This window comes from Paraburkholderia sp. EB58 (genome assembly GCF_050436665.1).
GTDB lineage: Bacteria > Pseudomonadota > Gammaproteobacteria > Burkholderiales > Burkholderiaceae > Paraburkholderia.
Genome location: NZ_JBNDMQ010000013.1, coordinates 1 through 115,343 on the forward strand (window position 1 = coordinate 1; position 115,343 = coordinate 115,343).

Annotated in this window: 104 protein-coding genes and 1 pseudogene (1 of these 105 running past the window's edge); 62 read left to right on the forward strand and 43 right to left on the reverse strand. The window is 60.9% G+C overall.

Features of this window, described 5'->3' with window-relative positions:
* From P3T40_RS19885 to P3T40_RS19895, 3 genes are all read right to left on the reverse strand, one after another.
* Nucleotides 1-683 (reverse strand): TolC family protein (locus P3T40_RS19885; protein ID WP_429269438.1); only part of this gene is annotated, 683 nt, incomplete at its 3' end.
* Between the two features lie 79 nt (nt 684-762).
* On the reverse strand, nt 763-2,325 hold the full coding sequence (locus P3T40_RS19890) for a DHA2 family efflux MFS transporter permease subunit (protein ID WP_429269439.1): 1,563 nt from the start codon (nt 2,323-2,325) through the stop codon (nt 763-765).
* 259 nt (nt 2,326-2,584) lie between these two features.
* Nucleotides 2,585-3,466: a LysR family transcriptional regulator gene (locus tag P3T40_RS19895; RefSeq protein WP_429269440.1), complete on the reverse strand. Its 882-nt coding sequence runs from the start codon at nt 3,464-3,466 to the stop codon at nt 2,585-2,587.
* Between the two features lie 336 nt (nt 3,467-3,802).
* Between P3T40_RS19895 and P3T40_RS19900 the strand changes: the two genes are divergently transcribed.
* Together P3T40_RS19900 and P3T40_RS19905 are read left to right on the forward strand one after the other, a co-directional pair.
* Nucleotides 3,803-4,354 (forward strand): heme NO-binding domain-containing protein, encoded by a 552-nt coding sequence (locus P3T40_RS19900; RefSeq protein ID WP_429269441.1) that lies wholly within the window; start codon nt 3,803-3,805, stop codon nt 4,352-4,354.
* The gene (locus P3T40_RS19905; RefSeq protein WP_429269442.1) at nt 4,355-6,379 is read left to right on the forward strand and encodes a putative bifunctional diguanylate cyclase/phosphodiesterase; all 2,025 of its coding nucleotides are present in this window, start codon (nt 4,355-4,357) and stop codon (nt 6,377-6,379) included.
* A 64-nt stretch (nt 6,380-6,443) separates the two neighbouring features.
* Here P3T40_RS19905 and P3T40_RS19910 read toward each other — a convergent pair whose 3' ends face one another.
* Both P3T40_RS19910 and P3T40_RS19915 read right to left on the reverse strand, forming a co-directional pair.
* A complete protein-coding gene (locus tag P3T40_RS19910) occupies nt 6,444-7,409 on the reverse strand; it encodes a D-2-hydroxyacid dehydrogenase family protein (RefSeq protein ID WP_429269443.1) in 966 nt (321 codons plus the stop codon).
* 51 nt (nt 7,410-7,460) lie between these two features.
* Nucleotides 7,461-8,384, reverse strand: coding sequence for a LysR family transcriptional regulator (locus P3T40_RS19915; protein ID WP_429269444.1), 924 nt, complete (start codon nt 8,382-8,384; stop codon nt 7,461-7,463).
* Nucleotides 8,385-8,677: 293 nt separating this feature from the next.
* Between P3T40_RS19915 and P3T40_RS19920 the strand changes: the two genes are divergently transcribed.
* On the forward strand, nt 8,678-10,030 hold the full coding sequence (locus P3T40_RS19920) for an MFS transporter (protein ID WP_429269445.1): 1,353 nt from the start codon (nt 8,678-8,680) through the stop codon (nt 10,028-10,030).
* Nucleotides 10,031-10,075: 45 nt separating this feature from the next.
* Nucleotides 10,076-10,825, forward strand: coding sequence for a maleate cis-trans isomerase family protein (locus P3T40_RS19925; protein ID WP_429269446.1), 750 nt, complete (start codon nt 10,076-10,078; stop codon nt 10,823-10,825).
* A 94-nt stretch (nt 10,826-10,919) separates the two neighbouring features.
* Here P3T40_RS19925 and P3T40_RS19930 read toward each other — a convergent pair whose 3' ends face one another.
* Nucleotides 10,920-12,251 carry a PLP-dependent aminotransferase family protein gene (locus P3T40_RS19930; RefSeq protein WP_429269447.1) on the reverse strand — a complete coding sequence of 444 codons (1,332 nt, stop codon included), beginning with the start codon at nt 12,249-12,251 and terminating at the stop codon, nt 10,920-10,922.
* A 91-nt stretch (nt 12,252-12,342) separates the two neighbouring features.
* Between P3T40_RS19930 and P3T40_RS19935 the strand changes: the two genes are divergently transcribed.
* The 3 genes from P3T40_RS19935 to P3T40_RS19945 all read left to right on the forward strand — a co-directional run bounded on the left by P3T40_RS19935 (nt 12,343) and on the right by P3T40_RS19945 (nt 13,815).
* Nucleotides 12,343-12,939, forward strand: coding sequence for a DJ-1/PfpI family protein (locus P3T40_RS19935; protein ID WP_429269448.1), 597 nt, complete (start codon nt 12,343-12,345; stop codon nt 12,937-12,939).
* Nucleotides 12,940-12,990: 51 nt separating this feature from the next.
* Nucleotides 12,991-13,266: a DUF2164 domain-containing protein gene (locus P3T40_RS19940; protein ID WP_429269449.1), complete on the forward strand. Its 276-nt coding sequence runs from the start codon at nt 12,991-12,993 to the stop codon at nt 13,264-13,266.
* A 72-nt stretch (nt 13,267-13,338) separates the two neighbouring features.
* Complete coding sequence (locus P3T40_RS19945; RefSeq protein ID WP_429269450.1) at nt 13,339-13,815, forward strand: DUF2501 domain-containing protein; 477 nt, start codon at nt 13,339-13,341, stop codon at nt 13,813-13,815.
* Nucleotides 13,816-13,837: 22 nt separating this feature from the next.
* Here P3T40_RS19945 and P3T40_RS19950 read toward each other — a convergent pair whose 3' ends face one another.
* The 3 genes from P3T40_RS19950 to P3T40_RS19960 all read right to left on the reverse strand — a co-directional run bounded on the left by P3T40_RS19950 (nt 13,838) and on the right by P3T40_RS19960 (nt 18,129).
* Nucleotides 13,838-15,154, reverse strand: a complete 1,317-nt coding sequence (locus tag P3T40_RS19950; RefSeq protein WP_429269451.1) for an autotransporter outer membrane beta-barrel domain-containing protein — start codon at nt 15,152-15,154, stop codon at nt 13,838-13,840.
* Between the two features lie 3 nt (nt 15,155-15,157).
* Entirely contained in the window at nt 15,158-16,717 is a 1,560-nt protein-coding gene (locus P3T40_RS19955; protein WP_429269452.1) for a hypothetical protein, read from the reverse strand.
* 134 nt (nt 16,718-16,851) lie between these two features.
* Nucleotides 16,852-18,129: a transglutaminase domain-containing protein gene (locus P3T40_RS19960; RefSeq protein ID WP_429269453.1), complete on the reverse strand. Its 1,278-nt coding sequence runs from the start codon at nt 18,127-18,129 to the stop codon at nt 16,852-16,854.
* Nucleotides 18,130-18,840: 711 nt separating this feature from the next.
* Between P3T40_RS19960 and P3T40_RS19965 the strand changes: the two are divergent.
* Nucleotides 18,841-19,973, forward strand: a pseudogene (locus tag P3T40_RS19965) (porin).
* A 130-nt stretch (nt 19,974-20,103) separates the two neighbouring features.
* Here P3T40_RS19965 and P3T40_RS19970 read toward each other — a convergent pair.
* Complete coding sequence (locus tag P3T40_RS19970) at nt 20,104-20,751, reverse strand: LysE family translocator (protein ID WP_429269454.1); 648 nt, start codon at nt 20,749-20,751, stop codon at nt 20,104-20,106.
* Nucleotides 20,752-20,854: 103 nt separating this feature from the next.
* Between P3T40_RS19970 and P3T40_RS19975 the strand changes: the two genes are divergently transcribed.
* The gene (locus P3T40_RS19975) at nt 20,855-21,703 is read left to right on the forward strand and encodes a LysR family transcriptional regulator (RefSeq protein ID WP_429269455.1); all 849 of its coding nucleotides are present in this window, start codon (nt 20,855-20,857) and stop codon (nt 21,701-21,703) included.
* 143 nt (nt 21,704-21,846) lie between these two features.
* Nucleotides 21,847-22,380 (forward strand): GNAT family N-acetyltransferase, encoded by a 534-nt coding sequence (locus tag P3T40_RS19980; RefSeq protein ID WP_429269456.1) that lies wholly within the window; start codon nt 21,847-21,849, stop codon nt 22,378-22,380.
* Nucleotides 22,381-22,547: 167 nt separating this feature from the next.
* Here P3T40_RS19980 and P3T40_RS19985 read toward each other — a convergent pair whose 3' ends face one another.
* The 3 genes from P3T40_RS19985 to P3T40_RS19995 all read right to left on the reverse strand — a co-directional run bounded on the left by P3T40_RS19985 (nt 22,548) and on the right by P3T40_RS19995 (nt 25,132).
* Nucleotides 22,548-23,846: a CynX/NimT family MFS transporter gene (locus P3T40_RS19985; RefSeq protein ID WP_429269457.1), complete on the reverse strand. Its 1,299-nt coding sequence runs from the start codon at nt 23,844-23,846 to the stop codon at nt 22,548-22,550.
* A gap of 113 nt (nt 23,847-23,959) precedes the next feature.
* On the reverse strand, nt 23,960-24,430 hold the full coding sequence (cynS, locus tag P3T40_RS19990; protein WP_429269458.1) for a cyanase: 471 nt from the start codon (nt 24,428-24,430) through the stop codon (nt 23,960-23,962).
* Nucleotides 24,431-24,472: 42 nt separating this feature from the next.
* Nucleotides 24,473-25,132, reverse strand: coding sequence for a carbonic anhydrase (locus P3T40_RS19995; RefSeq protein WP_429269459.1), 660 nt, complete (start codon nt 25,130-25,132; stop codon nt 24,473-24,475).
* A 259-nt stretch (nt 25,133-25,391) separates the two neighbouring features.
* On the opposite strand from P3T40_RS19995, the gene P3T40_RS20000 reads away from it, so the two are divergent.
* Both P3T40_RS20000 and P3T40_RS20005 read left to right on the forward strand, forming a co-directional pair.
* On the forward strand, nt 25,392-25,898 hold the full coding sequence (locus P3T40_RS20000; protein ID WP_429269460.1) for an N-acetyltransferase family protein: 507 nt from the start codon (nt 25,392-25,394) through the stop codon (nt 25,896-25,898).
* A 50-nt stretch (nt 25,899-25,948) separates the two neighbouring features.
* Entirely contained in the window at nt 25,949-27,049 is a 1,101-nt protein-coding gene (locus tag P3T40_RS20005; protein ID WP_429269461.1) for a threonine aldolase family protein, read from the forward strand.
* Between the two features lie 2 nt (nt 27,050-27,051).
* Here P3T40_RS20005 and P3T40_RS20010 read toward each other — a convergent pair whose 3' ends face one another.
* The 5 genes from P3T40_RS20010 to P3T40_RS20030 all read right to left on the reverse strand — a co-directional run bounded on the left by P3T40_RS20010 (nt 27,052) and on the right by P3T40_RS20030 (nt 35,008).
* Nucleotides 27,052-27,537: a hypothetical protein gene (locus P3T40_RS20010; RefSeq protein WP_429269462.1), complete on the reverse strand. Its 486-nt coding sequence runs from the start codon at nt 27,535-27,537 to the stop codon at nt 27,052-27,054.
* 73 nt (nt 27,538-27,610) lie between these two features.
* Complete coding sequence (locus tag P3T40_RS20015) at nt 27,611-28,873, reverse strand: MFS transporter (protein WP_429269463.1); 1,263 nt, start codon at nt 28,871-28,873, stop codon at nt 27,611-27,613.
* A gap of 73 nt (nt 28,874-28,946) precedes the next feature.
* Nucleotides 28,947-32,192 (reverse strand): efflux RND transporter permease subunit, encoded by a 3,246-nt coding sequence (locus tag P3T40_RS20020; RefSeq protein WP_429269464.1) that lies wholly within the window; start codon nt 32,190-32,192, stop codon nt 28,947-28,949.
* Between the two features lie 10 nt (nt 32,193-32,202).
* A complete protein-coding gene (locus P3T40_RS20025) occupies nt 32,203-33,393 on the reverse strand; it encodes an efflux RND transporter periplasmic adaptor subunit (protein WP_429269465.1) in 1,191 nt (396 codons plus the stop codon).
* Nucleotides 33,394-33,481: 88 nt separating this feature from the next.
* Nucleotides 33,482-35,008, reverse strand: coding sequence for an efflux transporter outer membrane subunit (locus P3T40_RS20030; protein ID WP_429269466.1), 1,527 nt, complete (start codon nt 35,006-35,008; stop codon nt 33,482-33,484).
* Between the two features lie 247 nt (nt 35,009-35,255).
* On the opposite strand from P3T40_RS20030, the gene P3T40_RS20035 reads away from it, so the two are divergent.
* Nucleotides 35,256-36,161, forward strand: coding sequence for a LysR family transcriptional regulator (locus tag P3T40_RS20035; protein WP_429269467.1), 906 nt, complete (start codon nt 35,256-35,258; stop codon nt 36,159-36,161).
* A 22-nt stretch (nt 36,162-36,183) separates the two neighbouring features.
* Here P3T40_RS20035 and P3T40_RS20040 read toward each other — a convergent pair whose 3' ends face one another.
* Entirely contained in the window at nt 36,184-37,293 is a 1,110-nt protein-coding gene (locus P3T40_RS20040) for a TQO small subunit DoxD (RefSeq protein WP_429269468.1), read from the reverse strand.
* Nucleotides 37,294-37,688: 395 nt separating this feature from the next.
* On the opposite strand from P3T40_RS20040, the gene P3T40_RS20045 reads away from it, so the two are divergent.
* Together P3T40_RS20045 and P3T40_RS20050 are read left to right on the forward strand one after the other, a co-directional pair.
* Nucleotides 37,689-38,249, forward strand: coding sequence for a DsrE family protein (locus tag P3T40_RS20045; RefSeq protein WP_429269469.1), 561 nt, complete (start codon nt 37,689-37,691; stop codon nt 38,247-38,249).
* Nucleotides 38,250-38,328: 79 nt separating this feature from the next.
* A complete protein-coding gene (locus tag P3T40_RS20050; RefSeq protein ID WP_429269470.1) occupies nt 38,329-39,483 on the forward strand; it encodes a substrate-binding domain-containing protein in 1,155 nt (384 codons plus the stop codon).
* Here P3T40_RS20050 and P3T40_RS20055 read toward each other — a convergent pair.
* A complete protein-coding gene (locus P3T40_RS20055; protein WP_429269471.1) occupies nt 39,398-40,303 on the reverse strand; it encodes a LysR family transcriptional regulator in 906 nt (301 codons plus the stop codon). The genes P3T40_RS20050 and P3T40_RS20055 overlap by 86 nt on opposite strands.
* Nucleotides 40,304-40,656: 353 nt before the next feature.
* Between P3T40_RS20055 and P3T40_RS20060 the strand changes: the two genes are divergently transcribed.
* The 8 genes from P3T40_RS20060 to P3T40_RS20095 all read left to right on the forward strand — a co-directional run bounded on the left by P3T40_RS20060 (nt 40,657) and on the right by P3T40_RS20095 (nt 45,528).
* Nucleotides 40,657-40,947: a hypothetical protein gene (locus tag P3T40_RS20060; RefSeq protein ID WP_429269472.1), complete on the forward strand. Its 291-nt coding sequence runs from the start codon at nt 40,657-40,659 to the stop codon at nt 40,945-40,947.
* Nucleotides 40,948-41,017: 70 nt separating this feature from the next.
* Nucleotides 41,018-41,341 (forward strand): DUF4148 domain-containing protein, encoded by a 324-nt coding sequence (locus tag P3T40_RS20065; RefSeq protein WP_429269473.1) that lies wholly within the window; start codon nt 41,018-41,020, stop codon nt 41,339-41,341.
* A 40-nt stretch (nt 41,342-41,381) separates the two neighbouring features.
* Nucleotides 41,382-41,579, forward strand: coding sequence for a hypothetical protein (locus tag P3T40_RS20070; protein WP_429269474.1), 198 nt, complete (start codon nt 41,382-41,384; stop codon nt 41,577-41,579).
* Nucleotides 41,580-41,870: 291 nt separating this feature from the next.
* Nucleotides 41,871-42,395 carry a hypothetical protein gene (locus P3T40_RS20075; RefSeq protein WP_429269475.1) on the forward strand — a complete coding sequence of 175 codons (525 nt, stop codon included), beginning with the start codon at nt 41,871-41,873 and terminating at the stop codon, nt 42,393-42,395.
* A gap of 154 nt (nt 42,396-42,549) precedes the next feature.
* Entirely contained in the window at nt 42,550-43,050 is a 501-nt protein-coding gene (locus P3T40_RS20080) for a DoxX family protein (RefSeq protein WP_429269476.1), read from the forward strand.
* Nucleotides 43,051-43,234: 184 nt separating this feature from the next.
* Nucleotides 43,235-43,807 carry a sigma-70 family RNA polymerase sigma factor gene (locus P3T40_RS20085; protein WP_429269477.1) on the forward strand — a complete coding sequence of 191 codons (573 nt, stop codon included), beginning with the start codon at nt 43,235-43,237 and terminating at the stop codon, nt 43,805-43,807.
* Complete coding sequence (locus P3T40_RS20090; RefSeq protein WP_429269478.1) at nt 43,807-44,448, forward strand: DUF1109 domain-containing protein; 642 nt, start codon at nt 43,807-43,809, stop codon at nt 44,446-44,448. Before P3T40_RS20085 ends, P3T40_RS20090 begins: the two co-directional genes overlap by 1 nt.
* Nucleotides 44,449-44,619: 171 nt before the next feature.
* Complete coding sequence (locus tag P3T40_RS20095) at nt 44,620-45,528, forward strand: class I SAM-dependent methyltransferase (protein WP_429269479.1); 909 nt, start codon at nt 44,620-44,622, stop codon at nt 45,526-45,528.
* 172 nt (nt 45,529-45,700) lie between these two features.
* On the opposite strand, the gene P3T40_RS20100 is transcribed toward P3T40_RS20095, so the two are convergent.
* Complete coding sequence (locus P3T40_RS20100) at nt 45,701-46,252, reverse strand: methylated-DNA--[protein]-cysteine S-methyltransferase (protein WP_429269480.1); 552 nt, start codon at nt 46,250-46,252, stop codon at nt 45,701-45,703.
* A gap of 128 nt (nt 46,253-46,380) precedes the next feature.
* On the opposite strand from P3T40_RS20100, the gene P3T40_RS20105 reads away from it, so the two are divergent.
* Nucleotides 46,381-46,524, forward strand: a complete 144-nt coding sequence (locus P3T40_RS20105) for a hypothetical protein (RefSeq protein WP_429269481.1) — start codon at nt 46,381-46,383, stop codon at nt 46,522-46,524.
* Between the two features lie 93 nt (nt 46,525-46,617).
* Here the strand turns inward: P3T40_RS20105 and P3T40_RS20110 are convergent, their stop codons facing one another.
* From P3T40_RS20110 to P3T40_RS20135, 6 genes are all read right to left on the reverse strand, one after another.
* The gene (locus tag P3T40_RS20110) at nt 46,618-48,042 is read right to left on the reverse strand and encodes an efflux transporter outer membrane subunit (protein WP_429269482.1); all 1,425 of its coding nucleotides are present in this window, start codon (nt 48,040-48,042) and stop codon (nt 46,618-46,620) included.
* Nucleotides 48,035-49,213, reverse strand: coding sequence for an efflux RND transporter periplasmic adaptor subunit (locus tag P3T40_RS20115; RefSeq protein WP_429269483.1), 1,179 nt, complete (start codon nt 49,211-49,213; stop codon nt 48,035-48,037). The genes P3T40_RS20110 and P3T40_RS20115 overlap by 8 nt, the downstream gene beginning before the upstream one ends.
* Complete coding sequence (locus tag P3T40_RS20120) at nt 49,203-52,418, reverse strand: efflux RND transporter permease subunit (RefSeq protein ID WP_429269484.1); 3,216 nt, start codon at nt 52,416-52,418, stop codon at nt 49,203-49,205. The genes P3T40_RS20115 and P3T40_RS20120 overlap by 11 nt, the downstream gene beginning before the upstream one ends.
* A gap of 77 nt (nt 52,419-52,495) precedes the next feature.
* Entirely contained in the window at nt 52,496-53,794 is a 1,299-nt protein-coding gene (locus P3T40_RS20125; protein WP_429269485.1) for an MFS transporter, read from the reverse strand.
* A gap of 415 nt (nt 53,795-54,209) precedes the next feature.
* Nucleotides 54,210-55,748 (reverse strand): hopanoid C-3 methylase HpnR, encoded by a 1,539-nt coding sequence (gene hpnR / locus P3T40_RS20130; RefSeq protein WP_429269486.1) that lies wholly within the window; start codon nt 55,746-55,748, stop codon nt 54,210-54,212.
* Between the two features lie 215 nt (nt 55,749-55,963).
* Nucleotides 55,964-56,128, reverse strand: a complete 165-nt coding sequence (locus tag P3T40_RS20135) for a hypothetical protein (protein ID WP_429269487.1) — start codon at nt 56,126-56,128, stop codon at nt 55,964-55,966.
* Nucleotides 56,129-56,602: 474 nt separating this feature from the next.
* On the opposite strand from P3T40_RS20135, the gene P3T40_RS20140 reads away from it, so the two are divergent.
* The 5 genes from P3T40_RS20140 (at nt 56,603) to P3T40_RS20160 (ending at nt 60,846) form a co-directional block, all read left to right on the forward strand.
* A complete protein-coding gene (locus P3T40_RS20140) occupies nt 56,603-57,646 on the forward strand; it encodes an AraC family transcriptional regulator (protein WP_429269488.1) in 1,044 nt (347 codons plus the stop codon).
* Between the two features lie 211 nt (nt 57,647-57,857).
* A complete protein-coding gene (locus P3T40_RS20145; protein WP_429269489.1) occupies nt 57,858-58,790 on the forward strand; it encodes a hypothetical protein in 933 nt (310 codons plus the stop codon).
* Between the two features lie 46 nt (nt 58,791-58,836).
* Nucleotides 58,837-59,409 carry an OsmC family protein gene (locus tag P3T40_RS20150; RefSeq protein WP_429269490.1) on the forward strand — a complete coding sequence of 191 codons (573 nt, stop codon included), beginning with the start codon at nt 58,837-58,839 and terminating at the stop codon, nt 59,407-59,409.
* Nucleotides 59,410-59,522: 113 nt separating this feature from the next.
* Nucleotides 59,523-60,146, forward strand: a complete 624-nt coding sequence (locus P3T40_RS20155; RefSeq protein ID WP_429269491.1) for an MlaC/ttg2D family ABC transporter substrate-binding protein — start codon at nt 59,523-59,525, stop codon at nt 60,144-60,146.
* Nucleotides 60,147-60,303: 157 nt separating this feature from the next.
* Nucleotides 60,304-60,846, forward strand: a complete 543-nt coding sequence (locus P3T40_RS20160; RefSeq protein ID WP_429269492.1) for a DUF1003 domain-containing protein — start codon at nt 60,304-60,306, stop codon at nt 60,844-60,846.
* Nucleotides 60,847-60,876: 30 nt separating this feature from the next.
* Here the strand turns inward: P3T40_RS20160 and P3T40_RS20165 are convergent, their stop codons facing one another.
* The 5 genes from P3T40_RS20165 to P3T40_RS20185 all read right to left on the reverse strand — a co-directional run bounded on the left by P3T40_RS20165 (nt 60,877) and on the right by P3T40_RS20185 (nt 68,767).
* Entirely contained in the window at nt 60,877-61,830 is a 954-nt protein-coding gene (locus P3T40_RS20165) for a SphA family protein (RefSeq protein WP_429269493.1), read from the reverse strand.
* Between the two features lie 9 nt (nt 61,831-61,839).
* The gene (locus P3T40_RS20170; RefSeq protein ID WP_429269494.1) at nt 61,840-64,461 is read right to left on the reverse strand and encodes a fused MFS/spermidine synthase; all 2,622 of its coding nucleotides are present in this window, start codon (nt 64,459-64,461) and stop codon (nt 61,840-61,842) included.
* Nucleotides 64,462-64,544: 83 nt separating this feature from the next.
* Nucleotides 64,545-66,227, reverse strand: a complete 1,683-nt coding sequence (locus tag P3T40_RS20175; RefSeq protein ID WP_429269495.1) for an arylsulfatase — start codon at nt 66,225-66,227, stop codon at nt 64,545-64,547.
* Between the two features lie 127 nt (nt 66,228-66,354).
* On the reverse strand, nt 66,355-67,416 hold the full coding sequence (locus tag P3T40_RS20180) for an HAD family hydrolase (RefSeq protein ID WP_429269496.1): 1,062 nt from the start codon (nt 67,414-67,416) through the stop codon (nt 66,355-66,357).
* A 91-nt stretch (nt 67,417-67,507) separates the two neighbouring features.
* On the reverse strand, nt 67,508-68,767 hold the full coding sequence (locus tag P3T40_RS20185) for a formylglycine-generating enzyme family protein (protein WP_429269497.1): 1,260 nt from the start codon (nt 68,765-68,767) through the stop codon (nt 67,508-67,510).
* A 516-nt stretch (nt 68,768-69,283) separates the two neighbouring features.
* Between P3T40_RS20185 and P3T40_RS20190 the strand changes: the two genes are divergently transcribed.
* Genes P3T40_RS20190 through P3T40_RS20215 form a run of 6 tightly spaced genes read left to right on the forward strand, consistent with a single transcriptional unit; the run spans nt 69,284 to nt 75,732 of the window.
* The gene (locus tag P3T40_RS20190) at nt 69,284-70,243 is read left to right on the forward strand and encodes an AAA family ATPase (RefSeq protein ID WP_429269498.1); all 960 of its coding nucleotides are present in this window, start codon (nt 69,284-69,286) and stop codon (nt 70,241-70,243) included.
* 44 nt (nt 70,244-70,287) lie between these two features.
* Nucleotides 70,288-71,247 (forward strand): DUF58 domain-containing protein, encoded by a 960-nt coding sequence (locus P3T40_RS20195; protein WP_429269499.1) that lies wholly within the window; start codon nt 70,288-70,290, stop codon nt 71,245-71,247.
* Nucleotides 71,244-71,771, forward strand: a complete 528-nt coding sequence (locus P3T40_RS20200; RefSeq protein WP_429269500.1) for a DUF4381 domain-containing protein — start codon at nt 71,244-71,246, stop codon at nt 71,769-71,771. The genes P3T40_RS20195 and P3T40_RS20200 overlap by 4 nt, the downstream gene beginning before the upstream one ends.
* On the forward strand, nt 71,758-72,798 hold the full coding sequence (locus P3T40_RS20205; protein ID WP_429269501.1) for a vWA domain-containing protein: 1,041 nt from the start codon (nt 71,758-71,760) through the stop codon (nt 72,796-72,798). Before P3T40_RS20200 ends, P3T40_RS20205 begins: the two co-directional genes overlap by 14 nt.
* On the forward strand, nt 72,788-74,377 hold the full coding sequence (locus P3T40_RS20210) for a VWA domain-containing protein (RefSeq protein WP_429269502.1): 1,590 nt from the start codon (nt 72,788-72,790) through the stop codon (nt 74,375-74,377). The genes P3T40_RS20205 and P3T40_RS20210 overlap by 11 nt, the downstream gene beginning before the upstream one ends.
* Nucleotides 74,374-75,732, forward strand: a complete 1,359-nt coding sequence (locus P3T40_RS20215) for a hypothetical protein (RefSeq protein ID WP_429269503.1) — start codon at nt 74,374-74,376, stop codon at nt 75,730-75,732. The genes P3T40_RS20210 and P3T40_RS20215 overlap by 4 nt, the downstream gene beginning before the upstream one ends.
* A 69-nt stretch (nt 75,733-75,801) precedes the next feature.
* On the opposite strand, the gene P3T40_RS20220 is transcribed toward P3T40_RS20215, so the two are convergent.
* From P3T40_RS20220 to P3T40_RS20230, 3 genes are read right to left on the reverse strand one after another with little or no spacing between them, the layout of a single operon-like run.
* The gene (locus tag P3T40_RS20220; protein WP_429269633.1) at nt 75,802-76,929 is read right to left on the reverse strand and encodes a cytosine permease; all 1,128 of its coding nucleotides are present in this window, start codon (nt 76,927-76,929) and stop codon (nt 75,802-75,804) included.
* 3 nt (nt 76,930-76,932) lie between these two features.
* Nucleotides 76,933-77,106: a hypothetical protein gene (locus P3T40_RS20225; protein ID WP_429269504.1), complete on the reverse strand. Its 174-nt coding sequence runs from the start codon at nt 77,104-77,106 to the stop codon at nt 76,933-76,935.
* 34 nt (nt 77,107-77,140) lie between these two features.
* Entirely contained in the window at nt 77,141-78,601 is a 1,461-nt protein-coding gene (locus tag P3T40_RS20230; protein ID WP_429269505.1) for an amidase, read from the reverse strand.
* Nucleotides 78,602-78,757: 156 nt separating this feature from the next.
* On the opposite strand from P3T40_RS20230, the gene P3T40_RS20235 reads away from it, so the two are divergent.
* Nucleotides 78,758-79,462 carry a response regulator gene (locus tag P3T40_RS20235; protein ID WP_429269506.1) on the forward strand — a complete coding sequence of 235 codons (705 nt, stop codon included), beginning with the start codon at nt 78,758-78,760 and terminating at the stop codon, nt 79,460-79,462.
* Here P3T40_RS20235 and P3T40_RS20240 read toward each other — a convergent pair.
* From P3T40_RS20240 to P3T40_RS20270, 7 genes are all read right to left on the reverse strand, one after another.
* Nucleotides 79,411-81,813, reverse strand: a complete 2,403-nt coding sequence (locus P3T40_RS20240) for an ATP-binding protein (RefSeq protein ID WP_429269507.1) — start codon at nt 81,811-81,813, stop codon at nt 79,411-79,413. The genes P3T40_RS20235 and P3T40_RS20240 overlap by 52 nt on opposite strands.
* A gap of 5 nt (nt 81,814-81,818) precedes the next feature.
* Complete coding sequence (locus P3T40_RS20245) at nt 81,819-83,111, reverse strand: purine-cytosine permease family protein (protein ID WP_429269508.1); 1,293 nt, start codon at nt 83,109-83,111, stop codon at nt 81,819-81,821.
* A gap of 388 nt (nt 83,112-83,499) precedes the next feature.
* Nucleotides 83,500-84,501, reverse strand: coding sequence for a transketolase family protein (locus P3T40_RS20250; RefSeq protein WP_429269509.1), 1,002 nt, complete (start codon nt 84,499-84,501; stop codon nt 83,500-83,502).
* Nucleotides 84,498-85,343, reverse strand: coding sequence for a transketolase (locus P3T40_RS20255; RefSeq protein WP_429269510.1), 846 nt, complete (start codon nt 85,341-85,343; stop codon nt 84,498-84,500). Before P3T40_RS20255 ends, P3T40_RS20250 begins: the two co-directional genes overlap by 4 nt.
* A 37-nt stretch (nt 85,344-85,380) precedes the next feature.
* Nucleotides 85,381-86,709, reverse strand: coding sequence for an MFS transporter (locus tag P3T40_RS20260; RefSeq protein ID WP_429269511.1), 1,329 nt, complete (start codon nt 86,707-86,709; stop codon nt 85,381-85,383).
* Between the two features lie 128 nt (nt 86,710-86,837).
* Complete coding sequence (locus P3T40_RS20265; RefSeq protein WP_429269512.1) at nt 86,838-87,587, reverse strand: SDR family NAD(P)-dependent oxidoreductase; 750 nt, start codon at nt 87,585-87,587, stop codon at nt 86,838-86,840.
* A gap of 122 nt (nt 87,588-87,709) precedes the next feature.
* Nucleotides 87,710-88,606 carry a LysR substrate-binding domain-containing protein gene (locus P3T40_RS20270; RefSeq protein WP_429269513.1) on the reverse strand — a complete coding sequence of 299 codons (897 nt, stop codon included), beginning with the start codon at nt 88,604-88,606 and terminating at the stop codon, nt 87,710-87,712.
* A 267-nt stretch (nt 88,607-88,873) separates the two neighbouring features.
* Between P3T40_RS20270 and P3T40_RS20275 the strand changes: the two genes are divergently transcribed.
* From P3T40_RS20275 to P3T40_RS20390, 24 genes are all read left to right on the forward strand, one after another.
* Nucleotides 88,874-90,427 carry an ATP-binding cassette domain-containing protein gene (locus tag P3T40_RS20275; RefSeq protein WP_429269514.1) on the forward strand — a complete coding sequence of 518 codons (1,554 nt, stop codon included), beginning with the start codon at nt 88,874-88,876 and terminating at the stop codon, nt 90,425-90,427.
* A gap of 40 nt (nt 90,428-90,467) precedes the next feature.
* Nucleotides 90,468-91,463, forward strand: coding sequence for an ABC transporter permease (locus P3T40_RS20280; RefSeq protein WP_429269515.1), 996 nt, complete (start codon nt 90,468-90,470; stop codon nt 91,461-91,463).
* A gap of 37 nt (nt 91,464-91,500) precedes the next feature.
* Entirely contained in the window at nt 91,501-92,523 is a 1,023-nt protein-coding gene (locus tag P3T40_RS20285; RefSeq protein ID WP_429269516.1) for a substrate-binding domain-containing protein, read from the forward strand.
* Nucleotides 92,524-92,620: 97 nt separating this feature from the next.
* On the forward strand, nt 92,621-93,508 hold the full coding sequence (locus tag P3T40_RS20290) for an amidohydrolase family protein (RefSeq protein ID WP_429269634.1): 888 nt from the start codon (nt 92,621-92,623) through the stop codon (nt 93,506-93,508).
* A 521-nt stretch (nt 93,509-94,029) separates the two neighbouring features.
* Nucleotides 94,030-94,779 carry a GGDEF domain-containing protein gene (locus tag P3T40_RS20295; RefSeq protein WP_429269517.1) on the forward strand — a complete coding sequence of 250 codons (750 nt, stop codon included), beginning with the start codon at nt 94,030-94,032 and terminating at the stop codon, nt 94,777-94,779.
* Nucleotides 94,780-94,834: 55 nt separating this feature from the next.
* The gene (locus tag P3T40_RS20300; RefSeq protein ID WP_429269518.1) at nt 94,835-95,800 is read left to right on the forward strand and encodes a LysR family transcriptional regulator; all 966 of its coding nucleotides are present in this window, start codon (nt 94,835-94,837) and stop codon (nt 95,798-95,800) included.
* A gap of 164 nt (nt 95,801-95,964) precedes the next feature.
* The gene (locus P3T40_RS20305) at nt 95,965-96,456 is read left to right on the forward strand and encodes a hydroxyquinol 1,2-dioxygenase (RefSeq protein ID WP_429269519.1); all 492 of its coding nucleotides are present in this window, start codon (nt 95,965-95,967) and stop codon (nt 96,454-96,456) included.
* A gap of 62 nt (nt 96,457-96,518) precedes the next feature.
* Entirely contained in the window at nt 96,519-97,517 is a 999-nt protein-coding gene (locus P3T40_RS20310; protein WP_429269520.1) for a hydroxyquinol 1,2-dioxygenase, read from the forward strand.
* Between the two features lie 92 nt (nt 97,518-97,609).
* Nucleotides 97,610-99,073, forward strand: coding sequence for an aldehyde dehydrogenase family protein (locus P3T40_RS20315; protein WP_429269521.1), 1,464 nt, complete (start codon nt 97,610-97,612; stop codon nt 99,071-99,073).
* Nucleotides 99,074-99,079: 6 nt separating this feature from the next.
* Nucleotides 99,080-100,138: a maleylacetate reductase gene (locus P3T40_RS20320; RefSeq protein WP_429269522.1), complete on the forward strand. Its 1,059-nt coding sequence runs from the start codon at nt 99,080-99,082 to the stop codon at nt 100,136-100,138.
* 68 nt (nt 100,139-100,206) lie between these two features.
* Complete coding sequence (locus tag P3T40_RS20325) at nt 100,207-101,496, forward strand: ABC transporter substrate-binding protein (protein WP_429269523.1); 1,290 nt, start codon at nt 100,207-100,209, stop codon at nt 101,494-101,496.
* A 23-nt stretch (nt 101,497-101,519) separates the two neighbouring features.
* A complete protein-coding gene (locus tag P3T40_RS20330) occupies nt 101,520-102,242 on the forward strand; it encodes an ABC transporter ATP-binding protein (RefSeq protein WP_429269524.1) in 723 nt (240 codons plus the stop codon).
* Nucleotides 102,243-102,244: 2 nt separating this feature from the next.
* On the forward strand, nt 102,245-102,952 hold the full coding sequence (locus P3T40_RS20335) for an ABC transporter ATP-binding protein (protein ID WP_429269525.1): 708 nt from the start codon (nt 102,245-102,247) through the stop codon (nt 102,950-102,952).
* Entirely contained in the window at nt 102,949-103,815 is an 867-nt protein-coding gene (locus tag P3T40_RS20340) for a branched-chain amino acid ABC transporter permease (RefSeq protein ID WP_429269526.1), read from the forward strand. The genes P3T40_RS20335 and P3T40_RS20340 overlap by 4 nt, the downstream gene beginning before the upstream one ends.
* Nucleotides 103,816-103,825: 10 nt before the next feature.
* Nucleotides 103,826-104,923 carry a branched-chain amino acid ABC transporter permease gene (locus P3T40_RS20345; protein WP_429269527.1) on the forward strand — a complete coding sequence of 366 codons (1,098 nt, stop codon included), beginning with the start codon at nt 103,826-103,828 and terminating at the stop codon, nt 104,921-104,923.
* Nucleotides 104,924-104,933: 10 nt separating this feature from the next.
* The gene (locus P3T40_RS20350; protein ID WP_429269528.1) at nt 104,934-105,308 is read left to right on the forward strand and encodes a Rieske (2Fe-2S) protein; all 375 of its coding nucleotides are present in this window, start codon (nt 104,934-104,936) and stop codon (nt 105,306-105,308) included.
* A complete protein-coding gene (locus tag P3T40_RS20355) occupies nt 105,305-106,954 on the forward strand; it encodes an FAD-dependent oxidoreductase (RefSeq protein WP_429269529.1) in 1,650 nt (549 codons plus the stop codon). The genes P3T40_RS20350 and P3T40_RS20355 overlap by 4 nt, the downstream gene beginning before the upstream one ends.
* Nucleotides 106,955-107,030: 76 nt before the next feature.
* Entirely contained in the window at nt 107,031-107,495 is a 465-nt protein-coding gene (locus tag P3T40_RS20360) for a nuclear transport factor 2 family protein (RefSeq protein ID WP_429269530.1), read from the forward strand.
* Between the two features lie 405 nt (nt 107,496-107,900).
* The gene (locus tag P3T40_RS20365) at nt 107,901-108,218 is read left to right on the forward strand and encodes a DUF4148 domain-containing protein (RefSeq protein WP_429269531.1); all 318 of its coding nucleotides are present in this window, start codon (nt 107,901-107,903) and stop codon (nt 108,216-108,218) included.
* Entirely contained in the window at nt 108,215-108,580 is a 366-nt protein-coding gene (locus P3T40_RS20370) for a YciI family protein (RefSeq protein ID WP_429269532.1), read from the forward strand. The genes P3T40_RS20365 and P3T40_RS20370 overlap by 4 nt, the downstream gene beginning before the upstream one ends.
* 122 nt (nt 108,581-108,702) lie before the next feature.
* Entirely contained in the window at nt 108,703-109,266 is a 564-nt protein-coding gene (locus tag P3T40_RS20375; protein ID WP_429269533.1) for a GlcG/HbpS family heme-binding protein, read from the forward strand.
* Between the two features lie 37 nt (nt 109,267-109,303).
* Nucleotides 109,304-110,509, forward strand: coding sequence for an acetamidase/formamidase family protein (locus P3T40_RS20380; RefSeq protein WP_429269534.1), 1,206 nt, complete (start codon nt 109,304-109,306; stop codon nt 110,507-110,509).
* A 97-nt stretch (nt 110,510-110,606) separates the two neighbouring features.
* Nucleotides 110,607-111,896, forward strand: a complete 1,290-nt coding sequence (locus P3T40_RS20385; RefSeq protein ID WP_429269535.1) for an MFS transporter — start codon at nt 110,607-110,609, stop codon at nt 111,894-111,896.
* 51 nt (nt 111,897-111,947) lie between these two features.
* On the forward strand, nt 111,948-112,886 hold the full coding sequence (locus tag P3T40_RS20390) for a fumarylacetoacetate hydrolase family protein (RefSeq protein ID WP_429269536.1): 939 nt from the start codon (nt 111,948-111,950) through the stop codon (nt 112,884-112,886).
* An 82-nt stretch (nt 112,887-112,968) separates the two neighbouring features.
* Here P3T40_RS20390 and P3T40_RS20395 read toward each other — a convergent pair whose 3' ends face one another.
* Nucleotides 112,969-113,841 carry a helix-turn-helix domain-containing protein gene (locus tag P3T40_RS20395; protein ID WP_429269537.1) on the reverse strand — a complete coding sequence of 291 codons (873 nt, stop codon included), beginning with the start codon at nt 113,839-113,841 and terminating at the stop codon, nt 112,969-112,971.
* A gap of 154 nt (nt 113,842-113,995) precedes the next feature.
* Here P3T40_RS20395 and P3T40_RS20400 point away from each other — a divergent pair, with 154 nt between their 5' ends.
* Entirely contained in the window at nt 113,996-114,649 is a 654-nt protein-coding gene (locus P3T40_RS20400; protein ID WP_429269538.1) for a c-type cytochrome, read from the forward strand.
* A 108-nt stretch (nt 114,650-114,757) separates the two neighbouring features.
* On the forward strand, nt 114,758-115,343 hold the 5' portion of the coding sequence (locus tag P3T40_RS20405) for an alpha/beta fold hydrolase (protein WP_429269539.1). Its footprint extends 206 nt past the window's final position; the window shows 586 of its 792 coding nt (coding positions 1-586); the start codon lies at nt 114,758-114,760; its stop codon lies beyond the right edge, outside the window.

A 115,343-nucleotide genomic window follows, 5' to 3' on the forward strand; every position in this document is an offset into this window, starting at 1 on the left:
TCGAGCCCGGTCGCGATGCGGCCGGCCGTGATGCGGTCGATCTGCTCGCGGCGCTCGACTTCCTGCTGCGCGATATCGTGTAGCACGTAAAGCCGCGCAAGCTGGTTATAGCTGCGAGCGAGCGCGGTCGTGAGCGTGAGCTTGACGACTTCCGCATCGGCCTGGCTGGCCTGCACCTGGGAGACTGCCGACTTCAGCGTTTCGCGATTCTTGCCCCACAGATCGAGATCGTATGAAAGGCTCAACAGTGCGCTGTTCTGGGTTTGCCAGGTGCCTGCATAGGGTGGCGGTATTTCCGACGTGCCGCTGAACTGCTGGCGCGTGAGCGAATAATCGGCGTCGACGCGCGGCATCGTGCTGGCCTTCGCAATACCCGCATAGGCCTGCGCTGCGGCGATGCGGGCGCGCGCCTGCGCAATCGTCGGGCTGCCCTTGAGAGCTTCCTCGATGAGGGTCTTCAGTTGCGCGTCGCCGAACTGGTCGGCCCAGTCGGCCGCGGGCCAGTGACCGCTTTCGGCCGGCAGGCTTTGTGTGGTCGCGAACTGTTGCGGCTGGGCCATCTGCTGGTCGCCGTGGATGCCCGCATAGTTGACGCATGCAGAGAGCACCGCCGTGAGGATCACCGACAGCCCCGCTTTTAGCGCGCGGGTACCGCTGCCGGATTGAGGAATCTGCGCTTTCATTTTCGGACCTGTCAGATTAATGGTTAAAAAATAGGAAGAAGCATTTTTGTCAGTTCTTCCCGTCCGGGCAGCGCGCTGCTCAATGACCACCCGCGCCCGCTGCTGCCTTCGCGCCAGCCTTGCTGGGCTTGGTAATCCAGATGAGCGGAATGATCACGATAAAGGTCACCGCCGACAGCAAGAACACATCGTTCACGCCGAGCATTGCCGCCTGCGCGCTTAATTGCGCTTCGAAAAGGTTCTGCGCTTTGAAGACATTCGCGTGCAGCGTCGTCTGAATCCCGGCAAGCGCATGCACATAGGCCGGGTTATTCACGCTGGTCAGCTCGGCGAGTCGTGCATGGTGCTGGATGGTCCGGTCATTCCATATGGTGCTCATGATCGAGGTGCCCGCCGCGCCGGCGAAGACGCGCGCGAAGCTCGACAGGCCGGCGGCAGCCGGGATCTTCTCCGGCGGCAAGCCCGACAGAATGATGGCCGTGAGCGGCGTGAAGAACAGCGCCATCGGGATGCCCTGCAGCAACGTTGGCAGAACGAGCGTGTAGGGGTCGACGTCCGTCGTGTACCACGAGCGCATCAGGAACACGCCCGCAAAGCAGAGGAAGGCGAGTGTCGCCAGTACCCGCGTGTCCGATTTCGGCATGATCTTGCCCATCACCGGCGCAAGGAATATGGCGAGGATACCGAGCGGCGCAATGATCAGCCCCGCATCGACGGCCGGGTAGCCCAGGCTTTCCTGAATCCACGTGGGCAGGATCACGAGGTTGGAAAAGTAGAGCGCGTACCCGATCGAGATCGCAATAGTGCCGCCCAGGAAGTTTCGTCCCTTGAACAGACGCAGATCGACGATCGGCTTGGCTTCGGTCAGCTCCCAGATCACGAAGAACAGGAACGTGATCAGCACGACGATAGCGAGCGCCCAGATCACCGGCGAATTGAACCAGTCGAGATCCTTGCCCTTGTCGAGCATGATCTGCAGCGAGCCCACCCAGACGATCAGCGACAGAAGCCCCACCTTGTCGACCGGCAGCTTGCGCGACGGCGTTTCGCGCTTGCGGTAGAGCGCCCAGATCACTGCGGCGGCAAACAGGCCAACCGGCACATTGACGTAGAAGATCCACGACCAGCTGTAGCTGTCGGTGATCCAGCCGCCGAGCGCGGGGCCAGCGACCGGCCCGACCGTTGCGGTCATCGCCCACAGCGACAGCGCGCTCGCGCTCTTGTTCTTCGGAAACGTGCTGAGCAGAAGCGCTTGCGAGAGCGGTATCATCGGCCCCGCCACTGCGCCTTGTATGACGCGGGCCACGAGCAGAGAGGGCAAATTCGGCGCGAGGCCGCACACCGCGGAAGCCACTACGAACAGCAAAATCGAGGCCACGAAGAGCCGCACCTGCCCGACCCGCTGTGTCAGCCAGCCGGTCAGCGGAATTGCCACCGCGTTGGCCGCGGCGAACAGCGTGATGACCCACGTGCCTTCGTCGACCGACACACCCAGGTCGCCGGACATCGTCGGGATCGCGACGTTGGCGATCGACGAGTCCAGCACATTCATGAAGGTGGCGAGGGCCACGGCGAATGCGCCCAGCGCGAACTGCCAGCCAGTCAATGGCGCCGGGGCGCTCGCGTTCTTTGGCGGGTTCATGTTGCGTCCTTTAAGAGGCTTGATGGCCGGCTGTAATCAAGCCGTCGTCAGGTATCTGATTTGTCAGATATTGAGTTAAAGAATTCGTCCGAAACGGACCATTCCTGCCACACCGGAAAGTTGAAAGGCTACGCAAGTCCGGTCTGTCGCGGTAGATCCGTGTCAAGCGAATCTGTGTCGCCGAATGAGCAACGCCACTGGCAGCGTAAGTCTTCAACCCGGTCGATACAGCCGCAGCGCGTCAGTCATGACCGGGAGCTTACGGTCGACTGGGAGCGCCGAAATGTTCGATTAGCATCTCGATGAGCACGCGCACCTTGCGGGGTGGATGCGCGCCGGGAGGGCGGATAACGTAAATTCCGGCCTCTGGAACGGGAAATCGGCGCATGATCGGAACGAGCGCGCCAGAGGCCACATGATCGTCCGTCAGGAAATCGGGAAGTGACGTAATACCTAGACCGGCGACCGCAGCAGCGACAAGAGCGTGGCCGTTGTTAGCGGTGAACCGCCCGCGCGGGTTGATGGTTATAACGCTGCGGTCATCAATGAACCTCCATATCTCGGCATTTTGGCAGAGCGCTTCATGGTTCATGATCTCGTCTGGAGTTTGGGGTTCTCCATGCGTTCGAATATATGCTGGGCTGGCCACCAGCTTGCCGAATATGGGACCGATACGACGTGCGATCAGATTGGAATCCGCGAGGTGGCCTATGCGGATGGCTGCGTCGAATCCCTCGTTTACAACGTCGACGAAATGATCGCTGAAGGAGGTTTGAAGTTGCAGAAGTGGATGTTGTTTTGCCAGGTCGGCGAGTAGCGGTGCGAGGTGGGTCGCGCCGAACGATACGGGTGCCGCAATCCTAAGGCGTCCGCGCAGCTCGCCAGTCGGAAGGATGGTTTCTCGCGCCAGGTCCAATTCGGCGCAGACGCGTGCTGCGTATTCACGAAAAGTGGCCCCCGCTTCCGTCAACGTTGCACCGCGTGTGGTACGCGACACGAGTTGGACGGACAAGTCGCTCTCCAGCCTCGCGAGTCTGCGACTGACGACTGATTTCGACAGACCTAATCGCCGCGCTGCGGGTGTAACGCCGCCTGCGTCGGCCACCTCAACGAACGTTTGCAGATCTTCAATGTCAAGCATTCCTGTTCTCGTATTTTTGCCCAAGAGGCCTTTGACGGGCACCGATCTACCTGCGCGGTAAAGACGCCGACGTCATCGAGCTGAGTATATCGTCGTCTGACATACGCGAGCGAACGACACTGAGGGGTGATAGGAGACGTGTTTGCAAAGACTCTACATTTTCACCGAGATCGCACGCGTATCGGGGCACGTGAGGATATCGCCGTGCATTGTCGGTAAGGCTAAAGCTTTTTATAAATGAGACGTAAACCAGATGGATAGGGCTGGGATTCCCCCTGCATCGAGTCAGCCAGCCGGAAACTGCGCGGTGTACCGTAGTCTTCTTTGGAGGTATCAGTGAAAGGAATCGTATTCAATCTGCTTGAAGAGGTCGTCACCCGCACGCATGGCGAGCATATCTGGGATGCGTTGCTGGACGCGGCAGAACTGAGCGGTTCGTATACCTCCTTGGGCAGCTATCCCGACGAGCAGATGGGCAAGCTCGTACAGGCAGCGTCCAATGCGTTGAACGTCACTCCCGGGGAGGTATTGCGCTGGTTCGGCCAGGAGGCGATGCCGCTGCTCGCGCAACGCTATCCGACTTTCTTTCTTGGCCATCAGTCGAGCCGACCGTTCATCGTAAGCGTGAATCAGATCATTCACCCTGAGGTACGCAAGCTCTACGCTGGAGCGGACGTCCCGGTGTTCGATTTCAGCGACGGACCGGACGGTGCGTTGATGCTCGGGTATCGGTCACCGCGTAAGTTGTGCGCCTTGGCTCAGGGATTTATCGAAGGCGCCGCAGCGCACTTTCACGAGTCCGTGGCAGTGGAACATCAGACTTGCATGCACGACGGAGACGCCGAGTGCCGGATGCGCCTCTCGTTCTCCACCAACGGGGCCGGATAAATGGTTGGGGCCGCTGTCGAAGATGTTGCTGAACAGCTAGCGCGGGTGCAGCGGCGGCTGGACCGGGAGCGCCAGGCACGCTTTGAAGCTGAAGCAATTGCCGAGCGCGGCCTGAGGGAGCTTTATGAGCGGCAACAGGAACTCCAGTTGCTAGAAGCAATCGCTGGCGCCGCCAACCAGATGAGTTCGGTGCAGGAGGCCCTGCAGTTTGCGGTCACGCACATCTGCCAGTTCACGGGATGGCCACTGGGGCATGCCTATGTTACTGAGACTGACGGAGCGTCCCGTCGTTTGCGTCCTATTGCCGTCTGGCATGGCGCCAATCTTGCGCGAATACATGATTTCCTGCAGGCCACTGAGCAGATGATCTTTGCTTCGGGCGTCGGACTGCCCGGGCGAGTGCTGGCCACAGGCGCACCTGTATGGATTCCCGATGTGACCGAAGACAGCAATTTTCCTCGGGCGCCATCTGCTCGCCACGCGGGTCTAAAGGCGGCATTTGCGTTTCCGGTGTTGGCGGGAAGCGAGGTGATGGCGGTCCTCGAGTTCTTCACTGATCGCATCGCGCCACTCGACGAGCTGCTCCAGCGCTTGATGTCGCAAGTGGGAACCCAGCTCGGTCGCGTGATTGAGCGCCAGCGTGCCGAGGACCGGCTCGTCCACCGAGCCTTCCATGACTACCTGACGGAGTTGCCCAATCGGGCGATGTTTCTTGACCGTCTCGGGCGCGCCGTCGCGCGTCAGCGGGAAGACTCCGATTATCAGTTCGCAGTTTTGTTTATCGACCTCGACCGCTTCAAGGTCATCAACGACAGCCTGGGACATCTGGCCGGCGACCAGCTCATTGCCCAGGTCGCCGGACGCTTCCTGGCGTCGCTGCGTCGGGAAGACACGGTGTCCCGCTCCGGCACAGAGGCTGGCCCCTATGCCAGTTTCTCCGCCGGAACGCTGGCGCGCCTGGGCGGAGACGAATTCACGATACTGCTCGACAATATGCATTCGCCGCACGATGCCGAGCAGGTGGCGCAGCGTATCCAGGATGCACTCAAACGGCCGTTCGAACTGGATGGGCAGGAGGTGTATACATCCGCGAGCATTGGGATCGCCACAAGCGCTGTGCACTACGCGTCGGCAACCGAAGTGCTGCGTGATGCCGACCTCGCTATGTACCAGGCCAAGATGCGCGGTAAAGCCCGGCATGAGGTATACAACGAGACCATGCATCAAAGCGCCATGGCGCGCCTGAGACTTGAAACGGATCTGCGCCATGCGCTGCTCAACCAGGAGTTCGTGGTTCACTACCAACCGATCGTCTCACTCAAGACTCGTGAAGTGGCGGGCTTTGAGGCCTTGGTCCGCTGGCAGAAGTCCCCTGCGGAGCTGATCCATCCGGGGGAATTCATCTCGGTCGCGGAAGACACGGGGCTGATTCTATTCCTCGGGATGTGGGTGCTAAGGGAAGCTTGCCGAACGCTGTGCAACTGGCAGAAAGCGTTTCCGCGCGACAAACCGTTGACTGTGAGCGTGAACGTGTCGGCCCGCCAGTTCAGCCAGCCCGATCTGGTGCAGCAGATTCGCCAGATCATCGAGGAGACCGGCGTGGATCCGGCAACTGTCACGTTGGAAATTACCGAGAGCGTGACAATGAGCGACGCCGAGCACGCAATCCGCGTACTGTCACAACTGCGTGAGATCGGGGTCCGCTTCAGCATCGATGATTTCGGCACCGGCTACTCGTCGTTGAGCTATCTGCATCGCCTGCCGCTGGACATTCTCAAGATTGACCGCTCGTTTATCTCAGCGATGAGCGAGGGCGGCGAGAGCCTGAGCATCGTCCGTACCATCATGCGGCTGGCGAAGGACCTGGGTATCGACGTGGTCGCCGAGGGCACGGAGACGATCGCCCAACTCGACCATTTGAGTGCTTTGGACTGCGAGTTCGGCCAAGGGTATTATTTTTCCCGTCCGCTTGACGCCTCCGGCATACGTGAGTTGCTCAAGACGCCAGGGCGATTTTCTGAATGATGCGGTACTCCGGCCTTCTATCCTGACGCACTTGCCAAGCTGATTCTCGACATCATCTCCTCCGCTAGCCTTGCGCAGAACGTCCGGTTTCATCAAGCCACTGAACGATGTTACGCACCGTATCGCCATAGAAGGTGCGATACAACTCCTCCGACACGTAGCCGATGTGAGGCGTCGCGAGCACGTTGGGCAATTCGCGCAGAGGGTGCGGGTTGTCGAGCGGCTCGACATCGTATACATCCAGCGCGGCGCCGGCAATCTGACCGGTCGTGAGTGCCGCAAGCAGTGCTGCATGGTCGACGATTGGTCCCCTGGACGTGTTAATCAGCCGGCTTGTAGGTTTCATCTGCGCGAGTTCCGTCGCGCCGACCAACCCTTGGGTTCGCTCGCTAAGCCGTACATGGATCGACAGGAAATCTGCCGTAGAGAACAGCACATCCTTGCTGACTAGCTGCGCGCCCTTTTCCGCGGCACGCTCCGCCGTCAGGTGCTGGCTCCACGCTATAACGTTCATTCTGAATGCTCGCCCGATGATGCCGACGGCCGAGCCGATATGGCCGAGACCAAGCAATCCGAGCGTCTTGCCCGCCAGTTGTTCGCCGAGCGCAACCTGCCAGCCTCCCTGACGCAGTGAGCGATTCTCGAGGGGAATATTGCGGGCCATCGCGAGAATCAGGCCCCAGGTCAACTCAATCGTCGGCGTAGACGAATAGCCCGTATGACGAATTTCGATGCCGCGTTCCGCAGCGGCATCCTGATCGATCGACGCATTCCCAGGGCCGGTCGAGGCGATCAGCTTCAGGTTCGGCAAGCTCTCGATGACTACGCGGTGCAGCGGTGTGCGCTCTCGCATCACGCATACGACATCGAACGGTCGCAGGCGTTGAATCAGGTTCCCGACGTCGGCGACGTGGTCGTTGAACACCGTAATGTCTGCGAGGTTTTCAAGGGGCGACCAGTCTGCCATGCTGAGCGCGACGCTCTGATAGTCGTCGAGGACCGCGACCTTGATGGGAAATTTAAGGTTCATGTTGCGTGCTCCATGAATTGTTGACCTTGTTGCCGTTAGCAGGGCAGCTCATCACACATTGTCCTGGTACTTCTCGATGTGGTCGACCAGCATGCGCGCAGGAAGCGGCAGCGTGTCGAAATTGCGCGCGATGATCGACAGCGGCCGTAGCGACCACGGTTCGTCAAGCTCAACGACGCGAAACGGCGCCGAATGCAGATACGGTGTCACGCTTCCCATGGGGAGTACTCCAATGCCGAGACCCGCACTGACCATGTTGCGTACGCCCTCGAAGCTTGTCACCTCGATACGCACGCGAAGCCGCTTACCGGCACGCTCAGCCGCGGCGCGACACAATTTCGAAATCGACGTACCGTACGGCATGCTGACGACATCATCCTCCAGCGCTTCCGCGAAGGTCATGCTTGCGTGCCCGGCAAGCCGATGATCCGCCGGCACGATCACGACCAGCTTATCGATGCTGTACGGACGCCACTGCAGATCGCGGAGGGAATCCTCGGTGGCCGAGCAGATGCCGAGATCGGCGACGCCGCTTGCGATCGCCTGCACTACTTCATCGCTCGATTTCTCGACCATATCGATCCGAACTTTCGGATTTGCGCGCAGAAAGGAGCGCAGCACACCGGGCAGATACTGAACCATGGCGGTGAAGTTCACATAAATGCGCGTATGCCCCCTCAATCCTGCCGAATATTCAGACAATTCGTCCGAAATTTGCTGCAAGTGCTCATTGAGCCGTTTCGCGTGATGATAGAGCGCCTCGCCCGCAGGCGTAGCCTGAACACCGCGGCTGTGCCGATATAACAGCGGCGTGCCGGCGTCGTCTTCAAGGTCTGATACGCGCTTACTGACGGCCGATGCCACGATATGCGTGCGCGCTGCCGCCGCAGCAATGCTGCCCTCCTCGATAACAGCCACGAAAATCCGCAGGGACTCCATGTCGAGTCGCAACGGTCGATCTGCTGAGACACGCATCTTCACTCCTTCGTGTTGGATATCCGGCCGTTTAGTACCCATCGCAATTGGCGATGCCTCTATTGAACATTGAGAAATTCTCAATACGCACGGCAACCGGCATCCTATGCGCCATGGAGTTCGATCCTGGCAGGACCATCGGTCGAGGCGCGGGGCCGGGCAATGTCCATCGCGATTCTATGTCGAGGAGGCGACGTTGTGCTGGCGGCCGATGGATGTGGCACGCTGTAGTACAAGCCGATGCACGGCCGGAACGCATGAAAACGCTCTTGAAGACAGGAAGGAGACAAAAGATGGAACACAAGCAACTTACTTTGAGCCCGCGGTCTCATTGGTACGAGGGGCTCACTGGGATGCACTGGCGTGTGCTGAAGGCGAGCTTTCTCGGCTGGATTTTCGACGGCTACGAGGCACTGGCACTCGTCGTGGTTCTGGGGCCGATGATGCATTCCGTGCTGTCGCCGGAGCAAGCCGCATCCCCTACAACGTACGCGGGTCTGGTTATCGGCATCACATTGCTTGGCTGGGGGGCGGGGGGATTGGTCGGTGGGATTCTCGCGGACTATATCGGACGCAAGCGGATGATGCTCTGGTCCGTCTTCCTGTATGCGATGTTTTCGGGTTTGACCGCGTTCTCGCAAACCTTTTGGGTGTTGTGTGGGCTGCGTTTCCTGACTGGCCTCGCCATGGGCAGCGAATGGAGCACGGGCGTCGCGCTGCTGTCGGAAACCTGGCCGGAGCGGGCTCGTGCGAAAGGGGCGGGCTTTCTGCAATCAGGCTTTGGCTGGGGCACGATGATCGCGGCGGTCGTGTGGTATGCGCTTTCGTCAACGCATCCCCTCGGTGCCGAAAGCTGGCGGTTGATGTTTGTGCTTGGCGCAGTGCCCGCGTTTTTCGTGCTGTACATCCGACGCGGGGTCAGCGAGTCGGAGAAATGGCAAGCCGCGGTGCGCGAGAAACGCTGGAGCGCGACGAGTGCCCAGCCGGCTGCAGGCAACGCGCCCGCATCCGACAAGCGCCCGTTCACGCTCACTCAACTGTTCAGTGAACCCGTCGCGCTGCGCCGCACGTTGCTTCTGCTCGTGCTGTCGATCGTCACGACCGTCGGCTGGTGGGCCATTTCCAGCTGGCTGCCAACCTATACCGTGGCGCTCGCTAAAGCCGAAGGTATTCCCGATGCCTTGTCGTGGGGCTCGAAGATATCGATCGTGTACACCGTTGGTGCGATTGCGGCATATATGGTCGCCGGCTTCGTGGTGGATGTAATCGGCCGGCGCGCGTTCCTGTCGCTCACTTTTGTCGGTGCGCTAGTGACGACGTTCATCACCTACAAGCTGACGACGAGCGTCGAAGCGATGATGGTTGTGGCGCCGATCAACGGTTTCTTCACCTTGGGTTGTGCCTATGTGTGGATGGCGATCTACCCATGCGAACTCTTTTCCAGCAGCGTGCGTTCCACCGCGATCAGCTTCGTGTTCAATGCGGCGCGCCTGATTGCGTGGGTCTTCCCAATCATCGCGGGCAGCATGATCAAATCGTTCGGTGGTGTGTCGCAGGCCGCGTTGGCACTCGGCTCTGTGTATCTGCTGGGTATTGTGCTGCCGTGGTTCTTGCCTGAAACGCGCGGCGCAGGCATGCCGGACTAGTTCCCCCATGCATTTTGGATAGCTAACTGTTTTTTGGAGAAACAAATGCCTCAAAATTTCCGTATTGGTCAGATTGTTCCGAGTTCGAATACGACCATGGAAACTGAAATTCCCGCCATGTTGCGCGCCCGTGAAGCGATCCGCCCCGAACGGTTCACTTTCCATTCGAGCCGGATGAGAATGCATAAGGTCACGAAGGAAGAATTGGCCGCGATGAACAAGGAAGGCATTCGTTGTGCGGCGGAACTCGCGGACGCTCGTGTCGACGTGATGAGCACGGCGTGTTTGGTCGCGATCATGGCGATGGGGCCCGGATATCATCGGGAAACCGAACGCGAACTGTTGGAGGCTGCTCGTGCTAATCATTGCCTTGCGCCCGTCATGACCTCGGCGGGGGCTTTGGTGGAAGGTCTGAAGATCCTGGGCGCCCGCCGGATTTCGCTGATGGCGCCGTACATGCGGCCCTTGACTGACCTCGTCGTCGCGTACATCGAAAACGAAGGAATTGAGGTAATCGATTCCCTCTGCTTCGAGATTCCCGACAACCTTGAAGTCGGTCTGCGCGACCCGATGCAATTGATTGAAGACGTTCGAAGCCTGAATACCGAAGGCGCGGACGTTGTCGTGGCGTCCGCGTGCGTTCAAATGCCTTCATTGCCGGCAATCCAGCGCATCGAAGACATGCTGGGTATCCGCACCGTTTCGACTGCGGTATGCACCGTGCGGCGCATGCTGGATCATCTTAAGCTTGAGCCGATCGTCCCCGGCGCCGGAGCGTTGCTTGCCGGCGCGTGATGGGGAATGCAGTCAGCGCTCACAGAGTTACGCGTTGGACATTCCTGTCTGTTCGACTGCACCGCCGCGGCTGCAGCGCAGCCGCAACCGTGGCTCAATAGGTCTGATCGGCAACAACACGCGCCACCGTTTCCAAAGACCACTTCAGCGTAGACAGGCTGACCGAGCCGAGTGCCAACCGGATGGCGTGAGGCACCTGCGCTGAGGTAGCGAACGGATGAGCCGTCGACACGGAAATGTGTTCGCGCATCAACGCCATCGAGATTGCGTCTGCCCGGACCTCCTGTGGCAGAGGAAGCCAGACGAAGTACGACGCGGGATGGCTGATCCGTTTCAGCCCGCCCAGGATCTCAGCAGCAAGGCCCTGGCGCAGCGCGGCATCCCGCCGTTTGTCGGCCTCGAGCCTGGCCACGGTGCCGTCCTCGATCCAGCCACAGGCGATAGCCGTCATGGTCGCCGGGGTGTTCCACGTCGTTGCACGGATGGCCCGTTCGAGTCTGAGAGCCCATTCGCGCTGGGCACAGACGAAGCCGACGCGCAGCCCGGTTGCGACACTCTTCGACAAGCTCGACACATACACCGTCATCTCCGGAGCTAGCGATGCCAAAGGAGGCGGGGCACCTTCCGCGAGGAACGCGTAGGCCGCGTCCTCGATCAGCATCAGTCCGTGCTGGCGGGCGATGGCGACCAGTTCCCGACGTCGCCTTGCGCTCATCACCCAGCCGAGCGGGTTATGGAGCGTTGGCATCGCGTATACGGCGCGTACTCGCCGTCGCCTGCACAGCGCCGTCAATGCGTCCAGATCCATGCCGTAGCCAGCCGCGGGAATAGGGGCGAGTTCCAGCCGGGCGGCCTCGGCGGCAAGCTTGAATCCCGGGTACGTCAGGGCATCCACGGCCACCACGTCGCCGGGCTCGAGCAAGGCCATGGCCGTTGCAGTCAGCCCGTGCTGCGCACCGCTCACCAGCAATACGGTTTCAGCCGATGCCACGAGTCCCCGGGTGCTCAGGTGGCGCGCCACGGTCGCCCGCTCGTGCTCGCGCCCGCCGTGGGGCTGGTATCGAAGCAGGGCCTCCAGGTCGCCTGCGGCTGCGAGCTGTCGTAGCGCTGTCCGGAGAAGGTCTGCCTGATCCGGCAACGCGGGATAGTTGAAGCTCAGATCCACGGTGTCAGCGCTCCAGGCATGCAGATCAACGCCTTGACCGCGCGGGAGCGCCTCCTTGACGAACGTGCCGCGACCGGTTTCTCCGCTCACCAGACCCATCGCTTGCAGCTCTGCGTAGACGCGCGTGGCCGTCACCAGTGCCAGTCCTTCGCGAGCTGCGAGATCGCGATGCGTTGGCAGTCGCGTCCCGGGACGCAGCCGCCCCGCACGGATATCGTCCGCGAGACGGTCGACCAGTTGCTTGTAGCGGGGCTGAGGCATCCCTGAACATATCCATGACAATTATTTGATTGTATTGATTATCGGTTCTACGATGGCGCAATACAACGTCTGCATTCGCACGAGGCTCGCCATGCACATCGCCATCCTGACCTTTGAAGGTTTCAACGAACTCGACTCGCTGATCGCGCTCAACATCCTCAACCGGGTCAAGAAGCCCGGTTGGAAGGTTTCAATCGTCAGTCCGGCGGATAAAGTGCGTTCAATGAACGGTGTGGTGATAGAGGCGCAAGCGTCGCTACAGGATGCATGCGACGCGGACGCCGTGCTGGTGGGTAGCGGGATAGGGACCCGGGACGTCGTCGCCAATGCCGCGTTGATGTCGCAACTGAGGTTCGACCCGACGCGGCAGTTGCTGGGCGCGCAGTGCTCGGGAACGCTCATCCTTGCAAAGCTGGGTCTGCTGGACGGCGTTCCGGCCTGCACGGACGTGACCACCAAGCCGTGGGTAGAGGAGGCAGGTGTCGCCGTGCTCAATCAGCCGTTCGTGGCCAAGGGAAACGTCGCGACCGCTGGCGGGTGCCTGGCATCGCAGTATCTGGCGGCCTGGTTCATCGCACGGCTGGCGGGCGCCGAGGCTGCACGTGGCGCGATCAACCATGTGGCGCCAGTGGGGGAGAAGGAGGCCTACGTGACGCGCGCGATGGCGAACATTTCGCCGTTTCTTTAGGGCGTATGTCGTAGCGTCTCTTTCACAGAAATCTTGCCGGACTTATTTCCCATGACCATTGAGTTGACTAAAGAAGTTCGAGCCGATGCGATTGCATCCATCCAGCGGTATTTCGACAAGAATATGGAGGAGCCTATCGGCAACATCGCAGCTGGCGCGCTCCTTGGCTTCTTCCTGAAGGAAATTGGCCCCAATATCTACAATAAAGCTGTGGCTGACGTACAAGAACGGCTCCTGCAACGCGTCTCAGAGCTTGACTTTGAGGTGCACGAAGAGGAGTTTCAATACTGGAAAAAGTATGAGGGGAACGTGAAACCGCGGAAGTAGGCATGACGAGCCTCCTTCAGCCCCCCATTTTCTAACGCAGCAACTGGAAGCAGCCACCTACCGGAGGATTCGATGAAAGGACACAAGCATTGCGTCGTAGCTGCGGCAACGCTTATCGGACTGTTGATGCCGTTTTCCGCATCTCATGCCCAGCTCGGCAACCTGCTCAACCAGGGCAGCAACGGTTCGCCGTCGGGCCTCAGCGGCTTGACCGGCGGCACCTCGTCTGGCGGCATCGGTAACCTCGGTAGCGCGTTGTCCGGTGGCTCGGTGACGTCCAGCGATAGCAGCAACGTCGTCGGCGTGCTGCAGTTTTGCATCAAGAATAACTACCTGGGCGGCAGCAGTGCGTCGTCCGTGAAGGATTCGCTGATGAGCAAGCTGCCGGGCGGCGCGTCGAATTCCAATAGCAGTTATACCGACGGTGCTAACGGCATTCTCGACACTGGCAGCGGCCAGAAGCTGAGCCTCGGCGGCGATGGCGTCAAGCAGCAACTTACCAAGCAGATCTGCGACAAGATACTCGAACAGGGCAAGTCGATGCTGTAGGCCTCGCAAGCCCATATTCCAATCACCAGGTGTATCGGAATCCAACGTCGCCCTGTACACCCTGGCGGCGACCGCCATCCGTGCCACCAACGGCAAACTGATAACCTGCCTGAGCGTAGAGGCTCATCCGGAGGGTGATCTTTGTGGTGATACCGCCGGCGAACTCGAGCCGCGTAGCTTGTTCATCCAGTGGCACTTGATCGGTGCCGAATAGCGTTGTCGCGCTCCCACCCCAGTCGTGCCAGAGATTGACGCGTCCATAAGGCTGCCATACCTTGCCGTTGTCCTGATCGATAGTCCATTGACCGCGCAGGCCGAGCCGGCCGGTCGTGCCCGTAGTCAGGCCCGGATCGACCGGACCCAGTCCGTCATTTTCCTGGCTAAAGCTGACACGTTGCCAGATGACCTGGATCTGCGGCTCCAGCACGAAGCTGGGTCCCAATGGCAGCGGCACTGGATAGCCGGCCTCCAGCGACGTCAGGAAGCCGTTGCCGTTGGTCGGCAGTCTGGCGGACGCCGTTGTCGCATCGCCCTGATAGGCGGTGCCCTGAAACACTGCGTCGAGGTACCAGCCAGTCGGGCCGTAATGCGTCCAGTAGGCACCGCCGGAATACGCTTCAAGACTCAGCCTGCCGGTATGGCCCAGCGTATAGGCGGTAGCCGCCGCGTTGGTGACGAGTCCATCCACGTCGAGATTGCTGTTGCCGTAGGCGAAGTACACACCAGCGACGTCGCGATGGCCGGGCATGAAGCTGCCGCGCCATACGTCGATCCCAGCCTGTACCCCGAGCAATTGGCCGCTGGCCCGCGGATCCGCGAAGGCCTCGTAGTGATTGTCGATCTGCTGGGCGAAGACACGGGCCCAGCTGGAATGTCCCCAGCCCTCGCTGTCAGGACCGGCATTTTCAGCCGTCAACGTATCGCCAATGCGCTCGTGTAGTGTGCCGAGCATGGTCAGCCCCATCTGCCGGGCAACCGGTTGGACCACGCCATAGGTGGCGAGCTCCGGCCCGATGATCGGATAAGTGGCGCCTGGCGATAATTCGTGAGACGGCGGGTCGACAGAAAACTGAGGCACCGGCGACTCCGCTGCCTCTTCTGGTGGTCCCGGGGACGAAGGCTGCCCTGGCGGCGGCGTGACCGGCGGCGAGGGTTGCTCCGGCGGCGCAGGCTCTCCCGGCGCCGGAGGAGCGATGAAGCTCGAGCGGAGGAACCAGTCATTGGGATTGCTGCCGCCGATGCCGCCATGAAACAGGTAGTAGTCGAAGGCGCCGGGGCGCAACCTGTTGACCAGCGTGAAGGCATCAGACGCGGTCGTGCTGCCGTTGAGTGCCTGCACCACCTACATGCCGTTGGCCACCGTCTCGGCACCGGGGCCGGTAGTGTTGTGGATCGTGAGATCTGTCGTGCCGGTCGCGGCGCCCCCGTTCACGATCAGCTTGTCAGACGGCGAGCCGTCGGTGCCAAGATAGGTATTGAGCGTGATAGCGCCGGCCGAGCCCGTATAGCTGCCCGCAGTCACCGTTCTGTAACTTGTGGCCTGGGTGGGGTCGCCCGTCGGGGCCGCGAACAGGATAGTGCTCGCGTTGTTGGTCAGGGCAGTCATGTTGGAGTTGCCGGTGACCGTCCATTCGGTACCGTCGTGCAGCGTGACGGCAGTCGTGGCGCCGGCAGCGGTGGTGATCGCGCCGCTTAGCGTCGAGGCGCCCGCGTCGAAGGTGGTTGTCGACGGAGACCCGGTGGTACTGAGCAGGACACCGTTGTTGTCTGTGATAGTCGATCCGGCGACCGCAATGTTCGCGTTAGCACCGCTCACGTGCAGCGAGTCGGCGGTGGAGCTGACGGTCGTACCGTTGAGTTCAAGCGTATTGGTGGCGCCGGCCGCGCCATTGATCTGCACCCCGAACGTTCCGCTGCCCAACGCCGTAACCGTGCCGCCGGTAATGGCCAGCGTGCCACCGCCTTGCACGGTGCCGGCCGCTGACTGATTGGCCGTCAGGCTGATCGGTACGTTGACCGCCGTAATCGTTGCGCCCTGCGCCATTAAGGCGGTTTCGCCGCTGGTCCCGTTCAGCGTGACGGAACCGCCGCTCAACGCGATATCGCTATTGCCGGTGGACTTCACCGCAACGTTTCCGCCCGAGGCAGACACGCTGATAGCGACACCGTTGCCCGTGAACGTACTGCCGTTTTCCGACAGCACGGCGATGTTACCGCCGCCGGGAGACGACAGGCTCAGTGCGCCGCCTGTCAGGGCGATGTCTCCGCCGTTGTTGCTGTGCGCCACGTAATTTCCACCTCCGCCTGCCCCCGTCACGATGACGTTGGTGCCGGTAATCTGGCTGCCGGCGCCGTCGGCGAAAAGGCCCGTGCCGCCGCCACCGCCAGGTGAGAACGTGATGGTGGCGCTATTCAGGAAGGTGATGTGGCCGCCGGCGGTGGCGTGTGCTGCGGTGTTCCCGCCCCCGGAAGAAAGGGCGATGTTGAGGCTGTCCGCTGTGATCTGGCTAGACACCCCAGTCGCAAACAGGGCGACGAGGCCGCCGCCATTCAGGGCCGAAATGACCGATGGCCCGGCGACGCCAGTCTCCAGATTGACCGACGCTCCCCCCGATGCCGTCACGGCAACGCCGTATGGCACGGCTAAGGTCACACCGGCCGCGGTAGTGGTTCCGCTGCCCGTTGCGGTAATACGGTTGACGGGAGGGACGACGGTACAGGTCCCTCCGGTATTGGTGACACCACCCTGTCCGTCGGGGGCGCAAGCGGCGTGCACGGTGGAAACGCCGCCGGCCACCATGAACGCAGCGACTATCGTGCGCAATGCGCATCGAATGTCGCGCTGGATGAGATGACAATCGCCTTTCGCGAGCGTATCGACAAACACGTTGTCTCGCAGCATTTGTGTCTCCCCGACGAGGCCGGCACAACTTTAGTTTTGTCGACGACAGCCCTTTATGCAACCTTTGGTATGAATATTTATGCGGCAGGGACTCGGCGCACCTGAAGATGCGGGTGGAGGGCAATGGCGTGAGGTTAACCGGCCGTGCTGTTGCGCGCCTCGATCTGGCGCAGGTCCGGTTTGAGTGCGTCCGACAGCGGCGCGGCGCCGCCCGCATGGGTCAACTGCCACTTCGGAAAGACCCCCGATGAATCTACGCTCCACGACTGGCCTGCGCCGTCCGCGACGATCGCGTGCGCGCCGCGCAGTTTGGCGGCGGGCAGCCGGTGTTTGCCGACAGGCGCTTCGAGCTCGAATGACAGGCTGCCTTGCTCATTGAAGACAACGGCAAGCGGGCGCTCCGCCTGGCCGGACGCGGCGAGTGTCACGACCGCGGGCCCGGAGGGCGCACGCAGCACCGCGTAGGCGGGCTTGCGGCCAGCGAGGATCGCTGCGAGTAGCGCAGACGGGCCGGCAGGACCGGCTTGCGGATCGGACTGGCTGGTGGTATCGGCGGCGTCGTCCGTGTCGTCCGTGTCCGCGGGCGCTGCGTCGTCAGACGCCTCGCCGGTGCGCTTGCGCACGGGAGGCGCCGGCGAGTCGAGTGCGACCGGTGTGGCCATGCCATCGGTCTGCACGACGAGCATCACGTGCCAGTCGTCGGGCGTATTGTTGTAGCGCGGCGCGAGCGAGACGAGGCGCAATTGCGACGCGTCGAAGCCCGCTTCGCGCAGAAGCAGGTACTTGGCGACCGCAAAGTCTTTGCAGACGCCACTCTCGGCGAAGAAGCGCGCGGGCGGATAGTAGCTGCCGTCGGTGCCGTCGCGATAGTGGATTTCATTGATCAAGGCGTTGGCCAGCATCAGCGCGGTGTAATCGCCCGCCTTTGCGCGCGCGTCGTGTACCTGCGTCACGAGGCGGGTCCAGCCTGCGGGCTTGCGTTGCCGATGCGCGCGCATCGCGTCGCGCAGACGCTGCACACGCGACGCACCTTCGGCGGACGGTCCCGTTTCGCCTTCGAACAACGTCGCAACGAACATCAGGTCGCCGACCTGCGCAAGCTGAGGCCGCAGCTTGCGGTCCGCTTCCCACCACGTCGCGCTGCGCAGCCGGTCGATGCCGGGATCGAACCCATCCTGCGCCGCGTCGGAGGCGTTTTCCGGACTGGGTTCGGGTTGCGCGGCAGCCGGAGTGACCGCTGCTGCGGGCGGCGTGGACTCGACGGCCGCTACGACGGGACGAGCGATCGTGCCGCTCTGAATCGTCAGCGAAGACGGCTCTCTGCGCGATGGGCGGACGCTGTGGATCACCGCGATCGCAACCGCGAGCGCAACGATGCTGCACAGTAATCGACGATGCAATCGCCCGGACATACGATCCCCACAATTCGGCGAGTACGGACGCGCCGACCCGCTTCAAGATTGCCCGGGCTACTCCATAAGCCACCGCCGGGCGTTGCCCGGAACACTGCACATGACGTGCCAATCGCTAGCGTTAACGTGCAGGAAACTGACGGACAGACGGTGCGCGGCGCGCGCGCCGATTGTTCAGAGCGGTGACGTGGACCGTCAGGTGGCTGAATGGTGGCTCAAGGCCAACAGGTTGCAGCGTAATGTCGTTTGGGACGCGGCATGTGTTCGGCCGCGCACGGTGAGAAGCGATCGGGGGAGGGGGAGGGCGTTGGGGGGAGCGCGAATTCGCCGGCTTCGAAGTGCAGGTAAACCAGCCGCCGCGCATCGCGCCGCATTCAAGCAGGCAACCCAGCGAGTTAAAAATAACTGCCGGCGATTTAGAAATATTTAATTCATACGATTTAATTATTTCATGTTGCGCATGCACGACATTAGAAGACCAAGACAGGCCGCGCGTTCCTCGGCACGGCCCGCCGACTCGCGCTTCCAGCCAGATTGCGACAATTGTGAACATTCATTCCATTTATTGAAAATTACTCTTTCATTAATTTTTGAATACAAAATGCCATACTCCGTCCGCTTTCTTGGCGATCATGAAATATGTGTCAAGAAATCTTTCGATTAGCGAACGGGGTTTTAATGAAACTGAAGAATCTGGTCATTGCATCGGCGATGCTTTTCGCAGGTGTCGCTCATGCGCAAAGCAGCGTGACGCTTTACGGTCTCATCGACACGAGCATGGTGTACGTGAACAACGCAAAAAGTGCCACTAGCGGGCAAAACAGCAGCCAGTTCCTGGAGAACTCTGGCAGCCTGAGTACCTCGCGCTGGGGCCTGCGCGGGAAGAGGATCTTGGCGGTGGTCTGAGCGCCGTGTTCGACCTGGAGAACGGCTTCAACGCGGCCAATGGCACGTTCAAAAATGGCGGCGACCTGTTCGGCCGGCAAGCGTGGGTTGGTCTGAGCTCGAGCCAGTACGGTACGGTTACGCTCGGCCGTCAATACGATTTCGTGGTCGACTACGTCGCACCGATGAGCGCGACGGGTTCGGGCTGGGGCGGCAACCTTGCCTCCCACCCCTACGACAACGACAACCTCGACAACGACATGCGTCTGAACAACGCGGTCAAGTTCAGCAGCGTCTCGTACGGTGGCTTCAAGGCCGGCGCGATGTATGCGTTCTCCGGCCAGGCAGGCGGCGCCGGCAACAACAACGCGTACAGCCTGGGCGCCAGCTATGGGCACGGTCCGTTCAGCCTGGCGGCCGCGTATATCCAGATCAACCGCTCCACCGTCACGGCGAACGCGACCGGTGCGGTGAGCACGGGCGACGGCGATTATCTGACGGAGGGGGGCAAGCAACAGATTTACGCCGTCGGCGCCCACTATCAGTTCGGCGACAAGTCCTCCCTCAGCGCCGTCTACACCCATTCCGTCACCTACAACATTACTGGGCTTGACCTCGCGTCCAGCACCGTCACGGGTTCCTCCCTGAAGTTCGACAATTTCGAAATCAACGGTCGCTATTTCGTGCGGCCCGACTTCAGCCTTGGTCTTGCGTATACGTACACCATGGGTGCGCTTGCAGGCGCGGGTTCCAAGTCGGCGGATCCGCATTGGAATCAGTTTGTGGCGCAGGCCGATTATCTGTTTTCGCCGCGCACCGACGTGTACGTCGAAGCGGTCTATCAGCGTGTCGGCAGCACCAACGGCAACGCGGTGTTTAATGCTCAAGACTACAACATGACGGGATCTGCCGGTAACTCACAAGTCGTCGCCGCATTCGGCTTGCGTCATCGGTTCTGATAACGCGTCTAAGCTGCACTGCGTAGAACTTTAGACCGGTCTTGAAGGGCGCCGCCAAGCGTCCTTCAAGTCCCGGTGACTAAGCACCCGCGCCACGGTCGGCCGCTTTCGGGCTCGTTTGAAATGCAGCTCAATAGATACCTCCCAGCTTCAATGCGTCGATGGTCATGTGTGCGCCGAGGGCAAGCAAAATAACTCCCATAGTCCAGCGTTGAGCGACCAGAAATCTCGGGCGACTGGAGAGGAACGTCGCCATGCTGCCGGAGCAGATTGCCACGAAGCCATTGACCGATGCGAACGCGACAATCAGCGACGCACCGAGCACGAGCGATTGCCTGAGAACGCTGCCGTCCTGATAGTTGATGAATTGTGGCAGCAGTGACAGAAAGATCATCGCGAGCTTGGGATTCAACAGACTAGTCGTTGCGCCCATCGCGAAGAGCCGGTGAGGCTGTTCGCGAGGCAGATCGCGAACCTCCAGGGGAGAACGGCCACCCGGCTTCACAGCCTGCCACGCCAGATAGAACAGATACACAGCGCCCCCTGCGCCCAAAACGCTGCCTGCATAAGGCACACTCAGGAATAACGCCGTGATGCCGAACGCTGCCCCAAACATATAGAAGAGGTACCCGAGCATGACGCCCCCAAGCGATATCAGCCCGGCCGTGCGTCCTTGCGCGATCGAGCGCGACATTACGTAGACCATGTTCGGCCCGGGTGTCACAGCTAGCATTCCGCCGACCGCCAAAAATCCATAAATCGATTCCGTACCGTGCATTTTCGGGGTTCCCTTCAAGTGGTCGTTGTTAGTAGTATTGATTCGATGCATGCTCCAGTAAAACGAATTAAACTGAATCTATTATTCAGATTTTCTGACGAACGTGAAAAGACTCGATCTGGACGTGCTGGAAATGGTGGTGGCGGTCGCCGAGACTGGATCGTTTGCTCGCGGTGCGGAGACCGTGCATCGGTCGCCGTCGGCGGTGAGCATGCAGATCAAGGCGCTCGAAGAAGCGCTGGGAAAACCGCTCTTCGTGCGAAGCACCCGCAACGTAGCGATTACCACGGAAGGCAAGTCGCTTCTGGACTATGGCCGTCGAATGCTTGCGATGCGGGAGGAAGCATGGGCGTCGGTAGTTCGCCCCGAGATGAAGGGCCGCGTCACCATCGGCGTTCCTGACGACTACGCCTCATCGTTGCTGCCCCAGGTACTGGGAAAGTTCGCGGTGGCTCATCCGCGTGTCGAGATTCGGGTCATCGGCCTGCCCAGCAGTGAGCTCGGTCCATTGCTCAAAGACAATACGCTGGACCTGGCCTGCATCACGAAAACGAGGGGCATCGCGGGCGAATTCGTCCGGTTCGAACCGGTGGTGTGGGCCGGGTCGCCTGCAAGAAAAGTGTGGAAAGAGCGTCCGCTTCCAATCGCCGTTTTCGCACATGGCAGTGCTGCACGTGCCAATGCCATCAGCGCGCTTCAGCGGGAAAATATCAAATATCGGATGTCCTACGAAAGCCCGAGTCTGTTGGGCCTTATCAGCATGGTCGAAGCAGGGCTCGCGATAGCGCCACTCGCAAGATGCAGCGTACCGGGGCACCTGGTTCAGCTATCGCAGAACGAAGGGTTGCCGCCGCTGGATGAACTCGAAGTCGTCCTTGCCCGCAGTGGCCGGTCCGGCCGGCCGCCCTGTGATTTTCTCGCTGAACAGATTCTGGCTGAAATGAGGGGTTGAGGCGGTAGCTACGTCGATGGCGCTGACCGGCAGCGGTGAAGGCGTGGACCTTGGTGTAGCGGTCGATGCCAGGGACATTCGACATACGGTTCCAATTCGTCGACAATCGGTGAATATAAACAAACCTCGACGGAAGGCCGGAGATGCTGCTGCGGTCGACAGAAATTCATATTGAATCAACCCGACTCTCGATCAAACCGTTCTCGGCCAACGACGCGGATGCCACGTTCTCATGCATCACCCCTTCGCTCACTCGTCACATGGCGTGGGAGCCACCGGCATCCCGGCATGACTTCGATGGTGTTTGGCGATCTTGGATACCGTCTATAGAAGACGGGTCGGACTACGTATTCACGATACGGCAACGCACCGACAGGAGTTTCCTGGGATTGGCCGGACTCCACCGCGTACACACTGAGAGCCCGGAACTCGGTATCTGGATTCGTGAGGATCGTCATGGACATGGATTTGGCCGTGAAGCCGTCACTTTGATTGCTCACTGGGCAACGCAAACCATTGGCTGTGAAAGCTTTACCTACCCGGTTGCTGAAGAAAACAGCTCCAGTCGGCGTATCGCCGAATCGTTGGGCGGCGTCGTTGTGGAAAGCCGCGCGACGTCGAAGTACAAGTCCGTCGTATACCGAATTCCTCACCGACTAGCCACGAGCGACTTATGAGCGGCTCGGCCTTCAGGCTGACCTCCATCAGCGTTGTTCGATGCCTGCCCTTGTCCGCAGCCCATGAGTGCACGACGGCGCATGCGGGCAGGCGTTGGACAACGCTTAACGAACCGAGACCCTCATCGTTCGTCCCCCTTCGGGCAGGAACGAATCAATCAACTCAATCAATTGAAAGCTTGTCTAGGTGCGAGGAACGGCGTCAACACGAGCATTCCGAGCGCAACGACAAACAGAAGCCAAGCTGGAGCCTGAAAAGCGCCGGTTACGTCTCGCAGAGAGCCGACAAGCAAAGGCCCAGCGGCGGCAAGCAGATAACCGACGGTCATCACGAATGCATTCCACGTGTTGGCTTCGTCCGCGCTATGCGCGTTATCGAGCGGCAAGGTCATCCCGAGTGTGAAGCCGCCGCCCAAACCAAACGCTGCGATGGCAATCCACACGTGAGGCATCGATAACGGCGCCAAAGCTACCCCCAGAGTCCCGGCTCCTGAGAGCGCCGCACAGACCGCCAGCCACCCGCGACGGTCATGCGCCCGGCTCAACAAACCGAACACCGGGATCGCAACCGTGAACGCCACCGTGTACGTTGCAAGCACGAAACCTGCGGATGCGGCGGACAGGCCATGCTCCCGATACATTGGTGAAGTCCAGGCCAACAACGCGAAGAAAAGGAAGTTGTCGCAGGCAAAAAACAGTGCCGCCAGCCAGGCTGTCCGGTTCATCAGCGGCAGTCGTGCAGCCTTTACGGTCTTGGCTGAAGCCTGTGCAAGCTCCCGCCTTTCCCAGATGAGGATGGCAAGCGCCGCGAAAATTGCAATCAGCGCGACAGGGCTCCAGATACCTGTTCCAACCCGCCACCCGCTTGATCCGTCTGCGCGAGCAAACGCGGCAATCGCGCCGGTCGCCGCCGCGGAGATCGTGGTACTGCCCGCGAGTGCGGTCGCATAGATGCTCATCATCATCGCGACCTTCGTCGGAAACCTGGCCTTGATAATTCCGGCGAACAGCGTTCCCGTTATCGCGATTCCGGCTCCCACACCCGCTGTAGTCAGCAGCAGCGTCGCTACGTCCGATACGAATGACCGCGCCATCATCGAAACAAACAGCAGCACGAGAGACGCAACCAGCACCCCATTTCTTCCAAATCGCCGGGCCAGCCATGGGGCCGGCAGTGCCAACAGCCCCATCAGCAGCGTCGGGATGGTCGTCAGCAACGAGGCTGTAGCGTGCGAAAGTGAAAACTCCTGACTGATGATCGGCAAGACCGGACCAATCGAAGCGATGCCTGGTCGAAGTGCCATCGCAATGACGACCATCGCAACAACCAGCCATGTTGCTTTGCTCTTCTCAGCCGATTTCGCGTGAATAATCTCGACATCACGAATCGCAGTCACAGAACCATTCGGCATGATGGCGTCGTAGCCGTAGTCTGGATTCCTTAATGGCGCTGCGGTATCTTTCATATAAAAACCTGGTCAAAATCGGCAAAGCTTGAGGACTACAGATCATCACGTCAAAACACAACCCGAATAGATACCGCGGGAGCCATTCACCCACGAACGGCTCCCCATCTTGCTCAGAACGGCTTGGTCGGCAGATATTTACCGTTGAGTGTAATGACGGCACGCTTGCCGCCTTCGGGATCGTCGATTACCTGAATGTCCAACTTGAAGTTAATGGCGCTGATGATGCCGTCGCCGAGTTTTTCGTGGACCAGTGCCTTCAGCGTCGAACCGTAGATCTGCACCATTTCATAGAACCGGTAGATCGTCGGATCGGTCGGCACGCCGCCCGGAATGCTGCCGCGTAGCGGAATGGTTTGAAGCAGTCGAACCGCGTCTTCGTCGAGTTCGAGCTTGTCGGCTACGACCTTCGCGGCGTCGGCGGGCAGCGGATGCTGGCCGAGCAGCGCCGCAGTGACGAAGGCGAGGCTCAAGCCAGTGCCTTCGTTGATCTGCTCGAACGTCAGATTCTTGCGAATCTTCGTGTCGATGATCGCGTCGGTCAGGGCTTCGCGGCGGGCTTGGCTATGTTGCGATTGCGTCATGATGATGCTCCTTAAGAGGGAATGAAGTCGAAAAACACAGGGTCAGGCAGCGAGATTCAGTCGAGCCGGGGTTGCACAGGCATGCGGATGTTCCGCGAGAGAAACGAAGCGGTTTGTCGTGCCGTCGAGCGTATCGATCGAGCCGGTTTCGATGTCGTACACCCAGCCGTGCAGAGCCAGACGCCCCTGTTCGAGTGCGAGTCGCACGGAAGGATGAGTTTTGATGTTGGCGAGTTGGGCGATCACGTTTTCGCGGACCATCGAATCGACCCGGTCGCGTTCACTCTTGTGCTCGCGCGCCTCGTTGACGACTTTCGCGGAATCCGCGTAATGCAGCCAGTTGCGCACGGCCGGCATATGGTCCATGCACTTGCAGGTGGCAATCGCCGTCATTGCGCCACAATCGGAGTGCCCGCAGATCACGACGTCGGTGACGCCGAGCGCGGCGACCGCATATTCGACCGTGGCGGTCACGCCGCCCGGCTCTGGCCCGTACGACGGCACGATGTTGCCGGCGTTGCGGATCACGAAGAGGTCCCCCGGCTCGCGCTGCGTAACGAGTTCCGGTACGAGCCGGCTGTCCGAGCAGGAAATGAACAGGGTGCTCGGGTGCTGGCTCGTGGCCAGCTGCTTGAAAAGTTCGGAGCGCTGCGGAAACGCTTCGCGCTGGAACTTCAGGAAACCATCGATGATTTCTTGCATGTTTCGCTCCATCTGGGTGTTGGTTGAGAACCGATGGACGAAGAATGCGCCGGTTAAACTATAGCGTCCAAGACTGGTTTACGATCATATCTATAGGAGATACCAATAGTTTGGATGTACCCATGCTACCGCGATATATTCGCGGCGAACGCTGCCGCAAGATGGCTTCGATGAAACCGAGCGCGTGGTCTTCTTCCGAAAGCGGTTCATATAGGCCGGTTAAGAATTCACGAATCCCTGTTCAACGGAGATACGAGCGATGATCTCGAAAGGCATCCGCAGAGCAATTGCAGAGGATGTACCGGTGCTTACACAGATCCGGAACGATGCACATGCAAAGAAGGTGGCGCACTGCGATTATGCGTGGGGCAAGGAAGGAGACGGATTCTCCGAAAGATGGGTGCTAAACAATGTCTCTCAGAAAGAGGTGTATGTCGCTGAGCTGGGTGGCACTCTGGTCGGAACGTTTTCGCTCGATCTAGACGATGAAACGCACTGGGGACCTCAAGAACCGATCGCCGGTTATGTGCATGGGCTTTGCGTGCGGAAAGACTTTAACGGACGGGGACTTGGCAGCTTCATGCTTGATTGGTGCGCTAACAAGGTGAGCGGCCTGAACCGGCGTTTTCTTCGACTCGACTGCGCGTCCCACAACACGAAACTATGCGCCTACTACGAGTCGCTTGGCTTTGTTCGCGTAGGACTGTACTCGGAGCCAGAACCCGGCGGCTATGTCTGGTCACTGTACGAGAAATCGGCTGACTAACCGTTTAGACTACGATTCGATTCCAACTTCAAACACAACCAACGCTGAACATGCTATCTGCCAACGATCGTAAGCTCTTACGCCGCAACTGCTCGCACCAGGTGCCCGGTTTTGTCGAGCCCGCCCCCGCAACGCTCTTTCGACGAATGGCCGACTGGTGCGAAGAGAACGGCGTCGAACATGATCGTTATGGCGAAGGCGATCTGATTGAACACTTCGAGCAGAAAATCGCAGCTTTGCTGGGAAAGCCGGCCGCTATTTTCCTGCCAAGCGGAACGATGGCGCAACTCATCGCCGTGCGGATCTGGACCGAGCGCCGGCAAGCTGGGCGTTTTGGTCTCCACGTCACGTCCCATCTGGAACATCACGAAGCGCAGGCTTATCAAGCACTCTTGCGGTTGCAGGGCGTAAAAGTCGGGCAGCCTTTCAGGCCCATACTGGCTCACGATGTTACAACCCTCGCTGAACCCATGGGCTGCCTGATCGTCGAACTTCCTATGCGTGAGATCGGCGGACGTTTGCCGGACTGGGAAGAGCTGCAATCGCTGAAGGCGGCTTCCCAGGCATGTGGCCTTCCGCTGCATATGGATGGCGCCAGACTTTGGGAATCCCGTGCCTTTTTCGGTCGCTCATATGCGGAAATAGCGGATGGTTTCGACTCGGTTTACGTTTCGCTCTATAAGGGAGTCGGTGGGATCGCAGGGGCGGTTCTCGCGGGTAGCGACGACTTCGTCGCGGCGGCAAAGCTCTGGCGTCAACGAATGGGCGGCAGACTCGTTACACAAAGCCCAATGCTGATCTCCGCGGCAATGAATTTCGATACCCGCCTCGCGATGATGGACCAGCTATACGCCAGGACACTGACCTTTGCGGAAAGCTTGAACGGCATAGAGGGAATACGGACGCTCCCGGGCAAGCCGCAAGTCAATATGCTTCATGTTTTCTTCGACGGAAGCGTCGACGCACTTAACGCCCAACGTGATGCCATTGCTTCAACCGACGGTTGGTGGCTGTTTCATGCAGTCAGAGAGTCTGGTGTGCCGGGTTGGAGTCTGGCCGAGATTTACGTTGGAGACGGCTTGCTTTCCCTTGCGGACGGGCAGGTTGTGCAGATGTTCGAGCGGCTGATGACAGCAGTTCGCCGATCGTGACTTCACAGGCGCGCGCGGAGTTCCATCTGCGCGCGGGTCACAACGACCTTGCAGGCGAGCACGCGTTCGATCAGCGCGTCGCATATCGGATCAACTCGGTCTCGCTCCGAGGCGTATCGTTTAGCGATCCCTTGGCCTTGCTCTGCAGCCGATCGAAGATGCCCGATGTGAACTGCAATCACGTGGTCGGTAAAGTCCCAAACGGGAAACGCAGCCAACGTCTGGCGGGTCTGCTCCCACTCACGGTCCACACCATATTCTGTGTGACCCGGCAAATTGGCGTTGGACTCAAAGGCAGTCTTCAAGTCGTCGAGCCGTCCGGACATGCGAGCGCAGACTCCCAAAATAATCCGCATCTGCGCTCGACGCCGCCGTCGTTCGACGAATAGTCCATGTGCGAAAGGTACGAGCGCGGCGGCAGTGATGGCAAGCATCCCGCCACCTGCCTGAGCAAGCTGCAACCAGTCACCGCGATGGAACGAGTTCATGCGTGGAATCCCTATCTGATCTTTGACACTCACTTGCGTTGTGCCTGTTGTCACACGCTCCCTGGCGACAGAATCAGGCTTCGCCCAGCGGCTCCGGGCCGAGTTCCGCTGCGGCCGGCGCCGGCATCTTATCTGCCGCTGCCTTCACGCGGCCCACCCACAACACGGCCATCATCGTCACCGCTACCGCGACCCAGCCGACCGTCCCATAGCCGGCAATCTGCCCGCTCGCCGTATTGGTCAGCATCAGACCGCCAAGCCATGCGCCGCACCCAGTCCCGAGTGCTTGCAGCGCGCTATTGGCGCTGAGAAATGCGCCGCGCCGGGAGGACTCGGGCACCGTGGTCAGCAAAGCCTGCATCGGCACCATCCGCCCCGACATCGCCACCATAAAGAACGGGAAGAACAGCACGACGGCCACGAACGGCAGGTCGGGCAGGTGGGTCACGAACAGCACCGGCAGCATGGACAGCAGGGCGGCGACGCGAAACACCCGGTGCTTGCCGTGGCGGTCAGCGAGGCGGCCGATGGCACGCGAGGTAAAGAACGTCGCGAGGCCGCCCGCCATATACATCCACGACAGATGCGCGGGCGGCACACCATGGTTGAGGACCAGCATCGGCGCGATAAACGGAATCACCAGCATATGCGACACCATGATCATGAAGGTGAGGGCAAACGCATTCAGATGGCGCGGATTGCCAAGCAGGCGCATGAGGTCGGACAACACGCGGCGCAACGGCGGTGGCCGGTGGCTCAGGTGTCCGGCGAGCGACGGCACGACCAGCGAGCCGCCAAACCAGATCAGCACGGAGAGCACCACCAGCAGCACGAACGGCGCCGCCCAGTTGAAGTGTGCCCCGAGCAGCACGCCAGCCGGCACGCCGGCAATCGCGGCCAGCGAGAACGCGGTCATGATGGTGCCGGTGGCTGCGCCGCGCCGTTGGACCGGAATCACGTCGCCGACAATTGCCATGATCACCGAGCCCAGAACGCCGCCGGTGATGCCGGCAAACGCACGCGCCGCGAGCAGCAGCGGATAGCTGCTGGCCAGCGCACAGCCCAGATTGGACAGCGCGAACAGCGCATAGACTGTCAGGAGCAGCTTGCGCCGGTCGAAACAGTCAATGTAGGTGGCGGCGAACAGGCCCGAGAGTCCCGAGCACCACGAATAGGCCGACACCGCGGTCGCGAAGGCGGCCGGCGCAATGCCGAAGCTATGCATGATCTGCGGGCCCAACGGCATCATGATCATGAAGTCCATGATGATGGTGAACTGCGTTAGCGCGAGCAGCCAGAGTAGGTACTGTTCGTGCCGGGTGCGGATGGAATACATTGGCAAGATCCGTGAGAAGGAAAAAGCCAGCCGTAAGGCTGGCTGCACGCACGATGCAGGTTGGGATTCCTGATCAAGCGTTGGTCAGCGGTTCGGCGTCGTCCTCATCCACGTGCCGGAGTGTGATCTCGTCGAGCTTGTCGCCGAGCAGGCGTCGAACCGTGACGTAGAACACCGGTATCAGCAGCAGTCCGAAGATTGTCGCGAACGCCATCCCGCCGATTACGCCAGTGCCGATTTCGTGCCGCGACGCTGCACCCGCGCCGCTCGATGTCACGAGGGGCAGGGCGCCGAGGATGAAGGCGAGCGACGTCATCAGGATGGGTCGGAACCGTAGTCGGGCTGCGGTGACGACGGCCTCGAACAGGGTCATTCCTTGTGCCTGCCCGTCAATCGCGAACTCGACGATCAGGATCGCGTTCTTCGCCGCCAGCCCGATCACCGTGACCATGCCGATCTTGAAGTAGATGTCGTTCGGCATATGAAACACGTAACAGAACGCAGCCATCCCGAGCAGACCGAGCGGCACCGCCAGCAGCACCGCGATCGGCACCGACCAGCTTTCGTACAGTGCCGCGAGGCACAGGAACACGACGATGATCGACAGCACCATCAGCACATTGGCCGAATTCCCAGCGAGGACTTCCTGATAGGACTGTCCGGTCCAGTCGGAAGCGTAGCCCGCCGGCAACTTGTCGACCAGGCTTTGCAGGATCTGCATCGCCTCGCCGGTCGAGTGTCCAGCCGCCGGCGTCCCGACGATTTCCACCGCCGAGTAGCCGTTGAAGCGCGGCAGCGCCTGCGGGCCGACATTCCACTTCGCTTTCACGACGCTCGAGAGCGGCACCATGTTGTACGGGCTGATCGCGTTGTTGCCGGCTGAAGGATCCACCGGGCTCGGCGCGCCGCCGGCCGAGACTCCCGTGGCGCTGCCGCTATCAGCCGTCTTGCTCGTTAAGCCGCTCGGGGTGTACATGTGCTCCAGCGCGTCGAGCCCCATGCGGTACGGTGCGTCGGCCTGCATGAATACGCGTTTCACCCGGCCTCCATACGTAAATTCGTTCACGTAGACCGGGGCGAGGTCCATTTGAATCGTGTTGTACACGTCGGTCAGGGACAGGCCCATGGTCTGCGCCTGAACGCGATCGACCGACAGCTTGAGCTGGGCTGCCTGCGGCAGCGAGTTCGGCCGGATGCCGAACAGCCTCGGGTCGTGGTTCGCTTGCGTGAGCAGTTGAGCCTGCGCCTGCGCGAGCTGATCGCGCGGCTGTCCCGCGCGTGCCTGCAGGTACATGTCGACACCGGAGAACTGGCTCAGGCCGCGAATGGTCGGCAAGTTGGTCACGAAGATTTGCGCATCGTGAATGCCGTGAAGCAGCTTGTTCGCCTGCGGGATCAGTTGCATCGCGCTCTGGGAGCGTTTGCTCCAGTCGGTGAGCTTGATGAAGATCATGCCGACGTTCTCGCTCTGGCCCACGAAGCTGTAGCCTTCGACGGCAAAGGTGCCGGCGATGTTCTTGCCGAGCGGACTATGCGTGAGCGTATCGGTGACCTTCGTCATGAGCGCGTCGGTACGCGAAAGGGATGTACCTGACGGCATGTTCACAATCGCGAGCATGAAGCCCTGATCCTCGTCCGGAACGAACGACGTCGGCAGATGCGAATACAGCACGCCGGCGAGCGCCGCAAGCGTGACGAACACGGCCATCCAGCGAGGCACACGCCGTACGGCATGACGGACCTGGCCAACGTAGCTGTCGCCGATCCGGTCGAAGCCCCGATTGAACCAGCGGAACACGACGTTTTCGCTGGCGTGATGCGAAGGCTTCAGAAGCGATGCACACAACGCCGGCGTGAACGACAGCGCGAGAAACGCTGAAAACACCATCGATACCGCGATCGTCAGCGCGAACTGCGAATAGATGATGCCGCTCGCGCCCGGTTGCAGCGCGGACGGGACAAACACAGCAGCGAGCACGACCGTAATCGCGATGATCGCGCCGGAGATCTGGCGCATCGCCTTGCGCGTCGCCTGTTTTGGGCTCAAACCCTCCTCGCGCATGAGGCGTTCGACGTTCTCGATTACGACGATCGCGTCATCGACGACAATCCCGATTGCGAGCACCATGCCGAACAAGTCGAGCTGATTCAGCGTGAAGTGCAGCGCCGACAATCCGATCATCGTGCCGAGCAGTGCCACCGGAATCACCAGCGTCGGAATGATGGTCGCGCGGATGTTCTGCAGGAAGATCAGCATCACGACGAATACGACGGCAATCGCCGCGATCAGCGTATGCACGATGTCCGTGATAGACGCGGTGATGAACGGCGTCGTGTCGTACATCACGTGCCACGTGACGCCCGGCGGGAAGTCGCGCTGGAGCACGTCCATCTTGTCCTTGACGGCCTTGCCGACGTCGAGCGCATTCGCGCCCGGCAGCAGGAATACGCCCAGGCCGCCGGCTGGCTTGCCGTTATACCTGGCAGCCGTGCCGTAGCTTTGCGCACCGAAGTCGATCCGCGCGACGTCGCCCAGACGTACCACGCTGCCGTCGTTGCTCGTACGCAGGATGATGTCGTGAAACTGCTGGATCGACGTGAACAGTGTGTCGCCGGAGACCGTTGCGGTGAAAACCTGGCCCTTGACGGGCGGATCCGCGCCGAGCGAACCGGTCGCGAACTCGGCATTCTGCGCCTTGATTGCGTTCAGTACCTGCGACGTCGACATACCGTAGCCCTGCAACTTGTCCGGATCGAGCCAGATGCGCACTGCGTACTCGGAACCGAGCATGAACGTGTTGCCGACGCCGTTGACGCGACCGATCACCGGCTGGATTTGCGATGCGATGATGTCGGACAGGCGCGCGGTGTCGACGGACGGGTTGGTCGATTCCAGTCCAACGAACATCAGGATATCGGGACTCGCTTTCGCGACCACGACGCCTTCCTGGGTGACCTCGGAGGGCAGCAGCGGCTGTGCGAGCGCGACCTTGTTCTGCACCTGCACTTCCGCGATGTCTGGGTTCGTTCCGGTGGAGAAGCTCAGCGTGATCGTCGCCGTGCCGTTCGAGTTCGAGACCGAATTGAAGTACAGCAGATTGTCGATGCCGGTGAGCTGCTGCTCGATCACCTGCGTGACGGTCGATTCCATCGTGGCCGCATTGGCGCCGGGATAGGTCGCGGTGATCGTGACCTGCGGGGGTGCGATGTCCGGATACGAGTCGATCCCGAGGCGTGTGAGCGAGATCGCACCGAACAGGCAGATCAGGATCGGGATCACCCACGCGAACACGGGCCTGTCGATAAAGAAACGTGGCATGCGGTGACTCCTACGACCTGTTTCCGGCAAGCGGACTGGATGATGGGTGGGCGGCACCGGCCTGCGACAGTCTCGTGCCCTCGTTGGGGGCGGCCGCGGGCGTCGCCGAGACAAGCAGCCCTTCATGGACCCCCTGCATGCCCGACACGATCACGCGATCGCCAGGCGACAGTCCCTTTGTGACGATCCAGTCTTGCGCGTAACTGTCGTTCGCATCGACGTCTTTGCGGAGCACCTTGCCGTCCTGGTCGACGACCATCGCGTACGGACCGGCGGTGTCGCGCGCGATCGCCTGTTGCGGAATTGCGTATACGTCGTTGCGCTGGCCGAGATCGACATTCAGCGACACGTACATACCCGGCAGCAGCTGATGCTGGGGATTCGGCACCCGCGCGCGAAGATTGACTGCGCCGGTGGTGGCGTTTACCGCAACGTCCGAGAAGTCGAGCGTGCCAGGTTGATCGTATGGCGTGCCGTCGGGCAGCAAGACCTGCACCGTGGTCTTGTCCTGCTTCGCGAGCGCGACGTTGCCGGCTTGCTGAGCCTTGCGCAGCGCGATCAGGTCGGCGGCGCTGATTGTGAAGTTCACGTAGACAGGATCGATCTGCTCGACGGTGGTGAGCAGTGTTCCGATAGAGCCAGCGTCGGTGGTGCTGTTGCCGACGACCGCGCCTGCCGTCACCTGTTGCTGCCCGGCGATGCCGGCGATCGGCGAGCTCACCTTCGTATAGCTGAGATTCACGCGCGCGCCATCGACCGCGGCCTTGTCCGCCTCTACTTTCGCTGCCGCGCTACGTTCGACTGCGTCGGCATCGTCGACCGCCTGTTGCGATACGGAACCGATCGGCAGTAGCCTGTGATAGCGCTCGGCGTTCACGCGATCGTTCGTGTAGGTCGCCTGATCTTGCGCGAGCGTCGCGAGGTCGTTGTTCAGCACCGTCTGGTACCACGCCGGATCGATCTCAAACATCACCTGACCGGTCTTCACCTCACTGCCTTCCGTATAGAGGCGTTTCAGTAGCACGCCGGAGACGCGCGCGGTGACGTTCGCGCTGTAATACGCGGACAACCGTCCGACGAGCTTGCGGGTGAGCGGAACGTCCTGCGGTTGCGCTTCCAGCACGCCGACCTGGGGCGGCGGCGGGGCCGGTGGCGGATCGCTCTTTGCGCAACCGAACAGCGCCGCGGCGCCGATGGACATGAGAGAGGTGCGAAGGAGCAGTGACTTCATGTGGATGAGAGCTTGCAAGAAGGAGGGAAGAGGAGAAGCGAGCGGTCGGGAGATTCGCTTAGCGACCATTGCCGGGCGATGACGCGACGCTGGCGGGGGCTTCGTTTGCATCGTTCCATTGCCAGCCGCCGCCCAGGTTTCTGATCAACGCAACACTGGCGAGCGTCAGTGCCGCCTGGGTGTCCGAAAGATTCTGCTGGGCGAGCAGCAGCGTGAGCTGCTGGGTCAGCAGGTTCTGCTCGCTTGCGGTGCCGAACTCGTACTGTGCGTGCTGGCTGTCGAAGAGCTGCCTGTTGCGCCGGTAGATCTCACCGAACGCCTGGGACTGCTGAGCCAGATGGTTCCACGACGACAGGCTGTCTTCGACGTTCTGGAACGCGCTCAGTACCGTCTGCCGATACGCGGCGACGCTTTCGTCATAGGTCGCGCGCGCTTCGTGCACGGCGGCAGTGCGTGCGCCGCCGTCGAAGATGGTCGCAGCGAGATCGGGGCCGAGTGTCCAGAAACGGTTCGGTACGGAGAACAGGTTCGCGAGCGCGTTGTGCTGGAATCCCCCCTGCGCTGACAACGTCAGCGTGGGGAAGAACGCGGCCTCGGCGGCGCCGATCTTCGCATTCGCTGCCGCGGCGTTGCGCTCCGCGCTGACGACGTCGTAACGCCGTTCGAGCAGTTGCGAGGGTAATGCCAGCGGCACGGTGGGCGTCATGAACGAATAGTTCGATACGGGTGCGATCGAGAAGCTGGCAGGTGGCACCCCGGTCAGCACCGCGAGCGCGTGCTCAAAATGCTCGCGCGAGATCTTCGTGGCCTGGAGGTCGGCAATCACCAGTTCGAGGTTGTCCTGCGCGGTGAGTACCCTGTCGTTCGACGCCTCGCCCTGCGCGTAACCTGCGTGCACCATGTCCAGGATGCGCGCGTCGATCTGCTGCTGCTGTTCAAGCAGACCGATATCGACATCGCTCTGGCGCAGTCCGAAGTAGTCGGTCGCGACGCTCGCCGCTATCGACAGGCGAACGCCCGCAAGCTGCGCAGTGCTTCCCTGCGCGCTCGCCTTGCTCGACTCGACCTGCCGGCGAATGCCACCCCACAGATCGAGCTCCCAGCTCGCGGCCAGGTCCGCCGAAACGAAGTTGTGCACGCCGGGCTGCAACGATGCGCCCGATGCGGTGCCCGTACCGGCCGCTCCCGCACCGGACCGGGCGCCCGAGATGCCTGCGCCGATGAAGGGAAACAGGCTCGCCACGTTCGAGTCCACGTCGGCCTGCGCGAGCCGCCAGGCGGCTTCGGCCTGCGCAATCACCGGATTCGCCTTCTGCGCCTGCTCGACCAGATGCGCCAACGTCGTGTCGCTGTATTCGAGCCACCATGTGCTCGACAGCGAAGCCTGCGGATTCGCGTTCGCGCGTTGCCAGTCCACGCCTTCTTTGAAGCTCTCGGGAATGTCGACTGCAACCTTCTTGTAGTTCGGTCCCACCGCGCACCCGGCGATGCAGAACGCCGCCGCAGCGGTGCAGCACCATCGCAGCGCGTTTCGATTCAATCGGGAACGAACGGCATCGCCCCCGGCAGTGACAGAGAGATTCATTCCGGATCCTGCGGAGGAGAGCGGGTTGTCGATGATGGCGATACTTCCGGACGTGATCGTGATGTTTCGGCAAGCACAGCGGCAGCGAAATTGCCGCCGCGCATGCCCGTTGGATTCCGAGGTCACGAACGCCCGCGAATAGTGGTCTAATCTGGCTGTTTCGAAATCGAAGGTAGCTTAGAGCGCCTTCCACCCGACCACTAGACAGCCTGGATGGGCGGGACTCATCCAGATTTGTGAGGAATGTATGCTTGACCTGAACGAAATCTATTTCTTCGTCGAGGTCGTTCAGGCCGGAAGTTTCGCCGAAGCCGCGCGACGCCTCGGGATGCCTGCGAACACGATCAGCCGCTACATTCAGCAACTCGAAAGTGATCTGAAGAGCCGGTTGATCCTTCGGACGACGAGGAAATTGACGCTGACCGCAGTCGGGCAAACGTTTTACGAGCAGTGCGCGAAGAACGTACGGGAGCTCGTGCAAGCGGGGCAGCAAGCTGCCGACACGCATCCGGAACCGGTTGGACCGCTGCGCGTCGCCCTGAACAACGATTTCTTCGACATTGTTCCGGACTCATGGGTCACGGAGTTTCTCTCGAGCTACCCGGGCGTCACGCTCGAATTCGTCGTCGACAATGCCTACCTTGACCTGACGGCGAGCGGCGTCGATCTCGCATTGCGTCGCGAGTCGATGCTGGACGAAAATGCGACGCGCCGCGTTCTGCGTGCGGCGCGCAGGCGGCTCGTTGCGTCACCTGAATATATCGGGGCCCGCGGCATGCCGACGAGCCTCGATGAACTCAGCCAGCACGATTGCCTCCTGATTTCCCGCGACTTTGGACCGAGCACGTGGTATCTGAACGGCCCGGATGGACGTATCGGGGTTCAGGTGCAGGGTCGCCTGCAGTCCAGTACCTCCCGCCCGGTCAGGCAGGCGGCGGTCGCAGGCCTCGGCATCGCTTTCCTGTTTGACCTCATCGCGAAGCGGGATATCGAGGCCGGGCGTCTTGTTCCAGTGCTCGACCAGTATCGATCGGACGCAACGAACTTCTGCGCCGTCTTCCCCAACCATCGGCACATCAGGCGGGTCGCGACGATTTTCGTGGACGCGGTCCAGGACAAGCTCGCCGAGATGGCCGCGCCAAGTGGATCTTGAAGTTCTGAATCTGCCCGGTCAATCAACGCGCGGTCCCTAACATGTTCTGAACGGGCGTCGAAAACACGCGTCCATCGACATCCGTCAGTTGCAGGGTGCGTGCACTTTCGATTGCGCCCGGATGAACCTGCAGTGCCGGCAATGTAATCGTCGAAGCGGCGCCCATCGCTGCGCGCAGGCCAAATGGGCCGGCCCCGAATTTGTTATAGGCATAATCGTTGTTGAACGCAGTCTTCGGCATCTTCGAGAGCGCTTCGGCGTTCCATTGCGCGACGGGCATCTTGTTTGCGTCGAGCAGCGCGGCCAAGACGACATGCACTGGCGCTTCAGGCGTTCCGGCATCCAGAGCAACATGAAAGCACACGCTTCCATCAGCCAGAATAGTTGCGTTGGCCAATGTCAGGTGATGGGCGGTCGGGCTTATCGGGCCGCTATGAAACGGCGTCACGACCGAGCCGCGATAGTAGCTGTACGTCCCTACGTTGAACACGACCACAAAGCTCAATACCGCGAGTGCGAGGTTGCGAAAGCCGGCGTCGGAAAGCGGCAGCGTCCTGCTGCCCGAGACCCATTGAAACCAGCCGCTGTCAGCGCGTTGTGGTTTGTTGCGCAGCAGGACGTTGTCCAGCGACCACGCGCCGCTGCCACCCAGCATCAACGTCGCGCCCATCGCGAGATTGCAAGCCGCCATCGTCCACTCGTCGATGCACGTTGCCCCTTGCCAGCCGAACATCAACATCAGCAATACGGAAAAGCTCATTGAAGCGAGCGCGGCAGCGCGCGTGAAGAGGCCCGCCATCAGCATGAAGCCGACGATTAGTTCGGCAGCACTGAAGAGGATCACACCACCATACAGGAGGTAGAAGTGATGCAGCATGAAGCTGATTACGTGGTTCATGCCGAGCAGGGCACCTGGCATCGCGGTCTGGAACTTGTTGGCCATCCAGTGCGCGGCATGTGGATCGAGTTTGTCCGGCGCGTAAATGAATCGTCGCGAACCGCCTCCCCAATAGATAAACCCCTGAATGACACGGACCGACATCAGGGAAATGGCCGAAATGCGCCACGTGCGCTGGTCCGGTGCGGTCACGGTGCGTTCGCGACTGGTCGCATCGAATGCAATTGAACTCATGGAGGAACCTCTGAAGTGAATGTGCGTCGTCTGACTGGAGCTTCGCAGCCCGTTCTGGCGGCGATCACTGATCGACCAATCATCCCTGTGTAGGGTATAGAAGGGGAGGCTTCCGCAAAAATAGATTAATGGCATCGGCGCCATAATTTTTTTGTATTTAACTTCACGACATCGCGTTTTTATATTTGCCCGTCAGAATGCAGATATAAGCGCAACGCATGGCAGGGATATCACGATTGTATTTTTCCTGAATGGCCTGCATCCCTACACTGGACCCATACCTGCCGGCACATGCGTGAACTGGCTTGTTGCGACTGCATCACGACAGTACTGCGTCAGCACGAATGTCTCGGTCAGCCGGTTCGCGAGCACCTCTTCATTCAGAGAATCGACCCATGAACAAAATCAGAACGTTCCTTGCTGCCCTGGCGGTCGCAGTCGCGTCGGTCTCGGCGCACGCCGCGCCGGCGGATCAGGCCGGTTTTTGGACGACACCCACAATTCAGGGCTACGGCAAAATGCACAATCTGCCCGACAGCGCATTTAAGCCACGGCCAGGGCACATCTACAAGGTGGTCTTTGCGATGACACAGGCCCCGGCACAGCCGGACAAGGTCAACCCGGCCCTGGATCACATTGCGCGCACGCTGAATCTCTATGCGGCTTCAGGGGTGCCATTGGCAAAGCTTAAGTTCGTTGCAGTTGCTTATGGCGCAGCGACGCCGCTTGCGCTCGACGATGCCCACTACCGGGAAGCATACGGCGTGTCGAACCCCAATCTCCCGCTGATTGCCCAGCTCAAAAAGGCTGGTGTGACGGTCGCAGTATGCGGGCAGGCTGTTGCCGAGCATCATTTCCAGTATGACTGGATCAATGCGGACGTTACGCTCGCACTATCGGCCCTGACCACAATCACGACGCTCCAGCAGCAGGGTTACGCGCTGATGCCGCTTTAGGTGCCCCTTCGTCGCCCGTGAGGTAGTGTGAACTGTCGCGTTATGTGCGTACCGTTCCTTATAATATGGAGTGCAAATCATGCTTACGATCAATCGAAAGGTCCTCGCCGCATGCATGATGGGCGTCATTGGCGCGCTCGTCATCGGGGCCGCTTATGCTGACGGCGAGCAGGCTGTGGACACCGCGCAGACCGGGCACGGGGAGGACGTCTATCCACCGTGGCAACACGGCGCGAACAATGACAGTCTGGTGCGTGGTCTGCCGTTCACCGAACCCGACGCCGATAATCTTGCGGATTTTCATGGTAACCCGGTTAACCCGTCGCTGGTGCTCTATGTCGGTGGCAACTACTTCTTTGCGATGGCGCCACTCGTGCAAGCCTTTGAGGCCCGTTACCCTCAGTACAAAGGACACGTCTACTGGGAGACCATTCCTCCGGGCCTGCTGGTGAAGCAGATGGTAAGCGGCGGCACGGTCACGGTTGGGAACATGACCTGGACCGTGCCTGCCGACGTGTATCTCGCGGGGCTGAAGGCCGTGCAAAAACAGATCGACGCAGGGCTTCTGCAGGCGCCCGCGGTACCGTACGTGACAAATACGCTGACTATTATGGTGCCTGCGGGCAATCCTGCCCATATCGCTGGCCTTGCGGATCTCGGTAAGCCGGACGTCCGGCTTGCGATGCCGAATCCAGCATTCGAAGGGATCGCGCGACAGATCAAGGCCTCGCTCGAACATGCTGGCGGCGATACGTTGGAGAACGCAGTCTACGGCACCAAAGTCGCCGACGGCTCGACCGTGCTGACACACATCCATCACCGGCAGACGCCGCTGTGGATAATGCAAGGCAAGGCGCAAGCAGGTGTCACATGGCAATCTGAGGCGATGTTCCAGGAACAGGCCGGTCATCCCATCAGTCACGTGGACATTCCCGCGACCGACAACACGACGGCGATCTATGCTGGCGCCGTGACAGCGCATACGCCTCACGTCGAGGCGGCTCGTCGTTGGCTGGACTTCATCCGCTCGCCCGCAGGCCTGACGATCTTCGAACGGTATGGATTCAAGCCCTACGATGAATCCGCATCAGTTCCGCTTCATACGCGCGACACCAACACCGGCGCGACAGATGTTGCGGCGAACAACGTCACACCGCTGCGGCGTCCGACGCAATCTGCGCCAGCACCAGACCGAAAAAGGCCTGTGTACTCGGCGACAGCGACCGCCCCTTGAGCCACACCATATGCAGCGGGCGCACGATGCACAGTTCCTCCACTTCAAGCGCGATTAGTTCGCCGCGGCGCAACTCGTCTTTCACACTGAGCAGCGAAACGTAGGCGATTGCGTGCTGTGCGAGCAACATCCGCTTGATGGCTTCGGTATCGCTGACGGACATCAGCGGGTCAAGTTGCAGGCCGATACGCTTGTAAGCGTCCTCGACAACCGCGCGCGTGCCCGAACCAGGTTCGCGCAAAATGACCATCTGTGCAGTCAGATCGCGCGATGACAGCTTTTTCCCGGCGAGCGGATGTCCGGCCGCGACCACCGCGGCAATTTCGTCAGACCCGATCAGACGCGAATGCAGGATCGTGCTATCGAACGGACCTTCGATAAAGCCAAGCGAGAATACATGGTTGCGCAAGCCGGCTTCGACCTGCTCGGTGTTAGTGACCGTCAGATCGATTGAGACCCGGGAGTGGCCCGCGCTGAATTGCGCGATCATGTCCGGCACAAGATACACGCCGACCGTCGCGCTTGCGCCTATCCTCACATGGCCGGCGCTGAGCCCGGCCAGTTCCCGCAGTTCACCTTCCGCCGCGTCGGCGAGGGAGAAGATTTGCTCGGCGTAGCGGAACAGCATTGACCCCGCGTCAGTCAGGGCCACGCCGCGCGGCAGCCGGTCGAACAGCACGAGGCCCACCCGTTCCTCCAGATCCCTGATTTCCCGCGTGACCGCGGGTTGGCTGACGCGCAGGCGTTCGGCCCCGGCGCTGACACTGCCCGCGCGAGCGACCTCGAAAAACGCCAATAGATGCGTAAAGTTAATTGCCACTGTCGTTCCCGGAAACAGCCCATGCGCTGAGCAATGCTACAGCGACTGCACGTGCCGCAGCGTCTTCCTCGCAACGAACCCAACAGTTACCTTTCGACGGTATGCGTTGCTGATATAGATCGTATCGCAACAATATATTTTATTTCTGTCTCGGCGGTGAATACGATGTGTACATGGAGGCGTTAAACAAGATCTGCGCTTGCGGTTCCGGTCCACGCAGACTCTCGCCACGAACACAGTAGCCAGGCGTCACGCAAGGAGTTCCTGCTACTGCCGGGAATAGAACCAGGTTCTCGGTGTTCACCATGATGTAGCCAAGGTTTGTTCTTTTACCATGAACTTAGGAGTTCGAATTGAAAAAGCAATTTGTGCTGGCCCTTTCTATGGTCTTGCTCGCGTCGGCGGTTACTGCTTCTAGCGCTTTCGCTCAGGAGAATGCATCCGCGGGAGTCACCCCAATCGTTGCACAACAGGCGGCGCAACCGATGCAGAACAGGGACGACGACACGGGTGCCGGCATGTCGGGTTCGAGCGCGGCAGGCCAACGTGAAGCGGCGGGCAAAACGGGCTTCGGTCGAGGCAATTCGGCCGTGCCTCCTTGCGTCGGACCGGTCAGCTTCTGCACGCCGTATTTCGGCAGTTGACGCCATCCCACAACAGCGGGCCTGTCACCGGCCCGAGCAACGTCAATCATGTACTGAAGGAGAACACCTCATGAAATCGCTCATTTGCCTCACTCTTGCTATTAGCGTCCTCGCGGGTCCGGTATCGGCTTTCGCGCAAACCACATCTGGCCCACTGACGCGCGCGCAGGTGCGCGCGGAACTCGTACGTCTCGAACAGGCTGGCTATAGCCCTTCCACGGGGGAAGATCCGAACTATCCCGCCGACATCCAGGCTGCCGAAGCAAAGATTGCCGCCCAGGACAGCGCGCAGCTCGCGGCCAATGCTGTAGGCGGCGTGGCGCAAGGCGGTTCGTCGCAGACAGGTCTCGAAGTCCACGCAAACCCAAATCGTTCTCTCTATGTTGGACATTGAGGGTGTTCGGGTCCGTTATGGCGGAGTCCGGCAACGCGCAATGAACAGAGCCCAAGCCCTGTTGCATTGCGCGATCTATCACCCGTTCGTCGCGCTACCGGCGATCTATCTGACCGATATGCTGCGCCGGGCCGACTCTGGCCTCGCGAGTGCGTTGCTGGTGTCGGCATCCGGATTGACATTCCGGCTTGCGCGGCTCCTTGGCCGATGGCATCGCCGTAGAAGAGTCTCCAGGTAATTTAAATTTCAGGGGATGGAGACTAGAGCGCACAAAACGGTTCAACAGGATTCATCGGGTCCGTTGACTGGACGTTCCGTCAACTCTTGCCGGACTGTGAAGTCTTGCTTCATAACCCGTCAATGTTATGGGGAATAGTCGCACGTTGAAAGCGGCCCTAAACTCTGCTTGCGAATCAGGCCTTCGCACGGGGGCAAGCGGCTCACACTTCGGCATCTCCTGGTAGGCCGACTCGGCATCCTGACCGCGGTGTTCGAGGCCGCGTCGACCAAACCATCATAGGAATCCGAAATGTCACCCGAAATCATCTTCCAGATACATCTCGTTCTAGGCTATGTCGCGTGGCTGCTTTGCTTCGTTGTGTACATCCTGCCCAGGCTTAAGTCGATGGGTCGTGTCGACGCGCAACGCGCCATCGCTACGCTGCACAGCTTCCGCTTCTTCGGGCTTGTCTTCATGCTTCCCGGCGTCGTCGGCCCCAGTCTGCCGGCCAGCTTCGCCCAGTTCGCCGCTTATGGCGACTTTGTGACCGGAGTGCTGGCCATGCTGGCGCTGCTCACGGCCAGGGTACCTCCGCTCTTCTGGTTTTTCGTGCTTAGCTTCAATGTCGTGGGGGCGGCCGACATCATCGTCGACTATTACCACGCGATTCGGATCGGCCTTCCTGCAGTGGCGGGGCAACTGGGTGCCACATACGCGATCCCGATCATCTACGTGCCCCTGCTGATGATCACGCACTTCGCCGCGTTCTATTTGCTGATGCGTCGTCAGCCCAAGGTGGCATGGGCTTTCGCCGGTGATACGGCCGCGTCCTAGATCAACAGGGGGCGCAGGCGCGCCAGGGCCAAAAAATATTCCTCCCCGCTGTAACCGCGCATCCATCCCCGACGAACTACAGAGAGAGCGCAATGCACGCCGCGTATGCGTCGCTCGCTGTTCTTTGCTAACGTTCATCTGGAGACCCTTGCGCATGAACACTGTCCTCCGCCTGTTTCGTCTGACCGATCCCGCCTGGCTGACGAACCGCGTGGGCCTCGCGCGATGGGCGCCGCTGCCATTGCGGCTGATCGTTGGTTATGGGTTCATTGCGCACGGCTACGCAAAAATCGTCAAGCATCCGGATGCCTTTGCCGGGATTTTGCACGCGCTCGGTGTGCCGGCACCGCACTTTATGGCGTGGGCGACCATCGTCATCGAACTGGTCGGCGGCCTCGCGGTCATCGCCGGCGCATTCGTACCGCTCGTCAGTCTGCCAATGATCGCGGTGCTGATGGTTGCGACACTGACTGTGCATCTTCCGTACGGGTTCACGTCGATCAAGCTGATGGCCGTCACGTCAGCCGGCCCGCAGTTCGGTCCGCCAGGCTACGAGACCGATCTGCTTTATGTTGCGTGTCTTGCCGCGCTGATGTTTGGGGGATCGGGACCGTTTTCCGTTGATGGCTGGCTTAGCCGCGACCGACGGATCTAGGGAGGGCGATGGCAGTTCAGGACGACATTGCCGAGCAGGTACCTGGTCTTCGACGCTACGCGTGCGCGCTGGTACTCGACATACCGGTTGGAACGGTCATGTCGCGGCTCTCACGCGCGCGAGAGCGGTTGCGTGAGTTGACCGCCCGGGCGCGGCCGGAATCGAAGCGCGGAGTCAGGTCAACGTGACGCGCGAGACGCACGCCGGATCGTTGCGGCCAGTCGAGGAACGGCTCAGAACCTTGCTGGACCGCTCGCTGGAAGGTGACGCCCCGTCGTATCGTGTGTTTCTGCAGGATCTGACCGGACATCTGCGGGCGTTGCTGCGCAAACGGCTGCACCTTCGGCCGCACGATATCGAAGACGTGGTGCAGGAAGTCCTGCTGGCCGTGCATAACGGGCGCCATACGTGGCGCCCGGACGAACCGCTGACCGCCTGGATCAACGCGATTGCGCGCTACAAGCTGACAGACTATCTGCGTGCACGATCGCGTCGCGAGGCGTTACACGAACCACTTGATGACGAAGTCGAAATCTTCGCCTCATCGGACACGGAACCGGCGGACGCACGACGCGATCTGTACAAGCTGCTCGCCCAGCTACCGGACCGCCAGCGTTTGCCGATCGTACACGTCAAGTTGCAAGGGTTATCCGTCGAGGAAACGTCGCGCTTGACCGGCTTATCGGAATCGGCGGTGAAAGTAGGCGTGCATCGCGGGCTTAGGGCCTTGGCCATGAAGATCCGGGGGATATCCTGATGAAAACAGACGATCTGATTTCGATGCTCGCGACAGGCGTTGCGCCTGTCGAACGACATGTCGCTGCAAAGCGCTTCAGCGTCGCGCTCACGTTCGGCGCAATGGGTGCGCTTGCGATCGTGATTTTCGGTTACGGCGTGCGGCATGATATCGACATTCTCCTGCATGCGCCTCTGTTCTGGGTGAAGCTCGCGTGGCCGACATGTCTCGCGGTTGCGGCGTTGGCGGCCGCCGTGCGCCTCGGGCGGCCAGGCAGGGCGGTCGGCGGCTGGTGGGCCGGACTCGCGACGCCGGTGGTACTCGTGTGGCTTGCCGCGCTACTGTCGCTCTGGTTCGCACCGCCCGGCACGCGTGAGCATCTGCTGATGGGGCGCACCTGGCGCTCGTGTTCTTTCAACATCGCGATGATCTCGTTACCGGCGTTCGCGGCCGCGCTGTGGGCGGCACGCTCTCTCGCGCCGACGCGGCTTCGGCTCACAGGCGCGGTAACCGGACTCATCGCTGGCACGATCGGTACGGTTGCCTACTGTCTGCGATGCCCGGAAATGAGTGTGCCGTTCTGGGCGACCTGGTATCTGATCGGGATGTCGATTCCGACGGCCGCCGGGGCGCTGCTTGGGCCGATCCTCCTTCGGTGGTGAGGTGGCGGGTCGAAGCACATGCCATGGTCCGAGCCTCTTTCCTTTCATAATCCAATACTTTGCCTATACTTTTGCTTTCTGAGCGAGCGTCGCGAAAGCAAAATGTATTAATACATTACTGTCCTTCGCACCGGCTGGCCCATCCCGTCAAAACTGAACAGGAGACAGGTCATGCAATTCGACGAGCAGAAGATGCAGGATTTCATGGGACGAATGGTTGGCGAGTTTGGCGCAATTGCCTCCGCGCCGCTGATTGCATTGGGTGATCGTCTGGGACTTTACAAGGCGATGTCGGAAAAGGGATGGATGACATCGACCGAACTTGCGGAACACACCGAGCTGGCGGAACGTTACGTCCGTGAATGGCTGTCGGCGCAGGCGGCGTCCGGCTTTATTCGCTACGATGCGGTCACCGGCAAATACCAGCTCGAAAACGAGATGGCGATGTGCTTTGCCGTCGAGACGAGTCCAGCGTTCATCCCGGGTTTCTGCGATTGTGCTGAAGCCATGTTCCGCGATCTACCCAAACTTGAGGCAGCATTCCGTACGGGACTGGGAGTGGGATGGCATCAGCATTATCCCTCGCTGTTCAAGGGCACAGAACGGTTCTTCAGACCCGTTGGCTTTGATTACCATGAACCGTCTATCCAGCGAGCGCGCGAAGCGGCAGATGTGGCGGGCGTTTCGGATCGCGTGAGGTTCGAGGTCGCAGCCGCGAAGGATTTTCCAGGCACTGGCTATGATTTCGTCGCGTTCTTCGACTGCCTGCACGACATGGGCGATCCGATTGGTGCGGCGGTGCATGTGATTGAATCGTTGAAACCGGATGGTACGTGGATGATCGTTGAGCCATTCGCGAATGACAGGCTCGAAGACAACCTTAATCCGATAGGGCGAATCTTTTACTCGGCGTCGACGATGATCTGCACAGGCGCTTCGCTTGCTCAGGAAGGGAAGATGGGACTGGGGGCTCAAGCGGGTGAAGCTCGGTTGAGACAGGTGGTGACGACGGGTGGCTTTACACGTTTTCGTCGGGCGCATGAGACGCCCTTCAATCTTGTGCTTGAAGCGCGCCCGTGATGTGCACCATTTCATACATCCACGACGATGTATCGTAAATGTAATAATTAAAGGTGAGCAATTGAAAGAACGGACTCCTATTCTTTGAAGCATCCCCGCGGCAGGCAATTCAGACTGACCGGGGAGCAGTGAGCCGGCGCAAACTGCCGGCGTTTCGCCCGACACGGGTCCTTCAAAATCCGGGCAGCGTTGCGGTCTGCGGACCGCCCGGCGAAGCAGGCGTAGCCTTCTCATGTTCGAGCAGCCAGCGCTTTCGGTGCAAACCCCACGCATATCCCTTGAGGTCGCCATTGCTGGCGATTACTCGATGGCAGGGCACCACTATGGCGATCGGATTGGCGCCATTGGCCGCGCCGATGTCGATGGCTGCGCGTGGGTCGTCGAAGCCCAACTCCTTTGCGAGTTTGCCGTAAGTCGTGCTGGCACCAACCGGAATGAGGCGCAGTGCTGCCCAGACCCGACGCTGCAGGTCGGTACCGGCGGTCGCGGTTGGCAGGCTCTTGATCACATCTAGCTCACCCGAAAAGTAACGGGCTAATGGTTGTGCAATCTCGTCAGGCGCGGGCGCGTCGACCAATTCGGTGCTGCCGTAGTGCTCGCGCAAGAGCCGATGCAGGCGCGCCTTGTGATCGGCAAACTCGAGCGCACGAATATTCTGCTGCGCGTCGCTGACAAGCAGGAGATCGCCCAGCGGCGACTCCAGATGGCTTAGAAACAGTTGCATGATTCACTCCTCATTCGTTGAAGCGGCGAGCCTCGACCGCTACCCTGACCGTAACGATAGCCTTCCGAAGTCGATCTTCCGCCCCGTTTCTTGCTCTCATATTCGACTGATGCGTCTAAACAAAAAACGTGAAGCGGATCGACAGAATATCTCCGCAGCACTTCACCGGGACCACGGTGCTGCGTCTGCAGGATGGATTCCTCGTCGAGGAACTCGGTTTCGACGATGGGGTGACGGCGCTCATGCAGTTTGGATTGCCAAAGAACGCCTGAGCGAGGGCGCGAGGCGGTGATTCAGCTCACATCGAAGAATGGCGGATGAACGCGGGCTGCCCGGTTGAGACAAGATGTCGAAAAAACAGCGTTTCAACCGCCTGCCAGGTCATCCTTGGTCCAGCCACCGCCGAGCGCGCGAATGAGGTCTACATTCGCGTCCAACTGCTGCGTTCGAAGCTGGATGACGCTGCGTTCCGATTCAAGCGCAGCGGATTGCGACTCGACCACGTCCAGGTAGCTGACCGCACCGCGCCGATAAAGTGCGAGCGAGAGGTTGACTGATGTGTCAGCCGCGCTTGCGGCCGCTTGCTGCTGATCCGTTGCGGTGCCCAGATTGTCGAGCAACGTGAGGTCGTCTTCAACCTGCCTGAATGAGGCCAGCACTACGCTTCGGTAGCGGGCGCCGGCCTCTGCTGTGGCCGCTTTCGCGGACTCCACCTGGGCCTTGCGCCTGCCACCGTCAAAGAGGTACACCGCAAGCGTCGGTCCGATTGCCCAAAAGGAACTGGGGGCGCTGAGCAGATCGGCGTACACCGAGCTCTGCAAGCCGCCTTGTGCGCTGAGCGTCAGTGTCGGGAAGTACGCGGCACGTGCAATGCCAATCCGCGCATTGGCCTCCGCTGTGCGCCGTTCGGCCGCGGCGACATCCGGCCGCCTTTGCAACAACGCCGACGGCACTCCAACCGGGACGACGGGCAACTGGATTGGACGGGTACTCGGTTCGATCCGAAAGTCCGATGGCGACGCGCCGACCAGAACGGCAATGGCGTGCTCCAGTAGCGCGCGCCTGGCCCTGACCTGCGTGAGCTCGGATTCGGCCGCCGACAGCTGGTTGGTTGCACGCGCCACATCGAGCCCTGACACGACTCCACCGCCATGCCGCCTGCGAGTCAGATCGAGCGCCTTCTGATACGCCTCGTCAGTCCCCTCGATCAGCTGGATCTGCTGATCGAGGCCACGCAGGTCGATGTAGCTTCGCGCCAGCTCGATTTCGAGGCTCAACTGCGTCGACGCCAGATCGGCGTTCGACGCCAAGCCCTCGTCCTTGCTTGCCGCAACCGAATCGCGCACGCGTCCCCAAAGGTCGACTTCGTAGTCAACTTCGACACCGAGCGTGATCGAGTTGTAGTCGGCTGGCGCGGTGGGGTTACGCAGGGGTCTCGTGTCCGACTCGCGCTCACGCTGGAGATTGCCCGCAGTGGATACCTGAGGATAGAGCTGCGAGCTGACCTGCTTGATGTACGCCTCAGCTTGCTCATAGTGAAATAGCGCGGCGCGCAGGTCGGGGTTATTCGCGATCAGGCGTTGCTCGAGGTCATCGAGTTCGGGCTCCTGATAGAGTTTCCACCATCCGGCGCGGTCAAGCTGGTCAGCCGGGCTGGCCGCGGTCCAAGGTCCCTGAGACTGGTACTGTGCCGCGACCGGCACATCCGGAACGTCGTAGTGCGGCGCGAGTGAGCACCCGGCAAGCGTCATAGCGCTCACGAGTGAGGCCAATGTCCGATGCTTAGCCATGGCTTGCACCCTTAGCCCCCGGCTTGATGACCTCAACATGGTCACCCTCGACAAGACCATCGGGGGGCGTGTCGATCACCCGGTCATTGTCGGCCAGTCCCGAGCCGATATCGACCGCGTTCCCCAGGTCTTGCAGGATCGCAACGGATCTGAATCGGACGGTGTCCTGAGCATCGACGGTCGCGAGCCGGAGCCCGCGGTTGTCGAATATCAGCGCGCTGGCGGGCACGCGCAACGCGCCGGCACGTGCGGGCAGCGCGAAGTGCAGATTCACGAAGCTGCCCGGGAGCAGGAGATGACCGGGGTTGTCGACCAGCAACTGGACCAGCGTCGTTCCTGATGCCGCGTTGACGGAGCTGGCCAGACCCACCACCTTGGCCGTAAAGCTCTTGCCCGGATACTCCGGGACGGTGAAGGTGGCTGTCCCGCCGGGTTTGATCATCGGTGCATCTTCCTGCGGCACGCGCACGTACAGACGCAGTTTATCCACGCTCGATACCGAAAAGAGTTGCGGCCCGGTACCACCGCCCGCATTAATCAATGCGCCCACGTCGGTGTCGCGCGAGGTGATCACACCGTCAAACGGCGCGACGATTCTCGCGAAACTCTTCGTCGCGACCAGCCTGTCGACGTTTGCCTGAGCCGCCGCCACGCGGGCCTGCTTCGACACATAGTCCTGTGTGCGGTCATCGACTTCCTGACGCGACACGGAATCGGAGTCGAGCAGTCCTTGCCAGCGATCGGCCGTGGTCTTGGCGAGAGCAGCATCGGCTTTTGAGCTTGCCAGGTCGGCCTTCGCCTGATTCAACTGCTGGTCGAGTTCGGGCGTATCAATTACGGCGAGCTCTTCGCCGGCCTTCACCTGGCTGCCGATATCCACACGCCAGGATTTCAGGTACCCGTTGACACGTGCGTAGATGGGCGCGCTCTCGAAGGCCTCTAGCCGGCCGGGCAGGGCCAGCAAGCCGCCCGGTGCTTCCTTGGCGGGTACAACCACATTCACGGACGGTATCGCCTGAGTCTCCGTCCAGTCTTTGAGCTGATGCTCGTCTTTCACGCGAAGTGCGATACCGACAACGACGATGATGACGGCGAGCACACCACCGACAATCGCGACATACGAAAGCTGGCGTTGCGGCAGCGCCGCCCGCGGGGTGGGTTCATACGACATGAGTCGAGTCTCCGGAAGTCGGCGCGGGTGAAGTGCGGCCCCGATGCGAATGGAACAGGCAGAAGACGGCCGGCACGAGGAACAGCGTGGCGGCGGTCGCGAACAGCAGTCCGCCAATCACCGCGCGGCCCAGCGGCGCGTTCTGCTCGCCGCCCTCGCCGAGGGCGAGCGCCATCGGCGACATGCCTATGATCATCGACAACGCTGTCATCAGGACGGGACGAAACCGCGTGCCGCCGGCCTCGAGCGCTGCCTTGAAAGCGCCGCCGTGTTCGGCCAGACGTTCGCGACAAAAACTCACCACCAGAATGGAATTGGCGGTTGCAACGCCCATGCACATAATTGCGCCCGTCAGCGCGGGAACCGATAACGTGGTGCCCGTCGCGAACAGCATCCACACGATGCCGGCCAGCGCGCCGGGCAACGCCGTGACAATCACCAGCGGATCGGTCCACGACTGGAAATTGATCACAATGAGCAGGTAAATCAGCACGACCGCGCCGAGTAGCCCGAAGAGCAGGTCGCCGAAGGCGCTGTTCATGGTCTGGACCTGACCGAGCAGGACAACCTTCGCGCCCTTCGGCACACCCTTGGCATTGGCGGCAACAATGTCGCGGATGCCTTCGGAGACCGCACCGAGATCGCGCCCCTGGGTCGTTGCAAAGATTTCCACCATGGGCTGGACGTTGTAGTCGCTGACGACTTCGTTGCTGGCGGTGCGATGGACACTGGCCACGCCGGCGAGGATCTGTCCATCGTTTGCCGCTGAGCCACCGGTGACGGGCAGATTCATCAGGGACGGCAGCGAATCAAGACCGTATTGCGGCGTCTGCACGACAATCGGATATTCCACGCCATTGGCCGGGTTGAGCCAGTACGTCGGGGCGATTTGACCGGATCCCGCCAGGTGCACGACGAGGCTGTTGGTGACATCGCGTTCGGTGATGCCCTGAAGCTGCGCATGGACACGGTCGACGTCGATATTGAACTGGGGATTGGCCTGCGATTGCTCGATGCGAGCGTCGACAATGCCGGGAATATGCCGGATCTGACGCAGCATCAGGTTCGCGTAGGCAAAGTCGGCCGGCAGATTCCTGCCGCGAATCTGCAGGTCGATCGGTGCAGGCGAGCCGAAGTTGAGAATCTGACCAACGATATCCGCAGGAGGGAATGAGAACGTGACGCCTGGAAACTCGCGCGGCAACTCTTCGCGCAACTTGCGAACGTATCCGGCAGTGGGCCGATGGCCTTCCTTCAGCGAGATCTGAACGTCCCCGTCTTGCGGGCCAATCGTTCCCGTGTTGTTGTAGGCGGTATTGATGGAACTGGTTGACAGTCCCATGTTGTCGACGACCGTGCCGAGCTCGGCCTTCGGGATCGTTGCCCGCACGACGTTTTCCACGTCCGCAAAGATCTCAGCCGTAGTCTCGATCCGCGTACCGACCGGCGCACGCACGTGTAACAGAATCTGGCCGGCGTCGACATCCGGGAAAAAGTTACGCCCAAGAAACGGCACCAGCGCGAACGACAGCACAACGAATCCGAAGAACCCCAAGACAAAGATGCGACGATGGGTCAACAATAACTCGAGGATGCCGCTGTAGTTCGAACGAATCCGCTCGAAACCCCGCTCGAAGCCGCGCTGAAACCGCACCAGTGGGTTGGAAGAAACGCGCGGCGCCTGCTCGGGATCCTGCACGTCGCCCGGTTCGTGCTCCTGCACATGGGGCTTCAGCAGGAATTTGGCCATCGTGGGAACGAGCGTGCGCGACAGGATGAACGACGAGATCATCGCGAAGATCACCGCTTCGGCCATCGGTACGAACAGGAATCCCGCCACGCCACCGAGGAAAAACATCGGCACAAAGACGATGCAGATGCAAAGCAAAGAAACAAACGCCGGCGTGACGATCTGTGCGGCGCCATCGAGAATGGCAGGCTCGACGGCTTTGCCTTGCTCCAGATGCCAGTTGATGTTTTCGATGGTCACCGTAGCATCGTCGACGAGAATCCCCACCGCGAGCGCGAGCCCGCCGAGCGTCATGATGTTCAGCGTCTCTCCGAGGGCGGACAGTATTGAAATCGACCCAAGAATGGCGAGCGGAATGGAGGTCGCGATGATGACGGTCGAGCGCCAGCTACCCAGAAACAGCAAGATCATGACGCTCGTGAGCAGGGCGGCAATCGCGCCCTCGCGGGCGACGCCCGTAATGGCTGAGCGAACGAATAGTGACTGGTCGCCAATCGGATCGATCTGCAGGTTGTCCGGCAAAGAGGCTTTTGCATCGAGCGCTTTTTGCCTGATCCCGGCGATGATGGCCAACGTCGATGCCGATCCGTTCTTGAATACGGTGAGTAGCACCGAACGCTTGCCTTCCACGTGAACAATGTTCGGCTGTGGCGGAGCGCCGTCGGTCACATCGGCGACGTCGCGCATATAAACAGTGGTTCCGTTGGCCGATTTGACGGGCATGTCGCCAATCGCGGCGATCGTCGACGGCGCGTCGTTCAACAGCAGTGTGTACTCGGTCTTGCCGATCTTTTCGGTGCCTACGGGAGTGATGAGGTTCTGTGCGCTCAAGGCGCTTTGTACGTCCTGGGCAGACAGCCCCCGCGCCTCTAGTTCAGACGGCTTGATGTTGATCTGAACCTGGCGGGTTTTACCGCCGAATGGAAACGGGATGGCGGCGCCGGCGACCGAGGTCAACATGGGTCGTAGCTGATTCAGGCCGAGATCGGCCAGGTTTTGCTCGGAGAGGCCCTTCCCGGAAAGGGCGAGCTGGATCACAGGAACCGTCGAGGCGTTGTAATTGAGGACAAATGGCGGCGTCTCGCCAGGCGGCAACTGTTTCAGGATTTCCTGCGAGATCGAGGTGACCTGTGCATTCGCCGTCGCGATGTTGGTGCCCGGCTGGAAGAAAATCTTGATGACGCCGTAGCCGTTAAGAGAGGTGCCTTCGATGTGTTCGACGCCGTTGACCGTCGTGGTCAACACCCGCTGGAACGGCGCCATGATGCGCCCCTCCATCTGGTCGGGCGAAAGTCCCGTGTACTGCCACACCACGCTGACAACCGGAATATCGATCGCGGGAAAGATATCCGTAGGTGTACGAAGCGCAGACAACGGGCCGACGATAAGAATAAAGATGGCCAGGACAACAAATGTATAAGGCCTGTTTAGCGCAATGCGCACGATGCCAATCATAGAAATCTCGCTTTTTCAAAGCCGGCGGCAAACCAACCCACGTCGCCCTCCGGCTATCAGATTCTCTGTGGCTTACCTCAATCTGGGTTCGATGAGATACCGCTCGCCTTGATCGGCGCGTCGGGATGCGGAGTATGCGAGCCCTCGCTGCTGTGAGGGGAGGCGACCCAGTGGATGGCAGCAGCGACGAGCCCGAGCGCGATACCAAAGGCGACGATGCCGGGCCAGCCCAAGCGGCTCATCAACCAGCCGCTGATCGTCGCTCCGACGGCGCCGCCGAAGAAGGTGGCCGTCATATAGAGGCTGTTGATGCGGCCCTGTGCTTTGTGATCGACTGCGAAGGCGCGCGTCTGGTTGGATACCAGGCCGGCCTGCACACCGATATCGAGCACAATCACGCCGATTACCAGCAACGCCAGCGACGAGTTCGCTCCGGCGAGAAGCAGGTAGGCAAGCGTCACGATGCCGATACTGAGCCCAACTACATGGCGGGCCCCGCGCCGGTCGGAGATATGCCCGCCGAGTGAAGCCGCAAATGCGCCGGCTGCGCCGATGATGCCGAAGCCGCCCGCCCACGCACTGCCGAGGTGCCAGGGGCCGCTGGCAAGCAGCGCCGCCAGATTGACCCAGAAGGCGTTGAAGCAGGCCCACAACAGCGCCTGGATAATCATCGATTCACGAACCGGACGATGGTCCCGCGCCAGTGGCCAGAGCGAAGCGAGCAGCCGGCCGTAGGGAAGATCCGTGGAGGGCATACCCCGCGGCAGGAGCGAAGCGGCGGCGATCCAGACCGGCACCATGAACGCCGCTTCCATCCCGTAGACCGCGCGCCAGCCGTAAGTCGCGCCGACCACGCCGGCGATCGTGCGGCCAAGCAGGATGCCGACCATGATGCCGCTGACGACCGTGCCGACGTTACGCCCTCGCTGGTGCGGCGGCGACATGACGGCTGCGAAGGGCACGAGTTGCTGTGGCACGCAGCTGACGATGCCAAGGCCAAAGGAAGCCGCGATCAACGCCCAGATACCGGGCGAGACTGACGCCGCGATGGCAAAAACGAAGGCAAATGCGATCTGGGCGAGTACGAGTTTGCGCCGGTCGAAGCGGTCGCCAAGCGGCAACAGCAACGCGAGCCCGGTGGAGAAGCCGAGCAGCGCGGCGGCGGCGACGAGATCGACCATCGCCAGGTCGACACCCAGACTCGCTTTGATCAACGGCAGGATCGGCTGGGTGCAATAGATGTTGGTGATCACCGCGCCGGCGATGACCGCCATCATGACGATCTTGCCGCGCGACGCTAGCGGGTGCGTAGGTGGACTAGCGTGTGTAGTAGGATGACCTCGCACGGCATTCGCCTTTTTCAATCTATTCAGCATTTGCAGCGCCATGCTGCGATCTCGAATTCAGTTACGAATCGGACGCGCAAGTGAATATCCAGAATAATCAGGAATCCAAAATCACAAACCGCCATTGCGATCGAAACGAAGGCAACAGTGGTATACGGCGCAGCGGAATTTGCAAATGCTTGTCGGGCCGCTTGCCCGGTTAGAGAGCACCCGACGCCAGAAAGCGCGGTACATCAACCACCTGCGCCCCGGACGTTCCGGTTGGGGTCGGGGTTTTATTCTATTCTGGACGAATTTCGACGCGAAATCATCGTGGTCCCGGGTAACTCAGTTGTTCCGTTCACTCAACCATGTGTCAGCCCTAAGTAGCTGCGTATGGGCGTGATTGGTTTCTGCCTGGCGTTCATCACCGTTCTATATAGCAAGGCGACGCAAGAGCCAAAAATCAGCTCGTACCCATGCGGGTTTCGTCGACGAAGCTCTCCGTTGCGTCGTCGAGCTTGCGTCCCTTGCGCCCCGTCGGACCGTGCACGTACAGCACCTTGACATTGGCGTGCTCAGCCGATGCAGCGGGCGGTGTCATTGAATACCGGACTTCGCGGGCGTGGTCATTCAGTTGCAGGTTCGGATTGAACACAGAGTTGAAGCGCCACAGCATCCGCACAAAGTTCGTTTGTCCGCGCATCACCAGATGTGCGGCTTGGCTCGCCGCGCCGCGCAGCGCGCTCCAGCCAAGGTGCTTGCGGTTGAGTACCTGCTGCGTGCGCACCAGTTCGCGGTAGAACTCGGGCAAAGGCAGCTTCGTCGGCAATACGGCATGCTGAATGTCATAGAGCCGGTAGTCGAGGCTTGTCAACTTGCGATGCTCGCGCAGCCAGATTTCCGTCCCCGGATAAGGCGTATTCACACTGATGTTGACGATCTCGGGAATCTCCAGACACCATTGCCTGATCGCTTCGAAGCGTGCGTGGTCCCAGTCGGGGTCGGCGATCAGATTGATCGCGACTGTGATGCCAAGCGAGCGCGCGAACGCGAGCGCCTCGAAGTTTTTGTCGAGATTGACGCGCTTGCGAAACGCCTTGAGCCCTTCCGCATCGATCGCTTCCATGCCGATAAACATGTATTGCAGGCCCAGCTTGCGCCAGTACTCGAAGACCTCCTTGTTGCGCAAGAGCACATCGCCGCGTGTCTCGAGGTAGTACTTTTTATGTATGCCGCGGCGCTCGATTTCGTGGCCAATCGCCATGCCGTGATCCGCATGCACGAAGGCGACATCGTCGACAATAAAGACGCCTGGCTCGCGAATCGACGCAAGTTCATCGGCGATCACTTCGGGGCTGCGTGAGCGATAGCTGCGTCCGTAGAATGTCCAGGCACTGCAGAACGTGCAATCCCACGGGCAGCCGCGCGCGAATTCGATCGACGCACAGGGGTCCAGTACGCCGATGAAGTATTTGCGCCGATGTCGCAGCAGATCGCGCGCGGGTCGAACCTGATCGAGGTTTTCGGCGAAGCCTGGCAGCGGTCCTTCGCCGCTGCGGGTCACGACGCCCGGTATCGACAGTAGATCGGCGTGGCGCGCGACAGCGTCGAGGAGTTCGACGACCTTTGCCTCACCTTCGCCTTTCAGCACGCAGTCGATCGCGCCGTCGGCGTGATTGAGTATGTCGGCTGCCGTGAACGACGCGCTGTGTCCGCCCACGAACACGAAGCAGGTGGGCCATTGCGCCTTGATCGCTTTCGACAGATCGATGATTTCGGGAATATTGGCGAGGTAGTTGCCGGAGAAACAGACGACATCAGGACGCCATTTGCGGATCAGCCGTTCCAGATCGCGATGCGATTCGACTTGCAGGTCGAGCAGCCTGACATCGTGCGCAGCCGCACGGAGTACGGCCGCGACCGTCTCCAGGCCGAGCGGTTCGAGTCGCAGGAACACGCGGGTGTACATCAAGCCACTGGGGTGTACGGCGAGCACCTTCATGAGATCTCCTTGCGGCAGAAAGGGCGCATCCGTCGCAGACGGGTGCGCCGGGCTTTCTTTCTGGAATCCATGGTACGGGGTCGACTGCCGCGAGTTGCGTACTGGCAATGGCAACGCGGGCGGCTCCCGCGATTCTACTGCCCGTCGCCGCAACGTGCGCGCACGGGCCACAAGCGCAATGATCAGACCTTTTCGGCGCCTGAAGACGTACGGAACTACCCCTTGTTGAACAGGCTCACGACACGGGACATCGATTTCGCTGCCAGAACGAGCAGAGCGCCGGTTGGACTGTAATCAACGTTGTGCATCAGGTCGATCAAATAGAACATGGACATTGCGATGAGCGGGTGGTACATCGCGCGGCTTATCTGGCGTTTCATGGCATCTCACGCTATTTCGTTTGCCCGAACCGGTAAGTCGCTATGCGTGAACCGATCTGCGCAAGTCTGGAGGCGCGCCAGGCATTCCGGAATGCGTGGAAGGTTTGGCTGCGAAGTACGGATGACGCTGATCCGTCACGTCCCGTCGTGTGATGAACTTTGCCTCTCGCCATCGGTTTCCGTCCTGCCCGTGCGTCGACGTTTTTTGCCCGATCGTCCGGGTCTTGCCGATGGCTCGCCTGGCCATTGCAGCGCGTCCAGAAAGATTGTCCGGTCCTACTGCAGAAGGGCGCGATTTGTTGCATGCGGTTCATCCACACGCATCGCACGGCAATGCATCAAGCGCATTGAAATATGCGGTAAGGTGTTTGTCATATACGGCCGCCGCGGGTATAACATGTACCCTCGGTCGGGTTGAAGAATGACCGGCCTCCCGGTCCTTGCCCGGGAAATCGCATATCACGCGAGCTCTTCATGGATGCAGTTTCTGACGTCCTGCGCGCTGTGCGTCTAAGCGGCGCGGTGTATCTGAATGCGACCTTCACGGCACCGTGGTGCGTGATAGGTCGCACAGATGCTGCACTTTGCGCGGCCTACCTGCCGCGATCCGAGCGCGTCGTCTCATATCATCTGATCATAGAAGGGAGTTGCTGGGCCCAACTGGCAGACGACCCCGCTTCGGCTATTCATCTCAATGCCGGCGAACTGGTGGTGGTGCCGCAAGGCGAAACGCATCTGATGGGCAGTGCCGTGGATCTTGCACCCACGCCAACGGAGTTGCTATTGGCTGGTCCGATGGCGGCAGCACCCGGTGAGGTGATGGCGTTGTCTTACGGAGGTGGGGGGCATACGACTCGCATCGTATGCGGCTTTCTGGCCTGCGACGATACGCTGAGTAACCCACTGCTCTCATCGTTGCCGCGACTCTTCAAGATTGATATGCGCCACGATCCGCGAGCAGCATGGCTTGAGTCCTCTCTCAAGTTCGCAGCCATCGAAGCTGCGAATTCGCGGGCGGGCGGTACGATCGTCCTCGCCAGACTGTCCGAACTTCTGTTTGTCGAGGCGGTCCGTAGTTGTATTGAAGCGCTTCCTGCCCACCAGACAGGATGGCTGGCCGGCGTGCGCGATCGCTACGTGGGACGCGCGCTTTCGTTGCTCCATGCGCAAGCGGTCCATCCATGGACCGTCGATGAACTCGCGCGCAAGGTGGGGTTATCGCGCTCCGCGTTGGCGCAACGCTTCACCGATCTCCTGGGACAACCGCCAATGCAGTATCTGGCGCGATGGCGCATGCAGATCGCCGCGCAAGAACTTCTAACCGGCAGAAAGTCCCTCGCCGCTGTAGCCGAGCAGATTGGTTATGAGTCGGAGGCGGCTTTCAGTCGGGCCTTCAGGCGCGAATTTGGAATGCCGCCGGCAGGCTGGCGCAAGAGCAAAGGAAAGATGAACGGCGCTGCCGAATCTGCGCAGGCCACACCCGCTGCGAGTGGCATCACGTCACCAGCGGATCAGTGACGCCTACTGCCATACCGGACGCAACGTTCATTCGCACACCTCAAAGCTGACCAGGCGTTTCGGCCATATCTCCCGGTGGCCCGATCATAGAACCTCGCGTCTCCCAATCGTACATTCGAGCGTACCGGATGCCAGATCAACCCTATGGTTCTGGCCGGTAGATGAACATTCACAGCTCGACCGCAGGTAGGTCCACATTGGGAGAAATTCTATGAACGCAGTATCGCGACTCTCCGACCGCGATCGTTACGCCCGTTGCATTCGCGCCTCAAAGATGGTCAGTTGGGACATCGAGCGTGACGTGATTGGAGGCCGCACCTTTGACACGTCCGAGAAATTTCTTCCCGACGGGCTTTCACTGGCTCCGAATTTCTTCACGCTCTCCGAAAGCGAAAAGCGTTTCGTCAGCCAGATTCAGGGACGCACGTATGCCAAGGTATTCGGACTGGTAGAGCGCTTCATCAACGCCAAGGTGTTGGAAGTCAGCCGTGACTATTGGCTCGGCGACCAGGTGGCGCTCGAGGCGCTGGTCCGGTTCAGCGAAGAGGAACTCAAGCATCAGGCGCTATTTCGTCGTATCGACGAGATGATCGGTGAAACCCTTCCCCCCGGGTATCGCTTCGACGTCGACCCGGATGTCGTCGCCTCTGCAGTGCTCGGGAAAAGCACGTGGGCCGTATTGGCGCTGACGCTGGATATCGAACTGTTTAGCCAGCTCCACTACCGCCAGAGTATCGCTCCAGATGCTCAGCTGTCGGAGCTATTCAAGAACGTGTTCCTCTACCACTGGAAGGAGGAGAGCCAGCACGCCATCCTCGACGAGCTCGAATGGGTCCGTCACGACGCCACTATGACGGACCGTGATCGCGACAAGGCTGTTGACGAACTCATCGAGCTGATAGCTGCGATCGACGGCATTCTGCAGGCGCAGGCAGCAGCCGACGCGCGTTATTTCGAGGCGAACTGCGGCCGCGCAATCGACGAGGCGGAAAGCCAGTCGGTCGAAGCAAATTTCCTCGAGGCTTACCGGTGGCAATACATCCACTCGGGTGTACGTCATCCCCATTTCGGGGAGGTGCTGAATAGCCTCATCTCCGAAGACCAGGGCAGGCGCATCCAGGCTGCGCTCGCCACACTGCAGTGAGATTTACCGAAGCTGAACAATCCACGTATGTTGACGGAGATGGAATATGAATGCCAATGCACAGACCAACGAACCTAACATCGTTAACGGCCTTAACGTCGACGATTTGTTCGCCCTGATTGAGGGTGTCAAGGGCGATGTCTCGAAAGCCACCACCAGCTGGCGTGTAGCGACGAGCTGGCAGGGCCAGACTCGAACGCGCGCCGAGGTAGAGGGGTTTTCGATCGGAGGGCAGGATGTGTCGCGCCGGTTCACGATCGATATCGATGAGCCCTGCGAACTTGGTGGCTCGAACAAGTTTGCCAATCCTCAGGAGCATCTGATCGCCGCGCTGAATGCCTGCATCACGGTGGGGTACGTGGCGCAATGCGCTGTCCGCGGGATTACGCTCGAATCCCTGCAGATCGAGACCGAGGGTGAAATCGACCTGAGGGGTTTTCTTGGGCTCGACCCCAAAGTGGCAAACGGCTACGAGAGCCTGCGTTACACCGTCCGTATCAAGGGCAGCGGTACAAAGCAGCAATTCGCTGAGATCCATGACGCGGTAATGGCCACTTCTCCCAATGTCTACAATCTGGCGAACGCCGTCCCTCTGAAATCGACGCTTGTGGTTGGGTGAACTTCGCGATGTGGGCGCGGCGGTGCGTGACGAGCGCCGCCGCGGCGTGTTCCGGCCAGATGGAGGATACTTGGCGAAATAACACACCAACGCACTCAGCCAGGATTCTTCATATGAAGGCTCTCTCTCTAGTGACTCTTTCTGCTGCATTGTTCTCGTTTGGCAGTGCGGCGTACGCGGAAATCGATCAATCGCAGCCGCAGCTTCTGATCAAGAGCGCGACGCAGCAAGTGCTCGGTGAGGTGCGCACACGTGCGATCGAGCCAAACGATATTCCCCGCATCATGGATATCGTCAACCGGGACATTCTTCCGTACACCGATTTTCGCCGCACGACATCGCTCGCGATGGGTCGCTACTGGCGCACGGCTACGCCCGAGCAGCAGCAGCAACTAGTCGAACAGTTCAAGAGGCTCCTGATCTACACCTATTCGGGTGCTATCGGTCAGCTCCATCCAGATCAACAGATCGACTACCCGCCGATACACATCGCTCCAACCGATACGGACGTGGTGGTGCGCACGATTGCAAACAACAACGGCGAGCCAGCGGAGATCGACTACCGGTTGTACAGCACCCCCAAGGGCTGGCGCCTGTACGACCTGAACGTGCTCGGTGTCTGGCTGATCCAGACATATCGGCAGCAGTTCAGCGACAAGATCCAGCAAAGCGGTGTGGACGGTCTGATCCAGTTTCTCGCTGATCGCAACCAGCAGCTCGCTTCGGGCAAGCAGTAACGGGTTACCTGGCCTCTGACGGTCAGGTTGATATTTTGTAAGGAGTTGGAAAGAACGCGCGAGCGGATCATGCCAAAAGGAATGGGACGCACGTATGCGAATGCAATATCGCTCGTGTACATTGACACGTTACCCATTCCGGAACGAGTCCACTGCCATGACACCATTCGATCAAGCCAGAGGTGACAATTCGCCGTCCAGTCACGAGCGCTGGCCTCATCTGCGGTTCCATCTTCCTTACAATCACACGACGTCGACCTTCGGAGACGGCTGGTTCGCGCTCAAAGCCGAAGCATTCGCGCGCTTCTTCGGCACGCCTACGTTTCTCGTCGCGCAGACGGTAATCGTCGCGGTCTGGATCCTCGTCAACGTGGCGGGCCTGACGAAATTCGACGTCTATCCCTTCATTCTGTTGAATCTCGCCTTCAGTTTGCAGGCCGCTTATGCGGCGCCGTTGATCCTGCTGGCGCAGACGCGCCAGGCCGATCGTGACAAAGCACTCGCCGACGCAGACGCGCGTCATCGCGAGGAGATCGCGAAGTCCGCCGAACAGCGACAGTTGCAAATGGCCGAGCACACCGCGCAGATGGCCGCGCTGTTGCAGCAGAACACCGAACTCACGGAGATCACGCGGCAACTGAGCGCGAGGATCGAAGCGCTGACTCTGGAAATGCACGCGAAGGTACTGTCGGCGAAGTGAGCGGGCCCTGACGACTCCGGCATCCTGGAGTCAGAAACCGATCGTCGCGGTAGTCATGAAGGTGTTCGTGCTCGACAGCCTGTTCTTGCTGGCCACAGTCGGGACCCAACGCAGTGATGCGCTAACGGGGTTCTTGCCGCCGAGCTTCGTGTCATAAGTCACAATCGGTCCAAGTCCCACGTCGTAGCCGCGAAAGCCGTTGAGTTTGTCTGCGGTCGGACCGCTGTCGTCACCAATCTGCTGAACCGTACCCGCGATAACGCCAACTCCAACGCCGTTACCGAAACGTTTGAGCGCCATGACGTCGAGCGTGAACACGGGGGCGTTCTGATAATCGGTGGCGGAGTTGCGGGTATAGAACTCAACACCTGCAGTCGCGTCGAATTCCATACCGAGGGCTGGAGCGAGCTTGGTGTACGCGACGGTCGGGATAAAAGTCCAGGTGTTCAGACTAACGTTGGCGATGTTGTTCGGATCATATTTGCCGCTAGGCGCCCAGATATTGACGCTGAGGGCCACGTGATCGGTTGGGGAAAAGTGGTACCCGGCGATGATCGGTGTGAAGGAAACATCGAACAGACCTGACGCGTCCTGCGTAATGCCTCCGGTGCGGCTGCCAATGCCCAGTGCGGCGCTCGCACGGGTCCACGCATACGGCAGCGTGAAACTCGACGCAAAGTTCCATGGACCGGGTCCGGTGTTCCAAACCTTAAGCAGTGTCGCCAGCGTGAAGGACACTTGGGCGTCGAGGCCAAATGTTGTCTTGCCACCAATTGGCACAGGACGGCTCGCGCTGATCGAACCGTCGTAGTAGATCTCGGCGAGATTCACAATCCAGTCCGGTTCAGGCGGAACGATCCCTATGTCAGTGGTTATACCGGTGCCGGAGATTGGACGACCGAGAGCACCCTCGGTGCCGTGCGCGACGATCGGCAATCCTAACGTCAGGAAGAACGCGTAAGTGCTGAAGGTTCGCTTGAGCATGTCATTCCTCTAGCCTGCCGTTCCGACAAACCACCTGTAGTACGGGTTGTCTGCATCGACTCGCATGACGTTGCCGATATCGTCCTGCCATGCGTCGCGGTCGCCTCGGTAGGCATCGAGCGCGGCGCTGTAGAACGTCTGGAGTGTAAGGTGCTCGGTTTTCATGGCAGCGACGAAATCCTTGTCTGCGCCGGTCAAGGGCGGCTCACTGCGCAGCGCCAGCAATCGGCTCAGTACCCCGGGGAACTCGTCGTCGCGCACCCAGTTCGCGTATTCGATACGAGGGTGGTCATCGGTCACAGGCTTGGCATCCGCAGCGTAATACTCCAGACCGGCGCGGTCGGTGACCCACGTGGCGAGCAGCGCGGCGGGCGATGCGATGCCGACCTCGCGTAACGCCTTGGCGACGTCCGGCTGTTCAAAGCGCGCGCGGATGCGTGGCACATCGAGTTCGATAGGTTGCATCGAACCCACGAGCATCATCTCGTGCAACTCGGTGGTCCACAGCGTCGCATACGGGAAGGCCTGCACGAAACTCTTGATCAACGAGCGCGTGTCCTCTTCGTTTTGTGTTGCGAGCGGCAACCACTGGGCCACCAGTCCGCCGGATTCCAGCCGCGAAGCCGCAAGTCGGTAGAAATCGGACGAGTACAGATTGACTATGCCGGCAGCCGACGGAGGTGGCGGTTCTAGCGTGATCAGATCGTAGCGGTCTGTACTACGTAGCAGTTCGTGACGTCCGTCGCGTACACGGATCTGCACGCGTGGATCGGTGCTCACGCCGTAGTTGCCGTTGAACTGCGGCGAGGCGCGCACGACAGCGGGCAGCAATTCGGCGACGACGCGTCGCTCAAGTCCGGGCCAGGTCAACAACGCGCCGCTGGTGATGCCGGTGCCCAGGCCAATCACGAGCGCCGAACGCGGTGGGTCGCGGTGAATGAGCAGTGGCAGCAGCGTCTGCAGACGCATGTAGCGCAGCGAGGTCATGGCGTCGCCGGAATTCGACACGCCCTGGATATACAGGCGCTTGAAGTGGTTTTCACCCGAGCTCTGCTCGACGACCGCAACGGTGCCTCCCGTGCTTTCCTCGTAAAAACCAAGGTTGCCACTATGTGCCTGGGCCAGCAGTGTCGCGAGCCGGTCGGACGGCGTGAGGATTGCGGCGGCGACGGAGAGCCCAGCGAGAACGGGCACGCCCCAGCGGGCGAGTCGCTGCACTGACTGCCCGCGTAGCACAGCCAGCAGGCCGAGCGCGCTTGCGGCAATCGCGAGCGCGGCGAGTGTATGAACGAGACCGAGTGCAGGCACCAGCGCGAATCCGGCAAGCAGCGTTCCGGCAATGCCGCCCGCCGTATTCAACGCGACTACTGCTCCAACATCGCGTCCCAGATGTTCTCTGTTCACGCTCAGACGCAGTGCGAACGGAAACGCTGCGCCTAGCAACAGCGTCGGCGCGAAGACGATGCACAGGCTCGCCACCGCGAAGCGGGCACACATGGCGGCAAGCAGGCTGCCGGTCGCATCCAGAATCGAATGTGATGCCTGGGACTGCCATTGAGGCAGCCAGTGCCCGAGACCGGCAATCTCCAGCAGCGCCACGAGCCCCGCGGCAGCGATCAGTAGCGCAAACGCGCCCCAAGGATCGCGCACTCGCTCGACCCGTCGGGACACCAGCGCGCTACCGAGCGCCAGCCCGAGCAAATAGGTGGCCAGCACGACGGAGAAGGCGAAGCTGCGGGTGCTGATGAATTGCACGATCGTCTGCGACCAGACCACCTCGTAGCCCAACGCAATACCGCCGGCGATGGCGTAGATCACGAGCGCCAGCCGGGTGCGGCGCGCTGGCGTCGCGGCTGGGCCAGCGGCGATGTCGACCGAAGGTGCGGGGACGGCTGCGCGAGCGTGCCCGGCGCGAGCGTGCCCGGCGCGAGTGAGGATAAATGCCAGCAGCGCGGCTATCGCATTCAACGTGGCGGCGGCATACGCGCTGCCTTGTATGCCGAGCGTGGGGATCAGGAGGAAGGAGGTAGCCAGCGTGCCTACAATCGCGCCAGCCGTATTGGCAGCATACAGTCGTGCGCCCGCACGACCGACATGGTTCGCCTGAGGTGAGAGGGCTCGCATCAGCACCGGCAGCGTGCCGCCCATCAGGATCCCGGGCAAGCCGACCAGCGCGAAAGGCAGCGCCCATGCGAACGGGCCGACCTGGTCCTGCAGTGCGGCGAACGGCGCGGCCGCACGGGACAGCCCCAAGGTGCCGATTAGCGCTAATACCAAGGTGGCGGCTTCCAGGCAGGCATATAGGCGCAACGGATGCGTGCTACGGTCGGCCAGTCTGCCAAATAGCCAGCCGCCCACGGCAAGGCCGGCAAAAAATGCGCTGACGCCGATCGCCACCGCTTGCACTTCCACGCCCACCACGAGTGAGAGCTGCTTGATCCATAGCACCTGATAGATAAGCGCAGCCGCGCCCGATGCAAACAGCAGCAGTGCTGGCCAGGCGATGGCGAGCGCCGCGGGGGTGTCCTCGAGTTGGGCATACTCGCGCGGCGCAGCACGGCGCAGCGTGCGTTCCTGTTCGCGCCGCTCACGGCGCGAGGTCTTGGCATGAGGCGCGAGGGTGTCGGTCATGGATATTGATCGAAGTTAAAGCGGGTTGAAGCGGCGCCCGCCGGCAGATACCCGGCGGGCGCAGTGCAGGGAAGCGGGGCGGCCTATTCGAGCCCGCGCTTCTTGAACGACTCGTCGATCTTCCTGTCGACCTGTTTGCGCACCCCGTCGACGCTGAAGCTCGCCGGTCGCTGGCTCGGCGGATACGCGACGAACGTCTGCAGGAAGACCGTCGCTTTCATCGTCGCGATGCCGGTCAGGTAGGCGTTTTTCGTTAGCCAGTCGTTGTACTGGTCAGAGGTAATATCCGCTCGCTCGTAAGGGTCCATGCGCAGGTTGAAAATCTTCGGCAGTCTTAAGCACACCAGCGGGTCCTGCCAGATGTTGAGATTCCCTTGCGCACGCTGCTCGCAGAACACGGCTTTCCACGCCATGCCGTCCTGATCCCAGCGCATCGCGACCAGATCCCCATCGTCATCGAAGTAATAGAACTCGGTGCGCGGGTCCTTGGTCGTTTTGCCGGTCAGGAAAGGCAACTGGTCGTAGCCGTCGAGGTGCACCTTGAAGCTGGTGCCGCCTGTTTTGGGCGCCCAGCCCTTGAGCAACCTGTCCTTCACGCCGGTGTCGCCAGCGGCGTCGACTAGCGTCGGGAACCAGTCGAGTCCGGACATCATCTGGTTAGAGATCGAGCCTGGCTTGATGTGGCCCGGCCAGCGCACCATCGCCGGGACGCGGAACGCGCCTTCCCAGTTGGAATCCTTCTCGCTGCGGAACGGCGTCATTGCGGCATCGGGCCAGCTAAACATGTTGGGCCCGTTGTCCGTCGTGTAGACGACGATGGTGTTGTTGGCGATCTTCAGATCGTCGAGGAGCTTCAGTAGTTTGCCGACATCCTGGTCGTGCTCCCACATGCCGTCGGCATATTCGTTGCCGGGCATGCCGCTCTTGCCCCTGAACTCCGGCCGCACGTGGGTGAACACGTGCATGCGCGTGTAGTTCATCCACACGAAGAACGGCGTGCCGGCCTTGGCCTGCCTGGTGATGAAGTCGGCGGCGTGCTCGCCGGTTTCATCGTCGATCGTCTCCATGCGTTTGGTCGTGAGCGGCCCGGTGTCCTCGACCTTGCCGTCGGCAGTGCTATGGATCACGCCACGTGGAGAAAAGTTCTTCACGTACGGGTCGTTCTTGTCCTTAGGCCAGTAAGGGCGTTCGGGTTCTTCTTCGGCATTCAGGTGGTAGAGGTTGCCGTAGAACTCGTCGAAGCCGTGGTTCGTCGGCAGATACTCGTTCTTGTCGCCCAGGTGGTTCTTGCCGAACTGACCGGTGGCGTAGCCGAGCGACTTGAGCGCCTGCGCGATTGTCATGTCTCCCTTTTGCAACCCAACGGGCGCGCCAGGCGCCCCGACCTTCGAGAGCCCCGTGCGCAGCGGCGACTGGCCCGTAATAAACGACGAGCGCCCGGCAGTGCAACTGTTCTCTGCATAGTAGTCGGTGAACATCATGCCTTCGCTGGCGATGCGGTCGATGTTGGGCGTCGTGTAACCCATCAGGCCATGCGTGTACGCGCTGATGTTTGACTGCCCGATGTCGTCGCCGAAGATCACCAGGATGTTCGGCTTGGCCGAATTCTTCGCGGCAGGCTGGGACGCAGGAGGCGCCACGGGCTTGGCCGGCTGGGTCTGTGCGGACGCTTCGGTGGGCGGGGTCAGGACTAACACACAGACCGCCGTGATCGCTAATAGCGACACGCCAGCGGCGTAGCACCTTTTTCGCAGGAACAGTCTCATCGTTTCGCTCCAATGGAGTGGCTTCCAATCTGCCCGTCGCCTCCCTCAGGCGTTGCGGGCTGTATCGCGGCGGGCGCAACGAGCCGCGCCGCTGGTTCTTCGTTGCTCGGGCTTTCCCATGCACTCCTTACTGCTTCGCTTCGGGATAGATAGTTTTCCAGTCGTCTTTCATACTCACCACGACCCAGTGCCGCGTGACCGCCTCGTCCCACGCCTTGTCGAGCTTGCCGATCTTCGATTGGCGGTCGTAGGCGAACTCGCGTGTGGCGTCGTCGTGGTGGACGAGAAGCGCGAGATATTCGCCACTGCCGCCCGCTGTGTACTGCAGCATTTGCAAATCGCCGTCGGAATTGCCGAAGGCGAGAATTGGACGGCGCCCGATGTTGCGATAGATGCCGACCGGTTTGCCCGGACCGTCATCGACAAAATCAACCTTCGGCAGGCGCACCAGCACCGGCTGGCCGTCGCGCAGTTCATATTTGACTTCCTGACTCGAGCCGATTACCTGCTCGGGGGGAATGCCATAGGCCTTCTCGGCCCACGGCCTCATGAATTCGATCGTGCCGCCGGAGACGATGAAGGTCTTGAAGCCGTTGGCGCGCAGATAGGCCAGCAATTCGAGTTGTGGCTGATACACCAGATCGGTATAGGGGCGGTTGAATTTCGGATGCCGTGCTTTGGCGAGCCAGTCGCGGATGGTCTGATCGTAGGCGTCGACGGTCATGCCGCTATTGGCCGCCGCCACCAATTGCAGCAATGGCTTTTGCTGACTGGCGAGCGCCGCATAGTCGTGCGCCATCAGTGCCTTGAAGGCCGGATTGTTCTTCCATTCAGGATGATTCGGCGCCGCGGCCTTCACCTGATCGAGCATGAAAATGAACTGGAAGTACAGCGGTTGCTCGCTCCACAAGGTGCCGTCGTTGTCGAAGACCGCAATGCGGTCTGCGGGAGGCACAAAAGTTGGCGTGCCCTCGTGGGTGACATCGGCGACAAACTTAAGGATTGCCTGGCGAGCCGCGCCGTCACGCCAAGAGGGGAGTGCCGTGGCCGTGGCGGCACTGCCAGGCTGCATAGTCGATGCGTCGCCGCCATGGCTCGCGCAGCCGCATAGCGTCAGTGCGACAAGCGCTGCGCCGACGCAGTCCAATGAGCGGCGTAACCAGCGACGACGGCTATAGGTTTGCTGCATCTGATGTGTCCTTTTGTGTGGCGCGCTGCGATGGCCCGGGAACGGGAGAAGCGTGTGGATCAGGACTCGCCAAGACGATGCATGCTCCCGTTTACCCACCCGCAGAGGCCGCCCGATTGGCCGCTTGCTGCGCCTCCGGATGGTTCTTCCAGGTGTCCTCGTCCATCACCAGCCTGAAGCCGAGATGCGACATGCTGTTGTACGGATCGGTGCCGCGCCGCGCGCTCGGCCGGTAGCTGAGGCAGTACGCCTCGTTGCACAGGAACGAACCGCCGCGTGTCACCCGTTTGGGCGCATCGACAGGCACGCCCGGATCGGCCGGGTCCCAGGACGCGGTGGGGCCGCTCGGGTTGTCGATCACGCTCGTGTCATTCGCCGCCTCGCGTCTGAACTGGTCGGCACGGTACCAGTCGGCCGTCCATTGCCACGCGTTGCCGGTCATATCGGACAAGCCATAGCCGTTGGCCGGAAAGCTGCCCACTGGGCTCGTCCCGAGTGCACCGCCGGCCTTCGCGCTGACCACCGGGAAGGGTTGCGCCTGCTGCCCTTGCCAGACGTTAGCCATCTGCTTGCCGCCTGGCGCAAACTTGTCGCCCCAGGTGTAGGTGGCCTGTTCCAGGCCGCCGCGCGCAGCGAACTCCCACTCGGCCTCGGTCGGCAAGCGGCCGCCCGCCCACTTCGCATACGCCTGTGCGTCCTCATACGAGACCTGCACCACCGGATGATCGTCTTTGCCAATGATGTTGCTGTCCGGCCCTTCCGGATGACGCCAGTTCGCGCCGGGCACATAGCGCCACCAGCGCGAATAGTCTTCAAGCGACACAGGCTGGTCTGTGCCGACGAACACCATCGCGCCGGGCACCATGGCGCTATCGGGCGGCTGGGGCGTGCCGGGTGGCAGTTGTACCTTCAGCGTTTCCCAGTCGGGCTTTTTCTCGGCGGTCGTCACGTAGCCGGTGGCTTCGACGAACTTGCGGAATTCGGCATTGGTGACGTGATGCTGGTCCATCCAGAAGCCGTGCACGCGCACCTTGTGGGCCGGACGTTCATTGGGTTGCGCCATTTTGTAGTCGCTGCCCATCAGGAATTCGCCGCCCGGTACCCACGCCATACCCAGCGGTCCATTTTTGCCGTCGCCGTAGACGACGCGAATCGGGGCGGGGCGGTTGAGGGTGCCGACGGCCCAAGTCACAGCGCCGCCAATAAAGGCGGGCAGAATCACGAAGGCCACCGTCCAGAACAGCCATCGGCGCCAGGGGCTTGCCGCTCGCCGGGAGGAGCGCGGCGTGCTGCCGGCGGGGGACGCGCCGGCCTGGTACGCTGTGACAACTGCCTGTTTTCGTTTGGTCATGGTTGCTCTTCTATACGGTAAGCATAACTAATCACGCGAGGAACCAGACGAGTGTGCACTCCACCATCAGATACAGGTTTTACGCAATCGGTTAAAAAACTTCATTCGAAAACCGGTTCCTGACTACAGATAACAGTAAACCGGGTGGGATGCGACGTTTTTATGAAATAAAGGACAAATCCATATCGAATTTTTTAAGCTTCCTGAGCGTTGGCCGGGACCGGGAATGGCTTCGCGGGGCTTGCAACTGGCGATCCGGGACCCTGACTGGTCACACCGGGCGTGCGAACTCGCTGCGCGGTGATGCACAGAGCATTTGCGTGAACTGTTCATCAACAATCCACTGGATTCTTACGAATCGTGTACTGCAGACTAGCAATTTTTTTGGGACATTTCACGTTTTTTTAAAAAGGATTGCTAACGCTTTGACGAAGTGTGTTGGGTGCGTTACCGTAAAAAATACCAGTCGCAGTGTTTCGGCTTCAAAAAATGAAATGGTCAACCGGATTGAGAACAATGCGAGAAACTATTCTGCGGTTCGAGGCCAGCGTCGGTGAAGCGGTCGTGGGGCAGGCGGCGGTGGTGCGGCAGATCCTCATCGCGCTGCTGGCAGACGGACATGTGCTGTTGGAAAGCCTACCGGGACTGGCCAAGACGCGCACGGTCAAGGCGATCGCCGAACGGCTCGCGGCGACCATGCGGCGCATCCAGTTCACCCCGGATCTGTTGCCGTCCGACATCACCGGCGGCGAGACGCTGCTGCAGTCCGGCACGGAGCGCACCCTGACATTTCAGCCGGGGCCGATCTTCGGCAATCTGATTCTCGCCGACGAAATCAACCGCGCTCCGGCGAAAGTACAGTCCGCGTTGCTCGAAGCCATGGAAGAGCGGCAGGTGTCGGTGGCCGGCAAAACCCATCCGATGCCCGAGCTGTTCCTTGTGATGGCCACCCAGAACCCGATCGAGCAGGAGGGCACCTATCCGTTGCCGGAAGCACAGATGGACCGCTTCCTGCTAAAGGTGCTGATTACTTATCCGTCGCCAGAGAGCGAGCGCGAAATGCTGCGTCTTCTCAGACGCGAAAGCAACCACACGCCCACGCCGGTCAGCGCGCTTTCGCAGGACGTGATTTTTGCGGTGCGTCAGGCCATCAGAAGGGTGGCGGTGGCGCCGGCCATCGACGAATACATTGTTTCGCTGGTCAACGCTACGCGGCACGCGAGCGAGCTGGACCCGCAGATCGGCAAGTGGATCGAGATCGGGGCAAGCCCGCGCGGCGCGATTGGCCTCGATCGGGCGAGTCGGGTGCAGGCCTGGCTGCAAGATCGCAGCTTCGTAACGCCTGACGATGTACGGGCGGTGATTCATCCGGTGCTCAGGCACCGCCTGATCCTCTCGTACGATGCCAATGCGGACAACATCAACGCAGACAGGGTGATCGACCGGCTGATCGAGAAAGTCGCAGTGCCGGCTTAAAGAAGTGGGTTTTTTGATCGAAGCAGCACCAGAGGGGAGTGATGGTGGCGGGATCCGGATCAGCAATCGGTAGTGTCTATGTCGACGCGGCGCATCTGGCAAAGCTCGAGTTTCGCGCACGCGGCTTGAGCTTCGTTGCGCCTGCACCAGTGTCGAGCATTCTGTCCGGCAACCACGCGTCGCGCTTGCGCGGGCGCGGCCTCAATTTCGAAGAGATTCGCGGCTATCTTCCTGGGGATGACATCCGGCATATCGACTGGAAAGTGTCGCTGCGCCTCGGTAAGCCACAGGTGCGCGCCTATACGGAAGAGCGTGATCGCCCGCTGCTGGTGGTGGTCGACCAGCGCATGAGCATGTTCTTCGGCTCGAGCCGCGCATTCAAATCCGTAGTTGCCGCTGAGGCCGCCGCGCTCGCCGTGTGGATGGGCTTTGCTGCAGGCGACCGGGTGGGCGGCGTGATCTTCGATGACAGCTCCGTCGTGCGCGTGCGGCCCTTGCGCAGCCGCAGCCGCATCAAAACGCTGTTCGGCACGCTGGCCAGAATGAACAATGCCTTGCACGCCGACAGTCAACATCGGACCCATTACGGGCAACTGGATAGCGCGCTGGAAGGCGTGCTGCATCTGGCCGGGCATGACTATCTGATCTGTATCCTGAGCGACTTCGCCGGCGCAGGTGAGCGAACGCGGCAACTGCTGCGGCAACTGTCGCGGCACAACGACGTGATCGCAGCGATGGTGTTCGATCCGCTTTCGCAACGGATGCCGGAACATCGCGCGCTGGTTGTGAGCGAAGGGTATCTGCAGGTCGAGTTGCGCACCGAGAACGAACGCGTCAGGGCACCGTTAGCCAGCCTGTTCAAAGGGCGCGCGGCCGAAGTGGCCGAGTTGTTGCGCTCGAGCGGCGTGCCGCTGATGGCGTTGTCGACTGACGAGCCCACTGTCGATCAGGTCCGGCGACTGTTCGGCGAGCGAGCACGAGCCACGCTGGGTAGTGGCCTATGAAAGCGGATGCTCCTGCCATGCTCGTGCCGGCTGACACGCCTGGTGTGCTGCAGCCTTTGCAGGAACTACCGTTGCCCGCGCCGGCCTCGTGGGCGCCGCAAACTGTGGGATGGTGGGTGGTTGGGTTCGTGTTGTTCGCGGCGCTGGCGTGGTGTGCATGGGCTGCGTGGCGGCATCATCGCAAACAGCGCTATCGACGTGTCGCGCTGGCGCATCTGGAGCGTATCGAAGCGGCGCTAAAGAATCCGGAGGAACGGGTGTCGGCGTTGGCCGCCATCCCGCCACTCATCAAGCGCACCTCACTTGCGGTCGCGCCCCGCGAGCGCGTGGCAGCGCTTGGCGGCGAGGAGTGGCTATCGTATCTCGAGCGTACGCGCGGCCACTTCGATCAGCGTAGCGGCGCGCTGCTTTCGCTGGTTAGCTACGCGCCTGCGGAACAGATCGCCGCCGTGTCTGAGCACGATGCGCAGATGCTGGTGAGCGTCACACGTGACTGGATCGCACACCATCATGTGGAAATTTGATTTCCCGTGGGCGTTTCTGCTACTCCCCCTGCCGATCCTGGTGTGGTGGCTGGTGCCGGCCTATCGGACCACCGCATCCGCAGTGCGCATGCCGTTCTTTCACGAGATCGCCGACGCGGTCGGCGAGAAGCCCGCGCCCGGCGGCGTGCGTTTGCGCAGCAACTGGTTGCAGCGCCTGATGATGCCGTTCCTGTGGGTGCTGCTTGTGATCGCCGCCGCCAAACCCGTCTACGTTGAGGCGCCCGTCACGCACGAGGAGCCGGCGCGTGATCTGATGTTGGCCATCGATCTGTCCCAATCAATGAGCACCCGCGATTTCGTGAATGCCGCGACGGGTGAGCGCATGGACCGGCTGACCGCGGTCAAGCGCGTGGTGGCGGACTTCGTTGCGAAGCGCAAGGATGACAGGATCGGCCTCGTGGTGTTTGGTCAGGCGGCTTATCCACAGGCGCCGTTGACGCTGGACCACGATAGCGTGCTGGTGCTGCTGAACCAGATGCAGATCGGCATGGCCGGTCCGCGCACGGCAATCGGCGATGCCATCGGTCTGACCGTGAAGCTGATGGATAACTCTCCCGCGTCCGAGAAAGTCCTGATCCTTTTAACCGACGGTAACGATACGGCAAGCGCCATTCCACCCGAGCAGGCGGCCGAAATTGCCAAGGGGCGCAAGCTCGTCATTCATACCATCGGCATTGGCGATCCGGAGGCGACCGGCGAGGATAAAGTGGATCTCGAAGCGCTGCAGCACATCTCCGATATCACCGGCGGCCGCGCGTTTCGGGCATTAGGCAAAGAGGAGGACCTGGTTGACGTCTACAAGACGCTCGACAGGATCACGCCCGACAAGGTGAAACGTGAAATCTACCGGCCGCAGCGTGATTTTTTCTGGATTCCGCTCGCCATTGCGCTGCTGGTTTTCGCGCTGTACCACTGCCTGGCATTACTGATTGCGATGCTTCGTTCGCCACGCCGCGAACCGGCTCCCGAGCGGGCGACGATCGCTGAGGTGAGTCATGGAAATTGATCTCACCGCGTTTCATTTCTTGCGCCCCCTATGGCTATTGCTGCTGATTCCCGCCATCCTGCTGCCGGTCTGCTGGTTTCGCCGTAACAATGTGCGGACCCGTTGGCGCAACATCATTGCGCCTGAGTTACTGGAGCATCTGATTGTCGGATATAGCGCGCGGCGTCGGGTTCAACCGATTCACACCCTGGCGTTGCTGATCGCTATCGGCGCGATTGCGGTCGCCGGCCCCACGTGGGAACAGGAACGTCCGCCATTCAATCAGGATCAGGCACCGCTCGTGGTGGTGCTCGAACTGGCTCATTCGATGGATGCGACCGATGTCGCGCCCACGCGTCTGGAACGTGCCAAACAGAAGCTGCTCGATCTGGCCGCCGCGCGTAAGGGGGCGCGAACCGGGCTGGTGGTGTTCTCGTCCACAGGGCATCTGGTTGTGCCTCCGACTGCGGATCCCGCCATGCTCGAACTGTACGTTCCCGCGCTGTCTCCATCATTGATGCCGGCTGACGGCAAGAACGTGACAGCTGGGCTCGAGATCGCCGAACGATTGCTGGCGAATGACCCGGTGGCCGGCACGATCGTTTTCATGACCGACGGTTTCGATGAGAATCAGACGGACGCGTTCGTACAAAAGGCCAAACAATCGCGTCAGCAGCTTCTCTGGCTTGCGGTGGGGACGGAGAACGGCGGTCCGATCCGCGGCGCAGATGGGATGATCGCGATGGATCCCGAAGGCCATCCGCTGATGGGCACCTTCGACGCGGCGGGCATCAAGAAGGTGGCCGACGAGGCAGACATTCCGCTTGCGAGTATGCGCGTGGACAACGACGACGTTGTATGGGTGCAGCATCGGGCGCGCGCGTGGCTGGCGCAGGCGGATGAATCGAAGCGCGTACCGCGCTGGAAGGAGGCGGGCTACTGGCTGGTCGTGCCGTTACTCTTGCTCGGACTGTGGGGCTTTCGCAAAGGGTGGACCGTTAAATGGCTGCCGGTCATTCTCGTTGCGCTGGCGAGCGGCGCCACCCCTCATATCGCCCACGCGGCTTCTTGGCATTGGCAGGACCTGTTCGCGACACACGACCAGCAGGGCCGATGGAGCTTCGAGCATGGTGACTTCAGGACGGCCGCGCAACGCTTCGACGATCCGATGTGGAAGGGTCGCGCGCAGTATCTTGCGGGTGACTATGCGGGCGCGCTGGAAACCTTCTCACGCCTGAAAACAGCGCAAGCGTATTTCTACCAGGGCAACACGCTCGCGCATCTCGAGGACTACACCGGTGCAATCAAGGCCTTTGACAATGCACTGGCGCTCGAACCGGGGTTGCGCCAGGCCGCAGCGAATCGCCAACTGATGCGGCAACTATTGATCAAACCGAAGCAGGATCCGCAACAGGATGAGGAGGACGAAGAGTCGGACGACGTCAAAATGCAGAAGAAGAAAGGCGGCATCCAGCAAAGTACGCTGATCCCGGTACCCTCAGAGGATGTGTGGATGCGCAGCCTGAACATGTCGCCGGCGGTGTTCCTGCGTCAACGCTTCGAGCAGGAGTCGGGCGGCGCTAGTGCGAGTGCGCCATGAGAATGTTTCGATTGATCCGCTTGCTGTTCTTACTGACGTTTTTCGCGTGCGCTGCGGCGCGGGCCTCGGGTGCCGACACTGCGCCGCAACTGATGATCCGAGCCCACCTCGAACCTTCCGGCCCGGTCGTGGCGGGCAGCCAGATCAAGCTCGTGGTGGACTGCCTGACCACGACCTGGTTTACCGAGGCGCCGGACTGGCCGCTCTTTACGGTTCCCGGGGCGATCGTCAGCTTGCCCGACGAGCAGGCCGAAAACCTCCACGAGGTGATCAACGGCGTGGACTGGTTTGGCGTGAGCCGCGCTTATCGCATCGTGCCGCAAACCGGTGGACCGTTCGCGATCCCGTCGTTTGCGATCACTGTGCAACCGGGGCAGGCGAGCGGGCCTGTGAAGCTGATGACCCCGCTGCTGACGTTCGCCGCCACCGTGCCAGCCGGCGCAGAAGGGATGAGCACGTTTTTTCCTGCGCAGAAGCTGGTTGCCACGCAGGCAGTCGAGCCGTCGCAGGAACGTGTGAAAGTGGGTGATCAGGTCACTCGAACCATCACGCAAAGGGCAGCGGGAACGCAGTCCATGCTTATTCCGCCAGTCAATTTCTCCGACGTGGCTGGCCTCAAGCGCTATCCGAAGGCTGCGACGACCAAAGATATCGTGGAGGACCGTGCCGGGTTAGTGGCAGGCGAACGCACCGACGCGGTGACGTATGTCGTCGACCACGGCGGCAAATTCACATTGCCCGCGCTCACGATCGAATGGTGGAATACGAATACACAGAGAAAGGAAACAATCGTCCTGCCGTCCGTCACCCTTTCAGCGGTGGCCGCGACAGAGAAACCGCTCTTTGCGATACCCGTCGACGCATTTACCAAAGATGCGGCTCATCGGATCGTGGTGATCGATCGTAGGCAAGTGGTTCTGTTAGGCCTGCTTCTTATTGGAGTGTTCGCACTGGTCTGGGCCTATCCGAGGTTATTGACGTTCTACGGGCGTGTGCGGCAACTTGCGATTGCCGCCAGACGTCGTTATGCCGAGGGAGCCGCTCCCGCGTGGCGAACTTTGCGGCGTGCCACACGTGAAGGTTCTCCGCAGCACATCATTCCGGCGCTCTATCGCTGGATGGATCGAAGCCACGAGTTTGGACAGCCTGCACGGCTGGACCTGCAGAAGCGCCCGGACGGCGAAAGCAGCCACGCAATCGCACCGTTGGTGCATGCGGTGAACAGTCATTACTCCAACCAGGCAAGTGCGGCGCTTCACTGGACTGAAGCAGAGACTTCGCTTCGTCGTGCTATGAAGCGCGCAAGGAAAGAGCGGCAGGCAGAACCGCCTCTGCCGCCGCTGAACCGGTATTGAAGAGCGTTTCAAATGGTTTCAAGGATGGGAGCCCACAGCGTCAACGAGAGACGCTGGGCTCACTCGCCCTTAAAGCAAACCGTTGCGCTGACGCACCGTGCGCCTCGCCCCAATGGACAGCGCATAATACGCCACCCCACCCACCAGCATCCCGGCGACCGCATCGGAGAACCACGGCGCCGTCGCGTGCACGAGCATGGCGACGAGCGCGCCAAATGCCCACGCGGCGAACGCGCTGCTGCGGAAGTTCGGCACGCTGTCCTCGTACGAGTAATGTCGCACGAGGATCTGATCTACGATGATCACCGCGCCGATCGGTGGCACAAGCACGCCGAGCAAGTTCAGCCAGTTCAGGAACAGACTCCACACACCTGCCACGGCCAGCAATCCGCCAAGCAAGCCGAGAAGGACAGTCATCGTTCTCATCTTTCTGTTCGCGATGCGTCCCCAGCCCACCGCACCGTTATACAGGCAATGCGTGCACACCGACCCGAGGTTCACAAAGACGAAAATCAGCGCAATGGTGGACAGCAGACCGCCATGACTGGTCAGCACCGCCATGAAGTTGCCGCCTTCTGTCGCCGGCGCTGCGGCGGCTCCCGCGCATACGATCACGATGCCGAACACCTGCGCGACCATGTTGGCAAGTGGAAATGCGGTGAGAGTCGCATAGACCGCACTCTTGCCGTCCTTCGACCAGCGGGTGAAATCCGCGGTCATCGTGCCGGAATCGGCAAACGTCGCCACCACCAGCGTGACGGCGCCCCCAAAGGACATGAAGCCATTCGCGCCGGCGCCGCCGTAAAGAAGCACACCTGAGAGCGAATGCTCCGAGCCGATCAGATACAGAGCCGCAATTCCCAGGATCAAATAGAGCGGCGCGGCGATCATGCCGACAATCGAAAGCGCGCGAATGCCGATAAACGTCACCGCGGTATAGAGCAGCGTGGCTGCTACGATGGTCGCCGTTTCGTTCCATCCGAACGACGCGTGCACGGTAGTCCCGGTGAGGCCGGTCTGAAACGCAAACCATCCGACAACCACAGTCGCGAGAAAGCCGGAGGTGATCGCATAGCCCTTCTTGCCGAAGGTCCGCTCGGCCTGCAGCGCGAAACTGCGGCCGGTATTACCGGCGATGAAGCTCAACGTGCCCACGTACGCAAGCAGAATCGCGTTGCCTATCAGGATCGCAAGCAGTGCTTACGAAAATCCGAGGTTGTAGGCAATGATGCCGGCGAATACCGCATTCGTGATGATCATTGGAAAGCCGAACCAGACGGCCGCGACCGAAGACAACCGGTGACGATGCGAGAGTGGGACAGGCTTGTGCTCGAACTCTTCGTCGAGGCCGTGCTGTTCGGTCGAACTGGTCATGATGTTCCCCTGGGTTTCCACGCTGGATGGCTGTTTACTGGACGAGGCCGAGTTCCTTGAGCAGTGGCGGCACCGTATTGCCCCACGGACGCGCCCGCTCGAATGCCGCCGACGCCCGTAGCACTAGCGGATCGTCGAGATGACGGCCGACGATCTGCAGACCGATTGGCAGTCCGTCACTTGTGAAACCTGCCGGCACCGACGCCGCTGGCTGCCCGGTCAGGTTGATCGGATAGGTGAACGAGAGCCACTGCGTCGGTGCGACCATGCGGCCGTCGGTTTTCTCCGGTCCCTGGCAATGAACGGGGAAAGGTGGAACCGTCAACGTGGGCGTCAGCAGCAGGTCGTAGTTCGCCATGAAGCGCCACATCTTGTTCACCACGCTCTTGCGGGTGACCATTGCGTTGGTGAAGTCCTCCGCAGTCCACGGGTGGTTCAGAAACGCGACCAGATGCGGTGACATCTCCTTGCCCCACTTCGCCGCCATCTCGCGCATGCCCGCGAGGTCAGTGTCCATCGCGACGATGGCCCAGAACGCGTCGAAGGGATCGCTCCAGCCCGGATGGGCAATCTCGACACTGCAGCCCAGATCGCGCTCGAAGACGCGTACCGCGTCGTCGACTACGCGACGCACTTGCGGGTCGACTGCCGCATAGCCCCAGTCCGGGCTGTAGGCGACGCGCAGCCCTTTCAGGTCGCCGTCGAGCGCTTTCTGCCAGTCGAAACCGGCGGACGGCAGTGAGTGACGGTCACGCGAATCAGGTCCGGCGATCACCGACAGCATCAATGCGCTGTCCGCAACCGTGCGGCTCATTGGACCAATATGTTCGAGGCTCTCCCAACTCGAGACGCCCGGGTAGCGTTCATCACGGCAACCGGGATAGAGCGGCACGCGTCCCATCGACGCCTTGATGCCGTAAATTCCCGAATGTGCTGCCGGAATGCGGATCGATCCGCCGCCATCGCTGCCAATGGCAAAAGGCACTTCGCCGCTCGCTACCGCCGCGCCGGAACCCGCGCTGGAGCCGCCCGGCGTCATGGCAAGATTCCACGGATTGCGGGTGGTTTCGAACACCGGGTTGTGGCCAACACCGCTGTAACCGAATTCCGGAACGTTGGTCTTTCCTACGATGATTGCGTCGGCCTTTTTAAGGCGCTCGACGACCACGTCGTCTTCGTCGGGTACAAAATCCTTGTACGCAGGCGAGCCGGACACGGTCCTGATGCCCGCCGTGCTGACGAGGTCCTTGATGCCGACCGGCACGCCTGCCAGTACGCCCACCTCGTCGCCCCGCAAAATGCGTGCTTCCACCTGGCGCGCCTGCTCGCGCGCCGCTTGCGACGTGATAGTGCAGAACGCGTGAATCGACAGCTCGAGCACTTCCATTCGTGCGAGGTGCGCCTCGACCACTTCAACAGGAGAAAGCTCCTTGGTGCGAATGGCCTTCGCGAGGGCGACTGCGTCCATGCCGCAGATCTGTTGTTTGACGTCCATGCTGATCTCCTGATTCGGTTACCTGGTGGTGTGGTAACTATCGGTCGATCTTGTGAACGAGTCTCCCCTATCAATTGAACAGGCTGTGTCGGTTTGTTAAAATTTGTGGACAGGATATGGGGGTGTGCTATCGGACGGACTGATCAGCGAATTGCCGTGGTCGATGACGACCCGTCTATACGCGAAACGCTTGAGGGCTTTCTGGAAGCGGAAGGCTACGAGATCTGCTGCGCTGCTGACGCCGACGAACTCGACCGGATCATGCGCATCCGTCCGGTGGACCTCGTCCTGCTCGATATCCGGCTGCCGGGGCGCGATGGCCTCTCGCTGACGCGCGATCTGCGCGAAAAGTCCGAGATGGGCATCATTTTGATCACCGGCCGAAACGACAAGGTCGATCGTATTCTCGGCCTCGAGTATGGCGCGGACGACTACATCGCGAAACCGGTCGATGAACGTGAATTGCTGCCGCGCGTGCGCAACCTCCTGCGGCGCGTTGAGCACAGCCGTAGCTTCAGCGCGCCTTCCGTGATGTCCTTCGGTCAGTTTCAGCTCGATACGCGCGGGCGCGGTCTGACCGACCCGATGGGCAAAAGCGTGCCCCTCACGACCGCGGAATTTGATCTACTGTCGGTATTCGTCCGGAACACGGGCCAGGTGATGTCCCGGGAGCGGCTGATCCTGGCCATCAAACGGCGGCGCTTTGAGTCAATGGACAGAACGATCGACACACTTGTGCGCCGCTTGCGTCGCAAGATCGAGGCCGATCCTGACAATCCGCAACTGATCAAAACTGTTCATGGCACGGGCTATCTGTTCTCGGCCCCGACCGGCGCAGACGGCAAAAAGGTGCGCACGTAGGGCTCCACATCCCGGTAGAGGATGACGAGGGCCAACGCCGAGTCCGCGACCTGTATCGCGCTACCCGTCCGGGCAATCTGCTCCAGATCCGCGGCGGCGTTCGCCAACTGCTGAAACCCGACATTCGACGCCGCGCCCGCGAGGCGATGTGCGTTCTCTGCGACCTTCTCGAGGCTCGTGCGGGCGCAATCGTTCACAATGCCTTCAACGGCGTCACTGGCGGTCTGCGCGAACGCCGTGACGATCCGCAGGGTTCGATTCGGTCCCAGCGTTTGGCGCAGCCGCTCGATGCGCTCTGGTTCTTCGGTCACGACCTTTTGCGTCGGCGGCGTCGCCTGCCTCAACGCCGAGCGCAGCGTTTCCACCTCGACCGGCTTTTCGATGATCCCGTCGATGCCGCGCAGCAAATAAAGTGGCTTGTCAGTCGGCAGAGGATTCGCGGTTAGCCCGAGTATCGGGCCCGTATGCCGGTGCGGGTCGCGGCTCGCGCGGATCGCGGCAGTCGTGGCTAGCCCGTCCATCACGGGCATGCGGATATCCATCAACACCAGGTCGAACTGCTGAGTCTTCAGGATATCCAGTGCTTCCTGCCCCGAACCGGCGGACGTCACATCGCAGCCTTCGGCGCGCAGCAATTCGCTTACGACGTCGCGATTGAGCACCACGTCGTCGACCACCAGCACGCGCGAGCTCAGCGCGACCTGCGGCACGCTCTCCTCACGCTCCGCTAGCGCGAACGGCAAACGCACCGCGAAGGTCGACCCGTGCCCGATTTCGCTGCGTACCGAAATCGAGCCGCCCATCGCTTCAGCGAGGCCTTTGCTGATCGCAAGACCCAGCCCCGTTCCCTCGAAGCGTTTCTCATGCCCGGTTTCCGCCTGCGAAAACGGGCGGAACAGCTGCGGGATGACGTCGTGGGGAATCCCGATCCCCGTGTCGGTCACTTCGACGACGATCTCGATACTGTCGTCACGGCGCGCGGCGACGTCCGTCTTGACCTCGATATGCCCTGACTCGGTGAACTTGATGCTGTTGCTGACCAGGTTGATGATGATCTGCTGCAAGCGCGCAGGGTCGCCATAGACGGCTGAGGGCAGCGGCGTCAGCGCGCTCACGCGGACCAGCAGCCCCTTCTCCACCGCGGCGGCGCTCGCCAGGGTGGCGGCGCCCGTGATCACTTCGCGCAAATCGAAGCGACGACGATCGAGCCGGACGCGCCTAACTTCGAGCAAGGCGAGATCGACAATGTCGTTGATGATCGCTGCCAGCGTCTTACCGGCCTGAATCATCCGGCGCACAATCTGCGCAGCGCCTTCGGGAAGGTCATATTGGACGAGCAGTTGCGCGAGTCCGAGCACCCCGTTGACAGGCGTTCGCAGCTCATGGCTTATCATCGCAAGCGATTCGGACTTCATCCGCTCGAGCGCCTCGGCCGCGTTCTTCGCTTTGACGAGCGCGGTTTCGGCGTCGTGCCTCACCGTGATGTCCGCCACGCTCGCAATGATCATCCGCTTCGAGCGCACTAGCAACGACTGCCGCGAAACCAGCAGGTGTCGGACGGCACTGCCGCTATCGGTTTCAAACTCGCTCGTTTCGGTCGCGCCGCTCGGATCCTGTTCAGAGATCAGCCAGGTGAACAGATGCGGCTCCCGCCGCAGCCCTTCCTGCAGTTTGCCAAGCGAGCGCAACGGATTGTCCAGAAAGAGATCGAGCGCCTGGCGGTTGGCGAATTCAATCTGCCCTTGCGCATCAATCAGCAGAAGCGGAATCGGCGACGCGTCCAGTAAGCGGTGCACCGAGTAGTCGCTCAGGCGGCTCTCGCGCACCAGCAGCAACAGGCATCCAAGGAAGAATACGCCGGCAATGTCCATCGTGATGCGGCCGAACAGGCCAGCGGCCAGCGCGGAAAGCGGCGCCGACGTCAAAACGGCGACCTTGCTGCCACGTAGCGCCGCAAACAGCGCGCCGTTGCGGATGATGAACTTGCCTTGGGTATCTTCGTTCTGCGAATCGGATAGACCTTGGCAGACGGGAGAATGTGCGCAGCCCGATGCGAGCGGAATCGCGATCGTCTTCTGTCCCGGCCATGCGGCGATGCCTGCGAGCACGCCGTTTGAATGGTGTACATCTTCATCGATGAGCGTTACTGCGCCCGGCGTATCGGCATGGGCTTCGGCAGAAGCAAACTGGATCGCGAGACGTGCCTGATGCAGGAGAAGGTTGTCGAGCGCATCTTTGCGGGCCTGAAAAAGCAGGAACGCGAGCGACGAAATCAGAACGATCACCACAATGGCGGTTCTCGCCTCGGCTGGAGGACGCGGGGAGAGTGCTCTGGTTCGGTTGCCGAACATGGACATCAGTCAAGTGCTTCCGCGCCAACGGTAGACGCACCGAGATCCGTGCCGAGACGATGCGACGCCACACCGGACAGAACGAGATACAGGCAGCCGGCCGCAGGCGCGCTAATCAAAGGGGTGATCACGTCGGGGAACATCCGGTGACAGATGAATGCCACCGTCAAGCCCGCTCCCATCGCAAACAGCGCGGCCAGATTGACGGGCGCCGCCCTCGTGCGCGAGAACCCTACGCGTACACGCAGGACGTAATAGTCCGCGACGATCACACCGCCAATCGGCGACACAACGGCCGTGAGCAGTAACGTCCAGCCGGACACGTCAGCGACGGTGTTGGTGACGGCCAGTACAAGGCCCAACAATGTCGCAGCAACCGTGATCGCTGTCCACGGGAGGGTGGGAAAAGCGCTTTTGAACGTCGCTCCGGCGTTGGTCAGACACGCATCGCAGGTGGTCCAGTTGGACACGATAACCAGCACCAACAGCAGCCACGATAGGGCGTTGCCCGCGGTGAAGAGATTGTTTACGCCGATACCGGCCGCGGCGATCAGCACGCCCAAAATCAGGAACGGGAGATTCGACAGGAGGAAGCCGAATGCGGTCGCCTGCACCGCTTCGTTTCCCGTACGGCAGTAACGCACGATGTCACCGGTCATCGTGCCGCTCACGACGAAGGTGCCGAACGCGATACACACGCCTGTGCCAAACGGCAAGGTTCCGCCGATCGGGCCGTCCAGCAGACCAGCCCATCTGGGTGCAAGGTGATGCGCGATGACGATGGTGGCGAATAGCACCATCGCGGGGATCGCGATCGCTGTCATGTTGAAGCCGCGGCTGATGCGGACAATGGCCGGCAGCGCGAAAAGAACGCCAATCACGCAGATCGCGAGTGTCGAGTCGCCTGGCAGACGCAGTATCCCGGCCAGGATCGAGGCGGTAAGCGCGACATGGAAAGCGAACCAGCCCGTGACGAGCGAGCCGAGCAACGCGCCGGGGATGACGGCGCCCCAGCGGCCGAAGACGGCTTCGAGCACGAGTTGCGAACTCAAGCCCCAGCGGCCGGCTGCGAAACCGATCGCCGCCGAATAGATGAAAAGGATCCAGTTGCCGAGAATGGCGGCAAACAGCGCGTCAAGCGTGCCTAGCGACGCCTGCAGATAACTGCCGACGACAATCGAGGCGAACGCGGATGAGAAGCCGGACCACGCGAACGCGGGGAAGATCAACCCGCGCCGCCGTGGTAGCGGGATCGGCTGGGTGCTGGTGCCGTCGTTTGCTTCGCGCAGGAGGTTCATGATTGCTGCCGACCCTTCGATAACGAGGGCTGATTTATACCACTATAGGCGCGTTGTCGAGATCAGGCCGCCGGCGCTGTCAACCAGCCCACAGGGTTGAGTGAGGCAGTGGCAATAATTCAAATTACCTTTTCCAAATTGGAAAAGGTGTCCGAAGTTTTTAGAGCACGCCGCTTGCTCTCGAGCGCAAACGACCCGTTCGCGGCGTGAGCCTGGTGTTCCGGCGCGGCGAGGAACCAGCGCCAGATGAAGATTAGCGCTACGTAGAGAAGCACGGCGCGGGGGCCTGTAGTCTGTATCGCTGGGATGCAACCGGCGAGCGGGAGTCCGGCTCGCCGGTTGCATCCACGGGGCGTTATATGGCGCCTGGTAGTCAAGGCGCTGCGCCTCAGCCCAACCACGCCTTGATCGATTCGCCCATGGTCGAGGCCGAAATTCCATAGCGGTCGTGAAGCGTCGGAAGCGCACCGGCGGCGAGAAACGCGTCGGGCAGTCCCACCTGGCGGAAGGGGCATGACACGCCCGCGCGCATCAACTCCGCTGCCACCGCTTCGCCCAAACCACCAATCACCGTGTGATTCTCCGCCACGACCACCAGCCGTCCCGAGCGCTTCGCTTCGCGCACGATAGTCTGCGTGTCGAGCGGCTTGATGGTCGGCACGTGGAGCACACCCACGCCGATCTTGTCGCTTTCAAGTGCCTTCGCCACTTCGAGCGCACGCATTGTCATCAGGCCGGACGAAATGATCAGCACCTCCGCGCCATCGCGCAACATCTTCGCCTTGCCGAGTTCGAACGTGTAGTCGTATTCGTCGAGCACCGCGGGCACGTTGCCGCGCAAGAGGCGTGCATAGACCGGTCCCTTGTGCGCCGCGATGGCGGGCACCATCTGCTCGATGTCGAGTGCGTCGCACGGATCGATCACCGTCATGTTCGGCATCGCCCGCATCAACGCGAGATCTTCGGCGGCCTGGTGGCTCGGACCGTAACCGGTGGTCAGGCCCGGTAGCGCGCAGACGATCTTCACATCCAGATTGTCTTCGGCGATTGTCTGATGGATAAAGTCATACGCGCGGCGGGTGGCAAAAACCGCGTATGTGGTGACGAAGGGCTGCGCGCCTTCATGCGCAAATCCGGAGGCTGCGCCCATTAGCAATTGCTCGGCCATCCCCATCTGATAGAAGCGTTCCGGAAACGCCTTGGCGAAAATGTGCAGGTCCGTATATTTGCTGAGGTCAGCGGTCATGCCTATGACGCTTTGCTTTTGTTTTGCCAGTTCCACCAGGGCGTGACCGAATGGCGCGGAGCGCGTGATCTGTCCTTCACCGGCAATTGAAGCGATCATCGCCGAGGTCTTCAGGCGCGGTTTGTTAATCGTTGTGCTGCTCATGCTTGTCTCCCTGCTTCCAGCGCTTCGAGCGCGAGTTGCCATTCATGCGCGTCGACGCGGATAAAGTGATTTTTCTCGCGTTGTTCGAGGAACGGCACGCCGCGGCCCATGTGCGTGTCGGCAATGATCATGCGCGGTTGTGCGACGGGATGCTTGCGCGCCGCGTCGAACGCAGCCGCCACGGCGGCGATATCGTTGCCGTCGACCCGTTGTGTGAACCAGCCGAACGCCTGCAGTTTTTCGACCAGCGGCTCGAACGCCATGATCTGCGAGGATGGTCCATCGGCCTGCTGATTGTTCACGTCGACGACGGCGATCAGGTTGTCGAGTTTCCAGTGACTCGCGGACATGAGCCCTTCCCAGATCGCGCCTTCGTCGAGTTCGCCATCGGAAAACAGCGTGTATACGAAGGCGTCCGATCCTTTGCGCTTGAGTCCGAGGCAGCGGCCCACGGCAATGGTCAAGCCCTGGCCGAGCGATCCTCCGGACATCTCCATGCCCGGCGTGTAACTGGCCATGCCTGACATCGGCAGCCGGCTATCGTCGCTTCCATAGGTTTCGAGCTCTTCGGCTGGCAGAATGCCCGCTTCGAGCAGGGCCGCATACAGCGCAATCGCATAGTGACCGTTGGACAAAAGGAAGCGGTCACGGCCTTCCCATTCGGGGTCTTCCGGGCGATAGCGCATCGCGCCGAAGTAGGCGACGGCCAGTACGTCGGCAATGTCGAGCGCCTGCCCGATATAGCCTTGTCCCTGGACTTCGCCCATTAATAGTGCGTTTCTGCGGATACGGTAAGCGTGTTCGGCAAGCATTGCCGTCGACGCGATGGATGGACCGTTCATGTTGTCTCCTGTGATCAGTCGGAATGATTGAAAGGGTTCAGCGGTTCACTGACTTCGCGGGCACCAGAAAGACGAGAGCGGCGCCGAGCGTGACGGCGACTGAGATGAAGATCAGTCCGGCGGTCGATTTGCCGGTGAGATCGTTCAGCCAGCCCACGATCGCCGGGGAAAAGAAGCCTGCGAGGTTGGCCACGCAGTTCACGGCCGCGATTCCGGCTGCGGCGGACATGCCGCCGAGCAAGGCCGTCGGCAAAGACCAGAACTGTGAAGAGGAGGCGAGGATGCCCGCTGCGGCAACGCTCAGACAGACGATGGATGCCGGGACGCTGCCGAGCGTCGGCAGTACTCCGAACGCCGCCGCAGCAATCAGCATGGGAATGGCCAGATGCAGCCTGCGTTCGCGATGACGGTCCGCACTCATGCCGATCAGCGGCAGCGCGATGATGGCGCACAGATATGGAATAGCGGTGAACGCGCCGACCCAGAGCGGATCGGCGACACCGGCCTTGCGGATGATCGTCGGCAGCCAGAAGGTCAGGCCATACTGACCGAGCACGACGCAGAAGTAGATCCCGGCCATCAGCCACAAGCGGCGGTCGCCGATAAACGATTTGACCGAGATATGCGCGATCTTATGCGCGTTATCGCCGTCGACATTGCGTGCCAGCAGCGTCTTTTCGGATTCCGTCAGCCACTTTGCCTTAACGATGCTGTCGTCGAGGTACAGCAGGATCGCGACACCCAGCACGAGCGACGGCAGCGCTTCGAGCACGAAGAGCCACTTCCAGCCGGAGAGACTTAGCGTGCCTTGAAGCGAGTGCATGATCCAGCCCGACAGCGGGCCGCCGATCATGCCGGCCAACGGAATTGCCATAAAGAACAGTGACAACGCTTTGGCGCGGCGCGCAGCCGGAAACCAGTACGTCAGATAGAGAATCACGCCAGGAGCAAAGCCAGCCTCCGCGACGCCGAGCATAAAACGCAGCACGTAAAAGGCCGTGGGCGATTTGACGAACACGAAGCTGGCGGAGATCACCGCCCACGTCAGCATGATTCGCGCAAGCCATTTGCGGGCGCCGACGCGATGCAGGACCAGATTGCTTGGCACTTCGAACAGAAAATAGCCGAGAAAGAAAATGCCCGCGCCCATGCCGTAGATAGTCTCGCTAAACCGCAGGTCGTTCAGCATCTGCAGTTTCGCGAAGCCGACGTTGACCCGGTCGAGATAGGCGCCGAGGTAGCACAGCATCAGGAATGGGATGAGACGCCGGCTGACTTTCGCGTAGGTTCTGGATTCGAAGGTTCTCGAGTCCGTCTGCGGCAAGATATCGCCGACGCTAGCCGAGGCGGGGTACTTTGTTTTCATTTCTGTCTCCTATTGATGGGAGTTAGCGCCTTAACGCTTACTCCCATCCCATGCAACTTGTTGCGCCCATGGCCTCGGGTTTGCCCGGGTGCCTGGGATGCAACGCCCGCTGGCGGCGGGCGCTGTCGTCAATGTATGAGCATGCCGCCGTTCACGTCGAGCGTGATGCCCGTGAGGTAGGTCGATAGGTCGCTGACCAGGAAGAGGCAGGCGTTGGCGACGTCGGCAGCGTCGCCGAGCCGGCCAAGGGGAATCCCCTTGATGATGTCGACGCGCATGTCGTCGGTGAGCTTGCCGCCGGTGATGTCGGTTTGAATCAGACCCGGCGTGATCGAGTTGATGCGAATGCTGTCGGGACCGAACTCGCGAGCCATGGCGCGCGAGAGACCCAGTACACCGGCTTTTGCCGCGCTGTAGTGAGGACCACCGAAAATGCCGCCGCCGCGTTGCGCCGATACCGACGACATGCAGACGATGCTGCCGCCTTTCTGCTCTTTCATAACCGGCAGAACCGCTTGCGACATATAGAGCGTGCCGCGCAGATTGACGTCGATGATGGCGTCGAAGCCTTCGGCGCTGATGTCTAGCGTGCGCACCGGCTGCGTGATGCCGGCGTTGTTGATGAGACCATCGATGCGGCCATAACGATCGATCGTCGCCTTCGCGGCCGCGAGGCACGCGGACTTGTCGGTGACGTCGCAGGCGAGGCCCAGATGGCCGTCACCGAGATCGGCGGCGGCGCTTTTCGCGTCTTCTTCGCGCAGATCGAGGATCACGATGCGTGCCCCCTGAGCGGCCAGCGCCTTGGCGGTCGCTTTGCCGATTCCACGCGGCGAGGCCGCACCTGTGACGATTACGACCTTGTTCTCGAGCAGCATCGTTGTCTCCTGAGTGTTGATGTGATGGCCCCAGTGTCTACTGCACCGCCCGTCGCATCAACGAGGTACCGCTCAACTATGCTTGAGAAATTTTCAGGTGACGTGCTTCGGGGTGCGGATTGCTACGCCGGGCGATCCATGCGGCCAATCTCCCGCTCAATCCACGCAATGAACCGCGTCACACGCGGCAATTCCGCATTTTGCGGGGGATAGACCAGGTGATGCGCGCCCACTTCGACGGAGTGCGTGCTGTCGAAGACCGGCACGAGCGCGCCTTCCTTGATGCGTACGGAGGCGAGCATCAGGCTTTCGAGCGCGATGCCGAGACCCAGCGCAGCCGTTTCCAGCGACATGTATGAACGGTCGAACGAAAAGTCGAAGGTCTTGTGCTTGCCGGAAACCCCAGTACGCCCGAACCACTGCTTCCACTGCACGAGCGGTGTCTCCGAATAGATCAGACGATGGGCCAGCAGGTCTTCCGGAGTGTTGACCGGGTGGCTTTCCAGATATCGCGGTGACGCAAGGGGCGCGATGAATTCGTTGCGCAAGGTGCGCACCTCCAGATCGCGCCAGTTGGCATAGCCGTGGCGCAAGTCGACATCGTAATAGCCGCTGGTAAACGATACGTCTTCATATGAGCAGGCCAGATTCAGCTGGATGTCGCCGTTGGCTTCCTGAAACGACGCGAGTCGTGGCAGCAGCCACATCAGCCCGAAGCTGGGGCTGGAATGCACACGCAGGATTTCGACGTCCGCACGGCTCGACGCCCGCTCCGTGGCGCGGCTCAGGTCCGCAAGGGAGCCGGTCACATCGGACAGATAGCGCTCGCCTGTCGGCGTCAGCACGAGTCCACGGCCTGACCGGTAGAAAAGGGACTGGCCGATGATCGCTTCGAGATTGCTGATCTGATGACTCACTGCCGACGCCGTCAGCCCCAATTCTTCAGACGCACGGTTGACGCTCTTCGTTCTCGCCACGCTCTCAAAAGCGACGATGGCCTTAACCGGTGGGATGCGCATAGTGAATTTTTTTCAGATGCAGTTGAGTGAAACCGCCTTGTTCGCATGCCATCTGCACTGCCATTCTGTCAACAAGCCGCACAACCAGGGAAGCACGAAGTTCCCACTGCCGGAGAGGCCATCTTAGGGGCAGCAAGGCGGCAAATCACAAACATGAATTGCGCAGTGCAACAACTGCGTAGGAGACAGTAATGAATTATCCGACTTTCCGCGTGAAAGAGCGATCAACCGACGTTCGCCTAAACCCTGCCTGCGCGGTACGGCGCCATGGCTGAGCAACATTACCTGCTGACAGCCCGTTCGATCGTCAAAAGCTTCGGACCCACCAGCGTGCTGAAGGGCTTCGACCTGTCGATCGCGGCCGGTGAGGTCCACGCATTTCTAGGTGGTAATGGCGCGGGCAAATCGACGCTGATCAAGATCATCTCCGGCCAGTACGAGCGCGACGGCGGCACACTCGAATTCGACGGGCAAGCGCTGGGCGCCTCCGTGGGTGGGCACGTTGCGGCGGGCACGATCGCGGTCGTCAATCAGGAACTGGCTCTGCTCCCGCATCTGTCCGTCGCAGAGAACATTGCGATGCCACGGCTGCGGCGTGGAGCCGCCAGATACAGCGAGCGCGCCTCGATGGACATCGCAATCGAAGCGCTGTCGCTAATCGACCCTCACTTCGCACGCGAATCGGCGGGACGGCTGGTGAGCGTTTTAACGTTACACGAGCGGCAACTGGTGGAGATTGCACGCGCGCTGGGATCCGGTGCAAAGCTGCTCTTGCTCGACGAGCCGACCGCCAATCTGACCGCAGCAGAAACGACGCGGCTCTTTGCGGTGATACGCCGGTTGATCGCCGACACGGGACTCGCGGTGCTGTTCGTCTCGCACCGGATGCGTGAAATTCGCCAGATCGCGGATGTCTGCACGATCATCCGCGACGGCAAGACCGCAGTCGACCGCGCCGCGCTGGATGCGATCACGGACCGTGAAATTGTCGAATGCATGGGGCAAAGCGTCGTGGTCGACGAGGCGGCGGCGAGCGTCGCCGAGTCGGCGGAATTGGGACGTTCAAACCTTGCCACGGAGCAAGGCGGCGACGACAGCCTACAGGCAATGCCCGTTACCCATCGCGGTGCACTTCGCATCGAGCGCGATGGCGTAGTGATCGAGGTTCCCGCAGGCGTCATTGTCGGCCTGGCGGGTGCGCCCGTTGGCCCGTCGTCGCTGATCGACGCGTTGACCGGCATCGCACCTGCTGGCGTATGGGCCATCACGCGCGACGGCGCCAGGGTCAGCTATTCACATCCCTGCGCGGGAGCGCGCGATGGCGTCGGCTTCGTTTCGGGAGACCGCTCGAACAAAGGCATCCTCGCCACCTTGCCGATCGTCGACAACCTCGTCGCGGCCGCACGTGTCGTCAACCGGCGCAATGTCGTCGGACGCGCGGAGATCGAACAAAGCACGCAGTTGCTCGAAGCGCTGAAGATCCGCGCGGGTTCGCTGTGGGATCTGCCGGCGACCTTGAGCGGCGGCACCCAGCAAAAACTACTGATAGCTCGTTGGCTGTTGCTTCGGCCAAGACTGCTGGTGCTCGAAGAGCCAACCCGCGGCGTCGACATCCGCACGAAGCGCGAAATCTACGCGCTGATTCGCAAGATGGCGCAGCAGGGCACGACGATCGTCTGGTGGTCGACGGAATACATCGAGCTGGTCGAACTGTGCGACACGGTGCTTGCGTTCGACCTGGACGGCAAGCCAACCGAAGTCTTGCGGCACGCCGATGTCAACGAAACGCAACTCGCCGCCGCAACAGGCATGGCCGCCTAGATCCGGCCCGCGAAAGAACGATATTTACTTGGAGACAGTCATGAAATCAGTCACTCACTCGATCCCGGAGGGGCACGTGCGGCGCAGCGGCGCGGGTCGCCGTCTGCTGTCGGCGTATCGCACCGAGATTGCGATTGCGCTCGCCATCATCGTGATCGAACTCGCGGTTGGCATGATCGTGCCGGCCGCGCTGTCCGGTGGCAACATCTCCAACGTCACGCAGGCGGCCGCACCGCTAGTCATCATGGCGTTCGGCGTGCTGCTCGTGATCATCACGGGCGGCATCGATCTGTCCGTCGGCTCGGTTTTCTCGCTGACGGGCATGGTCACCGGTCTTGCGATGGCGCACGGCTACGGCGCGATTATCAGCAGCTGCGCCGGACTTTCCGTAGGCATCCTGATTGGCGCCATCAACGGTGCGCTCGTGACCTTCGTCGGACTTGCGCCGTTCGTGGTGACACTCAGCACGTATGCGATTGCGGGCAGCCTCTCTTTCATCGTCACCGACGGCCATTCTCTGCCTATCTCCAACCCCGACTACTGGCTGCTGAATTCGGGAACGCTGATTCCCGGCCTGCCGAATTACGCACTGTGGTGTGTGCTGTTCCTCGTCGCCATCGAGTTCAGTCTGCGCAAGGTCGTCGCCGGGCGGTGGCTGTATGCGATCGGCAGTAGCAGTTCTTCGGCGCGGGTGATTGGTATTCCGGTCAATCGTGTCCGGCTCGGCGCTTACCTGCTTTCTGGGCTGTTCGCTTCATTCGCGAGCATCGTCAGCGTCTCATACATCAGCAATGCGGAAGCGACAGCCGGCTCGAGCCTGATGCTGCAGGCAATCGCGGCAGTGGTGATTGGCGGCGCAAGTCTCTTTGGCGGCACGGGCTCGGCGATTGGCGCGCTGCTCGGGGCGCTGATGATCACCATTATCCAGAACGGAGCAAACCTCATTGGCGTCAACAGTTTCTGGCAAGGCACCGTTACCGGTGTCGTCATTCTCATCGCGGTCCTCGTGGACCGTGTTACCAAAGCCCGGCGTTAAGCACGGGTTTGCTCAAGCTAGCATGAAGGAGACAATCATGGAAAAGCGCGCATCAACAGCAGGAAGCAGGTTCTCGGGCCGGCCGGTTGCACAGGTTATCGCAGCATCGGTACTGGCGTTTGCAACGGCATTCGCATCGCAGGCGTCCGTCGCGGGGGACAAGCAGACGGTTGCGTATATCGCACCGTCACTGGATATTTCGTACTGGCAGTGGGTTGCCTACGGCGTCAAGCAAAGGGCGAAAGAACTTGGAATGGACTATGTAGAGTTCACGTCGGAGAACTCGCCCGCCAAGCAGATGGACAACGTGCGCACGGCACTGACACGCGGCGTCACTGCGATTGTGATGGGGCCGGTCAGTTCGACGAGCACGCCACCTGTGCTGCGTCTCCTGAAGGAGAAGTCGGTGCCGGTCGCATTCGCAGGCATCGGGCCGCAGGCCGGTCAGACGGACTATACGTCGGCAGTGACTGCGAATAACTACGACACGGGCAAGGCCGAGGGCGCGTACGTCTGCAAGCTCGCGAAAGATCGTGGCAGCAACAAGGTGGCGATGCTGTCCTTGCCGCAAGACCGCGAGAATGCGCAGAAGTACATGAAGGGCGCGCAGGAGTCGTTCAAGGCCGACGGCTGCGAACTTGTGCAGGTGCTCGAGACGCATGGGCTGACTGTCAACGAAGCGGTTCAGCAGGCAAACGATGTGCTGACCGCTCACCCCGACGTAAAGGGCATCTATGGCATGTATGACGAAGCCGCTACCGGCGCTGCAAAGGCACTGCAGACGCGCGGCAGTATCGGCAAGGTGGCGGTGGTCACAGCGGACGGCAGCCCGACGACGATCAAGCTGCTGCGCGATGGCCAGATCCAGGGCATCTTCTTGCAGGAAGCGGTAGGCCAGGGCATCGACGCGACCACGCAGGTCTTCAATGCGCTGAATCACAAGCCCACCACGCAGGAACTGGCGCTCAAGGAGCCGCTCGTGACGAAGGAGACGATCGACCAGCCGGAGGCCCAGGCAACCGTCAAACGGGTCTATCCGCCGTCAGCGGGTCAATACTGATGTTTCAACCGGAGCCGGCAGGCGGTGCCGCTCGCATCTCGCGAGCGGTCCACGCCTCAACGCCGACTGACCTCATACGGGAGACACCATGGACAATCTGCCAATCATCGATCCGCATCATCATCTTTACGATCTCAAGACCGGCGTCTACCCCTGGTTGCAGGGGCCGATGCTCGAGCGCGTATTCGGTGACTACTCCGCGATCCGCAAGGACTATCTGATCGACGATTTCCTCGCTGATATCAAGAATCAGAATGTCGTGAAAACGGTCCATCTTCAGGTCGAATACGATCACAACGATCCGGTGTCCGAAACGCGCTGGCTCCAGAAAGTTGCCGACGTGCATGGCTATCCGCACGGTATCGTCGCGTTCGCTGACCTTGCTGCGCCAAATGCGCAGGCGGTGATCGAGGAACACTGTCAGTACGCGAATGTGCGGGGCATTCGCCAATGCCTGAACTTCCACCGCGATCCAGTGAAGACGTTTATCGACAACCCGCACCTGATGGATGATCCGCAATGGCGTCGCGGTTATGCGCTGCTGAAGCGTCACAACTTGTCGTTCGACCTGCAGCTTTACTACACGCAGATGGAAGAAGCGCTGGCGCTTGCGCGGGCCTTTCCCGATACGCCGATGGTCCTCAACCATACCGGCATGCCGGTTGACCGGACGCCGGAAGAGATCGAGGACTGGAAACAGGGCATGAAATCGCTGGCTTCGGCGCACAACGTGTACTGCAAGATATCCGGCCTGGGGATGGGCGACTGGAAATGGACGGTGGATAGCATCCGCCCGTTCGTACTCCGTGCGATTGAAGCGTTTGGCGTGAATCGCTGCATGTTCGCGAGCAACTTCCCGGTCGACAAGCTGTTCAGCAGCTATGACGCGGTGTTCGACGCGTTCAAGACAATCACGCGGGATTTTTCTGCCGACGAACGGGCCGCGCTGTTTCACGACAATGCGGAGCGGGTATATCGGCTCTGACAATCGTTGAAGATTGACGTCGTATTGGACTGCGCCCCGGCTGCCGGGAACGAGTATTGACTTGATATAGTGTCGTCATAGCAGCCGAATGATCAATCAGATGCCCGCTTTATCTTCAGACTTTTTCTCCTTCCGCTCCGCACGGACACCAGGATCAAGCCATGCGGTTCGTTCATAAAATCAGGTCCCTTGAACGGGAAACCGTCTTCCAGGATGTTTCCGAGGAGCGGCTGTTCTGGCGCAGCTCAGCCATCGGCCTGCGCCATCTCGCCGTTTGGGTGCAGGTTTTCGGCATCGCCGGCTGGATGCTATCCCGCGTTTTCGCGAACCCCGGTGCTACGTTTGACCGAACGTATACGGCCATCGCACTGATCGGGATGCTCAGCGGCGCCGCCACGACGTATTTCGCGCGTCACGCGTGGCTCGTTTCGATTGGCTGCTTTGTGTGTGCCGCGGCAGTCGCATTCGGCTTCCACAACAACGCTAGCGGAACACTGGATCCCGACTTTTGGGTCCTGCCCATGGGCATTCTGATGACCGTAGGCATGGCGCCGGTGTTCGCCGATTACTACAGCTATCTTGCGAGCGCCATTGCGGTCTGGTTCATCATTTCGTACGGCAGGCTTGGATTCATCACCGATTCGCCGGACTCGGGCTGGATCATTCTTTTTATCGTCTCGGGGAGTGCGCTGGGCTTGCTGCTCAACTGCCTTTTCGTGCGGGAAAGAAAAAGGACCTTCCTCGTTCAAAGAGAGCTGATCAAGCTTGCGTTCAAAGATGCGCTGACGGGAATCGACAATCGGCGAAGTTTGATGGAGGCCATGCCGGATTATCACGCGCGCTCCGCCACTCATGATTTCTATCTGCTGCTGATCGATATCGACAACTTCAAACTCATCAACGATACGTCGGGCCATGACGTCGGAGACGAGGTATTGGTGGCCGTGGCCGCTCTCATCGAGCGGCACGCGCAGACACATGCCCACGGCCGCCTCGGTGGCGAGGAATTTGGCGTGGTGTTCGCGGGGGAAGAGAGTGCAGCGTGCGCGTTGGCGGAGCAGCTGTGTGAGAGTGTTGCGAAACTACGCATTTCAACGCATGTCGTGACGGTCAGCATCGGCATATCGCGATTCAGCGAGACAATGACTCTCGCGGAAATCTTCAAGGTGGCTGATCGAGGTCTTTACGAGGCCAAGCGGCATGGCAAGAATCGCTATGTTTTGGGTTCCGGACAGGGCGGTAAGTCTCATGCAATGCATCGCGCACGGTGAGCTAAACTTCAGTCCATCGGATCAGACCGCGTGAAAAGCGGCTACGGGAGATAAGATGGACCTGTTCATGTCGATGGAGGCCTTTGTGCGAGCCGCAGAGGCGCAGAGCTTCGCCAATGCAGCACGCCAGTTGGGCGTGGCGAAGTCAGTCGTGACGTCGCGCGTCAAGCAACTGGAGGACCATTTCGGCGTACCGCTCTTTCACCGTTCGACGCGCGCGGTCCGGCTGTCCGAACTTGGCGAGACCTACTATCGTGAATGCGTCGAACTGGTCAACCGCGCTCACGAACTGTCCGGACGCTCGCGCGGAGAGCCACATTCGCTGTCCGGCACGCTCAACATCCACGTGCTGCCCGGCTTCGCGCTCGGTCACTTCTCGCAGGCCTTGATTGAATTCCGCGAAACCTACCCGCGTGTCGAGTTCGTCGTGACCGTCAACGACCGCGTCATCGATCCGGTCCAGGAGGGTTTCGATCTCGCGCTGCAAATCTATCCGCCCGCGTCGAACCTGCTGGTCGAGCGGCGCCTGTTCCCCGTGCGCGGCGTATTGTGCGGCGCTCCCGGCTACCTGAAGGAAGAACCGGTCATCGAGACGCCGCTCGACCTGCTGCGTCACGACTTCGCCTGCTATTCGTACTACCCGTGGGGCGACAAGTGGCCGCTGATGAAGGGCAACGATACCTTCGAAATCGCACTTAATCCGGTGCTTAAAAGTAATAGCGTTCATCTGCTGCTCGAGTTCGCCCGGGCTGGTGCAGGCGTCGTCTACCTGCCGACGATGGTTGCCGCCGCCGATCTGCTCGAACGGCGTCTCGATCGTGTCCTGCCGGACTACGCGGCGCCGCCGCTGTGGCTCTCCGCCGTCTATCCGGCCTCGCACCGCTCGACCACCAAGGTCAAGGCGTTCGTCGACTTCCTGCGCGCCCGCTACCTGCAGGAGCCGCCGTGGGACCGGGCGCTCGGCATTACGCCGCCGGACGACGACACCAGGAGCGTCGGCGAAGAGCTGGCCGAGGAGTGACGAGCCGCGCCGCCCCTCTCCGGGGTAGCCCCCAGGTAGTTTCCCTAGCAGGTTTTTGCTGCACTCATGGTTCGTGATTCCCGAACCTCAGATCATTGCTGTTACGCCGGTCGCCACTTAATCTTGGATGCAAGCAACGCATTCACAGACACATGGAGGCAGACATGCAACAGACCTGGTTCGGCAGCCTGGACAATTATCGTAAGGGCTCCATCGAAATCATCAAGGGCAAACCGGAGCATTACGCGATGTCGAACGTGTTCGAAGTCGCGAGCCGCGCAGCGCCCTATGAGAAAGTCGTCGTCGGCAAAAATCTCAAGTACGTGATCGAAGCGCTGCGCGCCGAAGGGTCGTCGCCGTGGTTCGCTGCAGCGCACGATGAGTTCGCCGTGGTGCTGGATGGCGAAATCGACGTGCATTTCATCAAGCCGTCGGACGGACCGCTTGTCGATGCGCAGACCGAAGGCACGGTACGTCTCGACGGCCAACCCTCGGGGCAGGTGATGGGCTATGTGCGCCTGCGGCGCGGCCATCAGGCGCTGCTGCCCGCGGGCGCAGCCTACCGGTTCGAAGCGGTGACGAAGGGCGTCGTGCTCGTGCAGACGATTCTTGGACGCAATTCGGTCGAGAAGTGGGCCGATATCTGCATCCAATGAGTGACCCGCATCCAGTCACTCTTTCACACCATCGCTCACCTTCGATCTTCCTGGAGTCAATCATGGACAACAAACTAACCGGACTGCAAAACGTTACCGCGAGCGAGCCCGATCCGGTCACGGGCTACCGCATCTTCCGTCTCGGCGACTTCGAATTTAGCCGCGACGCCTACTTCGCCACGATCAAGTGGCCGGCGAAAGGCCAGATCCGCTCGCACCAGATGCATGCCGACGACTTCCTGCGCGCGATGATGCGCGACGTCGCGTGGGGCTTCTTTTACGGCTGGGTCAATTTCGACGAAGTGATCGGCACTCGCAATCATTACGGCAAGGTTGATATGTACGCGGGAGCCTACAACGCGAACTTCAAGGAAGCGGGCGTCGACCATATGCAGCAGTTCGATACGCCGATCATCATGGCCACCTTCAAGGCGATCCTGAAGGACTGGGTCAACGAAGGCTTCGATCCGTTCGCGGCGCCCGAAGAAACGGGTTCGGCGTTCGGCACCAAACACGGCGACAACATCGCGGCGATCGAACGCACACGCATTGCGACCAAACGCATGCCTGGTCTCGAAGGCGATTCGCCGCTGCGCGACGATCTGCCGGTGAACCGCCAGTTCGCTGACGTCGCTCAGGACGAACCCGAGATCCACGCTGAACCGGGTTTCGAAGGCGTGCTGCACGCGTTCAGTCTCTTCAAGTACCTGTCGCGTTCGGATGTGACGTGGAATCCGTCGGTTACTTCGGTGTGCCAGCAAAGCCTGTTTTGTCCGACCACCGAAGAATTCGTCCTGCCGGTTTTTCACGGCAACGACCGGGTGGAGTGGTTCCTGCAACTGTCCGATCAGATCATCTGGGACGTCGCGGACAAGGATAGCGGCGAGCCGCGGGCGCGCATCACGATGAACGCGGGCGATATTGCCGCTATGCCGGCCGATATCCGCCACAAAGGCTACTCGCAGAAGCGCTCGATGCTGCTGGTCTGGGAGAACGCCACGCCTGATCTGCCGAAGCGTTACGAGAGCGGCGAACTGCCGCCGTATCCGATTCAGCTCTAAGCCTTTCGACATCTCCCGGTTCGAGACGAACGGCGCCAGACTGCTGGCGCCGCGGGAGATGTCACGTCCAGTTTTACTTGCGCGGGACTGACATGCAAACGCAACTCTTCATTGGCGGCCGCTTCGTGCCGGCTGCAAACGGCGAAACGCTCGCCACCCTGAACCCCCACGACAACTCGGTTATAGCCGAGGTGGCGATGGCCGGCCATGCCGACATCGACCGCGCGGTGGCCGCTGCAAAAGCGGCCTTTCCGAAGTGGAGCAAGCTCGCCGCAATGGAGCGTGGACGGTTGCTGCTCAAGCTCGCCGACGCAATCGAGGCGAACGCGGATGAGCTCGCCCGGCTCGAATCGCTCGATACCGGCCATCCGATTCGCGACACGCGCAATCTCGACGTGCCGCGCACCGCCGCGACGTTCCGCTACTTCGGCGGGATGGCCGATAAATTCGAAGGCTCGGTAATTCCGGTCGAGCAGGGCTTTCTGAACTATCTGATGCGTGAGCCCGTGGGCATTGTGGGCCAGGTGGTGCCGTGGAATTTCCCGCTGATGTTCACGAGCTGGAAGATGGCGCCGGCGCTCGCGGCAGGCAACTGCGTGGTGATGAAGCCGGCTGAACTTACCCCGTTGTCGAGTCTCGCGATTGCCGAGCTGATGGCCGAAGTGGGCTTTCCTGAGGGCGTCGTCAATGTGCTGCCTGGGCTGGGTCACGTAGCCGGCCAGTACATCGCCGAACATCCGGAGATCAGCAAGGTCGCCTTCACGGGTTCGACCGCGGTGGGACGCAAGATCGTCCAGGCGTCGAGTGGCAACCTGAAGAAGGTGCAACTCGAACTCGGCGGCAAAGGCGCGAACATCGTGTTTGGCGACGCGAATATCGAAGCGGTCGTGCAGGGCTCCGCGTTTGGCATTTTCCATAACCAGGGGCAGGCCTGCATCGCGGCGTCGCGCATGATCGTGCATGAATCTGTCGCCGATGAAGTGCTCGAGAAACTGATCGCGTTGAGCAGGACGATTCGCATTGGCGATCCGCTCGATCCGGCCACCGAGATGGGACCGCTCACCTCGCGTCAGCATCGCGACCGCGTGCTGTCGTATGTGGACATTGCCCGCGAGCAGGGCGGCCGGGTGCTGGCAGGCGGCAAGGCGCCGGATGCAGCGGCTCTCGCGAACGGCTGCTATGTCGAGCCGACCATCGTCGAGGCGAAGCCCTCAGATCGCGTGTCGCAGGAAGAAGTGTTCGGGCCGTTCATGGCGGTCACCACTTTCCGTACCGACGAGGAAGCGCTCGCGATTGCCAACGGCACAGAATATGGTCTCGGCGCGGGTTTGTGGACGCGCGATCTGCAGCGTGCGCATCTGATAGCCCGTGAACTGCGCGCTGGCATGGTGTGGATCAACAGCTACAAGCGCGTGAGTCCCGGTTCGCCGTTTGGCGGAGTCGGCGCGAGCGGCTATGGCCGTGAAATGGGCTTCGAAGCGATGCGCGAGTACACGCAACCCAAGTCGGTCTGGGTCAACGTGGATGCGCAGATTCCCCCTTATTACCCGCGTTGAACCGCCATGGATCCGTTCGTGTACAACGGCCTGCCGGCGCGCGTGATCTTCGGTGTGGGCAGCCTCGAACATTTGAGCCGAGAGATCGGGCTGCTCGGGGCAAGCCGCGCCCTTGTACTGTCGACCCCGCAGCAGCGTGACCAGGCCGAAGCGCTTGCGGCGCAACTGGGGTCGCGAGCGGCGGGTGTGTTCGCCGAAGCGGTAATGCATGTGCCGGTGGAAACGGCGCGCCGGGCGCGCGACTATGCGGCAGCGGTGGGCGCCGATTGTGCGATAGCGATTGGTGGCGGATCGACCACGGGCCTCGGCAAGGCCATTGCGCTGGAAACCGCGCTGCCGATCCTTGCGATACCCACCACCTACGCAGGCTCGGAGATGACGCCGATCTACGGGCTCACCGAAGGCGGTCTGAAGCGAACCGGGCGCGATCTGAGTGTCCTGCCGAAGACGGTGATCTACGATCCGGCGCTCACGACTTCGCTGCCGCCTGCACTTTCGTTGACGAGCGGGATCAATGCGATCGCGCATGCGGCCGAAGGCTTGTACGCACAGGACGCTAATCCGGTGGTAAGCCTGATGGCGGAGGAGGGCATTCGCGCGCTCGGGCAGGGCTTGCCACAAGTCATGCGTAAGCCCGACGATCTTGAGGCACGCGCGAACTGTCTGTACGGAGCGTGGCTGTGTGGCGCGGTGCTTGGCAGCGTTGGCATGTCCCTGCATCACAAGCTATGTCACACGCTTGGCGGGACGTTCAATCTGCCGCACGCGGAAACCCACACCATTGTGCTGCCGCATGTGCTGGCCTACAACCGGGACGCGGCGCCTGCAGCGATGCGGCGCATCGCGCGCGCGCTGCACGCCGACGATGCCGCGCAAGGCGTGTTCGATCTTGCTCGTGAGTATGGCGCGCCGACCTCATTGAAGGAGATCGGTGTCACGGCCGAGAACCTCGATGTCGCGCTCGATCTTGCACTCAAGAATCCGTACTGGAACCCGCGTCCGGTCGAGCGGGCGCCGTTGCGCGCGCTGCTTGAGGCGGCGTTTGAAGGGCGAAGGCCAATGTAGCGAAGTAGCGGCCAACGGCGCACAAAGCGCAGACGCACAGAACCATACATAAAGGATTGGAGACAACCATGGAAGAGTTCAATTTCGAAGCCGGACGGCGCCGCTTCATCAAGCTGGCTGCAGGCGGCGCGCTCGCTGCCGCGACACTTGTGCTGACACCGCGCGTTTTCGCCGCCAATCCACGCACGCTGAAGATCGGCTACGTATCGCCGCAAACCGGCCCACTCGCGCCCTTCGGAGAGGCAGACCGCTTCACGATCCAGCAGATGCGAACGGTGCTGAAAAACGGCATTGTGATAGGTGGCAAGCCGTATCCCGTGTCGATCCTCGTCAAGGACAGCCAATCGAATCCGAATCGAGCGGGCGAAGTCGCAAACGACCTGATTCTCAAGGACAAGGTCGACATCATGCTCGTGTCTGGCACGCCCGAAACCGCGAACCCGGTCAGCGACGTTTGCGAGATCAATGAAACACCGTGTGTGTCGACCGTGGTGCCGTGGCAGCCGTGGTTCTTCGGTAGAAAGGGCGACCCGAAAAAGGGTTTCCGGTTCACCTATCACTTCTTCTGGGGCCTCGAGGACGTGATTGCTGTCTACACCGGCATGTGGCAATCGGTGCAGACCAATCGCAGCGTAGGCGGCCTGTTCCCGAACGATGGTGACGGCAACGCGTGGGGCGATGCGAAACTGGGCTTTCCACCGGTGCTCGCTCAAAAGGGCTTCACGCTGAAGGATCCGGGCCGCTTCCAAAGCATGACGCAGGATTTCTCCGCGCAGATTTCCACGTTCAAGCAGGCGAATGCGCAGATCGTAACCGGCGTGGTGATTCCGCCCGACGCCAAGAATTTTCTGGTGCAGGCGCGCCAGCAAGGTCTGAAGCCCAAGGTGATTTCGATCGGCAAGGCATTGCTATTCCCGACGTCTATCGAAGCGCTAGGCGATCTTGGTGACGGTCTTTCCACCGAGGTGTGGTGGTCGCCGTCGCATCCATTCAAGTCGTCGCTCACGGGGCAAAGCGCCCAGCAGGTGGCAGCCGACTATGAGCGTGTGACATCGAAGCAATGGACCCAGCCGATCGGTTTCGCCCACGCATTGTTTGAAATCGCCGTGGATTCGCTCAAGCGTGCCAAGGATGTCGATTCGAACGAAGCGATTCGCGATGCCGTGGCGTCGACCAAACTGGACACGCTGGTGGGTCATGTCGCCTGGGGCAGCGGCCCGGTCAAGAATGTCGCCAAAACGCCGCTGGTCGGCGGCCAATGGGTGAAAGGGCAGAAGCACCCTTTCGATCTGGCAATCGTCAACAACCAGCTCGCGCCGACCGTGCCGATTTCCGGCCCGCTCAAGCTGATCGCGTGACCTGACGGCGAAGGAGCGTGGCGATGAACTGTGTCCTGAGACTTACCGGCGTGTCGAAACGCTATGGCGCGCTGCAGGTGACCGACAACATGAGCTTCGCGGTCGAGCGCGGCGAGACCTACGGCATCCTTGGTCCGAATGGCGCCGGCAAGACCACGCTGTTCAATCTGGTCAGTGGCGACGTGCGTCCCGATCAGGGCAGCGTCGAATTCGACGGCGCCGACGTCGGTCAACTACCGCCGCATCGTCGGTGCGTGGCGGGGATTGGCCGCTCGTATCAGGTGCCGCGACCGTTCGGCGGCATGACCGTATTCGAAAACCTGCTGGTCGGAGCGACCTTCGGCGGCGGGTTGACCGAGCACGCGGCCTATGACGTCTGCGTCGATGTACTCGAACGCACGGGTCTCAAGGCGCGCGCCAACCAGCTTGCCGGGACACTCGCGCTGCTCGACCGCAAGCGTCTCGAACTGGCGCGTGCCCTTGCCACGCAACCTCAATTGCTGTTGCTGGACGAGATCGCAGGCGGCTTGACCGAACCCGAAACGCACGAACTCGTCGACGAAATTCGTCGCGTCAAGGAGCACGGCGTGACGATCGTGTGGATCGAACACGTGGTGCACGCCCTGCTCGCGGTGGCGGACCGGCTGCTCGTCATCAACTTCGGCAAGAAGCTCGCTGAAGGCCTTCCTGGTGCGGTGATGGAAGACCCCGAAGTGCGGCGTGTCTATCTTGGACTGGAGGCGTGATCATGTCTGCTCTGCTGGAGACACGCGGCCTGACCGCGTTTTACGGCGACTTCCAGGCGCTGTTCGGTATCGATGTCACCGTTGCGCAAGGCGAGGTCATCGCGTTGATTGGCTCGAACGGCGCGGGCAAGTCGACGTTCCTCAAGTCGGTGGCTGGCTTGCTGCGCACCCGTGCCGAGCAGATTGTGTACCGGGGTGAACCCGTCGGTGGTGCGGCTGCGGCGAGCATCGTCGGCAAGGGGATTGCGCTGGTGCCGGAGGGGCGGCGGTTGTTCGCCAGCCTCACAGTCGAGGAGAACCTGCTGCTCGGTGCGTATTGCAAGCGGCCTGGACGCTGGAATCTGCAAAGCATCTATGCGCTTTTCCCGGCCTTGCTGGAGCGCCGCCATCACGCCGCCACTGCATTGTCCGGCGGCCAGCAGCAGATGGTGGCGATTGGCCGGGCGTTGATGAGCAATCCTGATCTGCTGATGTGCGACGAACTTTCCCTCGGCCTTGCACCGGTCATCGTGCGCGAGATCTATGCGGCATTGCCCGCCATCGTCGCGGATGGCATGAGCGCCATCGTGGTCGAGCAGGACGTGCAGCTCGCGCGCCGTGTCTCGTCCCGCTTCTATTGCTTTCAGGAAGGACGTGTCTCGCTATCGGGCCTCTCGGCGCAAGTGTCCGACGAAGCGATTACTCAAGCTTACTTTGGAGCGGTCACATGAATACGTTGATCAACATCATCGTGCAAGGTGTGCTGCTCGGCGCGCTGTATGGGCTGTTTGCGATGGGACAGTCACTGGTGTTCGGTGTGATGCGTTTGACCAACACGGCGCACGGCGATTTCATCGTGCTGCTGGTGTTCGTGCTGTTCGCGCTGACGGGCTTCGCGCATCTGCCGCTCGCCGTCGCGCTCATTCTGCTGCTCGTCATCGCGTTCGGTGCGGGTTATGCGGTGCAGTACGCCATCCTCAACCGCGTCAGCAGCCGCGATCCGCTGCCTTCGCTGATCGTCACCTTCGGACTTTCGATCGTGATCCAGAACGTGCTGCAGCAGGTCTTTTCCGCCGATCCGCGCTCGGTGGCGACGGGCAGTTTCGAATCGCAAAGCATCACGGTCGCACCCGGCATCACGCTCGGTTACTTGCCGCTCGTAACGTTGGCCGCCACCGTGGTGCTGGCATTCGCGATGCAGTGGTTGTTCGGCCGCACGCCACTAGGCCACGCGTTCCGCGCGACCTCCGATGATCGCGAGATCGTGCAGTTGATGGGCGTGTCGTACCGCCGCACTTATGCGTTGGCGATGGGCATTGCGTTTGTGCTGATCGCGGTCGCGGCGGCGCTGTATTCGATGCGCACGGCCGTTTCGCCCACGGACGGTCCCGCTTTGCTGCTGTATGCGTTCGAGGCGGTGATCATCGGTGGCATGGGTTCGTTTTGGGGCACGTTTCTGGGCGGCATGGCACTGGGGATCGCACAGCAGGCGGGCTTTTACTTCGATCCAGGTTGGGGCATCTGGCTGGGTCACATCGTGTTCCTCGCCGTGCTGGTGGTACGGCCGCAGGGCTTGCTACCCAAAACCGCATAGAGGCTTCGACATGAACACGCTATTGAACCGTCCTGCAGTTTCAGCGAGTTTTGAAGTGCGGCGCGCCACGCGGGCGAGCCGGGTCGCTGTGCTCGTCCTGCTGGTAATTGCGCTCGCGGTAGCAAGCGCGCCGTGGTGGGCCGGACGCGATGCGTTGCACGACTTTGTGCAGCTGGCCTCGTACCTGGTCTTTGCGATGATGTGGAATCTGCTGGCGGGATACGGCGGCATGGTGTCGATCGGGCAGCAGGCGTTTTTCGGCGTTGGCGGCTACGGCATGCTGATCCTCGCGAACTATTGCGGTGTCTCGCCGTTTGTCGCGGTACCGATTGCCGCTGTGGTTGCTACTGTGGTGGCGATTCCGGTCTCGCTGGTGGCGTTTCGCCTCGAAGGCGGCTACTTCGCGATCGGCACCTGGGTGATCGCGGAGGTTTTTCGCCTCACGGTCGCCAACGTCTCGGTGCTCGGCGGCGGTTCGGGCACCAGCCTGACCGCGCTGCAGGATGTGCCGCGTGCGCTGCGCGAGTCGCTCACGTTATGGCTCGCGCTTATCATCGTCGCGGCTGCGATCGGTCTGCTCTACGTATTTTTGCGCTCGAAAGCAGGACTTGCCTTGACGGCGATGCGCGACAACGCGGTTGCGGCGAGCAGTCAAGGCGTCGATGTGAAGCGTGCGCGGCTGTTCGTTTATCTGGTGTCGGCATGCGGAACGGCGCTCGCCGGAGGTTTGTATTTTCTCGGCAACCTGCGCATTTCGCCTGACGCCGCATTCTCGGTGAACTGGACAGCATTCGGCATCTTTATCGTGCTGATTGGCGGGCTGGGGACGCTCGAGGGCCCCATTCTGGGTGCGCTGATCTTTTTCGTCCTGAACAAGTTTCTGTCCGACTACGGTACCTGGTATCTGATCGGACTCGGCGCACTCGCCATTGTGGTGACGATGTTCTTTCCGCAGGGCTTGTGGGGCTTCGTGTCGCGCCGTTTTGGTTTGCAACTCTTTCCGGTGGGCCGGCGGGTCGTATTCCGCGACGATGGGACTTCTGCACGACCGGCTACGGATGACGTGACGAAGGCGCTCAACGCGTCGTCGGCGGCCCATCGCGCGTGAGGGGGGAATGATGAGCTTAACGAATCACGTGCCGTTGCATGCCGGTCTATGCGCACTCGAGGACGTACCCGACGGCGGTGGCCTTGAATTACCGCCCGAGTGTGCCGGTGCGCCGGGCATCGTCGTATTGCGTCGCGGTGATGAGGCCTGGGCCTATCGCAATGTCTGCCCACACTTTTCGATTCCACTGAACTACGAACCCAATACCTTCTGGACTTACGACGCCGAGTGGGTGATGTGCGCACACCACAGCGCGATGTTTCGCTTCGAAGACGGTGCATGCATGGACGGCCCATGCGAGGGCGCGGCGCTTAGGCCGGTCGTCATTCGCATCGAGCGCGGGCAGGTATTCATTGACGCAGAGAAATCAGGAGACATCTCATGAGTGACATTCCACGCAAATCCGCAACGCCCGTGAAAGCGGAGCGATTCGATGGCGTATTCGACATGGTGATAGTGGGCGCGGGTGCCGCAGGTCTCGCTTGCGCGCTGTTTGCCGCGTGGCAGGACAACAAGGTCTTGCTGCTGGAGAAAGCGGCTGACCTGGGCGGCACGGCGAAGAAGGCGGCGTTCTGGTACTGGGTGCCCAATAATCGGCCCATGCGCGAACTCGGTATCGAAGACAGCAGAGAGGATTGCATACGCTACATGGCGCGGCTGTCGCGGCCGGAGACCTATAGTCCGGATTTGCCGCGCTTCGGCATGACACAGTGGGAGTTCGACATGTGCGCGGCGATTTACGATAATGCGTCGCCCGCCGCCGAGCTGCTCGCCGAGAAGGGCGCGCTTGAATACCGTCATTGTCCCGAGGTGACCGATTACTGGGCCGAACTGCCCGAAGACAAGGCGCCCAAAGGGCGGGTCCTGTTGCCTAAAGGGGCTTGCGATTCGATGTCCGACGGCGGCGCGGTGGCGGTCCGTTCGATGTCCGAAGCGGCGCGCCGGGCGGGCGTGGAAATCCGCACGAACTGCCGCGTTCAGCGGCTCATTGTCGACGACAGTGGCGCCGTGACGGGTGTCGAGACCGATGTCGCAGAGCTTGGTGCAATGACGTTCAAGGCGCGCAAGGCGGTGATCTTCGGCACAGGCGGCTTCACGCACAACAAGACGATGCGCAAGAACTTCCTCAGCGCGCCGGTTTTCGGCGGCTGTGCGGCACGCAGCAACGAGGGGGATTTCGTCCCGATCGGCACTGCGGTGGGAGCGGAGCTGCGCAACATGAACTATGCGTGGATGTGTCCGATTGTCCTCGAGAAGGCTTTGAACGACGACCCGAGCCTGGTCGGGACGTTCTCGCCATCGGGCGATTCGATGATCTACGTGAATCAGTACGGCAAACGGGTCACCAATGAAAAGCTCGCCTACAACGAATCGGCGCAGGCGTTCTTCTCCTGGGATCCGGCAACCTCGCAATATCCGAATCTCGCTCTTGCAGCGATCTGGGATGCACGCAGTCAGCGGTATTCGGCGAGCACCGAGTACGGGCGTTTCATCGTGCCCGAAGGCGTCAACGATGCACATGTCATCAAAGGCGATACGCTAGCCGAGCTGGCGCAAAAGATCCGTGAGCGGGTCGCGCAACTGGCTCCGCAAATCGGCAACCTGAACTTCGGCGAGGACTTCGAAGCCAATCTGCCGGCAACGGTCGAGCGCTTCAACGAGTTTGCGAAGAGCGGCAAGGATCTCGATTTCCAGCGCGGCGAGCGGCCCGTCGAACTTCTTTTCAACGGTCCGACCGCCCCCGAACCATCGGCGCCGAATCCGACAATGTATCCGCTTGCCGGCAGCGGGCCCTACTACGCAGCCTTGCTGACGGGCGGCAACCTGGATACCAAAGGCGGTCCGGTAACCAATCCCACCGGACAGGTGCTCGATCATATGGGCAATGCGATTGCAGGCCTGTATGGCGTCGGCAATTGCGTCGCATCGGCGTCGGCACGTGCCTATTGGGCGGGCGGGGCCACGCTGGGTCCGATTCTGGCGTTCGCTTATCTCGCGGCGCGCAGCGCGCACAAAGAGCTTCCGCGCTGAAGATGCGATGACTTGCCGCTGACGGATCACACCGAAAGCGGCCCTTATCCATGCAACCCGCCAAGAGGAGACGATCATGGCGCTTACCACCCAAACGATGACCGACGAGCAGAGAAAATCGGTCGCTATTGAGTATCTAAAAGCATTCGACAACGGCGGTGTAACTTCGACAGGCGGCAGTATCCTCGATCTGTTCGCTGACGACGCGCAGGTGTTCTTCCCGAAGTGGGGTCTTGCGAGCGGCAAGGATCAGATCGGCAAGCTGTTCGGTGATGTCGGCGGCACACTGAAGTCCATTACTCACCACTACGCACATTTCAACTGGATTTTCTCCGGCAGCGATGTGCTGGTATGCGAAGGCACAAGTCACGGCGAGCACTACGACGGTCCCTGGCGCGCCGGCGTGCCGGCATGGGGCGCGGGGAACTGGTGCGATGTGTTCGAGATTCGCGACTGGAAGATTCAGCGCGTCTACATCTACCTCGATCCGGACTACGCGGGGCGCGATACAAGCCGCTATCCGTGGCTCAGTAAGGACTAGCCGTTTTGTTGCGTCCGGTTCGGACAAGCGTGCGCGGGACTAACCCGCGCACGCTTACGTCCGTTCAATTCATCGGACCACGAATCAGCACGGTTGACCGAAAATCGAAACTCGTTGTCCGGTTGACCGCATCCGCTCGGTTTATATTCGGCCATCGCGCAATCCTGTTCGACCATCCTCAGACGCATGTTATTTGTTACGCGGCTTCGATATCTCGATGCGACCGCGGAGGTACCGAATTCATTGCCTTCCGGCAGGGTTCGAGCAAGATTCCAAAAAATCGGAGCATCCGGTAAACCACAGGACACGCAGCGCATTCGATTGCGCGGCGATGGACCGATACTGGGTCAGACTTCATGGCCCATGAGGTCATTCCTGTATCCAGCCTATTCCGGAGACTCTTTCATGCTTCAACTCCGCCTTACTTCCCTTAAGGCCCTTGCAACGCTCGGCTTAGCGTTTGCTCTGATCGATGTGACTTCCGTTTTTGCCCAGACGTCCGACGCAATCGGCGCGGCCCCGTCTGCGGCGTCTACGCCGAAGCAGATTCGCAAGGCGCAACGCAAGGCAGCGCGGGCAAAGAAGAATGCAGAGCTCAAAACGCTTGAGAAGAATGGCTATCAACCGGGTGGCGACCTGACCAGTTATCCGCAGAACCTGCAAAGCGCAGAGCACAAGGCGGCCGCCAAGCCGGATAACAGCATGCCCGCTTCAGGGCAGTGAAACTGTTCAATCTGGCGACGATGCTTGCGCTGCAAATCAAGCGCGCATCAAGCCAATTTGACTTTGATGGGGAGTTGAAACTCATGCATTGGATCGTTTACTGCATCGATAAGCCCGGCACGTTGGCACTTCGCAAGTCGAACACTCCGAAGCATCGTGCGTATCTGGAAACCCGGCCGATCGAGCTCGTCACCTCCGGCCCGTTGATGGACGATGCGGGCGAGACGAAGATCGGCAGCTTCTTTCTGGTGGAAGCGCAGACACGCGACGAAGTGGAGGCCTTCAATCGTAACGACCCACTCTTTGCAATCGGCGTGTGGGGCAAAATCAGAATTCACCGTTTCCTTCGCCGCGTTGGATAGGCGGCTCGAGAAAGAATTGGACTCAGCGGTAAACGTGCGGGCTTTCCGGTCATAGCGATCGCGTGACGCGCGCGTACGCTTCGGTTTGAGACGAGTTGTGCAGTAACAAAGAGGAGACAAGTGTGAAATTCCATATCCCGCTTCGGTTGACGAGGACGGCAGCGATCGCATCGCTCTGCTCGCTGTGTCTTTTAGGCGCACGCGGCGCCGCCGCAGCCGAGCCGGCAGCCACGCAGGACGCGCTCGCGCCGCTGGAGACATCTTCGGTGAGTCTGGCCCAGGCGATGAAGCTCATCGAAGCCGCCAGCGCCACGGCTCGTGCACACCATCTTGCGTTGAGCTTCGCGATAGTTGATCCAGGTGGCCATCTGATCGCCGCCGTACGCATGGACGGGGCGCCCTTTGCGAGCCTCGACTTCGCGCGCGGCAAGGCCTTCGCCTCCGTTGCACTCGGCGGACAGTCAGGCGCGACGCTCGAACAGCGCTTCAAGGACGATCCGTCCGAGTACAGCAATGTATCCGGCGCAGGTTATTACGCACCCTTCCTGCCGGCGCGGGGCGTGCAGCCGATTTTCTCCGGCGGCCACCTGCTCGGCGCAATGGGCGCGAGCGGAGCGCCTTCGGAAATCGACGAACAGGCGGTCAAGGGCGCAATCGAAGCGATCGGCGCGTCGACTACGCGTTGACTTGTGTCGGTACACCAGGAATAAATGAGGAATACACATGAATAATGAGGCACAACAGAATCGTCATCCGCTCATCACGGAGGATGCGACGGAGCCGCGGAGCGCGACCACGGTGGACGCAACCGCATTGTGTCGCCGGACCATGCTCAAGCTCGGTTTTGGTGCAATGGCAGCAGGCGCATTTGGCTTTCCGCTCAGGGGCAACGCGCAAAGCGCCGGTGTGCCGGGTCAGGGCGCCGGGCTGGCCTCCCCGGACGGTGCGCTGGTCAGGCTGGTACCTTCGGAAGAGACTGTGCGGGTGGGCCAGATGGAGCCCGATACCGCGGTCGCCGCCGCCGTCAGATCGGGTGACACGGTATGGTACGACGGCACATGGACCAACTGGGGCAACGAGGCGAAGTACGGTATGACGTTCAAGGAGCGCGAGCCGATCCGCAAGAAGTATCCGAACGGCGCGTTTTCCCTGATCGGCCCAGTCGTAGTGGAGGGTGCCGAAGCGGGCGACCTGATCGAGTGCCGGATGGTCAGCATGCGCCCGATCGACTGGGGCTGGAATTCGGCGCCGCCGGGCGTCGGGGCGTTACCGCACGATTTCAAGCCATATCTGCGCTACCTGAAGTTCGACAAGGACCGCACGGCCGCAGCCTACGTGCCCGGTGTGAACATTCCGTTGAAGCCATTTCAGGCCTACATCGGCACGCAGCCGCCAGGGGACAAACCGGTCAGCGCGAACCTCGCCGGCAACTACGGCGGTAACCTCGATTGTGCTGTGCTGGGTGTGGGGACGTCGATTTTCCTGCCGGTCCAGGTGTCGGGCGGCCGTGTCTGGACGGGCGGTTCGATGGGCGCATCGGGTGAAGGCAACGTCGATCAGACTTCGATCGAGACCGCTTTCGAGGAAATGCGCATTCAATATGTGCTGCACAAGCGCGCGGCGCTCAACGTTCCGATGGCGGAAACGCCGGACCATTGGATCGGTTTCGGCTTTGCCGACACGCTCGACAATTCGTTGGTGGTCTGTTTGCGTCAGATGATTGGCTGGCTTTCCGCCGCGACGGGCATTGCGCCCGAGGATTGCTACGGCATCTTCAGTGTGGCGGGCAGCTTTCGCGTCACGCAATACGCGAACCAGACTGGCACGGTGTACGCGACCGTTCCGCCCAAGGGCATTCACTGCATGCTGCCGAAGAATATTTTCTCGGCGGCGCTGCAGCAGCGTCTCTCGACATTCACGCGAACCTGATTCCGAGAACTTAGGAGTGCAGGTGGTTGGGTAAGACGTCAAAACAGCGGCACAGTGCGCATCGCGTGCTGTGCACGCGAAGTAAGGAGATGATTTGATGGATGCCAAAGAGAAACAAGCCGCGACGGGAGAGGCACCCGTGCAACGGCCAGGTTCCGGATGGTTGTGGGCTCTGGTGATATGTTTTCTGGTGATTGTCCTTGACGGATTCAATACCACGTCGATTTCATTCGTCGTGCCGAAGCTGGCGGATGCGTGGGGTCTCGCGCCCGCCCGCTTCACGCCGGTTTTTGTGGCGACGAACATCGGTGCGGCGATCGGCTTCATGATCAGCGGCCCGCTTGCCCAGCGGGTCGGCAATCGGATCATCGGTCTCCTGAGTGTCGTGCTGTTCGGCGGCAGCACGTTGGCGACGATGTTCGCCAACGACGTCGCCAGCCTGTCGGCGCTGCGCCTGATCGCAGCCATTGGCCTTGGCGGCGCGCTGCCGATCGCGATTACGGCGTCGGCCAGCATCATTGGGGCGAAGCACAAAGTGGCGGCGTCGCTGCTGGTGACGACGGGTATGTCAGTGGGCGCGGTGATCGGCGGAGTGACAGGCGGCCCGCTCATGCGCGGGTTCGGCTGGCAATCCATTTTTGTCGTGGGCGGTGTGCTGCCGTTTGCCTTGGTGCCGTCATTCTTCAGAATTCTGCCAACCGAGGGGAAGCGGTCCCCGGGCGGTGTCGCGATGCAGTCGTCCAATCCGTTCAAAGTGCTGTTCAAGGACGGGCTCGGCGTCTATACGTGCTTGCTGTGGACGTTCTCCTTCCTGATCTTTACGGATGTCTATGCGCTGCTGTTCTGGCTGCCTACGCTCCTCCCCAGCTTCGGCTTTGCGCCGGATCACGCATCCGTGGGTATGGCGGCCTTTAGTGTCGGTGGACTAAGCGGCAACATCCTGATGACGCTGGCCGTCGCGATGATGACACTTGCCGGCAAGCTCAGATTGAAGTCGGGACTGGCGTTCGGGGGCGTGCTCGTGATCCTGAGCATTGCCGTGCTTAGCCAGGTTGCGGTCGTACCCAGCCTTGCGCTGCTGCTCATCGCGGTGATCGGAGCCGGGCTCGTCAACGGCATTATGGGTCAAACCGCACTCGCGGTTTCTTTCTACCCCGCCGAAATACGCGCGACCGGCGTGGGCTGGGGGCATGCGGTCGGGCGCGTCGGTTCGTTCGTCGGACCAGCGATTGGCGGTGTGCTGCTGTCAATGGGATGGCCCGCGCGCGAGATCGTCGTCACCGCCGTGCTGCCCGCAGCGGCTGCGATTCTCGTGCTCGGCGCGCTCGCGCTGGCAGGCCGCAGAACCGCACAACATTTCGACAATCATGCGGTGGCCGAGCACTAAGCCATCTGCTGCTTCATTCCCTTGCATTTACGTCACGGATAGACCTCGATTATGAAAATCATTGCTTATGCCGAATCCGGCCATACCGCGCTGGGGGTTGTGACCAGCTCGACGCATTTTGTCGCCGTTGCGGACATTGCGCCAGATTTGCCCGCCAGCCTGATTGCGATTCTCGAGCAGGAAGACGGTCTTGCACGACTCCGGAAAGCGGCCCACGGCCGCGAGGGGGATCGCTTGCTCGCCTCTGTCACGCTCAAGCCGTTTCTCGACCGTCCGAATGCAATGTGGGCACTTGCGCTGAACTTCAAGAGTCATATTGCTGAGACGGGTTTGCAGACCTCGTTGGACTTTCCGCATCTGTTTATGCGCACGGCAGCGTCTTATGTGGGCGGAGGAGAGCCCATTGTTGCGCCACCGGAGGCCATTGCCCGTGCCTTCGACTATGAAGGCGAACTGGGCGTCGTCATCGGCAAGCCTGGCCGCTACATCCCGGTCGAGCAAGCCATGGAGCACGTGGCGGGTTATACGTGCCTCAATGAAGGGTCGGTGCGCGAGTATCAGATGCACAATCGCCAGTTCGGACTGGGCAAGAATTTCGAAGCGTCCGGATCCTATGGACCGTGGCTGATGACTGGCGACGAGTTTGGCGACCCGGCGACTCACACGGTAGTGACGCGCGTCAATGGTGTCGTGCGTCAGCGTGCACCGCTGGACGACATGCTGCTGGATGTGGCGAGAGTCATCAGCTATCTCAGCCAGGGCTACCGTCTGCGACCGGGCGATCTCATTGCGATGGGTACGCCCGGCGCGCTGAAACCGCAGCCCGACGATAAGGAAGGCCAGGACCTGAGCCGTCAATATGGACCGTTTCCGACGCCGGGCCTCGTTCACATGCGCCCAGGCGACTGCGTCGAGGTTGAGATCGACGGGCTCGGCGTGCTGCGCAACCCGGTGACTGCCGACACATCCTACGCAGCACCAGCGCGGTAGAAGCACGACGTGGTTGTAGCCGGGCGGGTAACGCCGGAGCGAACCGTCCGGCGTTACGCCCACATTGGGGATTGCCCAGGCGTTACTGGATCGGGGCACTCAGGTTGACGGAGTGTCTGCGAAATTCACTGGGCGGTACACCCATGTGCTGGGCGAAGAACCGGGTGAAATGGCTGTGCTCTTCGAATCCGAGTTCAGCGGCAATGTCGGCAAGTGGTTTGTCGCTTGCGCCCAGCAACCGAATGGCTTGTGACATGCGCACCCAGTCGATGTAGTGCTGGGGCGTCACCCCCATGCAGCGCCGGAATTGCTCGAAGAACCGCGAGCGCGACAGCCCCACCTGAGTCGCCACCAACGCGACCGAGGGATTGGCGACCGGCGCGTGCTTGATGAAATCAAGCGCTTTGCGAATGCGGAAATCGACCGGCCTGCCGGAGGGCGTCATGCCGGCGGTCAGCGTGGGATCGGCAAAGTCGCGGCCGAGCGCGGTGATCAGGTCCTCGAGAATAGACAGGCAGCCGTCGTCCTGCGCCACCAGGTGATTGGTGATGGCGGCTGCGATCCGGTCTACATGGTGACGCACGTCTGGTGTGACGACGACTGCGTGCTGCGGAAAAATGTTCGCGGTACTGCCGTCCGCCAGGTGCAATCGAGTGCGCAACCAGGACGCTTCGATAACGAGCGAAAGAATCAACGACGGGGTTTCGTCGCTGGCGCTCTTGGCATGTTCGAGCCATGGATTCAGGCAGATGGCGCGCTCTGCCGTGAGCATGCAGTCTTCACCTGCAATGCGGAAGTGGCAGTCGCTGCCGCCAAGCTTGAACAGGAACTGATATTGCGAATGCGCGTGTGCAACGAGCGGACGGCTAATGAAGTTCACCGTTGCTCGACCAAAGTCGCCTTGCAGAATCCAGACTGGTTTATCTACGTCATGCGGCACTGTTGTGATACTCAACTTGGCTCCTCGCGGAACAGCGGCATATGTACTGCCGAAGATCCTTCGTACAACAAAAAAACAGACTTATCGGTAAGCAGAAAGATGCGGTGACAAGCATGCAAACCGGGAATTTGGATAGGCTCAACTTAACCAAATGCGAGGAGACACGTCAATGGGTAGAAACGCGCTAGAAAGGGCCGCGGCGCGGCCAGCAGCACGCGCTGCGGTGGTTGCGGGAGTCTTGTTGTGCGCCACTTTTGGCGCACCGGCCGCCGACCTGCAGGAACGTGTCGTAGAACTGACGACACAGCGTTGCGCGGCCTGTCACGGCGTAGACGGCAACAGCACGGTGGGTACCTATCCGCGCCTGGCGGGGCAGTATCCGGAGTATCTGTATAAGCAACTCACGCAATTCAAGGGCGGCCCGGGTGTGCCGCCGTTGCGGCACAGCGCGATCATGCAGGCGATGGTGCAAGACCTGTCACCCGAGGAGATGAAGGCGCTCGCGGCCTACTATGCGGCGAAACAGCCTGCGCCGGGTGCGGCTTCAAACGCGGCACTCGTCGATGCCGGCAAGCTTGTGTATACGCACGGCGGCGCGAATGGCGCGCCGGCCTGCATTTCGTGTCATCGGGCGGCGGGCGGCGGAATCGAGCCTGACTTTCCGCGTATCACCGGCCAGCACGAGGAGTACGTCGAAACCCAACTCCACGCATGGAAGAACGGCTCGCGCGGCGGCAAGGGAAAACTGATGAGCCTGATCGTTCCACTGTTGAGCGATGACGAGATTGCCGCGGTTTCAGCTTATGTGGCAACGCTGAAATGACGAAATTCCGGACGATCCGGCAAGCGGGCGATCCGTTCGGTCAGAGGTCCCATGGGTATCAGCCGTATATTGAGTCACCGGACGCCCGGCCACATAAGGAGACGACATATGCAGTATTTTGAGCGCGAGGGAATCCGCTTCGCATACGAGGAATCGGGGCCGGCCGGCGCACCTGTTGTGGTGTTTAGTCACGGCTTTCTGATGGACCGCGAAATGTTCCAGCTGAACATTGCCGAGCTTCGGCATGCGTTCCGCTGCATCGTTTGGGACCAACGGGGGTTCGGCGCGACTGGACCGACCAGCGAGGCGTTTAGCTACTGGGACTCCGCGAGGGATCTTATCGCGCTACTCGATCATCTGGAGATCGCATCGGCGTCGCTGGTCGGGATGTCTCAAGGTGGCTTCCTGTCCATGCGTGCGGCGCTGCTGGAGCCCGACCGCTTGCGGGCGCTCGCACTGGTATCGACGCGCAGCGATCTCGACTCCGAGGCCGTGCAGCAATCGTTCGAAACGCTCAAGAACGAGTGGTCACGAAATGGTGCCACTCATGTGGCACAGGACTTGTCGACGTTCCTGCTGGGCGCCCAGTATGAAGGGTCGCCGGCGTGGATCGAAAAATGGCTGCAGCTTCCCACCGAATATTTCGACCACGCTGTCAATGCGCTGACGTCGAGGGACGATATCACGCCGCGGC

Coding starts and splice junctions, on each gene's coding strand:
- P3T40_RS19890 (WP_429269439.1), bottom strand. CDS start 2,325: ATGAACCCGCCAAAGAACGCGAGCGCCCCGGCGCCATTGACTGGCTGG.
- P3T40_RS19895 (WP_429269440.1), bottom strand. CDS start 3,466: ATGCTTGACATTGAAGATCTGCAAACGTTCGTTGAGGTGGCCGACGCA.
- P3T40_RS19905 (WP_429269442.1), top strand. CDS start 4,355: ATGGTTGGGGCCGCTGTCGAAGATGTTGCTGAACAGCTAGCGCGGGTG.
- P3T40_RS19910 (WP_429269443.1), bottom strand. CDS start 7,409: ATGAACCTTAAATTTCCCATCAAGGTCGCGGTCCTCGACGACTATCAG.
- P3T40_RS19915 (WP_429269444.1), bottom strand. CDS start 8,384: ATGCGTGTCTCAGCAGATCGACCGTTGCGACTCGACATGGAGTCCCTG.
- P3T40_RS19920 (WP_429269445.1), top strand. CDS start 8,678: ATGGAACACAAGCAACTTACTTTGAGCCCGCGGTCTCATTGGTACGAG.
- P3T40_RS19925 (WP_429269446.1), top strand. CDS start 10,076: ATGCCTCAAAATTTCCGTATTGGTCAGATTGTTCCGAGTTCGAATACG.
- P3T40_RS19930 (WP_429269447.1), bottom strand. CDS start 12,251: ATGCCTCAGCCCCGCTACAAGCAACTGGTCGACCGTCTCGCGGACGAT.
- P3T40_RS19935 (WP_429269448.1), top strand. CDS start 12,343: ATGCACATCGCCATCCTGACCTTTGAAGGTTTCAACGAACTCGACTCG.
- P3T40_RS19940 (WP_429269449.1), top strand. CDS start 12,991: ATGACCATTGAGTTGACTAAAGAAGTTCGAGCCGATGCGATTGCATCC.
- P3T40_RS19945 (WP_429269450.1), top strand. CDS start 13,339: ATGAAAGGACACAAGCATTGCGTCGTAGCTGCGGCAACGCTTATCGGA.
- P3T40_RS19955 (WP_429269452.1), bottom strand. CDS start 16,717: ATGCTGCGAGACAACGTGTTTGTCGATACGCTCGCGAAAGGCGATTGT.
- P3T40_RS19960 (WP_429269453.1), bottom strand. CDS start 18,129: ATGTCCGGGCGATTGCATCGTCGATTACTGTGCAGCATCGTTGCGCTC.
- P3T40_RS19970 (WP_429269454.1), bottom strand. CDS start 20,751: ATGCACGGTACGGAATCGATTTATGGATTTTTGGCGGTCGGCGGAATG.
- P3T40_RS19980 (WP_429269456.1), top strand. CDS start 21,847: ATGCTGCTGCGGTCGACAGAAATTCATATTGAATCAACCCGACTCTCG.
- P3T40_RS19985 (WP_429269457.1), bottom strand. CDS start 23,846: ATGAAAGATACCGCAGCGCCATTAAGGAATCCAGACTACGGCTACGAC.
- cynS (WP_429269458.1), bottom strand. CDS start 24,430: ATGACGCAATCGCAACATAGCCAAGCCCGCCGCGAAGCCCTGACCGAC.
- P3T40_RS19995 (WP_429269459.1), bottom strand. CDS start 25,132: ATGCAAGAAATCATCGATGGTTTCCTGAAGTTCCAGCGCGAAGCGTTT.
- P3T40_RS20000 (WP_429269460.1), top strand. CDS start 25,392: ATGATCTCGAAAGGCATCCGCAGAGCAATTGCAGAGGATGTACCGGTG.
- P3T40_RS20005 (WP_429269461.1), top strand. CDS start 25,949: ATGCTATCTGCCAACGATCGTAAGCTCTTACGCCGCAACTGCTCGCAC.
- P3T40_RS20010 (WP_429269462.1), bottom strand. CDS start 27,537: ATGAACTCGTTCCATCGCGGTGACTGGTTGCAGCTTGCTCAGGCAGGT.
- P3T40_RS20015 (WP_429269463.1), bottom strand. CDS start 28,873: ATGTATTCCATCCGCACCCGGCACGAACAGTACCTACTCTGGCTGCTC.
- P3T40_RS20020 (WP_429269464.1), bottom strand. CDS start 32,192: ATGCCACGTTTCTTTATCGACAGGCCCGTGTTCGCGTGGGTGATCCCG.
- P3T40_RS20025 (WP_429269465.1), bottom strand. CDS start 33,393: ATGTCCATCGGCGCCGCGGCGCTGTTCGGTTGCGCAAAGAGCGATCCG.
- P3T40_RS20030 (WP_429269466.1), bottom strand. CDS start 35,008: ATGAATCTCTCTGTCACTGCCGGGGGCGATGCCGTTCGTTCCCGATTG.
- P3T40_RS20035 (WP_429269467.1), top strand. CDS start 35,256: ATGCTTGACCTGAACGAAATCTATTTCTTCGTCGAGGTCGTTCAGGCC.
- P3T40_RS20040 (WP_429269468.1), bottom strand. CDS start 37,293: ATGAGTTCAATTGCATTCGATGCGACCAGTCGCGAACGCACCGTGACC.
- P3T40_RS20045 (WP_429269469.1), top strand. CDS start 37,689: ATGAACAAAATCAGAACGTTCCTTGCTGCCCTGGCGGTCGCAGTCGCG.
- P3T40_RS20050 (WP_429269470.1), top strand. CDS start 38,329: ATGCTTACGATCAATCGAAAGGTCCTCGCCGCATGCATGATGGGCGTC.
- P3T40_RS20065 (WP_429269473.1), top strand. CDS start 41,018: ATGAAATCGCTCATTTGCCTCACTCTTGCTATTAGCGTCCTCGCGGGT.
- P3T40_RS20070 (WP_429269474.1), top strand. CDS start 41,382: ATGAACAGAGCCCAAGCCCTGTTGCATTGCGCGATCTATCACCCGTTC.
- P3T40_RS20075 (WP_429269475.1), top strand. CDS start 41,871: ATGTCACCCGAAATCATCTTCCAGATACATCTCGTTCTAGGCTATGTC.
- P3T40_RS20080 (WP_429269476.1), top strand. CDS start 42,550: ATGAACACTGTCCTCCGCCTGTTTCGTCTGACCGATCCCGCCTGGCTG.
- P3T40_RS20090 (WP_429269478.1), top strand. CDS start 43,807: ATGAAAACAGACGATCTGATTTCGATGCTCGCGACAGGCGTTGCGCCT.
- P3T40_RS20095 (WP_429269479.1), top strand. CDS start 44,620: ATGCAATTCGACGAGCAGAAGATGCAGGATTTCATGGGACGAATGGTT.
- P3T40_RS20100 (WP_429269480.1), bottom strand. CDS start 46,252: ATGCAACTGTTTCTAAGCCATCTGGAGTCGCCGCTGGGCGATCTCCTG.
- P3T40_RS20110 (WP_429269482.1), bottom strand. CDS start 48,042: ATGGCTAAGCATCGGACATTGGCCTCACTCGTGAGCGCTATGACGCTT.
- P3T40_RS20115 (WP_429269483.1), bottom strand. CDS start 49,213: ATGTCGTATGAACCCACCCCGCGGGCGGCGCTGCCGCAACGCCAGCTT.
- P3T40_RS20120 (WP_429269484.1), bottom strand. CDS start 52,418: ATGATTGGCATCGTGCGCATTGCGCTAAACAGGCCTTATACATTTGTT.
- P3T40_RS20125 (WP_429269485.1), bottom strand. CDS start 53,794: ATGCTGAATAGATTGAAAAAGGCGAATGCCGTGCGAGGTCATCCTACT.
- hpnR (WP_429269486.1), bottom strand. CDS start 55,748: ATGAAGGTGCTCGCCGTACACCCCAGTGGCTTGATGTACACCCGCGTG.
- P3T40_RS20135 (WP_429269487.1), bottom strand. CDS start 56,128: ATGAAACGCCAGATAAGCCGCGCGATGTACCACCCGCTCATCGCAATG.
- P3T40_RS20140 (WP_429269488.1), top strand. CDS start 56,603: ATGGATGCAGTTTCTGACGTCCTGCGCGCTGTGCGTCTAAGCGGCGCG.
- P3T40_RS20145 (WP_429269489.1), top strand. CDS start 57,858: ATGAACGCAGTATCGCGACTCTCCGACCGCGATCGTTACGCCCGTTGC.
- P3T40_RS20150 (WP_429269490.1), top strand. CDS start 58,837: ATGAATGCCAATGCACAGACCAACGAACCTAACATCGTTAACGGCCTT.
- P3T40_RS20155 (WP_429269491.1), top strand. CDS start 59,523: ATGAAGGCTCTCTCTCTAGTGACTCTTTCTGCTGCATTGTTCTCGTTT.
- P3T40_RS20160 (WP_429269492.1), top strand. CDS start 60,304: ATGACACCATTCGATCAAGCCAGAGGTGACAATTCGCCGTCCAGTCAC.
- P3T40_RS20165 (WP_429269493.1), bottom strand. CDS start 61,830: ATGCTCAAGCGAACCTTCAGCACTTACGCGTTCTTCCTGACGTTAGGA.
- P3T40_RS20170 (WP_429269494.1), bottom strand. CDS start 64,461: ATGACCGACACCCTCGCGCCTCATGCCAAGACCTCGCGCCGTGAGCGG.
- P3T40_RS20175 (WP_429269495.1), bottom strand. CDS start 66,227: ATGAGACTGTTCCTGCGAAAAAGGTGCTACGCCGCTGGCGTGTCGCTA.
- P3T40_RS20180 (WP_429269496.1), bottom strand. CDS start 67,416: ATGCAGCAAACCTATAGCCGTCGTCGCTGGTTACGCCGCTCATTGGAC.
- P3T40_RS20185 (WP_429269497.1), bottom strand. CDS start 68,767: ATGACCAAACGAAAACAGGCAGTTGTCACAGCGTACCAGGCCGGCGCG.
- P3T40_RS20190 (WP_429269498.1), top strand. CDS start 69,284: ATGCGAGAAACTATTCTGCGGTTCGAGGCCAGCGTCGGTGAAGCGGTC.
- P3T40_RS20200 (WP_429269500.1), top strand. CDS start 71,244: ATGAAAGCGGATGCTCCTGCCATGCTCGTGCCGGCTGACACGCCTGGT.
- P3T40_RS20205 (WP_429269501.1), top strand. CDS start 71,758: ATGTGGAAATTTGATTTCCCGTGGGCGTTTCTGCTACTCCCCCTGCCG.
- P3T40_RS20210 (WP_429269502.1), top strand. CDS start 72,788: ATGGAAATTGATCTCACCGCGTTTCATTTCTTGCGCCCCCTATGGCTA.
- P3T40_RS20215 (WP_429269503.1), top strand. CDS start 74,374: ATGAGAATGTTTCGATTGATCCGCTTGCTGTTCTTACTGACGTTTTTC.
- P3T40_RS20225 (WP_429269504.1), bottom strand. CDS start 77,106: ATGACCAGTTCGACCGAACAGCACGGCCTCGACGAAGAGTTCGAGCAC.
- P3T40_RS20230 (WP_429269505.1), bottom strand. CDS start 78,601: ATGGACGTCAAACAACAGATCTGCGGCATGGACGCAGTCGCCCTCGCG.
- P3T40_RS20240 (WP_429269507.1), bottom strand. CDS start 81,813: ATGTTCGGCAACCGAACCAGAGCACTCTCCCCGCGTCCTCCAGCCGAG.
- P3T40_RS20245 (WP_429269508.1), bottom strand. CDS start 83,111: ATGAACCTCCTGCGCGAAGCAAACGACGGCACCAGCACCCAGCCGATC.
- P3T40_RS20250 (WP_429269509.1), bottom strand. CDS start 84,501: ATGAGCAGCACAACGATTAACAAACCGCGCCTGAAGACCTCGGCGATG.
- P3T40_RS20255 (WP_429269510.1), bottom strand. CDS start 85,343: ATGAACGGTCCATCCATCGCGTCGACGGCAATGCTTGCCGAACACGCT.
- P3T40_RS20260 (WP_429269511.1), bottom strand. CDS start 86,709: ATGAAAACAAAGTACCCCGCCTCGGCTAGCGTCGGCGATATCTTGCCG.
- P3T40_RS20265 (WP_429269512.1), bottom strand. CDS start 87,587: ATGCTGCTCGAGAACAAGGTCGTAATCGTCACAGGTGCGGCCTCGCCG.
- P3T40_RS20270 (WP_429269513.1), bottom strand. CDS start 88,606: ATGCGCATCCCACCGGTTAAGGCCATCGTCGCTTTTGAGAGCGTGGCG.
- P3T40_RS20275 (WP_429269514.1), top strand. CDS start 88,874: ATGGCTGAGCAACATTACCTGCTGACAGCCCGTTCGATCGTCAAAAGC.
- P3T40_RS20280 (WP_429269515.1), top strand. CDS start 90,468: ATGAAATCAGTCACTCACTCGATCCCGGAGGGGCACGTGCGGCGCAGC.
- P3T40_RS20285 (WP_429269516.1), top strand. CDS start 91,501: ATGGAAAAGCGCGCATCAACAGCAGGAAGCAGGTTCTCGGGCCGGCCG.
- P3T40_RS20295 (WP_429269517.1), top strand. CDS start 94,030: ATGGGCATTCTGATGACCGTAGGCATGGCGCCGGTGTTCGCCGATTAC.
- P3T40_RS20300 (WP_429269518.1), top strand. CDS start 94,835: ATGGACCTGTTCATGTCGATGGAGGCCTTTGTGCGAGCCGCAGAGGCG.
- P3T40_RS20305 (WP_429269519.1), top strand. CDS start 95,965: ATGCAACAGACCTGGTTCGGCAGCCTGGACAATTATCGTAAGGGCTCC.
- P3T40_RS20310 (WP_429269520.1), top strand. CDS start 96,519: ATGGACAACAAACTAACCGGACTGCAAAACGTTACCGCGAGCGAGCCC.
- P3T40_RS20315 (WP_429269521.1), top strand. CDS start 97,610: ATGCAAACGCAACTCTTCATTGGCGGCCGCTTCGTGCCGGCTGCAAAC.
- P3T40_RS20320 (WP_429269522.1), top strand. CDS start 99,080: ATGGATCCGTTCGTGTACAACGGCCTGCCGGCGCGCGTGATCTTCGGT.
- P3T40_RS20325 (WP_429269523.1), top strand. CDS start 100,207: ATGGAAGAGTTCAATTTCGAAGCCGGACGGCGCCGCTTCATCAAGCTG.
- P3T40_RS20330 (WP_429269524.1), top strand. CDS start 101,520: ATGAACTGTGTCCTGAGACTTACCGGCGTGTCGAAACGCTATGGCGCG.
- P3T40_RS20335 (WP_429269525.1), top strand. CDS start 102,245: ATGTCTGCTCTGCTGGAGACACGCGGCCTGACCGCGTTTTACGGCGAC.
- P3T40_RS20340 (WP_429269526.1), top strand. CDS start 102,949: ATGAATACGTTGATCAACATCATCGTGCAAGGTGTGCTGCTCGGCGCG.
- P3T40_RS20345 (WP_429269527.1), top strand. CDS start 103,826: ATGAACACGCTATTGAACCGTCCTGCAGTTTCAGCGAGTTTTGAAGTG.
- P3T40_RS20350 (WP_429269528.1), top strand. CDS start 104,934: ATGAGCTTAACGAATCACGTGCCGTTGCATGCCGGTCTATGCGCACTC.
- P3T40_RS20355 (WP_429269529.1), top strand. CDS start 105,305: ATGAGTGACATTCCACGCAAATCCGCAACGCCCGTGAAAGCGGAGCGA.
- P3T40_RS20360 (WP_429269530.1), top strand. CDS start 107,031: ATGGCGCTTACCACCCAAACGATGACCGACGAGCAGAGAAAATCGGTC.
- P3T40_RS20365 (WP_429269531.1), top strand. CDS start 107,901: ATGCTTCAACTCCGCCTTACTTCCCTTAAGGCCCTTGCAACGCTCGGC.
- P3T40_RS20380 (WP_429269534.1), top strand. CDS start 109,304: ATGAATAATGAGGCACAACAGAATCGTCATCCGCTCATCACGGAGGAT.
- P3T40_RS20385 (WP_429269535.1), top strand. CDS start 110,607: ATGGATGCCAAAGAGAAACAAGCCGCGACGGGAGAGGCACCCGTGCAA.
- P3T40_RS20390 (WP_429269536.1), top strand. CDS start 111,948: ATGAAAATCATTGCTTATGCCGAATCCGGCCATACCGCGCTGGGGGTT.
- P3T40_RS20400 (WP_429269538.1), top strand. CDS start 113,996: ATGGGTAGAAACGCGCTAGAAAGGGCCGCGGCGCGGCCAGCAGCACGC.